Annotated in this window: 128 protein-coding genes, 2 tRNA genes and 1 pseudogene (1 of these 131 cut by a window edge); 80 read left to right on the top strand and 51 right to left on the bottom strand. The window is 61.8% G+C overall.

Annotation, left to right across the window (positions count from 1 at the left end; translation table 11 throughout):
* Positions 1-230 carry the end of an HDOD domain-containing protein gene (locus G559_RS0108150; RefSeq protein ID WP_171016513.1) on the top strand. The gene continues 1213 nt to the left of window position 1, outside the view, so only the last 230 of its 1443 coding nucleotides appear in the window; its start codon lies off the left edge, out of view; the stop codon is at positions 228-230.
* A 95-nt stretch (positions 231-325) separates the two neighbouring features.
* On the opposite strand, the gene G559_RS28680 is transcribed toward G559_RS0108150, so the two are convergent.
* Complete coding sequence (locus G559_RS28680; protein WP_036997144.1) at positions 326-1912, bottom strand: LysM peptidoglycan-binding domain-containing protein; 1587 nt, start codon at positions 1910-1912, stop codon at positions 326-328.
* A gap of 98 nt (positions 1913-2010) precedes the next feature.
* Entirely contained in the window at positions 2011-2790 is a 780-nt protein-coding gene (gene gloB / locus G559_RS0108135) for a hydroxyacylglutathione hydrolase (RefSeq protein WP_028627754.1), read from the bottom strand.
* A 61-nt stretch (positions 2791-2851) separates the two neighbouring features.
* Between gloB and G559_RS0108130 the strand changes: the two genes are divergently transcribed.
* The 5 genes from G559_RS0108130 to G559_RS0108110 all read left to right on the top strand — a co-directional run bounded on the left by G559_RS0108130 (position 2852) and on the right by G559_RS0108110 (position 8580).
* Positions 2852-3616, top strand: a complete 765-nt coding sequence (locus tag G559_RS0108130; RefSeq protein ID WP_028627753.1) for a methyltransferase domain-containing protein — start codon at positions 2852-2854, stop codon at positions 3614-3616.
* A complete protein-coding gene (gene rnhA, locus G559_RS0108125; protein WP_028627752.1) occupies positions 3617-4060 on the top strand; it encodes a ribonuclease HI in 444 nt (147 codons plus the stop codon).
* 40 nt (positions 4061-4100) lie between these two features.
* Positions 4101-4838, top strand: a complete 738-nt coding sequence (gene dnaQ, locus G559_RS0108120) for a DNA polymerase III subunit epsilon (protein ID WP_028627751.1) — start codon at positions 4101-4103, stop codon at positions 4836-4838.
* 104 nt (positions 4839-4942) lie between these two features.
* Positions 4943-7198 carry an Orn/Lys/Arg family decarboxylase gene (locus tag G559_RS0108115; protein ID WP_028627750.1) on the top strand — a complete coding sequence of 752 codons (2256 nt, stop codon included), beginning with the start codon at positions 4943-4945 and terminating at the stop codon, positions 7196-7198.
* 20 nt (positions 7199-7218) lie between these two features.
* Positions 7219-8580 carry an amino acid permease gene (locus G559_RS0108110; protein ID WP_028627749.1) on the top strand — a complete coding sequence of 454 codons (1362 nt, stop codon included), beginning with the start codon at positions 7219-7221 and terminating at the stop codon, positions 8578-8580.
* On the opposite strand, the gene nhaB is transcribed toward G559_RS0108110, so the two are convergent.
* A complete protein-coding gene (nhaB, locus tag G559_RS0108105) occupies positions 8564-10066 on the bottom strand; it encodes a sodium/proton antiporter NhaB (RefSeq protein ID WP_028627748.1) in 1503 nt (500 codons plus the stop codon). The genes G559_RS0108110 and nhaB overlap by 17 nt on opposite strands.
* A 219-nt stretch (positions 10067-10285) precedes the next feature.
* Here nhaB and G559_RS0108100 point away from each other — a divergent pair, with 219 nt between their 5' ends.
* The 3 genes from G559_RS0108100 to nudC are packed head-to-tail and all read left to right on the top strand — an operon-like array spanning position 10286 to position 13651.
* Positions 10286-11098 carry a crotonase/enoyl-CoA hydratase family protein gene (locus tag G559_RS0108100; protein ID WP_028627747.1) on the top strand — a complete coding sequence of 271 codons (813 nt, stop codon included), beginning with the start codon at positions 10286-10288 and terminating at the stop codon, positions 11096-11098.
* A 38-nt stretch (positions 11099-11136) separates the two neighbouring features.
* Positions 11137-12816, top strand: a complete 1680-nt coding sequence (locus G559_RS0108095) for a hypothetical protein (protein ID WP_028627746.1) — start codon at positions 11137-11139, stop codon at positions 12814-12816.
* 1 nt (position 12817) lies between these two features.
* A complete protein-coding gene (gene nudC, locus G559_RS0108090) occupies positions 12818-13651 on the top strand; it encodes an NAD(+) diphosphatase (protein ID WP_028627745.1) in 834 nt (277 codons plus the stop codon).
* On the opposite strand, the gene G559_RS0108085 is transcribed toward nudC, so the two are convergent.
* Positions 13625-14404 (bottom strand): TSUP family transporter, encoded by a 780-nt coding sequence (locus G559_RS0108085; protein WP_028627744.1) that lies wholly within the window; start codon positions 14402-14404, stop codon positions 13625-13627. The genes nudC and G559_RS0108085 overlap by 27 nt on opposite strands.
* 100 nt (positions 14405-14504) lie before the next feature.
* Between G559_RS0108085 and G559_RS0108080 the strand changes: the two genes are divergently transcribed.
* Positions 14505-15155 (top strand): hypothetical protein, encoded by a 651-nt coding sequence (locus tag G559_RS0108080; RefSeq protein WP_028627743.1) that lies wholly within the window; start codon positions 14505-14507, stop codon positions 15153-15155.
* 160 nt (positions 15156-15315) lie between these two features.
* Here G559_RS0108080 and G559_RS0108075 read toward each other — a convergent pair whose 3' ends face one another.
* The 4 genes from G559_RS0108075 to G559_RS0108060 form a co-directional block, all read right to left on the bottom strand.
* The gene (locus G559_RS0108075; RefSeq protein WP_028627742.1) at positions 15316-16083 is read right to left on the bottom strand and encodes an SDR family oxidoreductase; all 768 of its coding nucleotides are present in this window, start codon (positions 16081-16083) and stop codon (positions 15316-15318) included.
* A gap of 25 nt (positions 16084-16108) precedes the next feature.
* Positions 16109-17179 (bottom strand): phosphotransferase family protein, encoded by a 1071-nt coding sequence (locus G559_RS0108070; RefSeq protein ID WP_028627741.1) that lies wholly within the window; start codon positions 17177-17179, stop codon positions 16109-16111.
* Between the two features lie 210 nt (positions 17180-17389).
* Positions 17390-17704, bottom strand: coding sequence for an SCP2 sterol-binding domain-containing protein (locus G559_RS0108065; RefSeq protein WP_028627740.1), 315 nt, complete (start codon positions 17702-17704; stop codon positions 17390-17392).
* Positions 17705-17764: 60 nt separating this feature from the next.
* Positions 17765-18475 (bottom strand): histidine phosphatase family protein, encoded by a 711-nt coding sequence (locus tag G559_RS0108060; protein ID WP_028627739.1) that lies wholly within the window; start codon positions 18473-18475, stop codon positions 17765-17767.
* A gap of 211 nt (positions 18476-18686) precedes the next feature.
* On the opposite strand from G559_RS0108060, the gene sohB reads away from it, so the two are divergent.
* Positions 18687-19712 carry a protease SohB gene (gene sohB / locus G559_RS0108055; protein WP_028627738.1) on the top strand — a complete coding sequence of 342 codons (1026 nt, stop codon included), beginning with the start codon at positions 18687-18689 and terminating at the stop codon, positions 19710-19712.
* Positions 19713-19733: 21 nt separating this feature from the next.
* On the opposite strand, the gene G559_RS0108050 is transcribed toward sohB, so the two are convergent.
* Complete coding sequence (locus G559_RS0108050) at positions 19734-20588, bottom strand: alpha/beta hydrolase family protein (protein ID WP_028627737.1); 855 nt, start codon at positions 20586-20588, stop codon at positions 19734-19736.
* 111 nt (positions 20589-20699) lie between these two features.
* Between G559_RS0108050 and G559_RS0108045 the strand changes: the two genes are divergently transcribed.
* Positions 20700-21281 (top strand): TetR/AcrR family transcriptional regulator, encoded by a 582-nt coding sequence (locus G559_RS0108045; protein WP_028627736.1) that lies wholly within the window; start codon positions 20700-20702, stop codon positions 21279-21281.
* A 347-nt stretch (positions 21282-21628) separates the two neighbouring features.
* Here the strand turns inward: G559_RS0108045 and G559_RS0108040 are convergent, their stop codons facing one another.
* Entirely contained in the window at positions 21629-22129 is a 501-nt protein-coding gene (locus G559_RS0108040; protein WP_028627735.1) for a DUF934 domain-containing protein, read from the bottom strand.
* Entirely contained in the window at positions 22113-23771 is a 1659-nt protein-coding gene (locus G559_RS0108035; protein WP_028627734.1) for a nitrite/sulfite reductase, read from the bottom strand. Before G559_RS0108035 ends, G559_RS0108040 begins: the two co-directional genes overlap by 17 nt.
* 436 nt (positions 23772-24207) lie before the next feature.
* On the opposite strand from G559_RS0108035, the gene G559_RS0108025 reads away from it, so the two are divergent.
* Positions 24208-25293, top strand: coding sequence for an ABC transporter substrate-binding protein (locus tag G559_RS0108025; protein WP_028627733.1), 1086 nt, complete (start codon positions 24208-24210; stop codon positions 25291-25293).
* Positions 25294-25297: 4 nt separating this feature from the next.
* Here the strand turns inward: G559_RS0108025 and G559_RS0108020 are convergent, their stop codons facing one another.
* The 3 genes from G559_RS0108020 to G559_RS0108010 all read right to left on the bottom strand — a co-directional run bounded on the left by G559_RS0108020 (position 25298) and on the right by G559_RS0108010 (position 27287).
* On the bottom strand, positions 25298-25516 hold the full coding sequence (locus G559_RS0108020) for a DUF2970 domain-containing protein (RefSeq protein WP_028627732.1): 219 nt from the start codon (positions 25514-25516) through the stop codon (positions 25298-25300).
* Between the two features lie 55 nt (positions 25517-25571).
* A complete protein-coding gene (locus tag G559_RS0108015) occupies positions 25572-26612 on the bottom strand; it encodes an RNA methyltransferase (RefSeq protein WP_028627731.1) in 1041 nt (346 codons plus the stop codon).
* A 66-nt stretch (positions 26613-26678) separates the two neighbouring features.
* Positions 26679-27287, bottom strand: coding sequence for a hypothetical protein (locus G559_RS0108010; RefSeq protein WP_028627730.1), 609 nt, complete (start codon positions 27285-27287; stop codon positions 26679-26681).
* A gap of 173 nt (positions 27288-27460) precedes the next feature.
* Between G559_RS0108010 and G559_RS0108005 the strand changes: the two genes are divergently transcribed.
* Positions 27461-27754, top strand: a complete 294-nt coding sequence (locus tag G559_RS0108005; RefSeq protein WP_028627729.1) for a DUF1883 domain-containing protein — start codon at positions 27461-27463, stop codon at positions 27752-27754.
* Between the two features lie 27 nt (positions 27755-27781).
* Here G559_RS0108005 and G559_RS0108000 read toward each other — a convergent pair whose 3' ends face one another.
* Both G559_RS0108000 and metH read right to left on the bottom strand, forming a co-directional pair.
* Positions 27782-29161 carry an FAD/NAD(P)-binding protein gene (locus G559_RS0108000; RefSeq protein ID WP_162144809.1) on the bottom strand — a complete coding sequence of 460 codons (1380 nt, stop codon included), beginning with the start codon at positions 29159-29161 and terminating at the stop codon, positions 27782-27784.
* Between the two features lie 88 nt (positions 29162-29249).
* The gene (metH, locus tag G559_RS0107995) at positions 29250-32942 is read right to left on the bottom strand and encodes a methionine synthase (RefSeq protein WP_028627727.1); all 3693 of its coding nucleotides are present in this window, start codon (positions 32940-32942) and stop codon (positions 29250-29252) included.
* Between the two features lie 212 nt (positions 32943-33154).
* Here metH and G559_RS0107990 point away from each other — a divergent pair, with 212 nt between their 5' ends.
* Both G559_RS0107990 and nfuA read left to right on the top strand, forming a co-directional pair.
* Positions 33155-35401 (top strand): fatty acid cis/trans isomerase, encoded by a 2247-nt coding sequence (locus tag G559_RS0107990; protein ID WP_051246495.1) that lies wholly within the window; start codon positions 33155-33157, stop codon positions 35399-35401.
* A 226-nt stretch (positions 35402-35627) separates the two neighbouring features.
* Positions 35628-36212 (top strand): Fe-S biogenesis protein NfuA, encoded by a 585-nt coding sequence (nfuA, locus tag G559_RS0107985; protein ID WP_028627725.1) that lies wholly within the window; start codon positions 35628-35630, stop codon positions 36210-36212.
* Positions 36213-36263: 51 nt separating this feature from the next.
* On the opposite strand, the gene G559_RS30295 is transcribed toward nfuA, so the two are convergent.
* The 4 genes from G559_RS30295 to G559_RS0107965 form a co-directional block, all read right to left on the bottom strand.
* Positions 36264-36431, bottom strand: a complete 168-nt coding sequence (locus G559_RS30295; protein WP_155945688.1) for a hypothetical protein — start codon at positions 36429-36431, stop codon at positions 36264-36266.
* Positions 36432-36455: 24 nt separating this feature from the next.
* Positions 36456-36698, bottom strand: coding sequence for a DUF1272 domain-containing protein (locus G559_RS0107975; RefSeq protein ID WP_028627724.1), 243 nt, complete (start codon positions 36696-36698; stop codon positions 36456-36458).
* A gap of 10 nt (positions 36699-36708) precedes the next feature.
* Positions 36709-37716, bottom strand: a complete 1008-nt coding sequence (locus tag G559_RS0107970; RefSeq protein ID WP_028627723.1) for a GlxA family transcriptional regulator — start codon at positions 37714-37716, stop codon at positions 36709-36711.
* A 225-nt stretch (positions 37717-37941) separates the two neighbouring features.
* On the bottom strand, positions 37942-38211 hold the full coding sequence (locus G559_RS0107965; protein ID WP_028627722.1) for a hypothetical protein: 270 nt from the start codon (positions 38209-38211) through the stop codon (positions 37942-37944).
* Between the two features lie 313 nt (positions 38212-38524).
* Here G559_RS0107965 and G559_RS0107960 point away from each other — a divergent pair, with 313 nt between their 5' ends.
* Positions 38525-39193, top strand: coding sequence for a PA2778 family cysteine peptidase (locus G559_RS0107960; RefSeq protein ID WP_028627721.1), 669 nt, complete (start codon positions 38525-38527; stop codon positions 39191-39193).
* A 58-nt stretch (positions 39194-39251) separates the two neighbouring features.
* Here the strand turns inward: G559_RS0107960 and G559_RS0107955 are convergent, their stop codons facing one another.
* Entirely contained in the window at positions 39252-40535 is a 1284-nt protein-coding gene (locus G559_RS0107955; protein WP_028627720.1) for an NAD(P)/FAD-dependent oxidoreductase, read from the bottom strand.
* A 186-nt stretch (positions 40536-40721) separates the two neighbouring features.
* Between G559_RS0107955 and G559_RS0107950 the strand changes: the two genes are divergently transcribed.
* From G559_RS0107950 to G559_RS0107895, 11 genes are all read left to right on the top strand, one after another.
* Positions 40722-40798, top strand: a tRNA-Val gene (locus G559_RS0107950).
* Between the two features lie 1145 nt (positions 40799-41943).
* On the top strand, positions 41944-42123 hold the full coding sequence (locus tag G559_RS30875; RefSeq protein WP_245586481.1) for a hypothetical protein: 180 nt from the start codon (positions 41944-41946) through the stop codon (positions 42121-42123).
* A gap of 502 nt (positions 42124-42625) precedes the next feature.
* Positions 42626-44548: a threonine--tRNA ligase gene (gene thrS, locus G559_RS0107935; RefSeq protein ID WP_028627717.1), complete on the top strand. Its 1923-nt coding sequence runs from the start codon at positions 42626-42628 to the stop codon at positions 44546-44548.
* On the top strand, positions 44548-45099 hold the full coding sequence (infC, locus tag G559_RS0107930) for a translation initiation factor IF-3 (RefSeq protein ID WP_171016514.1): 552 nt from the start codon (positions 44548-44550) through the stop codon (positions 45097-45099). Before thrS ends, infC begins: the two co-directional genes overlap by 1 nt.
* Before the next feature lie 61 nt (positions 45100-45160).
* Positions 45161-45355: a 50S ribosomal protein L35 gene (gene rpmI, locus G559_RS0107925; protein WP_016493509.1), complete on the top strand. Its 195-nt coding sequence runs from the start codon at positions 45161-45163 to the stop codon at positions 45353-45355.
* 29 nt (positions 45356-45384) lie between these two features.
* A complete protein-coding gene (gene rplT / locus G559_RS0107920; RefSeq protein ID WP_016493508.1) occupies positions 45385-45741 on the top strand; it encodes a 50S ribosomal protein L20 in 357 nt (118 codons plus the stop codon).
* Positions 45742-45835: 94 nt separating this feature from the next.
* A complete protein-coding gene (gene pheS, locus G559_RS0107915; RefSeq protein WP_028627715.1) occupies positions 45836-46852 on the top strand; it encodes a phenylalanine--tRNA ligase subunit alpha in 1017 nt (338 codons plus the stop codon).
* Positions 46853-46889: 37 nt separating this feature from the next.
* Positions 46890-49268: a phenylalanine--tRNA ligase subunit beta gene (pheT, locus tag G559_RS0107910; RefSeq protein WP_028627714.1), complete on the top strand. Its 2379-nt coding sequence runs from the start codon at positions 46890-46892 to the stop codon at positions 49266-49268.
* Between the two features lie 3 nt (positions 49269-49271).
* Positions 49272-49574, top strand: a complete 303-nt coding sequence (gene ihfA / locus G559_RS0107905) for an integration host factor subunit alpha (protein WP_003282572.1) — start codon at positions 49272-49274, stop codon at positions 49572-49574.
* Positions 49555-49911: a MerR family transcriptional regulator gene (locus G559_RS0107900; protein WP_028627713.1), complete on the top strand. Its 357-nt coding sequence runs from the start codon at positions 49555-49557 to the stop codon at positions 49909-49911. Before ihfA ends, G559_RS0107900 begins: the two co-directional genes overlap by 20 nt.
* Before the next feature lie 85 nt (positions 49912-49996).
* Positions 49997-50073: transfer RNA gene (locus G559_RS0107895), tRNA-Pro, on the top strand.
* 88 nt (positions 50074-50161) lie between these two features.
* On the opposite strand, the gene G559_RS0107890 is transcribed toward G559_RS0107895, so the two are convergent.
* The 10 genes from G559_RS0107890 to G559_RS0107840 all read right to left on the bottom strand — a co-directional run bounded on the left by G559_RS0107890 (position 50162) and on the right by G559_RS0107840 (position 54620).
* Entirely contained in the window at positions 50162-51268 is a 1107-nt protein-coding gene (locus G559_RS0107890) for a tyrosine-type recombinase/integrase (RefSeq protein ID WP_028627712.1), read from the bottom strand.
* Entirely contained in the window at positions 51268-51480 is a 213-nt protein-coding gene (locus G559_RS0107885; RefSeq protein ID WP_028627711.1) for a hypothetical protein, read from the bottom strand. The genes G559_RS0107890 and G559_RS0107885 overlap by 1 nt, the downstream gene beginning before the upstream one ends.
* Before the next feature lie 17 nt (positions 51481-51497).
* The gene (locus tag G559_RS0107880) at positions 51498-51716 is read right to left on the bottom strand and encodes a hypothetical protein (RefSeq protein WP_028627710.1); all 219 of its coding nucleotides are present in this window, start codon (positions 51714-51716) and stop codon (positions 51498-51500) included.
* Positions 51713-52039: a hypothetical protein gene (locus G559_RS0107875; protein WP_028627709.1), complete on the bottom strand. Its 327-nt coding sequence runs from the start codon at positions 52037-52039 to the stop codon at positions 51713-51715. Before G559_RS0107875 ends, G559_RS0107880 begins: the two co-directional genes overlap by 4 nt.
* Positions 52040-52092: 53 nt before the next feature.
* Positions 52093-52308 (bottom strand): hypothetical protein, encoded by a 216-nt coding sequence (locus tag G559_RS0107870; protein WP_028627708.1) that lies wholly within the window; start codon positions 52306-52308, stop codon positions 52093-52095.
* 39 nt (positions 52309-52347) lie between these two features.
* Positions 52348-52686: a hypothetical protein gene (locus G559_RS0107865; protein ID WP_028627707.1), complete on the bottom strand. Its 339-nt coding sequence runs from the start codon at positions 52684-52686 to the stop codon at positions 52348-52350.
* Complete coding sequence (locus G559_RS30785) at positions 52683-53414, bottom strand: hypothetical protein (RefSeq protein WP_036997138.1); 732 nt, start codon at positions 53412-53414, stop codon at positions 52683-52685. The genes G559_RS0107865 and G559_RS30785 overlap by 4 nt, the downstream gene beginning before the upstream one ends.
* Positions 53411-53602, bottom strand: coding sequence for a hypothetical protein (locus G559_RS28670; protein ID WP_036997137.1), 192 nt, complete (start codon positions 53600-53602; stop codon positions 53411-53413). The genes G559_RS30785 and G559_RS28670 overlap by 4 nt, the downstream gene beginning before the upstream one ends.
* Positions 53599-53982 (bottom strand): DUF1937 family protein, encoded by a 384-nt coding sequence (locus G559_RS29580; protein WP_051246482.1) that lies wholly within the window; start codon positions 53980-53982, stop codon positions 53599-53601. Before G559_RS29580 ends, G559_RS28670 begins: the two co-directional genes overlap by 4 nt.
* 137 nt (positions 53983-54119) lie before the next feature.
* Positions 54120-54620 carry an HNH endonuclease signature motif containing protein gene (locus G559_RS0107840; RefSeq protein WP_028627706.1) on the bottom strand — a complete coding sequence of 167 codons (501 nt, stop codon included), beginning with the start codon at positions 54618-54620 and terminating at the stop codon, positions 54120-54122.
* A gap of 175 nt (positions 54621-54795) precedes the next feature.
* On the opposite strand from G559_RS0107840, the gene G559_RS0107835 reads away from it, so the two are divergent.
* From G559_RS0107835 to G559_RS30285, 3 genes are all read left to right on the top strand, one after another.
* Positions 54796-55605 carry a hypothetical protein gene (locus G559_RS0107835; RefSeq protein WP_028627705.1) on the top strand — a complete coding sequence of 270 codons (810 nt, stop codon included), beginning with the start codon at positions 54796-54798 and terminating at the stop codon, positions 55603-55605.
* Between the two features lie 12 nt (positions 55606-55617).
* Complete coding sequence (locus G559_RS28660) at positions 55618-56985, top strand: ISL3 family transposase (protein WP_051246479.1); 1368 nt, start codon at positions 55618-55620, stop codon at positions 56983-56985.
* Positions 56986-57128: 143 nt separating this feature from the next.
* Positions 57129-57653 (top strand): hypothetical protein, encoded by a 525-nt coding sequence (locus G559_RS30285; RefSeq protein WP_155945687.1) that lies wholly within the window; start codon positions 57129-57131, stop codon positions 57651-57653.
* 150 nt (positions 57654-57803) lie between these two features.
* Here the strand turns inward: G559_RS30285 and G559_RS0107815 are convergent, their stop codons facing one another.
* From G559_RS0107815 to G559_RS29575, 20 genes are all read right to left on the bottom strand, one after another.
* Positions 57804-59492 carry a DNA cytosine methyltransferase gene (locus G559_RS0107815; RefSeq protein WP_028627703.1) on the bottom strand — a complete coding sequence of 563 codons (1689 nt, stop codon included), beginning with the start codon at positions 59490-59492 and terminating at the stop codon, positions 57804-57806.
* The gene (locus G559_RS0107810; protein ID WP_028627702.1) at positions 59489-60565 is read right to left on the bottom strand and encodes a DNA-methyltransferase; all 1077 of its coding nucleotides are present in this window, start codon (positions 60563-60565) and stop codon (positions 59489-59491) included. Before G559_RS0107810 ends, G559_RS0107815 begins: the two co-directional genes overlap by 4 nt.
* Positions 60562-60783 carry a hypothetical protein gene (locus tag G559_RS28655; protein ID WP_036997136.1) on the bottom strand — a complete coding sequence of 74 codons (222 nt, stop codon included), beginning with the start codon at positions 60781-60783 and terminating at the stop codon, positions 60562-60564. The genes G559_RS0107810 and G559_RS28655 overlap by 4 nt, the downstream gene beginning before the upstream one ends.
* A 57-nt stretch (positions 60784-60840) precedes the next feature.
* Positions 60841-61992 carry an RNA-directed DNA polymerase gene (locus tag G559_RS0107800; protein WP_081667967.1) on the bottom strand — a complete coding sequence of 384 codons (1152 nt, stop codon included), beginning with the start codon at positions 61990-61992 and terminating at the stop codon, positions 60841-60843.
* Between the two features lie 202 nt (positions 61993-62194).
* The gene (locus G559_RS0107795; protein WP_028627700.1) at positions 62195-62554 is read right to left on the bottom strand and encodes a four helix bundle protein; all 360 of its coding nucleotides are present in this window, start codon (positions 62552-62554) and stop codon (positions 62195-62197) included.
* Between the two features lie 58 nt (positions 62555-62612).
* Positions 62613-63206, bottom strand: a complete 594-nt coding sequence (locus tag G559_RS0107790; RefSeq protein WP_028627699.1) for a hypothetical protein — start codon at positions 63204-63206, stop codon at positions 62613-62615.
* 120 nt (positions 63207-63326) lie between these two features.
* On the bottom strand, positions 63327-63812 hold the full coding sequence (locus G559_RS0107785) for a hypothetical protein (RefSeq protein ID WP_028627698.1): 486 nt from the start codon (positions 63810-63812) through the stop codon (positions 63327-63329).
* A 61-nt stretch (positions 63813-63873) separates the two neighbouring features.
* Complete coding sequence (locus tag G559_RS0107780) at positions 63874-64089, bottom strand: LexA family protein (RefSeq protein WP_028627697.1); 216 nt, start codon at positions 64087-64089, stop codon at positions 63874-63876.
* Entirely contained in the window at positions 64077-64409 is a 333-nt protein-coding gene (locus G559_RS0107775; RefSeq protein ID WP_028627696.1) for a hypothetical protein, read from the bottom strand. The genes G559_RS0107780 and G559_RS0107775 overlap by 13 nt, the downstream gene beginning before the upstream one ends.
* A complete protein-coding gene (locus G559_RS0107770) occupies positions 64409-64963 on the bottom strand; it encodes a hypothetical protein (protein WP_036997132.1) in 555 nt (184 codons plus the stop codon). Before G559_RS0107770 ends, G559_RS0107775 begins: the two co-directional genes overlap by 1 nt.
* Positions 64964-64965: 2 nt before the next feature.
* Positions 64966-65229, bottom strand: a complete 264-nt coding sequence (locus G559_RS28650; protein WP_036997118.1) for a hypothetical protein — start codon at positions 65227-65229, stop codon at positions 64966-64968.
* Between the two features lie 325 nt (positions 65230-65554).
* Positions 65555-66202, bottom strand: coding sequence for a DUF1281 family ferredoxin-like fold protein (locus tag G559_RS0107760; protein ID WP_028627694.1), 648 nt, complete (start codon positions 66200-66202; stop codon positions 65555-65557).
* 77 nt (positions 66203-66279) lie between these two features.
* Complete coding sequence (locus tag G559_RS0107755) at positions 66280-66486, bottom strand: hypothetical protein (protein WP_028627693.1); 207 nt, start codon at positions 66484-66486, stop codon at positions 66280-66282.
* Between the two features lie 733 nt (positions 66487-67219).
* Entirely contained in the window at positions 67220-67711 is a 492-nt protein-coding gene (locus G559_RS0107750) for a hypothetical protein (protein WP_028627692.1), read from the bottom strand.
* A gap of 2 nt (positions 67712-67713) precedes the next feature.
* Entirely contained in the window at positions 67714-68025 is a 312-nt protein-coding gene (locus tag G559_RS0107745) for a hypothetical protein (protein ID WP_028627691.1), read from the bottom strand.
* A 31-nt stretch (positions 68026-68056) separates the two neighbouring features.
* The gene (locus G559_RS0107740; RefSeq protein ID WP_028627690.1) at positions 68057-68560 is read right to left on the bottom strand and encodes a hypothetical protein; all 504 of its coding nucleotides are present in this window, start codon (positions 68558-68560) and stop codon (positions 68057-68059) included.
* A gap of 18 nt (positions 68561-68578) precedes the next feature.
* Complete coding sequence (locus G559_RS0107735; RefSeq protein WP_028627689.1) at positions 68579-68980, bottom strand: J517_1871 family lipoprotein; 402 nt, start codon at positions 68978-68980, stop codon at positions 68579-68581.
* A 37-nt stretch (positions 68981-69017) separates the two neighbouring features.
* Entirely contained in the window at positions 69018-69893 is an 876-nt protein-coding gene (locus tag G559_RS0107730) for a hypothetical protein (protein WP_028627688.1), read from the bottom strand.
* Positions 69890-70681: a HipA family kinase gene (locus tag G559_RS0107725; RefSeq protein ID WP_028627687.1), complete on the bottom strand. Its 792-nt coding sequence runs from the start codon at positions 70679-70681 to the stop codon at positions 69890-69892. Before G559_RS0107725 ends, G559_RS0107730 begins: the two co-directional genes overlap by 4 nt.
* Entirely contained in the window at positions 70653-71210 is a 558-nt protein-coding gene (locus G559_RS29575; RefSeq protein ID WP_081667965.1) for a helix-turn-helix domain-containing protein, read from the bottom strand. The genes G559_RS0107725 and G559_RS29575 overlap by 29 nt, the downstream gene beginning before the upstream one ends.
* 17 nt (positions 71211-71227) lie before the next feature.
* Between G559_RS29575 and G559_RS0107715 the strand changes: the two genes are divergently transcribed.
* The 49 genes and pseudogenes from G559_RS0107715 to G559_RS0107460 all read left to right on the top strand — a co-directional run.
* Entirely contained in the window at positions 71228-71434 is a 207-nt protein-coding gene (locus G559_RS0107715) for a Cro/CI family transcriptional regulator (RefSeq protein WP_028627685.1), read from the top strand.
* Positions 71435-71721: 287 nt separating this feature from the next.
* Positions 71722-72156 carry a phage regulatory CII family protein gene (locus G559_RS0107710; protein WP_036997112.1) on the top strand — a complete coding sequence of 145 codons (435 nt, stop codon included), beginning with the start codon at positions 71722-71724 and terminating at the stop codon, positions 72154-72156.
* Position 72157: 1 nt separating this feature from the next.
* Positions 72158-72922, top strand: a complete 765-nt coding sequence (locus tag G559_RS30600) for a DnaT-like ssDNA-binding domain-containing protein (RefSeq protein WP_162144808.1) — start codon at positions 72158-72160, stop codon at positions 72920-72922.
* Positions 72903-73721 carry an ATP-binding protein gene (locus G559_RS0107700; protein WP_051246477.1) on the top strand — a complete coding sequence of 273 codons (819 nt, stop codon included), beginning with the start codon at positions 72903-72905 and terminating at the stop codon, positions 73719-73721. The genes G559_RS30600 and G559_RS0107700 overlap by 20 nt, the downstream gene beginning before the upstream one ends.
* 228 nt (positions 73722-73949) lie before the next feature.
* Positions 73950-74309, top strand: coding sequence for a Ref family recombination enhancement nuclease (locus G559_RS0107695; RefSeq protein WP_245586480.1), 360 nt, complete (start codon positions 73950-73952; stop codon positions 74307-74309).
* Positions 74306-75289, top strand: a complete 984-nt coding sequence (locus G559_RS28635) for a tyrosine-type recombinase/integrase (RefSeq protein ID WP_051246474.1) — start codon at positions 74306-74308, stop codon at positions 75287-75289. The genes G559_RS0107695 and G559_RS28635 overlap by 4 nt, the downstream gene beginning before the upstream one ends.
* A gap of 235 nt (positions 75290-75524) precedes the next feature.
* Complete coding sequence (locus G559_RS0107680; RefSeq protein WP_245586479.1) at positions 75525-75818, top strand: DUF1064 domain-containing protein; 294 nt, start codon at positions 75525-75527, stop codon at positions 75816-75818.
* Positions 75818-76129 carry a hypothetical protein gene (locus G559_RS0107675; protein ID WP_036997110.1) on the top strand — a complete coding sequence of 104 codons (312 nt, stop codon included), beginning with the start codon at positions 75818-75820 and terminating at the stop codon, positions 76127-76129. The genes G559_RS0107680 and G559_RS0107675 overlap by 1 nt, the downstream gene beginning before the upstream one ends.
* Before the next feature lie 13 nt (positions 76130-76142).
* On the top strand, positions 76143-76721 hold the full coding sequence (locus G559_RS0107670) for a hypothetical protein (protein ID WP_028627679.1): 579 nt from the start codon (positions 76143-76145) through the stop codon (positions 76719-76721).
* A gap of 105 nt (positions 76722-76826) precedes the next feature.
* The gene (locus G559_RS30280; protein ID WP_155945686.1) at positions 76827-76997 is read left to right on the top strand and encodes a hypothetical protein; all 171 of its coding nucleotides are present in this window, start codon (positions 76827-76829) and stop codon (positions 76995-76997) included.
* A 163-nt stretch (positions 76998-77160) separates the two neighbouring features.
* Positions 77161-77532: a putative holin gene (locus tag G559_RS0107655; protein ID WP_028627678.1), complete on the top strand. Its 372-nt coding sequence runs from the start codon at positions 77161-77163 to the stop codon at positions 77530-77532.
* On the top strand, positions 77525-77848 hold the full coding sequence (locus G559_RS28630; RefSeq protein ID WP_028627677.1) for a phage holin family protein: 324 nt from the start codon (positions 77525-77527) through the stop codon (positions 77846-77848). Before G559_RS0107655 ends, G559_RS28630 begins: the two co-directional genes overlap by 8 nt.
* A complete protein-coding gene (locus G559_RS0107645) occupies positions 77841-78419 on the top strand; it encodes an N-acetylmuramidase family protein (protein ID WP_028627676.1) in 579 nt (192 codons plus the stop codon). Before G559_RS28630 ends, G559_RS0107645 begins: the two co-directional genes overlap by 8 nt.
* Complete coding sequence (locus G559_RS0107640; RefSeq protein ID WP_028627675.1) at positions 78416-78655, top strand: hypothetical protein; 240 nt, start codon at positions 78416-78418, stop codon at positions 78653-78655. The genes G559_RS0107645 and G559_RS0107640 overlap by 4 nt, the downstream gene beginning before the upstream one ends.
* A 10-nt stretch (positions 78656-78665) precedes the next feature.
* Positions 78666-78857: a DUF7940 domain-containing protein gene (locus G559_RS0107635; protein WP_028627674.1), complete on the top strand. Its 192-nt coding sequence runs from the start codon at positions 78666-78668 to the stop codon at positions 78855-78857.
* Positions 78858-78863: 6 nt separating this feature from the next.
* Positions 78864-79028: a hypothetical protein gene (locus G559_RS30275; protein WP_155945685.1), complete on the top strand. Its 165-nt coding sequence runs from the start codon at positions 78864-78866 to the stop codon at positions 79026-79028.
* A complete protein-coding gene (locus G559_RS0107625; protein ID WP_028627673.1) occupies positions 79025-79279 on the top strand; it encodes a hypothetical protein in 255 nt (84 codons plus the stop codon). Before G559_RS30275 ends, G559_RS0107625 begins: the two co-directional genes overlap by 4 nt.
* Position 79280: 1 nt before the next feature.
* Positions 79281-79661 carry a hypothetical protein gene (locus tag G559_RS0107620; protein WP_028627672.1) on the top strand — a complete coding sequence of 127 codons (381 nt, stop codon included), beginning with the start codon at positions 79281-79283 and terminating at the stop codon, positions 79659-79661.
* 60 nt (positions 79662-79721) lie between these two features.
* Positions 79722-80027: a hypothetical protein gene (locus tag G559_RS30870; RefSeq protein WP_245586478.1), complete on the top strand. Its 306-nt coding sequence runs from the start codon at positions 79722-79724 to the stop codon at positions 80025-80027.
* Positions 80027-80362 (top strand): HNH endonuclease signature motif containing protein, encoded by a 336-nt coding sequence (locus tag G559_RS0107605; RefSeq protein ID WP_028627670.1) that lies wholly within the window; start codon positions 80027-80029, stop codon positions 80360-80362. The genes G559_RS30870 and G559_RS0107605 overlap by 1 nt, the downstream gene beginning before the upstream one ends.
* Before the next feature lie 102 nt (positions 80363-80464).
* A complete protein-coding gene (locus tag G559_RS29785) occupies positions 80465-80866 on the top strand; it encodes a hypothetical protein (RefSeq protein ID WP_081667962.1) in 402 nt (133 codons plus the stop codon).
* A 1-nt stretch (position 80867) separates the two neighbouring features.
* Positions 80868-82526 carry a terminase large subunit gene (locus G559_RS0107595; protein ID WP_028627668.1) on the top strand — a complete coding sequence of 553 codons (1659 nt, stop codon included), beginning with the start codon at positions 80868-80870 and terminating at the stop codon, positions 82524-82526.
* A 55-nt stretch (positions 82527-82581) separates the two neighbouring features.
* The gene (locus G559_RS0107590) at positions 82582-84564 is read left to right on the top strand and encodes a phage major capsid protein (RefSeq protein ID WP_028627667.1); all 1983 of its coding nucleotides are present in this window, start codon (positions 82582-82584) and stop codon (positions 84562-84564) included.
* Between the two features lie 44 nt (positions 84565-84608).
* Positions 84609-84920: an E3 binding domain-containing protein gene (locus G559_RS0107585; protein ID WP_028627666.1), complete on the top strand. Its 312-nt coding sequence runs from the start codon at positions 84609-84611 to the stop codon at positions 84918-84920.
* Between the two features lie 3 nt (positions 84921-84923).
* Complete coding sequence (locus G559_RS0107580) at positions 84924-86300, top strand: phage portal protein (protein WP_028627665.1); 1377 nt, start codon at positions 84924-84926, stop codon at positions 86298-86300.
* On the top strand, positions 86297-87259 hold the full coding sequence (locus tag G559_RS0107575) for a hypothetical protein (RefSeq protein WP_028627664.1): 963 nt from the start codon (positions 86297-86299) through the stop codon (positions 87257-87259). The genes G559_RS0107580 and G559_RS0107575 overlap by 4 nt, the downstream gene beginning before the upstream one ends.
* A complete protein-coding gene (locus G559_RS0107570; protein WP_245586477.1) occupies positions 87259-87630 on the top strand; it encodes a head-tail connector protein in 372 nt (123 codons plus the stop codon). Before G559_RS0107575 ends, G559_RS0107570 begins: the two co-directional genes overlap by 1 nt.
* Positions 87631-87638: 8 nt before the next feature.
* Positions 87639-88286 carry a hypothetical protein gene (locus G559_RS0107565; protein ID WP_028627662.1) on the top strand — a complete coding sequence of 216 codons (648 nt, stop codon included), beginning with the start codon at positions 87639-87641 and terminating at the stop codon, positions 88284-88286.
* A gap of 2 nt (positions 88287-88288) precedes the next feature.
* The gene (locus tag G559_RS0107560) at positions 88289-88624 is read left to right on the top strand and encodes a phage head closure protein (RefSeq protein WP_455429669.1); all 336 of its coding nucleotides are present in this window, start codon (positions 88289-88291) and stop codon (positions 88622-88624) included.
* A gap of 1 nt (position 88625) precedes the next feature.
* Positions 88626-89186 (top strand): hypothetical protein, encoded by a 561-nt coding sequence (locus G559_RS0107555; protein ID WP_028627660.1) that lies wholly within the window; start codon positions 88626-88628, stop codon positions 89184-89186.
* Entirely contained in the window at positions 89168-89995 is an 828-nt protein-coding gene (locus G559_RS0107550) for a glycosyltransferase family protein (RefSeq protein ID WP_245586476.1), read from the top strand. Before G559_RS0107555 ends, G559_RS0107550 begins: the two co-directional genes overlap by 19 nt.
* Complete coding sequence (locus G559_RS0107545; protein WP_081667960.1) at positions 89946-90560, top strand: methyltransferase domain-containing protein; 615 nt, start codon at positions 89946-89948, stop codon at positions 90558-90560. The genes G559_RS0107550 and G559_RS0107545 overlap by 50 nt, the downstream gene beginning before the upstream one ends.
* On the top strand, positions 90553-91047 hold the full coding sequence (locus G559_RS0107540; RefSeq protein ID WP_028627657.1) for an HK97-gp10 family putative phage morphogenesis protein: 495 nt from the start codon (positions 90553-90555) through the stop codon (positions 91045-91047). Before G559_RS0107545 ends, G559_RS0107540 begins: the two co-directional genes overlap by 8 nt.
* Entirely contained in the window at positions 91047-91412 is a 366-nt protein-coding gene (gp17, locus tag G559_RS0107535) for a tail completion protein gp17 (RefSeq protein ID WP_028627656.1), read from the top strand. Before G559_RS0107540 ends, gp17 begins: the two co-directional genes overlap by 1 nt.
* Before the next feature lie 70 nt (positions 91413-91482).
* A complete protein-coding gene (locus tag G559_RS0107530; RefSeq protein ID WP_028627655.1) occupies positions 91483-91977 on the top strand; it encodes a phage tail tube protein in 495 nt (164 codons plus the stop codon).
* A gap of 3 nt (positions 91978-91980) precedes the next feature.
* Positions 91981-92340, top strand: a complete 360-nt coding sequence (locus G559_RS0107525; protein WP_028627654.1) for a phage tail assembly chaperone family protein, TAC — start codon at positions 91981-91983, stop codon at positions 92338-92340.
* A 20-nt stretch (positions 92341-92360) separates the two neighbouring features.
* Complete coding sequence (locus G559_RS31315; RefSeq protein WP_455429668.1) at positions 92361-92621, top strand: phage tail assembly protein T; 261 nt, start codon at positions 92361-92363, stop codon at positions 92619-92621.
* 12 nt (positions 92622-92633) lie between these two features.
* On the top strand, positions 92634-94955 hold the full coding sequence (locus G559_RS28620) for a hypothetical protein (RefSeq protein ID WP_051246471.1): 2322 nt from the start codon (positions 92634-92636) through the stop codon (positions 94953-94955).
* Complete coding sequence (locus G559_RS29570) at positions 94955-95839, top strand: DUF2460 domain-containing protein (protein WP_051246468.1); 885 nt, start codon at positions 94955-94957, stop codon at positions 95837-95839. Before G559_RS28620 ends, G559_RS29570 begins: the two co-directional genes overlap by 1 nt.
* 56 nt (positions 95840-95895) lie before the next feature.
* Positions 95896-96798: a DUF2163 domain-containing protein gene (locus G559_RS0107505; RefSeq protein WP_028627652.1), complete on the top strand. Its 903-nt coding sequence runs from the start codon at positions 95896-95898 to the stop codon at positions 96796-96798.
* Positions 96795-97208 (top strand): C40 family peptidase, encoded by a 414-nt coding sequence (locus tag G559_RS0107500; RefSeq protein WP_028627651.1) that lies wholly within the window; start codon positions 96795-96797, stop codon positions 97206-97208. Before G559_RS0107505 ends, G559_RS0107500 begins: the two co-directional genes overlap by 4 nt.
* A 35-nt stretch (positions 97209-97243) precedes the next feature.
* A complete protein-coding gene (locus G559_RS0107495) occupies positions 97244-100339 on the top strand; it encodes a phage tail protein (RefSeq protein WP_028627650.1) in 3096 nt (1031 codons plus the stop codon).
* Entirely contained in the window at positions 100336-101100 is a 765-nt protein-coding gene (locus tag G559_RS29565) for a DUF2793 domain-containing protein (protein ID WP_028627649.1), read from the top strand. The genes G559_RS0107495 and G559_RS29565 overlap by 4 nt, the downstream gene beginning before the upstream one ends.
* A complete protein-coding gene (locus tag G559_RS28600; protein ID WP_081667957.1) occupies positions 101097-101810 on the top strand; it encodes a LamG domain-containing protein in 714 nt (237 codons plus the stop codon). Before G559_RS29565 ends, G559_RS28600 begins: the two co-directional genes overlap by 4 nt.
* A 704-nt stretch (positions 101811-102514) precedes the next feature.
* Positions 102515-103641, top strand: a pseudogene (locus G559_RS28595) (transposase).
* 410 nt (positions 103642-104051) lie between these two features.
* The gene (locus G559_RS28590; RefSeq protein ID WP_051246462.1) at positions 104052-105524 is read left to right on the top strand and encodes a DUF262 domain-containing protein; all 1473 of its coding nucleotides are present in this window, start codon (positions 104052-104054) and stop codon (positions 105522-105524) included.
* On the top strand, positions 105521-107476 hold the full coding sequence (locus G559_RS0107470; protein WP_028627648.1) for a DUF262 domain-containing protein: 1956 nt from the start codon (positions 105521-105523) through the stop codon (positions 107474-107476). Before G559_RS28590 ends, G559_RS0107470 begins: the two co-directional genes overlap by 4 nt.
* Positions 107477-107513: 37 nt before the next feature.
* Positions 107514-108335 carry an HNH endonuclease gene (locus G559_RS28585; protein WP_051246459.1) on the top strand — a complete coding sequence of 274 codons (822 nt, stop codon included), beginning with the start codon at positions 107514-107516 and terminating at the stop codon, positions 108333-108335.
* A gap of 12 nt (positions 108336-108347) precedes the next feature.
* Positions 108348-108619, top strand: a 272-nt coding sequence (locus tag G559_RS0107460) for a transposase (RefSeq protein ID WP_036997166.1), incomplete at its 3' end; no start/stop codon positions are given.

Genomic DNA, 108619 nt, shown 5'->3' with positions numbered 1-108619 from the left:
GCGTTCCCGCCAGTTACAGCCTGAACGACCTGGTGACGCGCCCGATGCGCGAGTGGCTGGGGCAGGGGATGTTCTTCGTCGCGCCACTGCTGGCCGGCAAGCGCGAGATCGGGGTGATCTACGCCGATTGCCGACTTTCTGGCCGGGCGCTCAGGCATGAGCAGTTCGTGGCATTTCAGCATTTCGCTCAGGCAGCGGGGCGGTGCCTGGCGGCGATGGCGCAGAAATAGCCGCGGTCAGGGGCCGTGAGGCCCAGCGGGGGGCTGCAGGTGATACTGGGTCGCGCTTTGCTCGACGCCGATTTACACCGTGTGGGTGGAGGGCGTCAGGGCAGATAGACGGTCAGGGTCTGGCCCGGCTTCAGGCCGGTGCCACTGCGCGGATTCCAGCGTTGCAGGTGTTTCATCTCGACGTTGAAGCGCTTGGCGATCAGGTAGAGGGAGTCGCCCCGCTTGACCTTGTAATAGGTCACTGATTCACGGTCCTTGCCCTTGGACGTGCTGCCTTGGCTGGCGCTGGCGACCTGAAGGGCGCCGCCTTGCAGTTTCAGGACCTGACCGGCCTTGAGGTGATTGCCCTTGAGCTGGTTCCAGCGCTTGATGTCCTGCACATTCACCTTGTACTCGCGGGCGATGGACCAGAGGTTGTCGCCACTCTTCACCTTGTGGCTGCGCGTCGGGGCGGGTGCAGGAGCACTGGCGACGTTCTGGAACAGCGGTTGCCCGGGTTTCAGTCCTGGCTCGACCGGAATGCTCAATTGCTGGCCTACACGCAGGTGGTTGCCGGAAAGGCCATTGATTTCCTTCAGGGTCTTGACCGTTACGTGATAGCGGTTGGCGATGCCGTGCAGGCTGTCGCCATTGCGCACCCGGTACTGCTGCCAGTCCACCAGTTCCTGGGGCTTCATCAGGGCGAGGTTGGCGGTGAGCAGCTCGGCCTTCTCGGTCGGCACCAGCAGGTGTTGCGGGCCGTCCATGGTGATGCGTTTCTTGAAGGCCGGGTTGAGCTGGTACATCTCGTCGGCTTCCATGTCGGCCAGCTCGGCCACCTGCGACAGGTCGAGGCGCTGCTGCTTGACTTCCACCACTTCGAAGTAGGGTTCGTTGGCGATGGGATCGAGGTTCACGCCATAGGCTTCAGGTGCCATCACCAGTTGCGATAGTGCCAGCAGCTTGGGCACATAATCCTGGGTTTCCTTGGGCAATGGCAGGTTCCAGTAGTCGGTCGGCAGGCCGAGTTTCTGGTTGCGCTCGATGGCCCGGCTGACCGTGCCTTCGCCCGCATTGTAGGCGGCCAGTGCTAGCAGCCAGTCGCCGTTGAACATCTCGTGCAGGCGTTCCAGGTAGTTCAGCGCGGCGTTGGTGGAGGCGGTGATATCGCGACGGCCGTCGTACCAGTTGGTCTGGCGCAGGTTGAAGTAGCGGCCCGTGGACGGAATGAACTGCCAGATGCCCACGGCATGGCTGCGCGAATAGGCAAAGGGGTTGTAGGCGCTTTCCACCACCGGCAGCAGGGCAAGCTCCAGGGGCATGTTGCGTTCTTCCAGGCGCTCTACCACGTAGTGGATATAGAGGCTGCCACGCTCGCTGGCGCTTTCCAGGAAGGAGGGCTTGCTGACGTACCAGAGGCGCTGGCGCTCAATGCGCGGATTGACGCCGATTTCATCCTGCAGCTTGAAGCCGTTGCGCATGCGCTCCCAGATGTCCTGGGGCTCGCGCTCGGTTTCGGCTTCTTCCAGCCATTGGGGCTGCTGGTTCATGCCCAGCGCGCGGTCGGTGTCGCGGCCCTGGTCATCGTCCTTCTGGCCCATGCCAGAACAGCCTGCAAGCGTAACCGCACACACCACCACGAGCGCCCGCGCGGCTCGTGCCAATGCATCCAGGTCGAAGGTTTTGATCGGCGTAGATAACATTGGCTGTGAGGTTTTTCCGGCAAAAAAGTCCGGCGATTCTAGAAATCGACCTATGGTTGGTCAAGTTTTCACCAGTCCACCAAAGCTTGACCGACTGTTCAGAACTGGTCTTTCCAGGCTCGGAGGGTGGCGAAGACCTCGGTTGGCGTAGGGTTATCCCGACCGGCCCGCTCGTCGGCCATTTGTTTAACGGATGTTTCGGTTACCCGCAGGAAGGGGTTGGTGGCCAGTTCCAGGGCGATGGTAGAGGGCAAGCTGATCCCCCCTTGCTCGCGCAGCCGGGTGACTTCGTCGAATCGCGTGGCCGTAGCGCGGTTGGTGGGTTCCACGGCCTTGGCGAAGCGCAGGTTGCTGAGCGTGTACTCATGGGTGCAGTAGATGCGGGTGGCCACCGGCAGCGCTGCCAGGCGGGTGAGGGAGTGGTGCATCTGTTCCGGGGTGCCTTCGAACAGACGGCCACAGCCGGCGGCGAACAGCGTATCGCCGCAGAACAGTAGCGGTTGCGTGGCGTCCGCATGGTAGTAAGCGATATGGCCCAGGGTATGGCCGGGGACTTCGATCACCTGGAACTCCAGGCCCAGCACCTGTACCCGGTCACCTTCGTCCAAGGCCTGGTCGCGCGAGGGGATCTTTTCCCGGGACGGCCCCAGCACGCGGGCGCCGCAGGCTTCCTTCAGGCGCGCCACGCCGCCGATGTGATCGTGGTGGTGGTGGGTGACCAGAATGTCGGTCAGCTGCCAGCCGGGATGGGCTTCAAGCCAGGCCAGTACCGGCCCGGCGTCACCTGGGTCGACCACCGCGCAGCGACGGTTTTCGGCATCTTGCAGCAGCCAGAGGTAGTTGTCGGAAAAGGCGGGGAGGGCATCGATCTGGATCATGAAGGGAGTCGCCAAGCAGAGAGCAATGGAGCATCTTAGGGCTCTGACGCAGGAGATTGCCATGACCGAGAAAGCATTCGCTCAAGCCGATGCCGACTGGCTCGAGCTGATCACCGGGGCCCGTTCCTGGTTCGCAGGCCCCTTGGGCGGGTTGATGCTGTTCGAAGAGCAGCGGTTGCTGGAGGACGAACTGGCGCGCTACTTCGGCGGTTACCTGGTGCATTACGGCCCGCGCGCGGAACTACCGCCCGGTGCCAAGCAGATCCAGCGCAGCGTGCACCTGGGGGCGCCCCTTCCGGGGGTGGAAATCGCCTGCGAAGAGGCCGCCTGGCCCTTGAGCGAGCATGCCGCCGACGTGGTGGTGCTGCAGCACGGCCTGGATTTCTGTCTTTCTCCCCATAGCCTGTTGCGCGAGGCTGCCCGCAGTGTGCGGCCCGGCGGTCATCTGATCATCGTCGGAGTCAATCCATGGAGTGCCTGGGGCGTGCGCCATTTCTTCGCTCGCGACGCCCTGCGCCAGGCGCGCTGCATCTCGCCAACGCGGGTCAACGACTGGCTCAACCTGCTGGGGTTCGCGCTGGAGAAACGACGCTTCGGGTGCTATCGTCCGCCGCTCGCTTCAGCCGCCTGGCAATCCCGCCTGGCCCGCCTGGAGCGTTGGGGCGCCGCCGGACAAGGATTCGGTGCGGGCTTCTATCTATTGGTGGCGCGCAAGCTGGTGATCGGCTTGCGGCCACTGCGTCAGGCCCGGCGCGAGCCCATGGGCAAGCTGGTTCCCATGCCGGTGGCCAAAGTCAGCCGGTGCGATTCGAAACATGAGGCATAAGTGAGCGATCTGGTCGAGATCTATACCGATGGCGCCTGCAAGGGCAATCCTGGCCCTGGCGGCTGGGGTGCGCTGCTGGTCTACAAGGGCGCCGAGCGCGAACTTTGGGGTGGCGAGCGCGATACCACCAACAACCGCATGGAGCTGATGGCCGCCATCATGGGGCTGGTCGCGCTCAAGCGTTCATGCGAGGTGAAAATCATCACCGACTCCCAGTACGTGATGCAGGGCATCACCGAATGGATGCCCAACTGGAAGAAGCGCGGCTGGAAGACCGCGGCCAAGCAGCCGGTGAAGAATGCCGATCTCTGGCAGGCCCTGGACGAGCAGGTGAATCGCCACAACGTGCGCTGGCAGTGGGTGCGCGGCCATACCGGCCACCCCGGCAACGAGCGGGCCGACCAGTTGGCCAATCGGGGTGTCGCTGAGTTGAATGCCCGCTAGAATTCCGCCCTTGCGGCAATCTCCTTCATAGGTTCTGAACATGCGTTATGTAGTCCTCGACACTGAAACCACCGGCATGCCGGTTACCGATGGTCACCGGGTCATCGAGATCGGCTGCGTCGAGATGGAAGGCCGGCGCCTCACCGGGCGGCACTTCCACGTTTACCTGCAACCCGATCGCGAGGTGGATGAAGGCGCCATCGCGGTACACGGCATCACCAACGAGTTCCTGGTGGGCAAGCCGCGCTTCAAGGATGTTGCCGATGAGTTCTTCGAATTCATCAAGGGCGCCGAGCTGATCATCCACAACGCGGCGTTCGACATCGGCTTCATCAATAACGAATTCGCCCTGTTGGGGCAGTCCGACCGCAGCGACGTCACCGAGTACTGCACGGTGCTCGACACCCTGATGATGGCCCGCGAGCGCCATCCGGGTCAGCGCAACAGCCTGGACGCCCTGTGCAAGCGCTACGACGTCGACAACTCCAACCGTGAACTGCACGGCGCATTGCTCGACGCCGAGATCCTTGCCGACGTCTACCTGGCGATGACCGGTGGTCAGACCAACTTGTCCCTCGCCGGCGATGGTGGCGACGGCGGCGGTGGTCGTGCTCAGGCTTCGCCGATCCGCCGTCTGCCGGCCGATCGCGCACGCAGCCGAGTGATCCGCGCCAGCGAAGAAGAGCTGGCTGCCCATGCTTCCCGCCTGGCGGCCATCGAAAAGTCCGCCGGCTCACCCGCGCTCTGGGTTCAGATGGACGCGCCGCCGGCTTCCTGATTGCGACTTTTACGTACAGGCAGTGGCAGCAGGGGTACCGCCCCTGCGAACGAGCTTCTACCCTGAGGGCATAGGCGGGCAGGCCCGCCCCTCAGGGAGCCACAATGTATAAAGAGCTCAAGTTCCCCGTCCTCATCGTCCACCGTGACATCAAGGCCGACACCGTTGCTGGCGACCGTGTGCGCTGCATCGCCCGGGAGCTCGAGCAGGAAGGCTTCACCATTCTCTCCACCGCCAGCTCCGCCGAAGGGCGCATCGTTGCCTCGACCCACCATGGTCTCGCCTGCATCCTGGTCGCTGCCGAAGGCGCCGGGGAGAACCAGCGGCTGTTGCAGGACATGGTGGAGTTGATCCGCGTTGCGCGGGTGCGCGCGCCGCAGCTACCGATCTTCGCCCTCGGCGAGCAGGTGACCATCGAGAATGCGCCGGCCGAGGCCATGGCCGACCTCAACCAACTGCGCGGCCTGCTTTATCTCTACGAAGACACCGTGCCTTTCCTGGCACGCCAGGTAGCCCGCGCCGCGCGCAGTTATCTGGAAGGGTTGCTGCCGCCGTTCTTCCGCGCCCTGGTGGAACACACCGCGCAGTCCAACTACTCCTGGCACACGCCGGGGCATGGTGGCGGCGTCGCTTATCGCAAGAGCCCGGTAGGCCAGGCGTTCCACCAGTTTTTTGGCGAAAACACGCTGCGCTCGGACCTTTCTGTTTCAGTGCCGGAACTGGGGTCTCTGCTCGATCACACCGGTCCGTTGGCCGAAGCCGAAGCGCGGGCAGCGCAAAACTTCGGTGCCGACCACACGTTCTTCGTGATCAACGGCACCTCGACGGCCAACAAGATCGTCTGGCACTCCATGGTGGGCCGCGATGACCTGGTGCTTGTGGACCGCAACTGCCACAAGTCCATCGTCCACTCGATCATCATGACCGGTGCCATTCCGCTGTACCTGACGCCGGAGCGCAACGAGCTGGGCATCATCGGACCGATCCCGCTCAGCGAGTTCAGCCGTGAGGCGATCCAGGCGAAAATCGACGCCAGCCCCCTGGCCAAAGGCCGCGCGCCCAAGGTCAAGCTGGCAGTAGTGACCAACTCCACCTATGACGGCCTCTGCTACAACGCAGAGCTGATCAAACAGGCCCTGGGCGACTCGGTGGATGTGCTGCATTTCGATGAGGCCTGGTACGCCTACGCCGCCTTCCACGAGTTCTACGCTGGGCGCTACGGCATGTGTACTGGCCGGGATGAACGCTCGCCGCTGGTGTTCACCACCCATTCCACCCACAAGCTGCTGGCGGCGTTCAGCCAGGCTTCGATGATCCACGTGCAGGATGGCGGCGCGCGCCAGCTGGACCGGCATCGTTTCAACGAAGCCTTCATGATGCACATCTCCACCTCGCCCCAGTACGGCATCATCGCCTCGCTCGATGTGGCGTCGGCGATGATGGAAGGTCCCGCCGGGCGCTCGCTGATCCAGGAAACCTTCGACGAGGCGCTGCGCTTTCGCCGGGCACTGGCCAATGTGCGACAGAACCTGACGACCGACGACTGGTGGTTCGGCATCTGGCAGCCGCCGCTGGTGGAGGGCGCCGACAGCGTCGCCACGGTGGACTGGCTACTGCGCCCGGATGCCGATTGGCACGGTTTCGGCGATGTGGCGGAAGACTATGTGCTGATCGACCCGATCAAGGTCACGCTGGTAACGCCGGGCCTGACGGCCGATGGCAAGCTGGGTGACCAGGGCATTCCCGCGGCCGTCGTCAGCAAGTTCCTCTGGGAGCGCGGGCTGGTGGTGGAGAAGACCGGCCTCTATTCCTTCCTGGTGCTGTTCTCCATGGGGATCACCAAGGGCAAGTGGAGCACGCTTCTCACTGAGCTGTTGGAGTTCAAGCGCGGCTACGACGCCAACCAGAGCCTGGCCGAGGCGTTGCCCTCGATCGCCACCGCTCATGCGGCCCGTTATGCCGGCATGGGGTTGCGTGACCTCTGCGACGCGCTGCATGCCTGCTACCGCAACAGCGCTACGCCAAAAGCGTTGCGACGCATGTACACGAAACTGCCGGAGCTGGCGATGAAGCCCGCCGATGCCTACGACAAGCTGGTGCGCGGCGAGGTGGAGGCCGTGCCGCTGGACAAGCTGCAAGGGCGCATCGCGGCTGTGATGCTGGTGCCCTATCCGCCGGGCATACCACTGATCATGCCGGGTGAGCGCTTCACCCCGGAAACCCGCGCAATAATCGATTACCTGGAATTCGCGCGCATCTTCGACCTGAGCTTCCCTGGCTTCGATATCGATGTGCATGGCCTCCACTGTCAGGAAAGTCCTACAGGTCGCTGCTATACAGTGGACTGCATCAGGGAATAAATCGGCCAGCGGGGGACGCGATGGCGACTGGGGAAGGGGAGAAGGCGCGACGCAGCATGGGCTTCTGGACCTGCACCGCGCTGGTGGTCGGCAACATGATTGGTTCGGGGGTGTTCCTGCTGCCTTCCAGCCTCGCGGCCTACGGTGGGCTCAGCCTGTTCGGCTGGCTGATCTCTAGCACTGGTGCCGTGATCCTCGCCCTCACCTTCGCCCGCCTGGCGCGGCTCAGCCCGGCGGCGGGCGGTCCTTACGCCTACACGCGAGACGGATTCGGCAACTTCGCCGGCTACCTTTGTGCCTGGACCTACTGGAAGGCGGCCTGGATCGGCAATGCCGCCATCTCAGTGACGCTGGTGGGTTATCTGCAGGTATTCATTCCGGCCTTGCGCGACCCGGTGCTGATGGTGGCCACGGCGATCGGCGCCATCTGGCTTTGTACCCTGATCAACCTGCGCGGTATCGGCGCCTTCGGCCTGGCGCAAAACCTGCTGACGGTGCTCAAGCTGGTGCCCCTGCTGCTGGTGGGCGTGCTGGGCTGGTTTTCCTTCAATCCCGAGTACCTGCGAATACCCGAGGCAAGCGAACTTCCCGGTGGGGTTGGCTACGCCCAGGCCATCGCCACCACGGCGGCGCTGACCCTCTGGTCCTTCATCGGCCTTGAGTCGGCAACCGTGCCGGCGGACCACGTGGACAACCCGAAGCGCACCATCCCAAGAGCCACGGTATTCGGCACCCTGGTGGCGGCCGGCGTGTACATCCTTTCCATCACTGCTGTGCAGGGCGTGTTGCCACCCGAGGTGCTGGCGCGCTCCACCGCACCCTTCGCCGACGCGGCGCGGGTGCTGGTAGGGGAGTGGGGCTACCACCTGGTGGCCGGCGGTGCGGTGATCGCGTGTCTCGGTGCGCTGAACGGCTGGGTCCTGCTGCAGGGCCAGATCCCCATGGCCACCGCCCGTGACGGCCTGCTGCCGGAGTCCCTGGCCAAGACCAACAAGCACGGCGTGCCGGCCAATGGCCTGCTGATTTCCGGGGTGCTGGTCACCGCGCTGGTGCTGGTGGATGGCCAGGGCGACCTGGTGGACGTGTTCAACGTGATCATCCTGCTCGGCACCATGACGGGCGTCGTGCCGTATGCCTTCTGCACCGCCGCCCTGCTGCAGCAACTGGCGGTGAAACCCGGCGACTTCTCCGAAGGCGAACGTGGGCGGCTGGTGGCCATCGGCGTGCTGGGTTTCGTCTACTCCATCTGGGCCCTGTATGGCACCGGCGAGCAGGCCATCTTCTGGGGCTTCCTCGTGCTGATGGCCGGTATCCCGCTCTACACCTGGCGCCAGTGGCGCAACCGGGTACAGGCGGACGCCGCCGTCAGAGCCAGTGGCTGACTGCCCACCAGCCGAGCACGCCCATCACGATGGTGTAGGGCAGTGCCATCCACACCATGCGTCCGTAAGACAGGCGCACCAGCGGTGCGATGGATGAGGTGAGCAGGAAGAGGAAGGCTGCCTGGCCGTTGGGGGTCGCCACACTGGGCAGGTTGGTGCCGGTATTAATGGCCACTGCCAGGGTGTCGAAGTGCTCGCGGGTCATGCCGCCGGAGTCCAGCACGTTCTTCACTTCAGTGATGTAGATGGTGGCGACGAAGACGTTGTCGCTGATGGCCGAGAGCAGGCCATTGGCGATGAACAACATGCCTGGCTGCTCATCCGCCGGCAGTGCCAGCACCGCGTGAATAATCGGGGTGAACAGGTGCTGCTGCTGGATGACCGCCACCACCGCGAAGAAGGTCACCAGCAGGGCGGTGAAGGGCAGGGCGTCCTGGAAGGCGCGGCCGATCTGGTGTTCATCGGTCACGCCGTTGAGGCTGGTGATCAGCACGATCACCAGCAGGCCGATCAGACCCACCTCGGCCAGGTGCAGCGCGAGGCAGAGGATCAGGATCAGCGCAGCAGCGCCTTGCACTATAAGTGCGATGCGCTGGGACTGGGTGCGTCGGGAAGTTTCTTCATCGTCGAAGTGGGCCAGCACCTGGCGCACGCTCTCGGGCAGTTCGGCGCCGTAGCCAAACCAGCGCAACTTCTCCAGCAGCACGCAAGTCAGCAGGCCCGCAGCCAGCACCGGCATCGAGACCGGTGCCACGCGCAGGAAGAACTCCTTGAAGTGCCAGCCGGCCTCATGACCGATCAGCAGATTCTGCGGCTCGCCCACCAGGGTGCAGACGCCGCCCAGGGCGGTACCCACGGCGGCGTGCATCAGCAGGCTGCGGAGGAAGGCGCGGAAGGCGTCGAGGTCCTCACGGCTGGCGCTGGTCACTTCATGGTCGGAGTCGTGGCTGTGCTCGTCACCCGCGCCCTTGCCGGAGGCCACACGGTGGTAGACGGCGTAGAAGCCCACGGCGACGCTGATGATCACCGCGGTCACGGTCAGGGCATCGAGGAAAGCCGACAGGAAGGCCGACAACAGGCAGAACATCAGCGCCAGCATGCTCTTGCTGCGCACCCCGAGCAGCAGGCGAGAGAACAGCAGGAGCAGCAGGTCCTTCATGAAATAGATCCCCGCCACCATGAACATCAGCAGCAGAAGCACCGGAAAATTGTGCTCGAGCTCCTTGTACACCGCGTCGGGAGTCGCCAGGCCGAGTAGCAGGGCCTGTATCACGAGCAGGCCGCCGGGCAGCAGCGGATAGCACTTGAGCGCCATCGCCAGGGTGAAGATGAACTCGCCCACCAGCAGCCACGAACACAGAACGGGGCCCAACAGCCAGAGCACCAGCGGGTTCAGCACCAGGAACGCGATGATCGACAGCTTGTACCAACGGGGCGAGTTGCCGAGGAAGTTGCGACCGAGTGCGGCGGCGGGCGAGGCGGGCATCGAGGTTGTCCTTGGTCTTCTAATTGTTGGAGGGCGCTGGGAAGGTGCCAGCCCGGTCCCTGTAGATCAAGCGTTTAAGCCCGGTTTTCGATGTGAAGTGGCAGTTGCATGGCGTGGCCTGCGTCACAGTGGGCAGCATCGACTTTTACATCGTGCTTGTTATAGTTGCCGGGCTTCCTGAACGACTCCATTTCTGTGGCGCACGCCGAGGACTGTCCCGTGCCTGATTACAAAGCCTTCCGCGTAGAGTTGGCAGACAAGATCGCCCATGTGCAGATCAACCGTCCGGAAAAGATCAACGCGATGAACGCCGATTTCTGGAAAGAGATCGTCGAGATATTCCGCGAGATCGAAGACAACGACGAAGTGCGGGTGGTGGTGATTTCCGGTGCGGGCAAGCATTTTTCGTCCGGCATCGACCTGATGATGCTGGCCTCGGTCGGCGCCCAGCTTGGTCCGGATGCCGGTCGCAACGCACGTGCCCTGCGCCGCAAGATTCTCGAACTGCAGGCCTCGTTCAACGCGATCGACAACTGCAGCAAGCCGGTGATCGCGGCTATCCAGGGCTACTGCCTGGGCGGTGCCATCGACCTGATCTCCGCCTGCGATATGCGCTATTCGACTGTCGATGCGCAGTTCGCCATCAAGGAAATCGACATCGGAATGGCGGCTGACGTCGGCACGTTGCAGAGACTGCCGCGGATCATCGGTGACGGCATGATGCGCGAGCTGGCCTACACCGGCCGCACCATCCAGGGCGAGGAGGCCCAGCGCCTGGGGTTGGTCAATCGAACCTACGCCGATCAGGATGCCCTGCTCGATGGGGTGTTCGGCATTGCCCACGAGATTGCCGCCAAGTCCCCCATCGCAGTGCGCGGCACCAAGGAAATGATCCGCTACATGCGTGACCACCGCGTCGACGATGGCCTCGAGTACATCGCTACCTGGAACGCGGCCATGTTGCAATCGGCCGATTTGCGCGTGGCCATGGCAGCCCACATGAGCAAACAGAAGCCAGAGTTCGCTGACTGATGCGCTACCGCACACTCGCGCGGGAGGCGCATTAAGGCATGGTCACCGGAGTCACTTCGCTGGGGCTGGTGCGCGACGAGTTGTTCGCCACCATGGAGCAGGCTGAACAGAGCCTCGAGCAGTTCATCGCCGAACGCCAGAATGGCAGCCTGTTGCAGCAGGCGGTGGAGGCCATGCACCAGGTGCGTGGCACACTCAAACTGATTGAGCTGACCGGCGCTGAACTGCTGGCCCAGGAGCTGCTGGACCAGGCTACGGACATTCCCGCCGGGGCCGGTGAGGAGCGCGACGTCCAGTTGGCGGCCCAGAGCAATGCGCTGCACGTGCTGCGTCGCTACCTGGAAAACCTGGATGTGCACCGCCAGGAAATGCCTGAGCTGCTGCTACCGGCGATCAATGACTTGCGCCAGGCCGGCGGCCAGCCGCCGCTGCCGGAAAGCTATTTTTTCAGCGTGCGCCTGGACCAGACGCGCCAAGGGGCGACTGCATGCAGTTTGCCTGCGGGTGCCGATCCGGAGGCTTTGGCCCGACGTTTCCGTCAAGCCTACCAGCAGGGTCTGCTTGGCTTCCTGCGGGGGCATAAGGTGCCCAGTGCCCTGCGCATGATGGAGCGCGCCCTGGGTGGCCTGGAGCGCCTGTTCGCCGAGCAGTCCCGTGGCCGTCTCTGCTGGATCGGCGCGGCGGCCATCGAGTCGCAGCTCGACGGCCAGTTGCTGGCGCGCAAGTCGCGCAAGCAACTGTTCTCGCGCCTGGACCGAGAGCTCAAGCTGCTTTTGGCCAACTCGGCCTACGAGGCGCCACGCAGCTTGCAGAAAGAACTCCTCTACCTGGTGGCGCTCGCCGACAGTCAGGGGCCGCGCTCCCGCGAGCTGCGCGAAGTCTTCGGCATGACCGCGCTACCTTTCTCCGATCAGCTCCTGGAGCAGGAATACCAGCGCCTGTCAGGGCCGGGGCAGGCGGTGATGCGTTCGCTGTCCTCGGCCATCTTCGAAGAGCTGAACAGCGTCAAGGACATGATCGACCTGATCGAGCGTGGCACTGCGCCGAGCGAGTCCTTCGAGAGTCTTCATACCCTGCTGGGCAAGCTGGCCAAGACCCTGGTCATGGTTGGCTTGAACTCCCCCGGCAACGCCTTGCAGTCGCAATTGCCGATGGTTGCCGCCTGGAGCGCAAGCGCGCCGGTCGAGTCCAGCGAGTTGCTCAAGCTGGCCGATGCCGTGCTCTATGTGGAAAGCATGGTGGCCGGTCTCGACAGTGGTGAGCGCCGGGGGGCGCGGCTGGTGGCTGAACCGGGACACGAGGCGGAATCCTTTGCCAACCACCAATTGGCCGAAGCGCGTATCGTGGTACTGGACGAAGCCCAGGCCGGACTCGCCCTGGCCAAGCGCGCCATTACCGCCTACCTGGAGTCCAACGGCGAAAAACCGCATCTGGCCAACGTGCCGGTGAGCCTGCAGGCCGTTCGCGGAGGACTCTGGTTCCTTGGTCAGGAGCGTGCTGCTGCCTTGGTCGGTGCCTGTGCCGAGTACATCCAACAGCAGATGCTGGAGACCTCTCTCATGCCTTCGGAGCAGATGTTGGAAACCCTGGCGGATGCCCTGACCAGCCTTGAGTACTACCTCGAAGGCGGTGCCGGCATGCGCCGTGGCTTCCAGGTCGACGTCCTCGACCTGGCTGCCAACAGTGTGCGGGCCCTGGGCCTGCCAGTGGCAGCCTGACATGACTGGTGAACGCTGGCATTCGGGCCTGCTGGATGTCTCCAAGCCTGGAGGCTGGGCGGTGGCCCATTGTCGCCAGCAGTTTCTCACCGACAGCAACGGCGTGCTCTTCCCACGTGAGTGGCTGAAGCGCCAGGAACTGCCGGTGCTGGCCGAGCATGGTATCGGCCACTTCGACGGCGATTCCATCTACCTGCTTGAATTGGCCCATCCGGCTGAAGTGCCTGGTTGCCATTGGCAGGGCCTGCGCCAGGTCATGCTGCAGGGTGATCCCGATGTCTTCCGCATGCTCGGCTATGCCAGTCAGATTGGAACCTGGGCTGACCAGAACCGCTTCTGTGGTAGCTGCGGCCAGCGCATGGAGCCGGTTGCGGGCGAGCGGGCGATGCGCTGTCCGAGTTGCGAAGTCCACCACTATCCGCGACTGTCGCCGAGCATGATCGTGCTGGTCAGTCGTGGTGATGAGCTTTTGCTGGCGCGTTCTCCGCGCTTCGTCAGCGGCGTCTACAGCACACTGGCCGGCTTCGTCGAACCGGGCGAGTCGGTGGAGGAGTGCGTGGCCCGCGAGGTGCGGGAAGAAGTCGGCGTGGAAATCGGCAATATCCAGTACATCGCCAGCCAGAACTGGCCTTTCCCGCATTCGCTGATGCTCGGTTTCCATGCTGAATACCGTAGCGGCGAGATCGTGCCGCAACCGGGTGAGATAGAAGATGCCCGCTGGTTCCCCGTGGATGCGCTGCCGCCCTTGCCGGCGCAGCGCTCCATCGCGCGTTACCTCATCGATCTCTACGTGGCGCGGCGCCTCGGCTCAGCCGATCCAGTGCTGCCACGCTAGGCGCGCGGTCAGCACCAATACCACCAGTATGAACACCGGGCGGATGAACTTGGCGCCGCCCTTGATGGCGGTGCGCGCACCCAGGAAAGCGCCTGCCATCAATGCCACGCCCATGCTGATGCCCAGCGCCCAGGCCACCTGTCCTGCGGCGATGAAGACCACCAGGGCCATGGCGTTGCTGACGAAGTTCATGCTGCGGGCGACGCCGCTGGCGCGTACCAGGTCCAGCGGGTAGAGCAGCAGGCTGCTGACGGTCCAGAAGGCACCTGTGCCCGGGCCGGCGACACCGTCGTAGAAACCGAGGCCCAGGCCCTGGGGCCACTGGCGGCCGCGAGGGATGACAGCATCCTGGCTATGCGCCACGTCCGGGGTCTTGCCGAACAGCAGGTAAAGGCCGCATCCGAAGACCACCACCGGCAGCATCTGGTTGAGCCAGGCGGCGGGAAGCCAATGGGCGATCACCGCGCCCAGGGCGGCACCGATGGCGGTGGCAATCAGCGCATGGCGCCATTTGCCGGGATCGAACAATTTGCGCCGATAGAAGGTGAAGCTGGCGGTGGCCGAGCCGAAGGTGGCGCAGAGTTTGTTGGTGCCCAGTACCAGGTGCGGTGGCAGCCCGGCGGTAAGCAAGGCAGGGATGGTCAGCAGTCCGCCGCCACCGGCGATGGCGTCGATGAATCCGGCAAGAAACGCGACAGCGGCGAGAATCGCCAGTGTGGCGGGATCGACCGCCAGCTCAATGGGGAATGGCATGGAAAACGAGGTCCGTGTCTACAACTGCCGCGTGGCTTGTGGCTGCGGCGTGGGGAGTTGCGCATAATGCCGGCATTTTCACGCATAAGGAATGGGCTCCATGCAGTATGACGGCCTGGCCTGGGCAACCGCCCTGCTGGCAGTGTTGGTCGCGGTGGTGGCGGGACGTATCCTCTTCGATCGCGGCTGGTTTCTGGGTTGGCTTCGCGGTACCTGCGGCCTGGCGTTCCTGGTTCTGGCGCTGCTGGTGGCATTGGTAGCCAAGGACCTGTGGAGCTACAACGCACTGCCTGAAGACAAGCCGCTGGTGACCCTGAACTTCAAGTCCACGGGCCCGCAGAGCTACCAGGTCACGCTATTGGAGGGCGGCACCGAGCGTGAGGTGTTGCTGGATGGCGACCTCTGGCAACTGGATGCGCGACTGTTCAAGTGGAAAGGCCTGGGTGAGTTGCTCGGTCTGCAACCGGGCTATCGCCTGGAGCGACTATCGGGGCGCTTCCTCGCCATCGAACAGCAGGCGCTGGCCCAGCATCCTCGCGTGCAATTGGCGGCGAGTCCATACGGCGTTGATCTGTGGCGCTGGTTGCGACTGGCCCAGCGCGACTTCTTCCTGTTCGTGCCTGAGGCGCAGCGGGTGACCTATCTGCCAATGGCCGATGGAGCCGTCTATTCCGTGAGCCTGTCGCCCACAGGTCTGCTGGCTCAGCCGTTGAACCAGGTGGCCAAGGAAGCGTTGAAGGACTGGCGCTGATTCCGGGCTGCAAGCGGTAGGGGGCGGGTGGCGCTCCGCGCGCCTGAGCAACCCATCGCCCGTGACTGCATGGGGTTCGCTCCGCTCTACCCATCTTACGGTGCTATGCGCAATAACGAGAAAGGGAGCCCTCGGGCTCCCTTATTCATGGGCGATATCCTCAGGAAAGGAAGCCGCCGTCGACGTTCAGCGCAACGCCTGTGGTGTAGCTGGAGGCATCGCTGGCAAGGTAGAGGACGGTGCCGGCCATCTCGCTTGGGTCCGCGACGCGCTTGAGCGGGATGCGTTGCAGGGCGACGTTGAGGATGGCGTCGTTCTTCACCAGGGCCGAGGCGAACTTGGTGTCGGTCAGGCCCGGGAGCAGGGCGTTACAGCGAATGCCGAACTGGGCGCATTCCTTGGCGAAGACCTTGGTCATGCTGATCACGGCGGCCTTGGTCACCGAGTAGATGCCCTGGAACTCGCCGGGGGAAACGCCGTTGATGGAGGCGACGTTGATGATGCTGCCGCCGCCGTTCTGCTTCATCAGCTTGCCGCCTTCGATGGACATGAAGTAGTAGCCACGGATGTTCACGTCCACGGTCTTCTGGAAGGCCGACAGGTCAGTGTCCAGCACGTTGCAGAACTGTGGGTTGGTGGCGGCGTTGTTGACCAGGATGTCGAGGCGGCCGAACTTCTCGCGGATCTCGGCGAAGACGCTCTGGATCTGTTCCATTTCGCCGATGTGGCAGGCGATGGCGGTGGCCTGGCCGCCTTCGGCGATGATGGCGTCGGCAACGGCCTGGCAGCCTTCGATCTTGCGGCTGGAAACGATCACGTGGGCGCCTTGCTGGGCCAGCAGCTTGGCAATGGCTTCACCGATACCGCGGCTGGCGCCGGAAACGAAGGCGATCTTGCCGTCGAGGTCGAACAGATGGGTCTTGGACATGGGGTTCCCCTTGTTGTAAGCCGGTTTACAGCCGTGATTGGTTGATGACTTGCAGGCTCATCTGCTCCAGCAGTTTGTTCATGTGAATGAACTGTGCGAAGCGCTTGTCCTGGGTCTGCCCGTGGAAGTAGCGGTAGTAGATCTGCTGCACGATGCCGGCCAGGCGGAACAGGCCGTAGGTGAAGTAGAAGTCGAGGTTGTCGATGCGCGGCAGGCCGGCACGCTCGGCGTAGTAGTCGGCGAACTCCTGGCGGGTCAACATGCCTGGCAGGTGGCTCGGCTGACGACGCATCAACTGCACGGGGGCCGGGTCTTTGGCTTCGATCCAATAGGCGAGGGTGTTGCCCAGGTCCATGAGCGGATCGCCGATGGTGGTCAGTTCCCAGTCCAGTACCCCGATGATCTCCATCGAGTTGTTCGGATCGAGGATCACGTTGTCGAAGCGGTAGTCGTTGTGGACGATGGCCGGCTTGTGGTGGTCGGCCGGCATCTTGTCGCGCAGCCACGCCTTGACCGGTTCCCAGGTCGGGGCGTCCGGGGTCAGGGCCTTCTCGTAGCGGTCGGTCCAGCCGGCGATCTGGCGCTGCACATAACCTTCCGGTTTGCCCAGGTCGCCCAGGCCGCAGGCCTTGTAGTCGACGTTGTGCAGTTCCACCAGCTTGTCGATGAAGCTCAGGCACAGTTCGCGGGCCTGGCCTTCATCGAGCGTCATGTCGGCCGGCAGGTCGGCGCGCAGGATCACGCCCTTGACCCGTTCCATCACGTAGAACTCGGCGCCGATCACCGATTCGTCGGTGCAGTGCACATAGGCCTTGGGGCAGTACGGGAAACCGGCGTTGAGCTGGTTGAGGATGCGGAACTCGCGGCCCATGTCGTGTGCGGACTTGGCTTTGTGGCCGAAGGGAGGGCGGCGCAGCACGAACTCCTGGTTGGGGTATTCCAGCAGGTAGGTCAGGTTGGAGGCGCCGCCAGGGAACTGGCTGATGCTCGGGGTGCCTTCCAGGCCGGGAATGTTGGCCTTGAGGTATTGGTCGATAACGGCGGCGTCGAGCTCTTCGCCTTCGCGGATACGGGTGGACTGATCAGTAAGCGTCATGCTTATCCCTTCTACTTATGATGGGGGCCCGAGACTATTCGCTAATCTAATGCCGCCTCAGGGGCGTCACAAGCCGAACGAGCCGTTATAGACAAAGGTGTTGCAGCACAATCAGGCTGCCTGATTCGCCCGTGCCGCTTGTGTTGGGCGAAAAAAAACCGGAGCCCATGGACTCCGGTTTCTTGGTGCATGGCTTTTCGCGGGAAAAGCTTAGACCGGGAACAGTTCGCCGAGCTTCATGGCCAGCATCATGTCGCCTTCGGCGCGCAGCTTGCCGGCCATGAAGGCCTGCATGCCGTCGGTTTCACCGCTGGTGATACCCTTCAGGGTAGCGCTGTCCATGATCAGGGTGACGTTCGGGTTCGGGGCGTCGCCTTGTTGTACGTCGCAGGTGCCGTCCTTGACCACCAGGTAGTGGTTGTCGCCGTCTTCGATGTTGAACTGGAATACCAGATCCAGGCCAGCGGCGGCACCGGCGTTGAACTTGGACTGCATGGTTTTGACGATGTCAGCAACGTTGGTCATGGTGTTTTCCTTTTTCTAGGGTTTTTTCTAGCGGCTTGTTCCAGCCGCAATGGGCCGGGCTCAGCGATAAGTGATGAGCTCCGGCGCCTTCAACAGTTCCAGATGCACATGACTGTTGAAGGAAGCCAGGGTCACCTCGCTACCGCGGAACTTCAGACGGTTGAGCGAGGTATTGACGATCTGCCAGTTGAGCCCGAAGGCGCTTTCGGCCGGAATGCCGGCAACCAGGTGGAGCAGGGCGGTGATAGTGCCGCCGGAGGTGAATACGGCAATGTTCTGTTTGCTGTCCGCCTGGGCCAGGATGCGTTCCAGGCCTCCGCGAACCTGCTCGACAAACTCCAGCCAGCTTTGTAGCCCCGGCTTGTCGTGGGCGCCTGAGACCCAGCGCAGGATCAGCTTGGAGAACAGTCGTTGGAAATCGGCGCGGTTTTGCGCGGCATTGCGCAAGACGTGCAAGGCTTCGGGTTCTTCCGGCAGCAGGTCGGGGAGCAGGGCGCGGATCACCGCGTCTGCATCGAACTCGTTGAAGGCCGGGTCGATATCGATGGCGGGTGCTGTCAGGCCGGTAGCGCTGAATTGCGCCAGGGCGGATTGTGCCGTGTGCTGTTGGCGACGGAGGTCACCGCTGTAGCAGCGATCGAAGCGCAGGCCCAGTCGGGCGAGATGCTCACCAAGTATCTCGGCCTGACGAATGCCAATGGGCGAAAGCACATCGTAGTCGTCGGCACCGAAGGAAGCCTGGCCATGTCGAATCAGGTAGATGCTGCCCACGTACGCTGCCGTCCCGCGAGGTTGAAAGTTCCGCGAGGGTATGAGGAAGCCTTAGGCCTGTCAACGAAAAAACATACGCTTGTTTGAATGCATTCCCACTGTTTATGCAGACGTTTCAGCTCGCTGGCGAGCAGGGGTTCGCGCCGTTATGCTTGCTGGTCTTTGCGCCGCCGAAAGGCTGGCGCCAGCGGGGATGACAAGGGGGATACACGTGGAATTCTTTGCCGAGTATGCAGGCTTTCTGGCCAGGACGGTAACCGTGCTGGTGGCCATCCTGGTGGTGCTGGCGGCTATTGCCGCACTGCGTGGCCGCAACCGGCGCGTGGCCAGCGGCCATCTGGATGTCCGCAAGCTCAACGATTTCTACAAGGACTTGCGCGAGCGCCTGGAGCACTCGGTATTGGACAAAGCGCGCCTGAAGTCACTGCGCAAGGCCGAAGCCAAAGCGGCGAAACAGGCGAAGAAGTCGGCAGGGCAGAAGTCGCGGGTCTTCGTGCTGGACTTCGATGGCGATATCAAGGCCTCGGCCACCGATCACCTGCGCCATGAAGTGACTGCACTGCTGTCCATGGCCACGGACAAGGACGAGGTGGTGGTGCGCCTGGAGAGCGGCGGCGGCATGGTGCACAGCTACGGCCTGGCGTCGTCGCAACTGGCCCGTATTCGCGACGCCGGTGTGCCGCTCACCATCTGTGTGGACAAGGTGGCTGCCAGCGGCGGCTACATGATGGCGTGCATCGGCCAGAAGATCCTTGCCGCGCCGTTTTCCATCATCGGCTCCATTGGCGTCGTGGCGCAGCTGCCCAACGTGCACCGCTTGCTGAAGAAGCACGATATCGACTTCGAAGTGCTCACTGCCGGCGAGTACAAGCGCACCCTCACTGTGTTTGGTGAGAACACCGAGAAGGGACGGCAGAAGTTCCAGGAAGACCTCGAGACCACCCATGAGCTGTTCAAGGGTTTCGTCGGTCGCTACCGACCTCAGCTGGACATGGCCGAAATCGCCACGGGCGAGGTCTGGCTGGGCATGGCGGCGTTGGAGAAGCAACTGGTGGACGAACTGCGCACCAGCGACGAGTACCTGGCTGAACGCGCCAAGGAAGCCGAGCTGTTCCACCTGCACTATGCGGCGCGCAAAAGCTTGCAGGAGCGCGTCGGCCTTGCCGCCAGTGTGGCCATCGATCGAGTGCTGCTGAACTGGTGGGGACGCCTCAGCCAGCAGCGTTTCTGGCAATGAGCCCAACGGGCCCGGGCTGGCTCAGGCCAGCTCGGGCAGCAGCACGCTTTGCCACAGGGAGCGTTCGTACTGCGGCTTGAAGAAGCCGAAGTGACCGATGCTTTTCTCGCCCACATCTGCCGGGGCGATGCGCTTGAAGCTCTTCTGCGCCTGGCGATAGAAGCTGTGCAGCGACTCGGTGTTGCGCCCGGACATCATCTCGTCGTCGGTGAAAGAGATGGAGGTGATCGGTGTGCGTACCGCGGAATAGGCTTCCCGCACACGCTCACCTTCAGCGCCCACCGCGTATTCCGGGTTCAGGCACCAGCGGCGCCACTGTTGAATCACGCCCTTGGGCAAGTCGCCCACCATGCCCAGGCGCTTGCCAGGGAAGTAGCCGGCCAGCGGCGTGACCAGCGGTGCCACCAGGAACCACAACAGCCAGACCCGACGACGCAGCTCCGCGGTGTTTTCCCGCCAGTAGCCGCTGCCGGTGGCGATGGTCAGCACCTTGCTGATGCGCTCGGCTCCTTCGACGAAGGGCAGGATCTGCCCGCCCAGGCTGTGGCCGATCCAGTACAGCGGTTTGTCCCCGGCGGCGTTGGCCACGAGCGAAAGCATGGTGCTGCAGTCATGGCGGGCCCAATCGAGGATATCCACGTCCAGGTCCCGCAGGTGGCCGTTGCGAGATTGGCCCATACCGACATAGTCGAAAGTGGCAACTAGATAGCCGCGTTCCGCTAGCCAGGTGGCGAAGGGCGCGTAATAGCGCTGGGGTACGCCCATGGCGGGTACTATCAGCACCGCGGCCAGGGCCTCGCCTTCGGGGCGGAACCAATTGGTGCTGATGAGGTGGCCGTTGCCGTTGTCGATCCGGGATTCTGTCGAACTGATCATTGCATCCGTCCTGGCTTTGGAAAGGGCTTCTGGAAAAACGCGAACCCGGGCAGTATACGAAAGCTAGAAAGTTATTCTAGAAAAATATTCTAGTTTCATTAGAGGAATCCAATGGGCCGTCCCTCCCGAAAAGACGACATCCTCCAGGCCGCGCTGGCCTGCTTCAGTGAACAGGGCGTGGATGCCACCACCATCGAGATGATCCGCGACCGATCCGGTGCCAGCATCGGCAGCCTCTACCACCATTTCGGCAACAAGGAACGCATCATTGCCGCTCTCTATCTGGAGGGGGTGAGTGGCTATGCGCGTTTGCTGGAGGCGGGGTTCGCCAAGGTGGATAGCGCCGAGGGTTGCATCAAGCTGCTGGTGGCCTGTTATGTCGACTGGGTGCTGGAGAACCCGGACTGGGCACGGTTCATCCTGCACAGCCGGGGGAGGGTGGAGGCGAGCGAGCTGGGTGAGCAGCTACGGGAAACCAACCGTCTGCACCATGGGCGCATTGAAGAGATACTGCGGCCTTATCGTGAGAGAGGGGCCTATCGCGAGATGCCACGCGACTGCTTCGTTTCTGTCGTCATCGGGCCGGTCCAGGACTTCACCCGCAATTGGCTGGCGGGGCGTACCCGCACCAGTCTGGCCGATTGCCGCGAGCTGTTCATACAGGTGGCCTGGGATGCGGTTCGCGCGCCGTAAGCTGGAAACGGCAGGGGCGGATTCATTTGAACTTGGGAAGCTACTAGCAGGATGAAATCGGACTGTCTGTAGGAGCGAGCTTGCTCGCGAACAGCCCAGGCACGAAGTTTCGCGAGCAAGCTCGCTCCTGCACGTCAGTAGCCCGAATGAAGTCCGGGAGAAGTCCAACCGCCGTTCTCGGATTTTATCTGGGCTACGATTTGCCGGCCGCCTCCGAGACGCTCCCTTATGGGGGGGTTAAAAGCAAGTCCACGTTCTACGAACGTGGATGTTTACTCGCACCTGCAAGAGATCGATTGGCCCAACAAAAAGCCCCGCGTGTGCGGGGCTCTTTGTTGGCGCATCACTCAGGCCGTACGGCGGCGGAACAGCGGCAGGGGCTGGTCGCTGGATGCCTGGTAGACCTCGGAGAACTCTTCGAAGGCCTTGAGGGCGTCGTAAGGGTCCTTGTCCGCCCTCAGTGCAAAGGCGTCAAAGCCACAACGCTGGAGGGCGAAAAGCTGGTCGCGCAGCACGTCGCCTATGGCGCGTACTTCACCCTTGTAGCCGTAGCGTTGGCGCAGCAGGTAGGCGGTGGAGGAGTGGCGGCCGTCAGTGAAGGCCGGGAAGTTCAGCGCGATGACCTGGAAGTGTTCCAGGTCGTCGGCGATCTCTTCGATCTCTTCGTCGCTGTCCAGCCAGACACCGAGGCCACCGTCGCGGGCTTTCAGTGCATGGGCGTGATCGCGCCAGAGCGCCAGCGGGATGATGATGTCGTCACAGTTGGGGATACCGTCCAGGGTCGCGTCCTTGGCCAGCAGGTGCCAGGTTTCGTCGATGACCTGACCGTTCTTAATGATTCGCTGCATAAACGCGCTCCTTGAACGGGTCGATACCAATGCGGCGGAAGGTGTCGAGGAATTGCTCGTCTTCGGTGCGCTGTTCCACGTAGACCTTGATGATCTTCTCGATCACGTCGGCCATTTCGTCCTGGGCGAAGGACGGGCCGAGGATCTGCGCCAGGCTGGCATCACGGCCGGCGCTGCCGCCGAGGGACACCTGGTAGAACTCCTGGCCCTTCTTGTCCACGCCGAGGATGCCGATGTGGCCGACGTGGTGGTGGCCGCAGGCGTTCATGCAGCCGGAAATGTTCAGGTCGAGGTTACCGATGTCGAACAGATAGTCCAGGTCGTCGAAACGACGCTGGATGGCTTCGGCCACCGGGATCGACTTGGCGTTGGCCAGGGAGCAGAAATCGCCGCCCGGGCAGCAGATGATGTCGGTCAGCAGACCCACGTTCGGGGTGGCGAAGCCGAGTTCGCGCAGCTCGCCCCAGAGGGTGAAGAGCTGGGCCTGCTCGACGTCGGCCAGGATGATGTTCTGGTTGTGGCTGTTGCGCACTTCGCCGAAGCAGTAGCGATCAGCCAGGTCGGCGATGGCGTCCAGCTGCTTGTCGGTGACATCGCCCGGCGCGACGCCAGTGGGCTTGAGCGACAGGGTCACGGCGGCATAGCCGGGCTTCTTGTGGGCAATCACGTTGCGCTCGCGCCAGCGGGCGAAGCCCGGGTGCTCGGCATCCAGGGCAGCGAGGGCGGCGTCCTGGTCTTCCAGGGTCTTGTACGTCGGGTCGACGAAGTGCTTGGCGACACGCTCCACTTCGGCTTCGGTCAGGGTGGTCGGGCCATCCTTCAGGTGTACCCATTCGGCGTTCACGCGCTCGGCGAACACTTCCGGGGTCAGCGCCTTGACCAGGATCTTGATGCGCGCCTTGTACTTGTTATCCCGACGGCCGTAGCGGTTGTACACGCGCAGGATCGCGTCGAGATAGCTGATCAGGTGCTGCCAAGGCAGGAACTCGTTGATGAAGCTGCCGACGATCGGGGTACGGCCCAGGCCGCCACCGACTGATACGCGGAAGCCCAGTTCGCCGGCTTCGTTCTGCACCGCTTCCAGACCGATGTCGTGGACTTCGATGGCTGCACGGTCGCTCACAGCGCCGTTGACGGCGATCTTGAACTTGCGCGGCAGGTGGGAGAATTCCGGGTGGAAGGTGGACCACTGACGGATGATCTCGCACCAGGGGCGCGGGTCGACGAGTTCGTCACGGGCAACGCCGGCGAACTGGTCGGTGGTGGTGTTGCGGATGCAGTTGCCGCTGGTCTGGATGGCGTGCATCTGCACGGTGGCCAGCTCGGCGAGGATTTCCGGCACGTCTTCCAGTTCCGGCCAGTTGAACTGGACGTTCTGGCGGGTGCTGATGTGGGCGTAGCCCTTGTCGTAATCGCGAGCGATCTGCGCCAGCTTGCGCACCTGGACGGAAGAGAGCAGGCCGTAAGGCACGGCGACACGCAGCATGGGCGCGTAGCGCTGGATGTACAGGCCGTTCTGCAGGCGCAGCGGGCGGAATTCCTCACCCGAAAGCTCGCCTTCCAGATAGCGGCGGGTCTGATCGCGGAACTGCTTGACGCGGTCCTCGACGATCCGTTGATCGTACTCGTCGTATACGTACATGAAATGTCCTGTTGTCAGGCTGCTTACAGCTTTTCTGCGCGCACGGCCGCGCACTCCCCGCGGAGCCGGAGGAAGATACCAGTTCGGGGTTATGCGCAAAAGTGATGTTTGAGTATATGTAAAGAACCAGAAGTTATTGCCTTGGGGCCGCGCATAACCCTTCGGCTTGAGGCCCCGCGGGGGCTGGTCTTTACTCGAAGTGCAAGCCGCCTATAACCACAACAATTGGGGGACGTCATGACCGAGCATTCCGAAGATTCCAGCCACGACAGCAAGGTCGATGCCTGGGCCATCTTCTTCTTGATCCTGATCGCCGTTACCACTGCGGTGTTCTGGGTCAGCCACCAGTAAAGAACGGGGCCTGGCGGCCCCGTTACCTCCGATCACCCGGTAAGAAGCAGTTATACTGCGCCGCCGATTTTTCCTGGGTGATGGAATGAAAGGACTGGGTGCCTGCCTTCTACTGTGCCTCTGCCTGGGCGTTAGCCAGACGCTGAGCGCCGCTTCCGTGGTTTTTCTCAATCCGGGGCGTCACAACGAACCCTTCTGGGCGAGTTATGCGCAGTTCATGCAGGCGGCCTCCAATGACCTCGGCATGGACCTTGAAATCCGCTATGCCGAGCGCGACCTGGACTTGATGCTCGACCAGGCCCGCGAAGTGCTGCAGGGGGCGGATCGTCCTGATTACCTGGTGTTCGTCAACGAGCAATACGCGGCGCCTGAAATCCTGCGTCTGTCGCGCGGCAGTGGGGTCAAGCTGTTTACCGTGAACAGCAACCTGACGCCTGATCAGCAGTTACTGACCGGGGGCACCCGGGAGCGCTACCCCGACTGGATTGGCAGCATGGTCCCCAATGATGAGGAGGCCGGTTACCTGATGGCGCGCTCGCTGCTGGAACAACAGGAGCGCCTGGCGCCTGGCCAGCCCTTCGACATGCTGGCGTTTTCCGGCGTCAAACAGACGCCCGCGGCCCAGCGACGTGAGCGAGGCCTCATGCAGGCCCTGGCCGAATTCCCCAATGCCCATCTGCGCCAGTTGGTCTACAGCGAATGGAATCGTGAGCGCGCCTACACCCAGGCCCTGCAGCTGTTTCAGCGCTATCCGGACGTGAAGCTGGTGTGGTCGGCCAACGATGAAATGGCCTTTGGCGCGATGCAGGCCGCCACCGAGTTGGGGCGCAAGCCTGGGCAGGACCTCCTTTTCTCCGCACTGAACAATTCACCGGAAGTCTTGCGTACTTATCTTGATGGGAAGATCAGCGCCTTGGTCAGTGGCCACTTCACTTTGGGCGGCTGGGCCATGGTGCTGTTGCATGACTACGACGCTGGCGTGGATTTCGCCCGTCATGGTGGCAAGGATCGCGAAGTGCGGTTGTTCATGGCCCTGGACCGGGACAAGGCAACGCGGCTCTTGCAACATATCGAGCGGTATGGCTTCGACCTGGACTTCCGGGCCTTCAGCCTGGTGGGCAAGAAAGGCGCGCGCGACTATCGCTTCTCCCTGGCGCCTCTGATCGACTGAGGCTTCAGAGGCCGGCGAAGTGGAGCACCAGGCGCACCAGGCCATAGAGCACCAGCACGAAGACCACGGTGAAGAGCACGCCGAGGATGATGAAGTGGCTGGGCTTGCCGCGACTGAAGTCGCGGCTGTGATTCTTCCCGCTCTGCACGCCGAAGGCGGCTGCCAGCACGCTCTGCAGCATTTCGCGGAAGCTCAGGGGTTGGTCGTGATTTTTGTCGTCCATGGGACACCTCCTGGCCTGAGCTTAGCTCGTCGGCACGAACCTGTTGCCCGATCGCTCAGGAGGCGGGGTGCCGCAGGCGGCGAGTGTTGACCAGTTCCACAGCTCGGGCGCGCAACTGGCCGCAGCCACCCTCGACGTCCTGGCCAGCAGAATTACGCACTTTGGTAAGGATGCCGCGGCTGTGCAGGTAGCGGACCATCTGCACGATTCGGTCGCCATCGGGGCGCTGGTATTCGTCTGCATCCAGGCTGTTGTAGGGGATGAGGTTCATCACCGCGTACTTGCCCTTGAGCAGGCGCAGAATGCCGTCCATTTCTTCCTGGCTGTCGTTGATGCCCTTGAGCAGCGTCCACTGGTACTGGATGGGATAGCCGATGGTGCGGGCATAACGCTCGCCCAGTTCAACCAACTCATCCGGAGCGATGCGCGGTGCCTTGGGCAGCAGCTGTTCGCGCAGGTCGGCTCGAGTGGTGTGCAAGGACAAGGCCAGGGCCGGCTTGACCCGCTCCTGGGGCAGGCGCTCGAAGACGCGCATGTCGCCGACGGTGGAGAACACCAGGTTCTTGTGGCCGATACCGCCGTCAGTGCCCAACAGATCAATGGCTTCGAGCACGTTCTCCAGGTTGTGCGCCGGCTCGCCCATGCCCATGAACACGACTTTCTTCACCGGCCGGAAGCGGCGGGCGAGGGCGACCTGGGCGACGATCTCGGCGCTGCCCACCTGGCGCAGCAGTCCGCTCTTGCCGGTCATGCAGAACACGCAACCCACGGCGCAGCCGACCTGGGTCGATACGCAAAGCCCGTCGCGGGGCAGCAGCACGCTCTCCACCATCTGGCCGTCGCGCAATGCCACCAGCAGGCGGGCAGAGCCATCTAAGCCGGGGTGCTCCGAACGTAGGTGAACCAGTGCCTCCAACTCGTCGGCCAGCGCGGGCAAGCCGTCACGGACGCTGAGGGGCAGGAAGTGCTCGGTGTGTTGGCGGCGGGTACCGGCATCCAGGGGCTTGCCCTGCAGCCAGGCACGCACCACCCGTCCGCTGTGGACGGGGAGGGCGCCTAGGTCGGCGAGGCGTTGGTGGATATCGCTGATACGCATGGGGCGCGCATCCTACCACTGTCCCCCATGAGGTGGCAGGCCCGCCGAGCAGCCGGTAGACGCGCGTCAGGGCGCCTCTACGCTGATGGCCAGGGCTGAGGTCAGTCGAATCACCACTTCCTGGTTGAGGTAGGTGGGTTTGAGCTCAATGTCAGGACGCACTCTCACGACCTTGCGGCTGCCATCGGCGAACTCCAGGGTGGCGGTGTGCTGGGTGGTGTCGATGGCCTTGACCACGGCAGTGATTTCCATGGTGTCCGCGATCAGCAACCCCGGCTTGCTGCCTTCCGGCGCCGTCGCCACCAGTCCCGCCGCGCCATCCTCCTGGGCTTCGCCCGGTGCGCGCAGTTGGATAACGCGCTCGTGAGTCACCACCGCCTTGACCCGATCACCGGTTTTAAGCTGCGAGAAATTGCGCATTTCCGGCACCGCATTGAAGGTCTGGCGGTTACCCTGCTCGTCCTCGAGAGTGAAGGTCCGCTTCTGATGATCGACGGCCGTGACAACCGCCGAGATCTGCTCGGTCTCGGACGCGACGCCGCCGGGCACACCCTGGGCGTAGGCTTCGGCGGCGCTGGTGGTCACGTTCAAACCATCGTTCTCGGCATGGCTGCTGCAGGCCGTGATTAGTCCGAAGGCAATCAGGAGTGCGGGAATTCGGATAGCGTAGGGCATGTTGTGTTCACCTTGGTCGTTCGGGTTCCAGAAGGATTGGATGCGCACGTGGCGAACATTCCGTTTCGCCCGGGAAATCCGCCTGGTCGGCTTGTTCAGCGTAGGCGAGGCGGTGGCATTTGCCTCCGTGGTATTCTGGCGCGCTGTTCGATTCAGCGATTCTGGAGCTGTTCATGAAGTTCATCCATCAACGCGAGCACCTCAATGAGGGCGATCTGGTCGTCATCCAGTGCTCGCAGACCTGCAACATCCGTTTGATGAGCGATGCGAACTTCCGCAGCTTCAAGAACGGCGGTCGCCACAGCTACCACGGCGGCGCCTTCGACCGCTTCCCGGCGAAGATCGTGATCCCCAGCACGGGCTTCTGGAACGTCACCCTCGACACCGTTACCCGCCGCGCCATCAGTGTCACGCGCAAGCCCAATTTCGAGTGGTCGATCAAGTTCGTGCGGCGCACCAAGTCGTGATTTGACCTGAGCGGTAGACCCGAAGGTTCAGCTCGGTTGAACCTGCCTTAGCAATAGTTCCGCAAGCCTGGCCGCATGCTGACGCAATTCGGGCACCGCAGTTGCCTCCCAGTAGCGAGCGCGGAGCATGGGGCTGAGCAAGAACAATCGTTTATGCGCGGCCTGGTCCTGAGCGAGTAGTCGGTAGTCCTCCGTGGCCTCCAGGCCCAATCCTTCCGCGTCCCGTTGCACTTCGCCGCGGGCGTGGAGCCTGTTCAGCAACGGTTCATCCAGCTTTGAAAGGTCGCTGCACGGCCCTGTGCAATTGATGACGTAATCGACTTCCAGCTGACAGGGCTGCTGCTTTCCACGCATTTTCACGTTCAGGAGCAGAGCCTCGTCGGAGACCTTTGCGACGCTCAAGCGCCCGGCTTTCACCGTGAGGAGGTTGTGCAGAAGCATTGCCTCGATCCGCTTTGCGATATTCGGCGCTGCCCTGTGGCGATGGACTTCCCAGTAAGGTTGCAGATGGCGGAGAAAACGTCGGCGCTCGCTGCACGCCAAGCGTTGCCAGAGCGACGGGGTCGCTGGACGCAGGGCGGCGACTACATCGCGCCAGTCGTACCCGTCGCGTTGGGCTGCGTCGACGAAGGCCCGGATGTCGGACAGCAGGTGCCGCATCGTCGTTCGGTCCAGCAGTGATTCGGGCACCAACGGAAGGGTCGGAGATTCCAGGTTGGTGCGGTGCGGCTGGGGGAGCAGGGCTCGTCGCGAGACTGCCAGAAGCGGATGCTGATGGCCGTGGTCCTGCAGGCTCAGGGCAACGTCGAGCATGGTCAGTCCAGTTCCGACCAGCAATATCCGCGCATTTCGGTTGATCCGTTCGAGGACTCCTGGCAGCCACGGATCGCGAATGAAACGCGAATCAGCGGCGATGCCGGCAAGCGGGGCAGGTATTGCCGGGGCAAAGTTTCCGGTGGCGATGACCGCTTGAGTCGCCTCCAGAGAGCGGCCGTCTTGCAGCTCCAGGATGACTTTGTCGTGCGTCACAATGCTATCGATGACCTGCGCTTCGACATGCTCGAAGAAAACTGCTGGAGACTTGCCGGCGATGGCTTCGGCCAGGCGATGCTCCAGGTAGTCCCCATAGAGGCTGCGGGGCAGGAAATCGCCAGTTCGGGCTTCGGGAAGCCTGGACTGAGCGTACAAGAGGAAGTCATTGGGGAGGTCCGGAAACAGGCTCATTCGCCCGGCAGGAACATTGAGAAGATGGCTGGATGACCGGGTGCCATAGGCCAGCCCCCTTGCCAGGCGACCGGAGCGGTTGATCAGCTGCACATGCAGCGGGCCCTTCGCGTGGCGTAGCAGCTGGATGGTCAATGCCGTCCCACAGAATCCACTGCCTATAATGCTGATGTGTTGTTGCAACGTCACTTCCATCCCCTCTTGGGGTCTGTGGCCGCATTGCACCATTGCGACGGACCAGATCCGTCGTAATGGTGCAGCACGGGTCGTTCTAGTTCTCGTAACCCAGATTCGGCGACAGCCAGCGCTCGCTTACGGCCTGGTCCTGACCCTTGCGTTTACTGTAGCTCTCAATCTGGTCGCGCTCGATTTTGCCCACCGCGAAATACTGGGCTTCGGGGTGTGCGAAGTACCAGCCGCTGACCGCGGCCGCCGGGAACATGGCGTAGTGCTCGGTGAGCGTCACGCCGCTGGTGCCCTGTGGGTCGAGCAGGTGGAAGAGGGTGCCCTTCTCGGTGTGATCCGGGCAGGCCGGATAGCCTGGAGCGGGGCGGATGCCTTTGTACTGCTCCTTGATCAGCGCTTCGTTGTCCAAGCGCTCGTCGGCAGCGTAGCCCCAGTATTCCTTACGCACGCGCTCATGCAACCACTCGGCGCATGCTTCGGCCAGGCGGTCTGCCAGTGCTTTGACCATGATGGCGCTGTAGTCGTCGCCTTTGGCCTCGTACTGCTTGGCCAGCTCCTCGGCGCCAATGCCGGCGGTGGTGATGAAACCGCCGACGTAGTCCGTGATGCCGCTCTCCTTGGGCGCTACGTAGTCGGCCAGGCAGAGGTTCGGCTTGCTGTCGGGCTTGATGGTTTGCTGGCGCAGGTGGTGCAGGCGCGCGAGGGCCTTGCCGTGGCCGTCGTACACCTCCACGTCGTCATGATCCACCTGGTTGGCCGGCCAGAAGCCGAATACTGCGCGGGCCTTGATCAGCTTGCCGTCGATCAGTTGCTTGAGCATGGCCTGGGCGTCATTGAACAGGGAGGTGGCCGCTTCGCCCACCACTTCATCGGTGAGAATGCGCGGGTACTTGCCGGCCAGATCCCAGGAGATGAAGAAGGGGGTCCAGTCGATGTACTGGGCCAGCACCGACAGGTCGATGTCCTCCAGCATTTGCACACCGGTGAAGCTCGGCTTGGGTGCGCGATAGCCGGTCCAGTCGAACTGAGGTTTGTTTGCCAGGGCGTCGGAATAGGCCAGGCGCTCGGTGCGTGCAGCGCGGTTGGCGGTGCGCTCACGCACCTCGACATAGTCGGCGCGGGTCTTCTCGACGAAGCCGGCCTTCAGTTCCTTGGACAGCAGTTGGGTGGCTACGCCCACGGCGCGAGAGGCGTCGGTGACGTACACCACGGCGTCGTTGCTGTACTGCGGGTCGATCTTCACCGCTGTGTGGGCTTTGGAGGTCGTGGCGCCGCCGATCATCAGCGGCAGGGTGAAGCCCTGGCGCTGCATTTCCTTGGCGACATGGACCATCTCGTCCAGGGACGGGGTGATCAGGCCGGAAAGGCCAATGATGTCGCACTTCTCGGCAATGGCGGTCTGGAGGATCTTCTCTGCCGGAACCATCACGCCGAGGTCGACGATGTCGTAGCCGTTGCAACCCAGCACCACGCCGACAATGTTTTTGCCGATGTCATGCACGTCACCCTTCACGGTGGCCATGAGAATCTTGCCTTTGGCTTCCGGCTTGTCGCCTTTTTCCTCTTCGATGAAGGGAATGAGGTGGGCAACAGCCTGTTTCATGACGCGCGCGGACTTCACCACCTGGGGCAGGAACATCTTGCCGGCGCCGAACAGGTCGCCCACCACGTTCATGCCTGACATCAGCGGCCCTTCAATCACCTCGATCGGACGTGCGCATTGCTGGCGGCACTCTTCGGTATCTTCGACGATGAAGGTCGTGATGCCTTTCACCAGGGCGTGTTCCAGTCGCTTGCCCACCGGATAGCTGCGCCATTCCTCGTTCTCGGCTTCCTTGACTGCGCCGCCGCCTTTGTAGTTGTCGGCGATGGCCAGCAGGGCCTCGGTGGAGTCAGGGTTGCGGTTGAGCACGACGTCTTCGACCTTTTCGCGCAGCTCGGCGGGAATTTCGTCGTAGATCTCCAACTGGCCCGCGTTGACGATGCCCATGGTCAGGCCGTTCTTGATCGCGTGGTACAGGAAGACCGAGTGGATCGCCTCGCGCACCGGGTTGTTGCCGCGGAAGGAGAAGGAGACGTTGGACACACCGCCTGAAGACAACGCATAGGGCAACTCGTCGCGGATGTAGGCGCAGGCTTCGATGAAGTCCACCGCGTAGTTGTTGTGCTCCTCGATGCCGGTGGCCACGGCGAAGATGTTCGGGTCGAAGATGATGTCTTCCGGTGCGAAGCCCACTTCATTGACCAGGATGTCATAGCTGCGCTTGCAGATTTCTTTCTTGCGCGCGGCGGTATCGGCCTGCCCGACCTCGTCGAAGGCCATCACCACCACGGCGGCGCCGTAACGCTTGCACAGGCGGGCGTGGTGCTTGAAGGCTTCCACGCCTTCCTTCATGGAGATGGAGTTGACGATGCCCTTGCCCTGGATGCATTTCAGGCCCGCCTCGATCACTTCCCACTTGGAGGAGTCGATCATGATCGGCACGCGGGAGATGTCCGGCTCGCCGGCGATCAGGTTCAGGAAGGTGACCATGGCCGCCTTCGAGTCCAGCATGCCCTCGTCCATGTTGATGTCGATCACCTGGGCGCCGGCTTCAACCTGCTGCAAGGCGACCTCCAGGGCCTCGGTGTAGTTCTCTTCGCGGATCAGTCGGGCGAACTTGGCGGAGCCCGTGATGTTGGTGCGCTCGCCGACGTTCACGAACAGCGAGTTGCGATCGATGGTGAAGGGTTCCAGGCCAGACAGGCGACAGGCCTTGGGGATATCCGGGATAGCGCGCGGCGGATACTTGGCCACGGCTTCGGCGATGGCCTGGATGTGCGGCGGGGTAGTGCCGCAGCAACCGCCGACGATGTTGAGGAAGCCGCTCGCCGCGAACTCCTCGACCACCGAGGCCATTTCCGCTGGCGTTTCGTCGTACTCGCCGAAGGCATTGGGCAGGCCGGCGTTCGGGTGGGCGGAGACGTGTGTCTCGGCCTTGTTGGACAACTCTTCGAGATACGGACGCAGGTCCTTGGCGCCGAGCGCGCAGTTCAGGCCTACGGAGATTGGCTTGGCGTGGCGAACCGAGTTCCAGAATGCCTCGGTGGTCTGGCCCGACAGGGTGCGGCCGGAGGCGTCGGTGATGGTGCCGGAGATCATGATCGGCAGTTCGAAGCCCAACTCCTCGAATACGCCCTGCACGGCGAAAATCGCCGCCTTGGCGTTGAGGGTGTCGAAGATGGTCTCGATGAGGATCAGGTCCGAACCTCCCTCGATCAGTGCGCGGGTGGCTTCGGTGTAGTTCTCCACCAGCTCGTCGAAGGTGACGTTGCGGTAGCCGGGGTTGTTCACGTCCGGGGAGATGGAGCAGGTGCGGCTGGTTGGGCCAAGTACGCCGGCAACGAAGCGCGGCTTGGCCGGATTCTCTGCGGTCTTGGCGTCGGCCACTTCACGGGCCAGGCGTGCACCTTCGACGTTCAACTCATAGACCAGCGCTTCCATGCCGTAGTCGGCCTGGGACACGCGAGTGGCGTTGAAGGTATTGGTTTCGAGGATGTCCGCGCCGGCGTCCAGGTAAGCCTTCTCGATGGCCTGGATCACATCCGGGCGGGAGAGCAGCAGCAAGTCGTTGTTGCCCTTCACGTCGCTCGGCCAGTCGGCGAAGCGGGTACCCCGATAGTCCTCTTCCTGCAGCTTGTAGCTCTGGATCATGGTGCCCATGCCGCCGTCGAGGATCAGGATGCGCTCTTTGAGCGCCTGTTGCAGGGCTTGCTGGCGGGCGATGCGGTCGGACATGGGAACTACCTGAGGGGTGGCGTGAACAAAGGCGGGGATGATAACAAAACCTTAGTAATTTTTAGCTTGTTCGCCATTTCCATGAATTCTGTTCATGTTGGTGGTGGGGCGAGATCACCGCTCCGATCTGCAAGCCAGTAGAATCCGCCCCTTTGCTCCTCATGGATCGAGTTATGTCGCTGCGAGCCCTCGCCACCCTGGTTGTCTTGCTCATGCTGTGGATTCGCCCGACGTGGGCGGACGAGCTGTCCTACAGCCGTGACATCCAGCCGATCTTCACCCAGAAGTGCGTGGCATGCCACGCCTGCTACGACGCCCCCTGCCAGCTCAATCTCGGCAGTGCTGAAGGTGCAGCGCGCGGCGCGAATAAGCTTCCGGTATATGACGGTGGGCGCACCAAGGCCCAGGAAATCACGCGTCTGTACGTCGATGCCCAAGGCGCGGAGGCGTGGAGACGCAAAGGTTTCCATTCCGTACTGGACGCCAACGGCGCCCAGGCCGCGCTGATGGCGCGGATGCTGGAGCTGGGGCGGTCCGTCCCGCCGAAACCCAACGCGAAACTACCGGCCAATCTCGATATCAGTATCAACCGGCAGAATCAGTGCCCTTTACCCGGGGAGTTTGACGGCTACGCACGCAAGCACGCCCGAGCCGGAATGCCTTTCGCCGTGACTGGCCTCAGCGAGGCGGAGTATCAGAAGCTTCAGCGCTGGATCGCCGAAGGTGCCAAGGTGGAGGAACAAGTGGTACAGCCCAGCGCTGCCGAGGCACGCCAGGTAGCTGAGTGGGAGGCGCTGCTGAATGCTCCGGGTGCCCGTGAAACGCTGGTAGGGCGCTGGTTGTTCGAGCACCTGTTCCTTGCGCATCTCTATTTCGAGGACGGAGAGTCTGGTCATTTCTTCCAGTTGGTGCGCTCGCGCACTCCCAGTGGGCAACCCATCGATCCCATTGCCACGCGCCGGCCTAACGAAGATCCGGGTAATACGTTCTATTACCGTCTCTGGCCCATCCAGGGCGTGATCGTGCACAAGACCCACATCACCTATCCGCTGAGCGCGGCGAAGATGGCGCGGGTCAAGGAGCTGTTCTATTCCGGCGACTGGGCCGTGGACCAGGTGCCTGGCTATGGTGCGCAGCGTCGCGCCAATCCCTTCGAGACCTTCCAGGCCATTCCGGCACAAGCGCGCTACCAGTTCATGCTGGATAACGCCGAGTACTTCGTGCGTACCTTCATCCGCGGCCCCGTCTGCCGTGGGCAGATTGCCACCGACGTCATCCGCGATAACTTCTGGGCGTTGTTCCAGGCTCCCGCCCACGACCTCTACATCAACGATACCGAGTACCGTGAGCAAGCGACGCCGTTGCTGGCGATGCCGGGTCAGTTCGACGACATCGGTGACTTGCTCGGCCTCTGGCGCACCTACCGCGACAAGCGCAACGAGTACGAAGCGCTACGCATGGAGGCATACGCCGATGCGCCGCCGCCAAGCTGGGCACACATCTGGACTGGCAACGACAATGCGCTGTTGTCCATCTTCCGCCAGCACGACAGCGCCTCGGTGCGTAAAGGCCTGATCGGCGAAGTCCCCCAGACCATCTGGTGGATGGACTATCCGCTTCTCGAGCGCACCTACTACCAATTGGTGGTCAACTTCGATGTGTTCGGCAACGTTTCCCACCAGGCACAGACGCGGCTCTATTTCGACCTGATCCGCAATGGCGCTGAGGTCAACTTCCTTCGTCTGATGCCGGCCGAATCTCGCGCGGTCTTGCTGGGCGACTGGTACCAGAAAAGCGGCAAGGTGAAGATGTGGATGGATTATCAAAACATCGACAAGGACACCCCAACGGCCTTGTCCTTGCCCGAGAAGGACCCGAAACGCACCTTCGCCCAGGAACTGCTGATGCGCTATGCGGGCCTCAATGCGCGTCCTGATCCGATCAACCGCTGCCTTGACGGCCGCTGCTACCGTCCTGGCATCGTGCCGGAGTTGCAGGATGCGGAGCAGGTGCTCAGTCGCCTGGTGAGCCGGCCGGCAGCGGGCTTGAAGGTGATTGAGCAATTGCCGGAAGCAACCCTGCTGCGCGTCGAGCTCCCCGATGGACAGCGCGAGGTCTACAGCCTGTTGCGCAATCGTGCCCACAGCAACGTGGCTTTCATGCTAGGTGAGGAGCTGCGCTACCAGCCAGGGCTGGACACGCTGACCCTCTATCCTGGTGTGCTCTCCAGCTACCCGAACTTCATGTTCAACCTCAAGGCGGAGGAGGTGGAGGCTTTCGTCAACGCCCTGGAACAGGCGAAGGATGGTGCCGCGTTCGACAAGCTGGTGGAGCGTTGGGGTATTCGGCGTACCCATCCGCAATTCTGGTTCTACTTCCACGACCTGGCCGCCCATATCCGCGAAACGGAGCCGGTGGAGGCGGGGGAGTTGGACATGAACCGCTATCAGAACCTGTGATTGCCTGCCCATGACCTGCTTCGCGTCAGAACAACTGCGTTGAGAATGGTTTCGGCTGTGTGCTTTACGGCTCGTAAACCCAGCATCCTCGGCCATTCTCGCGTGCGCTAAATCGTCAGCAGCTTCCGGGACCGAGCTGGACGCGAATTATTCCTACTAAATTGGTAGGGCTTTAACCCCTGTTCCCCTTTGGCGTACACTGCGCCCATGTTTGCGAGGAGTTGCCATGAGCGCCATCACCATTACCCAAGCTGCCCAGGATTATCTGGCTGACCTGCTGGAGAAGCAGAACACCCCGGGCATCGGTATTCGAGTCTTCATCACCCAACCGGGCACCCAGTACGCCGAAACCTGCATCGCCTACTGCAAGCCGGGCGAGCAGAAACCCGAGGATAACGCCGTTGCGCTGGCCGCTTTCACCGCCTGGATCGACGGTGTCAGCGAACCCTTCCTGGAAGATGCCGTGGTGGACTACGCCACTGATCGTATGGGTGGTCAGCTCACCATCAAGGCGCCGAACGCCAAGGTGCCGATGGTCAATGAAGAAAGCCCGCTCAACGAGCGCATCAACTACTACCTCCAGACGGAGATCAACCCCGGCTTGGCCAGCCACGGCGGCCAGGTGAGCCTGGTGGATGTCGTCGAAGAGGGCATCGCTGTGCTGCAGTTCGGCGGCGGCTGCCAGGGCTGCGGCATGGTCGACATGACTCTGAAGGATGGCGTCGAGAAGACTCTGATGGAGCGCATTCCGGAGCTGAAAGGCGTGCGTGACGTCACCGACCACAGCAACCGCGAGAACGCCTACTACTAAGAAGGCGTGCAGCGCATTGAAAGGGCGACCTTCGGGTCGCCTTTTTCATGCTCATGGGGCCTCCCCATCGTAGTTGCGGCTGAGCTGCGCGAAGCCCAATGCTTTGAAAGCAGGCAGGAAGGTCCCGAGGGTACGCCAGCGGATCAGCTCAGCGCGATACTCCAGAAAGAAGCCGCAAATATTCATCGCGAGCGGCGTGGCATTCGTCACTAACCGCATCAATCCAGCTTGTTGCGCTGGTCTTCAGCTCGGGCAGCCGGCGGCTTTCAGGATGCGCTGGTCTGAAGCGGGATACTTCGCGAGCGCCGTCGCTGGACGGATAGGCCGTCGAAGCAGTTCACCACCGCAGTTGGGGCAGGTGCCGTGCAGACGCTGATCGGCACAATCGCGGCAGAACGTGCATTCGAATGAGCAGATCACTGCCTGGGTGGACTCGGGCGGCAGATTCTTGTCGCAGCATTCGCAATTGGGGCGCAGTTCGAGCATGGCGGGATCCTCAGTCAGATGTCGGGCGTCCGAAGCGCTCCGCGTATTCCTGCGGGCTGACGGACAGGTGTTTGTGAAACGTGCGACGCAGATTCTCGGGGTGACCGAAACCGGTCAGGTGCGCCACCGTGGCGATGGACGCCTGGGCGTCCTGCAGTAGCGTGCGGGCCGCTTCTACACGGACCCGTTCCACATACTTGCCAGGGCCCATGCCCAGTTCCTGGGCGAAGAGACGCGAAAGACTGCGCGGCGCCATCTTCGCCTGGGCCGCAAGGGCTTCCAGGGACAAGTCGGCACCCAGGTTGGCGGGAATCCATTCCAGCAGGGCGGCCAACCGCGGTGTGCGGCTGGGGTCCGGGGTGAGTAGGGCGCTGAATTGTGCCTGTCCGCCGGGGCGACGTAGGAACAGCACCAGATGCCGGGCCACTGCCAGTGCAATCGGACGACCCAGGTCCGCCTCCACCAGGGCCAGCGCCAGGTCGATGCCGGCGGTGACACCTGCAGACGTAAAAACATGCGTATCGCCGTCCAGGCCCTCCGGGTCGTAGGTATGCAAGCGGTCTCCTTGCACGTCCACCTCGGCGTGGCGGCTCAGCGCCTTTACATCCGACCAGTGCGTCGTGGCTCGGCGGCCATCCAGTAGCCCGGTCGCAGCCAGGACTAAGGCTCCTGAGCAGATCGAGCCCAGGCGGCGTACATGGGGCTCGGCCTGTCGCAGCCAGTCCAGAAGCGCGGCGTCTTCGCAGAGGCTTTGCATGTGCACGCCGCCAGGAATCAACAGCGTGTCCAGGCTGGCAGGGTCGACCTCGCGCCAAGCCTGCTCAGCAACCAGGCCAAAGCCGGCCGAGGTTTTCACAGGGCCTGCTTCGGGGCCGAGGAGATGCAGCACATAAGAGGGGGGCAGGCCCTGGCGCTGGCGCTCGACATTGGCCGAGGCAAACACTTGCAACGGGCCAGTGACGTCCAGGCTCATCACCTCGGGAAAGGCCAGGCAGGCGATGTGGCGAATCGGGTCCATGACGATCTCGATGAAGGAGATGGCGTCAGTCTGCAGCGAATGGAGGGTGGCAACAATGACAATAAGCCCACAGATATCGCCAAAGGCGAAATCAATCACCCGCTGGGGTGGTCAGCTTGCTTGTTGGTGTTGGTGTCGGTGAGGGAGGGGGACTGCAGGGAAAGAACGGCCGGGGCGAGCAGGGAAGGCCTGCCCGCCGCGCATTGGGCACTGGCGCTGGTGCGATTATTCCGGCATCGACCAGGGCTCGAGGTCGTAGCCTTTGCGGCTCAACTCCTCGCGGGACTGCTTGAGGATGCTTGCCAGTTGCTCCGGATCGGAATAAGTGCTGCTAGGGATCTTCGAACGGCCGAGCAGGCGGGTGCTGGTACGGTCGATCACGCTGATGCTGAGTTCGCCGGTGCCGTCTTGCAGGGCCCAGGCAACACACTGAAAGGGTTTGAAAGCACGACCTGCGATGATCAGTGCTTCGTTGAAACGCAGCGGAGTATTCATGGGAGGGGTCTCTCCATATTGTGCCCAATGAAGGTGACGGTGCGGCTTCACGCCTTTATTGCACTGTCGTGAATGTGGATGGCGAGACCCGACTGATAAGTCACAGCACGTCGTGAAAAACTAAGTTTTTGTCGCTGAAATGAACGGGTAAGCGACTTTTGTACCGGGCGTTGTGCGTTTTTGTCGGTTTGCAGGGTATACAGAGTGCTCTGGCATTGTTCCTGATCGCAGCGGGCTAGCGCCGCAATGTACCCGGTGGGCTCCTGCCAGTATCATCTTCGATCGTTCGAGGTTGCCTACAGCGAGTGTTGCCGTGCCCGTCCTGAGCCGTTTGTTCCGCCCTGTCCTTGTTGCCGCATGCGTTGCCGCGCTGGTCGGGTGTGCCGCCCAGCCGCTATCGCCGAAATTACGGGCGGGCCCGGAGCGGGTTGAGCTGAGCGGTGTGCCGTTCTTCGCCCAGAATGCCTACCAAAGTGCGCCCGCTTCCATGGCGGCCTTGCTGACTCAGCAGGGGGAAGAGGTAACGCCGGGTATGATCGAAAAAGAGCTGCAACTGCCCCAGAAGGAAGCCTCCCTGCGGGAGGGGCTGGTGGCGACGGCGCGCCAGCATGGCTTGATGGTTTATCCGCTGGGCGACCAGATGGATGAGTTGTTGGAGCAGGTGGCTGCGGGTAACCCGGTGCTGGTGCATTTGCGCGAAGGCTTCGGCTGGATGCCCTCCTGGCGCTATGCGCTGTTGATCGGCTACGACCGAGCCAACCAGCAAGTGCTGTTGCGCCACGGTCATGAACGCCGCGCCCTGATGAGTTTCAGTGCATTTGAGTCGGGCTGGGGTGAAGCGGGGAGCTGGGCAGTGCTGGTGCAGGCGCCGAACCAGTTGCCGGCATCGGTGGAGCGGGCTCGCTGGCTGAAGGCGGCCGATGAGCTTGCTGCGGCGGGCCAGGTCAACGCAGCGAAGATGGCACGGCTGCAAATGCCCTGACAGGCAGTCACGGAAACGAAAACGGCGCCCTGGGGCGCCGCTTTCGTTTGCAGGCGAATCAGACGCCCAACTTGTCGCGCAGGCTGTAGTACCACGCGCCCATCGCAGTGAAGGGCACGCGGAACATGCGACCGCCAGGGAAGGGGTAGTGCGGCAGGCTGGCGAAGGCGTCGAAGCGCTCAGCCTGGCCGCGCAGGGTTTCGGCAATCACCTTGCCCGCGATGTGGGTGTAAGTGACGCCGTGGCCACTGCAGCCCTGGGAGTAGTAGATGTTGTCGCCGATCCGGCCGACCTGGGGCAGGCGCGACAGGGTCAGCAGGAAGTTTCCGGTCCAGGCGAAGTCGATCTTCACGTCCTTGAGTTGCGGGAAGGTCTTCAGCATCTTCGGCCGGATGATGGCTTCGATGTTCGCCGGGTCACGGGCACCGTAGACCACGCCGCCGCCGTAGATCAGGCGCTTGTCGCCGGAAAGACGGTAGTAATCCAGCAGGTAGTTGCAGTCCTCGACGCAGTAATCCTGCGGCAGCAGGGTCTTGGCCAAGTCGTCCGACAGCGGCTCGGTGGTGATCACCTGGGTGCCGCAAGGCATGGACTTGCTGGCCAGCTCGGGAACCAGGTTGCCCAGATAGGCGTTGCCGGCCACGACGACAAACTTGGCTTTCACACGGCCTTTCGGGGTGTGTACCACCGGGTTGGCGCCGCGTTCGATGCGAGTGGCCGGGCTTTGTTCGTGGATGACTCCGCCCAGGGACTCAACGGCCGCGGCTTCGCCGAGGGCGAGGTTGAGCGGGTGGATATGGCCACCGCTCATGTCCAGCATGCCGCCGATATAGTTGTCGGTCGCCGCAACTTCGCGAATGCGTTTGGCGTCCAGAATTTCGAGCTGGGTGTGACCAAAGCGCTCCCACAGCTTCTTCTGGGCTTCCAGATGACCCATCTGCTTCTTGGTGATGGCTGCGAATACGCCACCATCCTTCAGATCGCACTGGATGTCGTACTTCTTGATGCGGTCGCGAATGATGCGGCCGCCCTCGAAGGCCATGTCGGCCATCAGTTTGGCGTTCTTTGGGTTAGCGGCGCGCTCGATCGAATCGATGTCGCGGCTGTAGCTGTTCACGATCTGGCCACCGTTGCGGCCGGATGCGCCGAAACCGACCTTGGCGGCTTCGAGGATCGTGACCTTGAAGCCGTTCTCCAGAAGGAAGAGGCCGGTAGATAGGCCGGTGTAGCCTGCGCCAATGATGCAGACGTCGGTTTCGGTCTCGCCTTGCAGTTCAGGGCGAGCCGGTACCGGGTTGGCCGAGAACGCGTAATAGGACTGAGGGTAGGGAGTGTGCGTCATAATGGAATCTCTGTTTTTTATTTTTTACAGATGTGCTGATGCTACCTGAGTTAAAACGGGCCGGCTAGCCTCTGTGCAAAATATTCAACGAGGCGGTGAACAGTAAAAAATCCACTTTTTCAGAGGGTTAGCGAAAAAAAAGGTGTTGACAGGGAAAAGTTAATCCGTAGAATGCGCACCCATCGAAGGCACATAGCTCAGTTGGTTAGAGCACCACCTTGACATGGTGGGGGTCGTTGGTTCGAGTCCAATTGTGCCTACCAAATCGAACCCGTGTCACGCGGGGCTAAGAGGGGCGATCCGAAAGGGTCGCCCCTTTTTGTTTTCGCGATTTCTTCATAGTGTCCGTCTTCTGGTGAGTGTCCAGGCAAGCCCGAGGGATGGGTTTAGTCTCGTCAAGCGCCTCGCGCTTTGCCATGGTTTTGGCGAATCCGTCCTGTTCGGTGCTGCCAAGCCCGGGTCTCCAGGTTCATGCGAGGTCTGCGCATTGGTTGGGTGTGGGGCGGTGGCTGCAGGCGTTGGTGCCGGCAAGCTCTGTGAGGGTTGCGTGTCGACGGGTGGGGCTGATCTTCGGTATCAACTTAGGTCAATTTGGTCTGCCGACATCGGCCATGCCGCAGAGCCTTTTTGCTGGCCGCCCTTTTCTCGCGGTAGGTACTTAGTGATTGTGATGCTGGTTTCTTCGGTTGGTCGCTTGGGGTGGCGATCATCGAGGGGTGGGCATTTGCATTGGTCTGCTCGTGCTACCGGTCTCCTTGTTCTGTCGTGCTGCCACATCTTTCGCGAAAGCGGGGAGGGGTTGTCTACAGACTAAGTGCCCGCTTCAGGTTCTCAAGGTTGAAGGACACAATCTCGAGATGATGCGAGCCCACGGCTTCAAGGTGTTTGAGTCTGGAGGTGATTTCGGTCAAGTCTGCCTTGGTGGGGAAGGCGGGCGTTTCATCGGCTGCAATGCAGGTGCTGAAGGCGGAGCCCGGCGCACCATGAGTTGCGGAAGTCATCCTTGGAATCTCACTGGCAGAAGAGGTGATGGCTTTTTGATGTCTTTGTGCCTTTGTGTCAAGTCCGTTGACGGTCTCGGGCCTTGAATGGCGATGGGTGGTCGAGCGCTGTCGTGTCGAGAGTCGAGGTTGGGGGGGCTCGCGCTGCTGGGCGTCGCCCGATGTCGCTCTATCGACTGCTCGCGTCAGCCTCGGGTAGGGAGCAATTGTTGTGGCGTTGGTGTCTTAGGGATAACTGGCGTTTTTCAGTTCATGTGAGGCTTTTATCTGGGTGCGTTGTCGGAGGTGTCATGGGTGCTGGGTCTTTGGCGGGTGCGTTTCTGGCGTTCTCTTTCCTTTCTGGTTGGGCTATCGCTGATCATCGTGGTGAAAAGTGGGAAGACGAGTACCGGGATGGGCCCTGTCGCGTGAAAGAGGTCTCTGACAAGGGCGACTACAAGCTGGAGGTCAAGTGCCCGGATGGGCGTGGCAGGACTTGGCGCCGGGGTGAGTGGAAGGACGAATACTGGGATGGCCCCTGTCGGGTCAAGGTTGAAGCCAAGCGTGACGAGTACAAGAAAGAGGTCAAATGCGAGGGTGATGATTGACTTGGGGCGGTGGGCTGGGGGCTTCAGTTGCGTGGTTCGTGCGTTGCGGGTCGTTCAAGTCGCTAGCAATCTTTATGGGGAGTCAGCTCGTCATTCCTGCCGGGAGTTGTCTCTTTCCCGGGTGGCTTCACTACCGTCGCCCGTAAATACATCGCTAAGCTATTGATTCCGTTGTGCTAGACTGTGCGCTTTCGTGACGTTTACAGCGTGTCATTCCCTTTGGCGCAAGGCGTTTTGGGGCAGGTTGTCACCATTGGCGTGATGTCCGGCTCGCTCGGAAGGCAAGGGTCACTCGCGTGGCCCTTTCTTTTTTGGCGCTTGTCAGGGGTTCGGCTTTCTGAAAGCATCCCGCTCTTCATTATTACCTCCAGTGACTCTGGTTCGGCTTTGGTTTGCCGCAAGGCTCCTGCCACCGTATGGCAGGCATGCCGTCGAATCGCGTACTGGCTCATCCCAACCCATGTGGCCTTTGGTAGAGGTCACCACTAGGAGAGGAGGCGCCATGCCCATCATCACTCTTCCTGACGGCAGTCAGCGCACTTTCGACAAACCTGTTTCCGTGCTTGAGGTGGCTCAGTCCATTGGTGCGGGCCTGGCCAAGGCAACCCTGGCCGGCAAGGTCAACGGCAAGCTGGTCGATGCTTGCGATCTGATCGAAGACGATGCCTCGCTGCAGATTGTGACTCCCAAGGACGAGGAAGGGCTGGAGATCATTCGCCACTCCTGCGCGCATCTGGTCGGCCATGCCGTCAAGCAGCTCTATCCGAGCGCCAAAATGGTTATCGGTCCGGTCATTGAAGAAGGCTTTTATTACGACATCGCCTTCGAGCGTTCCTTCACGCTCGAGGATATGGCGGCCATCGAAAAGCGTATGGCTGAGCTGATCGACAAGGACTACGACGTCATCAAGAAGATGACTCCGCGCGCCGAGGTTATCGAGCTGTTCAAGTCGCGTGGTGAGGAATACAAGCTGCGCCTGGTCGACGACATGCCAGGCGAGACTGCCATGGGCCTGTATTTCCATGAGGAATACGTGGACATGTGTCGTGGTCCGCACGTGCCGAATACCCGCTTCCTCAAGGCGTTCAAGCTAACAAAGATTTCCGGTGCCTACTGGCGCGGCGACTCGAAGAATGAGCAACTGCAGCGTATCTATGGCACTGCCTGGGCTGACAAGAAGCAGCTGGCTGCCTATATCCAGCGCATCGAAGAGGCTGAAAAGCGCGATCACCGTCGTATCGGCAAGCAGCTGGACCTGTTCCATCTGCAGGAAGAAGCGCCTGGCATGGTGTTCTGGCATCCGAGTGGCTGGACTGTTTACCAGGTTCTGGAGCAGTACATGCGCAAGGTTCAGCGCGATCATGGCTATGTGGAGGTGCGTACTCCACAGGTGGTCGACCGCATTCTCTGGGAGCGTTCGGGCCACTGGTCCAACTATGCCGAGAACATGTTCACCACTTCGTCGGAAAGTCGCGACTATGCGGTCAAGCCGATGAACTGCCCGTGCCATGTGCAGATCTTCAACCAGGGCCTGAAATCCTACCGCGACTTGCCGCTGCGTCTGGCCGAGTTCGGTGCCTGTCACCGTAACGAGCCGTCCGGCGCCCTGCACGGCATCATGCGTGTGCGCGGCTTCACTCAGGACGATGCTCACATTTTCTGCACCGAAGATCAGGTGAAGAAGGAAGCGGCTGACTTCATCAAGCTGACCCTGCAGGTCTACAAGGACTTCGGTTTCGCCGATATTTCGATGAAACTGTCCACTCGTCCGGTCAAGCGCGTAGGTTCCGACGAGCTGTGGGATCGAGCCGAAGGTGCCCTGGCGGATGCGCTCAACGAGTCCGGTCTGAGCTGGGAATACCAGCCGGGCGAGGGTGCGTTCTACGGTCCAAAGATCGAGTTCACCCTGAAAGACTGTCTCGGTCGTAACTGGCAGTGCGGTACCCTGCAGTACGATCCGAACCTTCCGGAGCGTCTGGATGCCAGCTATATCGCCGAAGATAACAACCGTAAGCGTCCGGTGATGTTGCATCGTGCAATCCTTGGTTCCTTCGAGCGCTTCATCGGCATGCTGATCGAGCACTACGCTGGTGCGTTCCCAGCCTGGCTGGCGCCGACCCAGGCGGTGATCATGAACATCACCGACAAACAGGCCGATTTCGCCCTCGAAGTGGAGCGCGCGCTCAACGAAAGCGGGTTCCGTGCCAAGTCCGACTTGAGAAACGAAAAAATCGGCTTTAAAATCCGCGAGCATACTTTGCTCAAGGTTCCCTATCTCTTGGTTATTGGAGACCGGGAGGTTGAGACTCGATCCGTTGCTGTGCGCACCCGAGAGGGTGTCGATCTGGGTTCCATGCCCTTCGAAAGCTTCTCTGAGTTGCTCGCACAAACGGTTTCCCGGCGTGGTCGCCAAGAATTGGAGTAATCACTATTAAGCGTGAAATGAGACAGGACAAGCGGACTCAACCGAAGGCCCCGATCAACGAGAATATCTCGGCTCGTGAGGTGCGGTTGATTGGTGCTGACGGCCAGCAAATTGGCGTCGTCTCGATTGATGAAGCGCTTCGCGCTGCTGAAGAAGCCAAGCTGGATCTGGTAGAGATTTCTGCCGATGCGGTGCCGCCTGTTTGCCGGATCATGGATTACGGCAAGCACCTCTTCGAGAAGAAGAAGCAGGCCGCTGCGGCAAAGAAGAACCAGCACCAGCAGCAGATTAAAGAAATCAAGTTTCGTCCAGGGACGGAAGAAGGGGATTACCAGGTAAAACTACGCAACCTGGTACGTTTCCTAAGTGAAGGGGACAAGGCCAAGGTATCCCTGCGATTCCGCGGTCGTGAGATGGCCCACCAGGAGCTGGGCTTGGAGCTGTTGAAGCGGGTCGAAGCTGACCTCGTCGAATACGGCACCGTAGAGCAGCATCCTAAGCTGGAAGGACGCCAGCTGATGATGGTCATCGCCCCCAAAAAGCGAAAATAACCCCCAGGGCACTGGCAGGCCTTGCGGTTATATGTATTGATTGAATGCGGAGTATCCGAACATGCCAAAGATGAAAACCAAGAGCGGTGCTGCGAAGCGCTTCAAGAAGACCGCTTCCGGCTTCAAGCACAAGCACGCTTTCAAGAGCCACATCCTGACCAAGATGACTACCAAGCGTAAGCGTCAGCTGCGCGGCTGCACCCTGGTGCACCCGTCTGACGTCCGCAAAGTAGAGCGCATGCTGCGCGTTCGTTAATCTGGTCAAGATTTTAGAGGAGTTTACTCATGGCTCGTGTTAAGCGTGGCGTCATCGCTCGCAAGCGTCACAAAAAGATTCTGAAACTCGCCAAAGGCTACTACGGCGCACGTTCGCGTGTGTTCCGCGTTGCCAAGCAGGCGGTAATCAAGGCTGGCCAATACGCCTACCGTGACCGCCGTCAGCGCAAGCGTCAGTTCCGCGCTCTGTGGATCGCTCGTATCAACGCTGGTGCTCGTCAGAACGGTCTGTCCTACAGCCGCCTGATCGCTGGCCTGAAAAAAGCTGCCATCGAGATCGACCGTAAGGTTCTGGCCGACCTGGCAGTGAACGAAAAAGCGGCGTTTGCTGCGATTGTCGAGAAAGCTAAGGCCGTTCTGGCTTAAGTCCCCGACAATCACCGGGCTTGCCCGGTGCTGAACGTCACCGATAGGGGAAGGGCCTTGCGCTCTTCCCCTATTTCGTATCTGGAGTCTGTACATGGAAAATCTGGATGCGCTGGTCTCGCAAGCGCTTGAGGCCGTGCAACAAACTGAAGACGTGAATGCCTTGGAGCAGATTCGCGTTCACTACCTTGGCAAGAAGGGCGAACTGACCCAGGTAATGAAGACCCTGGGTGACCTGCCGGCAGAGGAGCGTCCCAAGGTAGGCGCCCTGATCAATGCTGCCAAGGAGCGCGTTCAGGACGCATTGAACACCCGCAAAGCGTCGCTTGAGCAGGCAGCCCTCACGGCCAAGCTCGCGGCCGAGCGTATCGACGTGACCCTGCCGGGCCGCGGTCAGGCCTCTGGTGGCCTGCACCCGGTGACTCGCACTCTGGAGCGCGTCGAGCAGTTCTTCACCCGGATCGGCTACGGCATTGCCGAAGGCCCTGAGGTCGAAGACGACTACCACAACTTCGAAGCGCTCAACATCCCTGGCCACCACCCGGCCCGGGCAATGCACGACACCTTCTACTTCAATGCGAACATGCTGCTGCGTACCCACACCTCGCCGGTACAGGTGCGCACCATGGAGTCCCAGCAACCGCCGATCCGCATCGTCTGCCCCGGCCGTGTCTATCGCTGCGACTCGGATATCACCCACTCGCCGATGTTCCACCAGGTTGAAGGCCTGCTGGTAGACGAAGGCATCAGCTTCGCCGATCTCAAGGGCACCATCGAAGAGTTCCTGCGCGTTTTCTTCGAGAAAGACCTCGGCGTTCGCTTCCGTCCCTCCTTCTTCCCCTTCACCGAGCCGTCTGCCGAAGTCGACATGCAGTGCGTGATGTGCTCCGGTAAGGGTTGCCGCGTGTGCAAGCAGACCGGCTGGCTGGAAGTGATGGGCTGCGGCATGGTTCACCCGAACGTGCTGCGCATGTCCGGCATCGATCCGGAGAAATACCAGGGCTTCGCCTTCGGGATGGGTGTGGAACGTTTGGCCATGCTGCGTTATGGCGTCAACGACTTACGCCTGTTCTTCGACAACGACCTGCGCTTCCTCGCGCAATTCCGCTAGGTCGTAGTGTCCGAAACGATTCCCTTAGGAGAGCAGGATGAAATTCAGTGAACAATGGCTGCGGAGCTGGGTAAGCCCGCAGGTATCCCGCGACGAGCTGGTGGCTCGTCTGTCCATGGCTGGCCTTGAAGTCGACAGCGTTACTCCGGTAGCCGGTGCCTTCAGTGGCGTGGTCGTGGGCGAGGTGCTGAGCACCGAACAACACCCGGACGCCGACAAGCTGCGCGTCTGCCAGGTGAGCAATGGCACCGAGACCTTGCAGGTTGTGTGTGGCGCGCCGAATGTGCGCCCCGGCCTGAAGATCCCCTTCGCCATGATCGGCGCTGAACTGCCGGGCGACTTCAAGATCAAGAAAGCCAAGCTGCGTGGCGTCGAGTCCAACGGCATGCTCTGTTCTGCTTCCGAACTGCAGATCAGCGATGAAAACGATGGCCTGATGGAACTGGCTGCCGATGCGCCTGTTGGGCAGGACGTTCGCGCCTACCTGGGCCTGGATGACGTGATCATCGAGCTGGGCTTGACCCCGAACCGTGGCGACTGCCTGAGCCTGTCCGGCCTCGCTCGCGAAGTGGGTGCGCTCTATGCCGCTCCGGTTACCCGTCCGCAAGTTGCCGCTGTTGCACCGGCCCATGACGAAGTGCGTCCGGTCGAAGTGTCTGCACCGGCTGCCTGCCCGCGCTATCTCGGTCGCGTGATCCGCAACGTCGACCTGTCCCGCCCGACTCCGCTCTGGATGGTCGAGCGTCTGCGTCGCTCCGAAGTGCGCAGCATCGATGCCGCAGTCGACATCACCAACTACGTGATGCTTGAACTCGGCCAGCCGATGCACGCCTTTGATCTCGCCGAGATCAATGGTGGCATCCGCGTACGTATGGCGGAGGAGGGTGAGAAGCTCGTCCTGCTGGACGGCCAGGAAGTCACCCTGCGTCCCGACACCCTGGTCATCGCCGACCACAACCGTGCCCTGGCCATCGCCGGCGTCATGGGTGGCGAGCACAGCGGCGTCAGCAACAAGACCTGCGATCTGTTCCTGGAAAGCGCCTTCTTCGACACCATTGCTGTCGCGGGCAAGGCACGTTCCTACGGCCTGCATACCGATTCGTCCCACCGCTTCGAGCGTGGTGTCGACTTCCAACTCGCCCGCGAAGCCATGGAGCGCGCCACCGGCCTGCTGCTGGAAATTGTTGGCGGCGAAGCCGGTCCGATCATCGAAGCCGCCAGCCAGGAGCATCTGCCGAACGTTGCGCCGGTAACCCTGCGTGCCGATCGCATCACCCAGATGCTGGGCATGGAGATGGACGCTGCTGAAATCGAGCGCCTGCTCACCGCGCTGGACCTGAAGGTCACCGCTGAAGGTGCCGGCCAATGGAGCGTTGAAGTGCCGAGTCACCGCTTCGACATCAGCCTGGAAGTGGACCTGATCGAAGAGCTGGGCCGTCTCTATGGCTACAACCGCCTGCCGGTTCGTTACCCGCAAGCCCGCCTCGCGCCCCGCGCACGTTCCGAGGCGGCTGTCGAATTGCCGGCCTTGCGTCGCCTGCTGGTGGCTCGCGGCTACCACGAAGCCATTACCTACAGCTTCATCGATCCGAAGCTGTTCGAGCTGTTCAATCCGGGCGTGAAGCCGCTGATGCTGGCCAACCCCATCTCTGCAGACATGGCCGCCATGCGTTCCTCGCTGTGGCCGGGCCTGGTCAGTGCACTGCAGCACAACCTCAATCGCCAGCAGTCCCGTGTGCGCCTGTTCGAAAGCGGCCTGCGCTTCGTTGGCCAACTCGAAGGCCTGAAGCAAGAGCCGATGCTGTCTGGCGTTCTGTGTGGTTCCCGTCTACCGGAAGGCTGGGCTCACGGTCGTGACGCGATCGACTTCTACGATGCCAAGGCGGATGTAGAGGCCATCCTCGGCGCTGCTGGCAACCTCGGTGCGTTCAGCTTCGTGGCGGGCGAACATCCTGCCCTTCATCCGGGTCAGACCGCTCGCATCGAAAGAGAAGGGCGCCTGGTTGGCTTCCTCGGTGCACTGCACCCGGAGCTCGCCAAGGCACTGGACCTGGATCAGCCGGTCTACATGTTCGAGCTGGTACTGGCCGAAGTGATGCAAGGCAAGCTGCCGAAGTTCAGCGAACTTTCGCGCTTCCCTGAAGTGCGCCGTGACCTCGCCCTGCTGGTGGATCGCGACGTTGCCGCCGAGTCGGTGCTCGCCACCATCCGTGAAGCGGCCGGCGAATGGCTGACTGACCTCAGGCTATTTGACGTGTATCACGGTAAAGGCATTGATCCGCTTAGAAAAAGCTTGGCGGTCGGCTTGACCTGGCAGCATCCATCGCGCACTCTTACTGACGATGAGGTGAACAACACAACGCAAAACATCGTCACCTCGCTGGAAGACAGGTTCAATGCCACGTTAAGGAAGTAGCGTATGGGGGCTCTGACGAAAGCTGAGATGGCTGAACGTCTTTATGAAGAGCTTGGCCTGAATAAACGGGAAGCCAAGGAATTGGTGGAGCTGTTCTTCGAGGAAATCCGTCAGGCGCTGGAGCACAACGAACAGGTGAAGTTGTCCGGGTTCGGCAATTTCGACTTGCGCGACAAGCGTCAGCGGCCTGGCCGAAACCCGAAGACAGGAGAGGAAATCCCGATCACGGCTCGCCGTGTGGTCACTTTCCGTCCAGGGCAGAAACTCAAAGCCAGGGTCGAAGCTTATGCTGGAACCAAGTCATAACGACGAGTTACCGCCGATTCCAGGCAAGCGTTACTTCACTATTGGCGAAGTTAGTGAACTCTGCGCAGTCAAGCCCCATGTGCTGCGTTACTGGGAGCAGGAATTTCCCCAGCTCAACCCGGTAAAGCGGCGCGGGAACAGGCGCTACTACCAGCGCCAGGATGTGCTGATGATTCGGCAGATCCGGGCGCTGCTATACGATCAAGGCTTCACCATCGGCGGGGCGCGCCAGCGCCTCTCCGGAGACGAAGCCAAGGAAGACACCACGCAGTACAAGCAGCTCATCCGCCAGATGATCTCCGAGCTCGAGGATGTCCTTCACGTATTGCGGAAGTGAAGTTTTCAAAAAAACCTTCCACAATTCAAAAGCTTAATGTATAGTTCGCTCCGCTTCCGGTGATCCGGAGCGAGCTACAAAACGTCGGGGCGTAGCGCAGCCTGGTAGCGCACTTGCATGGGGTGCAAGGGGTCGAGTGTTCGAATCACTCCGTCCCGACCATATTTCTGAGAAGGCTCAAGCACTTAGCGGCTTGAGCCTTTTTCATTTCTGAGGCGTGCGCAAAACTTGCGCAAAATACGCGCAAAACTCAGCCCGCAATTTCCGCAATATCCAGGTCGGCTTCCACTTCGGACCAGACCACTTCCGCGTGGTCTTTCTGGTAATTGCGCGTCATATCCCCGCTGGCATGTCCGGCGATCTTCTGCCCGTCCTTACCCGCCCGTTTGTAGAGGTGCAGGGAGAGGGCGCGGATCTCGTGAAAGCCCGGCATCTCCTCTTCCTTCCAACTCTTGTAGCACCCGGCTTCGTCCCTGGCGTCCTTGAAGGCGCGGGTCAGGAAGCGCTCGTCGACCTTGGTCCAGTGGTCTTTGCCTTCGCGCTTCTTCTTCCGCTCCGGCCGGCGGTGGATCAGGTAGGGCGACAGCACGTCGTCACGGCAGCGCGCCAGCACGGCGGCCAGTTGCGGGGTGACCTTGATCTTCAGCCAGCCGGCGTCGGAGGCCTTCTCGGTCTTGCTCTGCACCACGTACAGGTAGCCGTCCTTCACGTCCTCGAACTTCATGTTGAGGATGTCGCCGCGGCGCTGCGCGGTGATCAGCGCCAGGTCGATAGCGTTCTGCAGCCAGTGCGGGGCGCGCCGGCGTATCAGCTTCAGGCCCTCCAGGGTGTGGCGCTTGCGCGTCTTCTTCTCGATCTTCGGGATGGTGTTCGCCGCCGGGTTGTCCGGCACCAGGCCGCGCGCGGCGGCGTGGGTGAACACGTCCGCCAGGATGGCGCGGGCCTGGTTGCTGGCGCGGGGTGTAAGCGGCTCGAGGAAGTCGGCGATCATCTTGATGGTGATCTCGTCGATTGCCCGGACGCCCAGGGTGGCGCGGATCTGCTTGAAGCGCACGCCGTACAGGTCGAGCGTGGCCTTGGCCAGTTCCCGGGGCGGCAGGATGTCCTTCTCGTAGGTGCCGAGGAAGTCGGAGAGGGTGACCTTCTCCTCACCCAGGACGGTGGCCACCAAGTCGGTTCCCTGCATGAAGGTGGCGTTCAACTGGTGGGCCGCGTCGATGGCGGCGCCGCGATCCCGGCCGAACTGGAACCACTTCCCGTCCGTGGGCCGGCGGAATCGGTAGGTGCCGCGCCTGCTGTCGAAGTACAGGTTGGGCGGCAGCCCCCTGTTCGCCTTGTTCCTGGGTCGTGGCACCATCAGGCCGCTCCTTTCAACACCATGTCGACCAGGGGATTGCCGGTCTGCCGGGTGTAGGCAGCCCAGTCGACGTACCAGATTTTACCGACCCGCTCGCCGGGCAGCTTGCGGTCGCGCAGTTGGTTGCGGATAGCCTGGGAGCATAGCGGAGTGCCGTTCTCGCCCCATTTGCGCCGCTGGAACTCGCTGATCTTGATCAGTTCCTTTCTCATTGTGGGATACCTCGGGGCTATGCGCGGCAGCCGCGACCGGTGAACCAGTCGAGCGCCTTGCAAATCAAGGGGTCTTCGTACCAAGTCTCGTTGATGCGAGACATGGCGCGGTCGTGGAAGAAGGTTGGGCCCAGGTAGCTGTGCCATTCCATGAACACCCGCCGGCCATCCTCGAGTGGCAGGCGGAAGTTCGGGCTGACACAGACGATGGCCCCGCCGAAGCGGATGCAGGTCATGCAGGCACCTCGCGGCGCGCCCACCAGCAGATGGGGCCGTCGTCGGTGCAGCTGATAGCCAGGATGAACCAGCCTTCGCCATCGGGCCGGCTCGGCTCCCAGTGCGAGCAGTCCGGGCCGCCATCGTTGAAGTAGGGGTCAGTATCGGTGTCGACCTCATACTCCATGTGCGCGGCAACCCAGGACAGCCCCTGCTCCTTGACCCAGTCCTTGGAGCGCTGTTCGTCGCCTTCATCGAACTCGGGCAGGTCGGGGTGCCACCAGTAGCCGTATTCGTCACGCACGACTTCGGCGGCCTGGATCAGGGTGATTTCTTCGGGCATGGCAATACCTCTGCCACCGACTCTCGCCGGCAGCTGGTGGGGTAGGTGGGGAATTACGGTGCGTCGGTCAGGACGGCCTCACAGGCCTCGCACCAGTAGTACTCAATGCAGGTGTTGGTGAACTGGCCAGAGTGGCAGGGCCCGGACTGCGCGGGAATCTGCCACGCCGCGAAGGCGTGGCAGACCGGGCATTCCAGCTGGGTTTCATGCATGGCCAGGTCGTCGATGGGGCCGGTGCCGGTCGGTCCTTCCAAGGGGCGTAGGATCACGGTTTCACCTCCTGGACCATGGCTTGGTGGCGTGGGGTTCTATTCATGATTGGCCGCCAGTTCCAGGAGGTTGCGTGTTGTGCGACGGAAGCCGTCAGTATTCGGCATGCCCTCCCACTTATGGCCTTCCGGGTAGGGGCTGAATGGCCCGAACCACTCCCAGCTCATGAGCCACCATTCCCAAGCCGCATAGACTTCATTGCAGTCGCCAGACCAAGAATCGTATTCGCCGCCTACACTGAGCATGTGGCTGACGCGGGTGCCTTGTTTCTCCGCGAGTGGGTGTGGCCCGTAGCTGTCCACCCAGGCATCACGGAACAGCTTCGGCGCCAGCTCAACGACCCTCTTGCTCAGCTTCTTCAGGATGCGCGCTTTCATGCCTGGCCCTCCGCGCTATCGCTGGCATGGAAGCCAAGCAACGCATTCAGCAGGGCCGGGTCGAACGCTATCAACTCGGCAACATACTCACCGGAGGCGGTGCGAATTACCCAGCCATCAAGTCGATATGATTCACGCGGCACCTCAACCATATTGAGGCTGCGCGCGGAATGGTCGGATAGCTGCATCTGCGCGACACCCCAGGGAATCTTGACTTCCCCGACCAACTGACGGGCAGGCTTGATTAATGGCTCGCCCATGCGCGTCTCGCCTTGGGCTTCGCAGACCAGGTGATTGATGATCTGGTCCTTCCGGCGAATAGCCGCTTCCGCTTCCAACGCCCTACGTTTCCATATGGCCAGGTCATCGCGAGCACCCTGGTAGGCGTCGCCAAAGCACTCGCCGTTGATCACCAATTCCCAGAGCCCGTCTTGACGTTCGCGCCAAACACCAGCGTTGACCGAACGACCGTTAGAGTCTTCGCACTCCACGAACCGCCCACACTCATGGCCTGGGGGCCCATCAAAAACCACGCGCAATCCGCCATGCTGCGCGGTGAGGGATGCTTGCCATGCCCACCAGCCGGTTTGAACGCTGGGTACGACGTAGAGCCCGGCGATGTCCCGCACCATCACTGCCGAGTCAAAGTCGTAGCCGAGGGCCTTGGCCTTTGCTTCGCAGGCCGCTTCGTAAAGGCGCCGCTGTTGTTCAAGTTGCTCGTCGGTCACGACTGCTGCTCCTTCCGCTCGAATGCGGCGGTGAACTCGGTTATTTCGGTGCTGAGGTCCTGGGCCTGGACGCTGCAATGGTTGAGGTGGCGCTTGGCGCGCTTCAGCAGAGCGATGGCCTGGGCCAGGGGATGGTCGGTAAGCAGGCTCTCGGTGAGCTTCTGCCGGGCGGACATGTCGAGGCTCATGCCGGCACTCCTTCCTTGGCGAACAGGTAGTCGATGAACTCGGCGGCGCTGGGCAGCAGGTCGCTCGAGCGGAAGACGGGGAGGCGCAGGGCGTCGGCCCGGGCGATCTCGGCCAGGGTGCCTTCGGAACGGCCCCAACCCTCGATCAGCACCACGGCGTCGCAGCGCTCCATCAATTCCATGGTCCCGCGTAGCCAGAACGCATCGCCCAGGTCGGGCAGGTCGGCATCCATGTGGGCGGTGTTCATGTGCGGAACGAGCGGGAACCAGCCGAGGGTGCAGGCGTAGAGCGCCAGGCGGCGGGCTGCCTCGATATTGGCGGCAATAGTTTCCCGGTCCGGCCCACGGTAAGGACCGGCAACGTACAGAATCGGTTGCATTGAAGAGCCTCCCTGGCGGGTGTGGCGGTGTGGATGGGATGGATCAGGACTGAGGCGGGACGGGACGGCAGCGGATGCAGGGGCAGAGCTCAACCTGCTTGCCGGTGGAGCGGCAGAAGATGGGCGGGTCATCTGGCTTATCTTCCATGGTTCTCGTGGTAGCCGAATCGCAGCTCGGCAGACTTCCTGGCAGCAACAGCTTCGAAGAGCTCTTGGTGCTTGCCTAGAAACACGGGCTTCTTATCCCTGTGCGCGTACACCTGCCACTTCTGATCCCTAGTGCACCAGCACACGCCGATGACACCGCTGGAGTTGTTCTTCGGCTTCTTCATGTTCCGCGCGTTCTCGGATGGCGTTACTGCCCGCAGGTTCTCCCAGCGGTTGTCATGTCGGATGCCATTGATGTGATCCACCTGCATCCCGGTGATGTCGACGTCCATTAGAGCGAACGCCAGGCGGTGCAGAGCGCAGCTCCGATGCCCAATTCTCACGACCATGTACCCGTACTTATTTAGGGTCCCAGCTTTGTCGCCGGGGAACATCCGGCTGACTAGGATCTTCCAGAAGAAGTCGCCGGTGACTGGGTCATAGCGCAGGATGTCGCCCAGATTGCTGGGCGGCGGTCGATCTCTAGGCATGAGAATTCCTCGGCGCCGTAGTGGCGCTATGGCATGGAGTGGGGTAGGTTCGTTCAGGCAAAGATTGGCCAATAGGGAGTTCGTGGTGGGAAGGAAAAGGGCTATTCGGAATATCGTGTGTAAACCCTAATCCAACTGTATAATCAAAATCCGGATTATCGTGTGGAGTCAGGTTATGCAGAATCCTAGAATCGTCTGCCAGTTCAGCTGCGGGGCAGCTTCGGCGGTAGCCACCAAACTGGCCTTGGCTGAGTACGGCGCAACCCACGATGTGCAGATCGTCAACGCCTTCCTGGCAAACGAGCACCAAGACAATCGCCGCTTTCTGGCCGACTGCGAGACCTGGTTTGGTCAGCCGATCACCGTGTTGCGTGACGAGAAGTACGGTGCCGATGTGATCAACGTGTTCCGGCGTGAGCGCTACATGAAGGGGCGGACAGGGGCTCCATGCACCAAGCTGCTCAAGCGCCGCCTGCTCGATGCCTGGAAGCAACCAGGTGACGTTATGGTGTTTGGCTACACCGCCGAGGAAGCCGACCGCTTGGAGGACTTCCGGGAGCGCAATCCAGATCGTCCCGTGATTGCCCCGCTGATCGAACGCGGCCTGGGCAAGGAGGATTGCAAAGCCATGGTGCAGCGCGCTGGGATCGAGCTTCCCATCATGTATCGCTTGGGCTACGAGAATGCGAACTGCATTGGCTGTGTAAAGGGTGGCGAGGGGTACTTCCGCGCGATCCGTGCCGACTTCCCCGAGCAGTTCGAAGCCCTGTGCCAGGTTCAAGACGAGCTTGGCCCAGGCTCCTATCTCTTCCGGAATCGCAAGACCGGCGAGCGCTATTCTCTTCGTGATTTGCCTCCTGGGCCGATGCGCCGCAACGAGGCAATACCAGCCTGCTCCTTCTTCTGCGAAATAGCTGAGCAAGCATTTACCCCGCAGGAGAGGCCAGCGGCCTTAACTCAGGACATAATCGCGGCTTTTGGCTAGTAAGCGCGCCTGATGACCGACATCCTCGACCTGCCAGATTGGAACGTTCTGACCTCTCGCCTCGATGACGGCACCTACACCATCGAGGCGGAGTACACCCTGCCGCTCCAGGCCTGCACCAAGTGCGGCGTAGTGGGCAAGCTGTACCGCCACGGCCCCAAGGTCGTCACGTATCGCGATAGCCCCATCAGGGGTGCTCACGTGCAGCTGGCGGCCAAGGTTCAGCGGTACAAGTGCCGTGAGTGTGGCGGCACCTCCTTGCAGCCATTGGGCGGGGTTGAGGTTGACCGCCGGATGACTCAGCGCTGTGTTGAGTACATCAAGACGCAGTGCATGCGAGACACCTTCACCAGGCTCTCGCAACACATCGGCTGCGATGAGAAGACCATTCGCAACATCGCCAACGATTACGTCCAGCACATGAACACCCAGTTCAGGCCGTACCTGCCTAACTGGCTGGGAATCGATGAAACCAAGATCGCAGGTGACATGCGCTGCGTCCTGACAGATGTGGGCCGCAACGTGCCTATCGATATCCTTCCAAGCCGCGATCAGGACACCCTGGCGCGCTGGCTGGCGGCCTTCCCAGACCGTTCAACGCTGCTTGGGGTGGCTACCGACATGTGGCGGCCATACCTCAACGTGGTGAACATGATGGCCCCGGGCGTGCCGGTCGTGATCGACAAGTTCCACGTTGTCAGGATGGCCAACTATGCCCTGGACAAGACTCGTATTCGCCGAGGCAAAGCCCAGGGCGTCAAGGTCAACAAGGAGTGGAAGCGCAGCAAGGTGCTGCTCAACAAGAGCGCCGCTAACCTCACTGACAAGCAGTCCTTCAACCTCGATATGTGGCTGGACAACGACCCCGAGGTCGCCCAGTCCTACCAGCTGAAGGAAGATTTCTATGCCCTGTACAACCTGCCCAAGGCAGAAGCTATCCCTGCCATGGAGAGCTGGGTTCAACGGGTGAAGGCGAGTGACGTAGCTGCTGACTACAAAGACCTGCTGTCAGCCCTGAAGAACTGGCGGCAGCAGATCGTCAACTACTTCGATCACCCCATCACCAACGGCTACACCGAAGCCCTGAACGGCATGACGAAGGTAATCAACCGTAACGGGCGCGGCTACACGTTCGAGATCATCAGGGCGCGCGTGCTGTTCTCCAACAATGCTCGTGCAGGTCAGTCGCCGGAGTGGTTCTGCGTCAGCTGCGGCGGTCTGTTCTTCGAGGATGAGCGTGCTGTCTGGCTGCCAGTGGAGTCGGGTGACACTCGCCGCCACTGCCTCTGCAAGGAATGCAATGAGCGTTCGATTACACACGCCAAGGAGTTCTACGACAACCTTGATGAGTTCTTCGAATCCACACTATTTTCCGAATAGCCAGGAAAAGAACGCTTATAGGTGTTGGGGCGACCCTTATATATCTGGCCTGGATATCAACTATCGTCATCCCAAGATTTGAAGAGCTCTACGAACTTCAACTCAATGCGTTTGGAGATTTCTTTGCTGGAATATTTGGCCCGTTGGCTTTCTTGTGGCTCGTGCTTGGGTACTTCCAGCAGGGTGAAGAACTTCGTTTGCAGGCCAATGAATTGAAGAACTCTGTTGAGCAGCAGAAGGAACTGGTTGGCGTGACCAGGGAACAACTAAGTGCTGAGCGGGAAGTGGCCAGGGAAGAGAGAGAGCGGCGGATTGCATCCATTCAGCCAATCTTTGGATTCAGCGAGCTGATCTGTCAGCAAAGTACCTCTGGGGAATGCTGCTTCTACGGCGACGTGCAAAACGTCGGCGGGAGCATAACTGAGTTGAATGTAGATATTGATTCTGATCATTTTGCTCTGGTTCAGAGTCATTATCCTGCGGTAAGCAATGGCCAGAGCTTTAGGCTCTATATAAGGCTGGATGACATGGCCAATTTATTTGGATTCACCGGACGATTCCATTTTCGAGATGCAGAGGGTGGATACAGCACTCAAACATTTGGATTTGCCCCGGTGCCGGCTACACCTGATCGGCTGGCAACGCTCAGACGAGTTTCTCCTGGCTGACCCTGCTCTCACCTAGAAGTTTGCCAACTATCAGGGTCAACATATTGACCTCGCCTATTCACACCACCCTGCAATGCCACGACTGCGCATAGGCCACCCCGTCGATGATCTCCGTTCCGGTGATCACCAGGGCGAGGGTGGCCATGGGCATCAGGCAGCCTGGGCCCGATACAGCCTGATCAGCTTCCCGGCGTTCAACTCGATCAGGTCGGCCGGGTCCTGGGGGCAGACGGCATTGCCGATGCCCTTGATCTGGTTCTCCACGGATATCCCCTTCCACTCCAGCGCGCCCGTCACCGGGTCTTCGAACAGGCCTCGGTCGATGATGTAGTCCTCGCGGAACCCCATCGACAGCTTCAGCTCGCGCGGGCGCAGCATCCGCAGGGTGAAGTCCACCAGCACGTAGTCGCCGACCAGCACCAGGTCGACCGGATCCGGGAAGTGTTCCGGCAGGTACTTGTGCAGGAAGGCGGCGCACTGCTTGGCCTTATCCAGCAGCTCGGGCGGCAGGATGTCGGCCGGCACCTGGTGCACGGTGACCAGCCCCATGCGGGCCTTGGTCGGGAAGGTGTGTGCCGGGTCATGCAGGCTCTGCCACTGGCCACCGGACTTGTAGTACTTCACCAGAAATGCCGCCGCGAGCCGCTGGTTGGTACCCCTGCTGGTGATGGTGCTGATCGGGTCGTTCATCGAGCGTCCGGCGCCATCGTAGAAGCCGCCGTTCGCCTGCTCCATGAAGCATGCCGCGATGGCGTGATGTCCCGAGTTGGTGGTCAGAGTGTTGATCGGGCTGTGCAGGCTGGAGCCGGTGGAGCCCTTGCGCAGGGTGATCAGGTTCGCCGCGGCCAGGGCGAAGTGGCCGCCCTTCACCTGGGCGCACTGGGTGCGTAGTGGCTCCTGCACGCTGAAGGTGCGCTGGCTCGATGCATTGGCGAACTCGGTCAGGTAGGGCGCAAGGGAGCCATCCTCCAGCGGTACGATGAAGGGCTTGTCGGTCTCAACGACGTGCTTCCAGAAGCCCTTGGCCACTCGCCGATTGGAATTGGCCACCAGGCGACCGTCGATGATCGACTTGCCTAGGTCGGAGAAGTCGATGCACTGCCACACCGGCTTCCAGCCTTCCTGGCCCTTGCCCGGGTTCTGGTGAAACTTCGGCTTGGTCCAGAGGATCGGCTCGCCATCGCGCCGCGCGATCAGGAACAGGCGCTTGCGGATGGTCGGGGTACCGGCGTTGGCCGCAACCCGAACCTGCCATTCCACCTTGTACCCCATGCCGCGCACTAGGTCGGCGGCTGTGACGTGCCGCCCGATGGCCTTGAGGATGTCGTCGAAGTCCGGGTGATCGTCCGACAGCCCACCGCCCAGGGCAGCGATGAAGGCCTTGAAGGTGCGCCCGCGCTCGCTCTTGATCGGCTTGTGATCCTCACCGAGCGGGCCCCAATCCTGGAACTCCTCGACGTTCTCCAAGAAGATCATGCGCGGGCGGGTGGCCTGGGCCCACTGGATCACGACCCAGGCAAGACTGCGGATCTTCCGGTTCACCGGCTTGCCGCCCTTGGCCTTGCTGAAGTGGCGGCAGTCCGGTGAGGCCCAGAGAATCCCGACCGGCTGACCGCCGGTGGCCTCGACCGGATCGACCTCGAACACGTCGGTAATGAAGTGCTTGGTGTTCGGGTGGTTGGCGCGGTGAATCGCGATCGCCGTGGGGTTGTGGTTGATCGCGATGTCCGGGTGGCGGTAGACACTGGCACCGCCATCGCTGGCGCCGCCGATGCCGGCAAACAGGTCGACGTACAGCTCCCATTCAAGAGGGAGCGGCAGGGGCTGGAATGCCGTCATGCTGCTGATTCCTTGGAGTCGTTGAAGATGTCGAGCTGGGCGGCGCCCTCGTTCCAGGCGGTTTCCAGGCGCGCCCGCGCGATGTCGGCATAGCCGGGGTTGAGTTCGCAGAGGGCCGAGCGCCGGCCTTCCTGCATGGCGACCAGGCCGGTGGTACCGGCGCCGCCGAACGGATCGAGCACGAGGCCTCCGCGCGGTGCGCCGGCGAGGATGCAGGGGCGGATCAGGTCAGGCGGGAAGGTGGCGAAGTGGGCGCCTTTGAAGCCGACGGTGGCCACCGACCAGACGCTGCGCTTGTTGCGCTTGTCGCTGTAGTCGATGTCGGGGCGGTCCGGGCGGTGCTGTCCTTTCTGGCCGTGCTCGCCGGCTGTTGCCTTCGTCTCACGGGAGAAGCTGTAGCGTTTGCTGCGGCGTCCACCCACGGCTTTCATGGCGCCGTTGGTTTTGCCCGGCACACGTTCGCTGCCTTCCTGCTCATCCCATCCTTCCTGGGCCAAGCGCTCCACTGATGAGGCCGCCGGCGGCTCCGAGATCGCGGTCAGGTCGAAGTAGTACCGAGGCGACTTGCTCAACAGGAACAGATATTCGTGCGCCTTGGTGCATCGGTCTCGAACGCTCTCCGGCATTGGATTCGGCTTTTGCCAGATGATGTCCTGGCGCAGATACCAGCCGTCATCCTGTAGGGCGAAGGCGAGCCGCCAAGGCATGCCCATCATGTCCTTAGGTTTGAACCCGGGCACTGCCACATCGCTGCGCGGAATCGGTTCGTTGTCGCGCCGACGGGACTGGACCATCTTGACGTTCCCTGGCGCTCGCGAACCGGCGTAGCTGTCGCCCATGTTCACCCAGCAGGTGCCATCGTCGCGGAGCACCCGGCGCACCTCGCGGAACACTTCGACCAGGCGGGAGATGAACTCGGCCGGCGTCTCCTCCAGCCCGATCTGCCCATCCACGCCGTAGTCGCGCAGGCCGAAGTAGGGCGGGCTGGTGACGCAGCAGTGCGCGGACTGGTCGGGCATCTGGCGCAGCAGCTCCAGACAATCCCCGACCAGTATCTGGTGTAGGTCGTTCATGGCGATCCTTCGAAGATGTCGAGTTGGGCCTTGACGCATTGGGCCTGGCCGTGGGGCAGGGGCTTGTGGGTGAAGAACTCCACAAACTCGTCATCGGAGAAGTCGGTCACGTCGATCCAGTCGGGGTACATTTGCTTCCAGATGTTCGGGTGCAACCAGCGCGCCTCCTTGCGGTCGGGGCTTGCGCAGAAACGGTGGCCTTGGTCGCGGAGGCTCATGGCTTTCTCCAGGTCGAGCGATGCCGTGCCGCTGGTGCGGCTGGCGGGTGGGGTGGGTTATCGGTAGGTCTGGGTCAGGGCGCCGTTGACCTGGCGTCCACGGCGCAGCAGGACATTCGCCAGTGCGGCGCGGTCTCGGTAGCTGTGCGACGCCTGCCCGAGCAGCCCGAAGTAGCTGTTGGCCACGGCCAGCAGGTCGTCTGCTGGTGCTGCAGCCACTCGGCGTAGCGCCTCCTTCACCGTCCGCTTGCGAGTGGTGCGCCGCCAGGGCTTGATCACGTGGCCAACGAAGTCGATGCCGCGATCAGCAGGTTGAAGGATCGTCTTCGCCGGGTTGAGCCGGGCACCCAGGCTGGGCAAGAAGGCATTGATCTCGGACAGCCAGGCGTTCAGCTGCTGCGGTGATTCATGCAGCAGCACGAAGTCATCGACATAGCGGATGTAATGCTTGGCGCGTAGCTGGTGCTTTACGAACTGATCCAGGGCATTCAGGTAGATGTTCGCGAAGAACTGCGACGACAGGTTACCGATGGGTAGGCCGAGGTGCGCCGGCTGGGCGGTCAAGCGCTTGTGCTGCGGCACCCGGTTGAAAAGCTTGCGCGGGCTGCGCACCTCGCAGTCCGCGCGAGGATCGTGCCAGAGCACCTGCAAAGCCAGGCTAAGCCACCAGGGTTCATGGATCAGCGGGCGGAGCTGGCGGTCCAGCACCCGCTTGTCGATGGCGACGAAGAAGTTCGCCAGATCGGCTTTCAGGTAGAAGGTCGGCGTCGACCAGTTCTGGCTGGCGCTGCGCACCTTGGCCTCCAGGCGCTCGGCGGCGTACAGCGTGCCGCGCCCGGGTATGCAGGCGCAGCTGTCGGCGATGAAGGTGGCCTCGATGCTGGCGCCGATGTGGTTGTACAGCAGGTGGTGGACGACGCGATCCCGGAAGGTGGCGGCCCACACCTCGCGCGGCTTGGGTCGGGTGATCACGAAGCAGATGGAGCGGCCAGGCTGGTAGGTGCCGGCCAGCAAATCGTCGTGCAGATCGAGGAGGTTCTGCTCCAGGTCCTGCTCGAAGCGCCGCGCGCTGTTGGTGTTGCGCTTGCTGCGGCGGCAGTCGTAGTAGGCCTGGACCAGCTCCTCGAAGGTGAAGGATGCAACACTCGAATCTGCGGACGGGGCGGACGAGCCGCTCGTAGTCCTTGCCGTAGCAGTCCTGCCAGCCATCTTCGAAGTCCATGTTGTAGGCGTTGTTGGAGGAGAACTGCGACCTATCGTGCTATCTATGTCACCCGGCCGATAACTCGGCCGGCAAACTGCGCCGGACCTGCCCAACCGTTCCGCTGGTGGTTTCCGTGGTGCGCATGGCGGTGACCCGAAGGTCAGCGGCACGACCAGATTCAGCGCACAGACCAGAGAGCCTTGACCCTCAGGTAGCGGGCGCGGTTGCGGATGATTTGCCTTTCCAGGCGTTGGCCTGACGACCAATGGATGCGGTGATCTTCATCGCCTGTGCGTGTTGCCCCTTGGAGATGATCCCCAGATTGGTCAGGGCGCGGAGCAGGTGATTGATCATCCAGACGCTTTCGAGAAGGTGATTGAGGTGAGGTCGCTTGTCGGCGGCCATATTGGCCCGGCCGATCAGCACCATGACCTGCAGGCATTCATCGCGGATCTTAGATCCGACCACCAACTTCAGGTCGCGCGGAATGCTTCGCACCAGGTGCAGGACCACGCCGAGCAATTCCTCGGCGGCCTTGTGAATCTCCAGTTCGGTATGCAGGGCCATCCTGGCCTCCTCGAAAATCACTGGGCGCTGCCGCGCCCATCAATAAAGGATTGAAGGATCAAAGGAACTTTCTGCGGACGGGGCGGACGAGCCGCTCGCAGTCCTTGCCGCAGCAGCCCTGCCAGCCATCTTCGAAGTCCACGTAGTAGGCGCTGGTGGAGGAGAACTGCGTGCTGCTCCAGTGGTAGGCCTTGCTGAACAGCTCCGGAACATTCGCCTCGGCCAACTGCAGCTCACGGCGTGCTGGCAGGTAGAAGTCTCTGTGGCCGTCGGCGGTGAACTCGCTGGCCAGCTTGGCGGCTGGATGATCCTCGCTGTCGGCCAGCAGGGCACGGGTGTTCGCCAGGCCGTCACTGGCACTGCCGGCGCCTTCGGTTTCGTGGCCGTAGCCGCCGTAGGCCAGGGTGGATTCGGCCTCCGACCCGGCGGGGACGATCAGGTAGTAGTCCGGAGCACCGTTCTCGCCGCGCACCAGGCCGGCGTTGTGGCCGCCCTCGCCGGACCAGTACTCGCCGAGAGGAGGCATGATGCCGGAGATTGTGTTGATCTCGGCTCCCTCGATGAATTCGCCGCGGCTTGACTCACTGAAGAAGTTGATGGTCAGGCTGTCCAGTCGGTCGATCTTGAGCGCGGGAACGTTCTTCATGTCCATGAGGACTCCTCATCTGAAGGGTAGGGTGCAGGCGGCAGGCGCTTCCCTGCGAGCATCTGGCCTGACCGGCGGTGCCGGCCCCGCGAATCGCCTGCAAAAGCGAAGGAATGAATCAGTGGATTACTGAATGGGTACGCTGCGGACGGGGCGGACGAGCCGCTCGCAGTCCTCGCCGTAGCAGTCCTGCCAGCCATCTACGAAGACCAAGCTGTAGGCGCGGTAGGAGGAGAACTGCGTGCTCAGCCAGTAGAAGCGATCCTCGCGCAGGTCGGTGATCAGACCAGCGTGCTTGGCGGCCATCACCAGTTGCGCCTCCAGGCAGGATGGGATATGGGCACCCAGCTCCAGGGCCTTCACGGCGATCGCGCTGCCGGCTTCGGCCATGGCACGGGTGTTGGCCTCGCCATCGCTGTAGCTGCGAGCGCCTTCGATGTCCTGACCGTACTCGCCCCAGGCACCAGTGAACTCGGCGGAAGCGGGCAGCAGGATCAGTGCGCGCTCCCGACCATTGAGCCAGTAGCGCTCGACGAAGGTGCCGCCGATCAGGAGCTGGCCGCGTTCGGGCAGATCGGATGCAGCGATGAACTGAGGGATGTTGTCGCTCATGGGTTTCTCCAGGGTGAACGAGCCTTCCGCTGGCTGCGGGCGGCGAGTGATATGGGGTGGGTCAGGCGACCGGGCGTATGGATCTGCTGGTGCGCTGGGTGCGGGTGATCAGGCCCTTGCGATCGAGGGCGTTGATGCGGTCCTGAACAGCGTTCTCGTTGACGCTGGCGAGCTTGGCCAACTCAGCCACGGTGGGTGAGTAGCCTTTCTCCTGGATGAACTGTCGGATGTGCTCCAGGGTTTCGGCCTGCTTGGGTGAGGGAGTCAGTCGAGCCATTCGCGCTCCCGTTCCTCTTTGTCCTCGCGCGCCGCCTGCCTGATTCCGTGAGCCTGAAGCTGCCGCGCCACGTTTTTGCTGATAGTGATTTCGTGGCGCGGAAGGGCGAGCGCCGTCGCGGAACCTTCCCGACCCTGGGCGTGGGCGTTCATGATCAGCAGCTGAATCGCTTCCGACTGCTCAGTGATTCCGTGCCAGTCCATCAGGTCCGCAAGCTTCTGGTGGATACCCGGGCGGACGCGGTGTCGGAGTTCCTTTTCATCGAACTCCTTCCGCTTCGCCGCGGACTTGGCGGATCGGTCCTGCTGGGTCATGGCCATCAGGCGCCCTCCACCGACTCGGGGAATTGCAGGCCGTAGGTCTTGCACACCCGGTTGAACACTCGATAGTCCAGCTCGGAGCGCAGCAGGGCCTGGCGGCGGGTGAGACCAATCTTCAGAAAGGCGCCCAGGCGTTCAGCGAAGACCTTGTCGCGGGCCATCGCGGCGAGCTGTGCGCCGGTCGGGGCTGGCTTGAAGGTGATCTTGAACTCTCGCCCGATGGTGTCGAGCATCCGACGGCTGACGCCGAGTCGCGCGGCGATCTGGGAGATGTTCAACGTCTCGGCCAGTACGCGCACCTGCGGCGCCAGTTCCGCTCGCTTCGCTTCACGCCGGCCTTCCCGGTCCAGGTACTCCTTCGGCGGGATGTTCCTCGCTTTTTTGGATGCGCGCGGCGCCGGTTCAACCTCGCGGCGCAGGGGCATGGGCACTGTCTGCACCTCGCCCAGGTCATGGATGCGTCCGCCGCCGGCGAGGAACTGCTCAATCTGCGCGGCCAGCATGGCACTGGTGCGGCTGTTCGCCTCAACCGCGCTGAGTTCGTGGCTGATCATGATCAAGCCGCTCCGCGTTCCAGGTCGCGCGCAGCAGCGCAGGCGGCGCGATGCCCGGTACGGAAGCCGATCACCTTGTCGGTGTAGGCGTCCACCAAGTGGAAGAAGTTGCGGCCCTTGGGTACCACCTGGACCAGCCGGGGCAGGGGAGCGCTTACCGAGCGTTGCCGGCGGCGCAGATAGAAGGCGGCGATGGCGGCCTTGGTCTTGGCATTCATCTCGACCAGCTGGGCATGGGCGTCGATCACGCCTTGGGTAATTTCCATGGAGTGCACCTCGTGCTGTGGAAAGCCGGCCTTGGCCAGCAGGGAGGGAATAGGTGCCGGGCGAGCCGACAAAAAGGCCCGCAGTGCACGGGCAAGGTGACAAGCAAGCGATGCCAGGGAGCATCGGGGAGTGATCGGCTGGCCGGGCAATCCACCGCTATGCGCGTGGAGGTGGCCACCCCGCTGTTTGCTTCGGCGATCAACCGATCACTCTCCAATCCGCCCTGGCGGGGGATGGAGCCGTTGTGCCCGGGTGGCCAGCCCTCTCGTTGCCGCGCGCGGCGTCATGCGTTGCGCGGTGGCGCCCCGTGTCGTTACCGCGGGGTTACTCGTCGTCAGGATCAGACTGCCAGCGCTTCACCTCGTAGGCGAAGGCTGTCCACTTCTTCTGCTCCGCCTCGCTCATGTCGGCCCAGCGAGGCACCTCGTCGCGGACGATCGCCTTGCCACCAAGGAAGGTCACGCTCCCGCAGTTGCTGCCGATGTCTTCGTCGGCATAGCGGATCTCGATCGTCGCGTCTGGGAACCGCTCGGATACCTTCAACAGGATTGGCTCAGGGAAGGACCAGGCAGTGTCGAATCGCGCGGTACCGGCTTCCTTATCTACCGTCTGGTCATAGGCATTCCACTTGGTTCCCCACTTGGCTCTGGCGAACTCCATGTTGTGCAGATAACCGGTGGCGCGGTGGTTGCGCAGCATCTGCACGAACTGCTCGAAGCTCTCATCGGAGAGTTGATCGAGAAACGTGCGATCGCGATTGCCCGCTTCCAGAGAGGCGATCAGCGGATGCTCATCCAGGGGCTTGCGTCGCACGACATCGGCGAGTGTTTCCGCATCGCAGGCAATGCCGTTCCAGGGAAATTCCCCGGCAAACGGGATGATCTTGCTGAAGTCCACGCGGCCTTCCTCGTTGAGCATCCAGGCAATCACCTCGGGGGTTGCCTTAATTTCGGTTGTGACATGGTTTGGCATTGCCGTTCCCTCAAGGTGATTCGGTTGGTGTGCATCCCAATGCGCCCTGTCGCCAGGGCGCATCAGTGATGCTTGATTTACGCGTGCATGCTCACCGTGATGGCGCCGTTGCTTGCGCGCATTACGCTCCAGCGCTTCAGGAGGACGGCGGGGCCGAACTTCTTCGCGGCAGCCTTCTTGATCTGCTCGGCGACCGCCTTGAGCTCCTCGCCATCGTCGGCAATGGCCAGCCAGTCCAGGCGCTTGCCGTTGCTCAGGTGTGCATCGATGTTGAACTGGGCCATGGTGAATCCCTCCGGTTGCTGGCATCCCAAAGCACCCGGTTTCCCAGGTGCTTCAGTAATTCGTCGGTGCTGAAATTCGGAAATCCCGAATATGCAGCCGCCCTCAGCTACTGGCGTGTTGGGCGTCTGTCGCGTCTGGCTGTCGGTGCCTGATTACTCGCCATCAGGCCTGGCATTGCGTCACTTGGCCGCTGTGCTGGTGGGGCGCCTTCGTCTCAGGCATCCGGCAGGGAGCGGGTGGGTGCGTCCCGGTGGTGCGCTGATTCCAGAGGCAGCAGCGCGTCGGTCCGGCCTGGTTCCAGAGCCAGGCTTGGTCGGGTTCTCCCGCGATAGCAGTCGGTTTTGCTTCCGTCGCTCAGCCGAAGCTGTCGGGACTGCGGAAGGTTCGAGGTTGTTAAAGAGCGTTTAGGCCAAGGCCAGGGCATCGCTGCCGTCTTGCTGCCGGCGCGTTTGCGTTCGGCTTGGGGTGATTATTGTCGGCGGCAATATTATCGTCAATGCCGGCGGCAATATTTCGATTTGCGCGCAAACATCCTTTGCGAAGTACATTTCTCGCAGGAACAACAAAACCCGCACGGGCGGGATTCGGGGGGCGCGGGGCAGGCCTAGCCTGCTGGGGAATCAGGCCTGTTTTCGATCGGAAGGCCCGACCTAGAGCGTATCAAGCCTGGTGGTGGAGTAGGGAGCGGGCCGGGCCCAGAAACGAAAAGCCCCGCTCGGTGGCGGGGCTTATTCAGTTAGTAGTGGCTCCCCCAGAAGGCGACAGCCGTCCTTGCTGCTTCTGTAGGTCAAGGATGGCGTTCGTGGTCGCCGCCCGATCCTCACGCATCTCTTTGCGGAGCAATTCGAACTGATGATTCATGTCCTTTCGGCTCGCGCTCATCTCGTCGCGCAGCTGCAGGATCGACCCCTCAGATGCAACGCCGCCAAGATCAGTCCTGATGGCGCTGACCTTTTCATCTACTTTTCCAAATGCATCCCACGCGTACACATAAGGTCCGCCAAGGATTACCAGCACTGCCAGGATCAAATGCCAGCCTTCAACATTGATTGTGACCGCTCTACCAGCCATTTCCTCAGCCTCAAGAGCCATCGGCTCTGACACATCTACGTTGTCGAGTATAACGAAAGCCTGAAAGGTGCGCTGGGCGGACGCAATGATCTCGCCAGACGACCAGTATTCGTAGGACTCATACACCTCATCTATTCGGGCGGCAAAGGCCATGCTCAATCCTTGAAGATCTGCCTGGACACGAATGAGGCACTGAAAAATATGGTGTGGCCACAGGATTGGCAAGTGGCTGGGTATAACCAGATGCCGACGCCTTTAAAGTTTGGCACTGGAGTAGCAACCATGGCGGTTCCTTTACCAGCAGGGTCTGGCGCAACGCCGTAGTCGCCAGTTCCGCAATAGGAACACCTTATCTCGCCGCCAAAGCTATTCAGATAGTTGACGAAATCCTCAGCGGTCACCTGTAGCGCCTTCTCCTTCATGTCCTCGGTCATTGCCTTGGATTCCCGATCGTCCTGCTCGCTCATATTCTGCGCTCATGTATAGATTGGTGATTGATCACTGCCCCACAATCTCCCGATACCGCCGCTGGTACTCCTCGTAGCTCAGGCTGCCCTGTTGCTGCTGGAGCTGCTGGAGCTGGGCATCCTTGGTGGCGTAAGAGGTTGTTGGTACGGTCGAGGCTGCGGCGGCCGGCAGGTAATCGCGGGCGGCCATCCCGCCACAACCAGGCTGGGCGCGATCGAGGATGAGATTGCCCTCGACAGTCATGGCTATGTAGCCGAAGAAGAAGGCAAAGGCCTCGTGATTGATCACCACGTCAGACAGGCCGACGGCACAGCGTTCTTTCTCTACTGCACGGTCGATGGCTTCCTTCATGTTCACCTGGCCCAAAGGGAACAAGACCACGGGAACGGAGTCCTTGCCTTCCACGCGGCGACCCGTTTCGAGCGCCGTCGAGTTCATGTTGAAGTTCTTGGTGCTGGCCACCGTCAGATCGGCCACGCGCATGGTGCAGCCGGACGCCGCAAGAATTGCAAGAACTAGAGCAATGGAGCGCATATCTGATTCCTTTCAGGTTTAGAGATTCTTGGCGCAGTAGACAGAGGCGTTGGCCAGGTTGCTGTCCTGCACGAAATTGATCGGCTGACTGCCGGTGTACGGCGCCTGGCCGATCAGTTGATAGCCAGATCGATAGACCTTAAGCCTGCTGCCGTCCTGAATGCGCACCTGGTTGCCGTCGAACTTGAGGCGCTCCAGCACATTGCTCTCACCCCATGTGTAGCAATGCGAGCCAGTGCCGTCTGAGTTGATGATCAGGGTCATCAGGTAGGGACCCGCACTGCCAGTCCAGACGCCGGCGATATCGCTTGGCGCTGGCTGCGGCTGGACCGACACGAAGTCGTTATTGCGCAAGTCGTCGAAAGGCATGGTGCAGCCGGCAAGTGTGGCGGCCGCAATAAACAGAGCGATGGCGCGCATGGCGACCTCCTTGTCAGTTATTGGTGCGTCTTTCTGATTACGCTGCTTCAAGTTCGCCCAGTTTGATGGCGCCTTCAAGCGGAGCGTTCACGGTAATGAGCGGGAATGCTTTCTTGTCTGCCATGTCCTGCAGCAAGAGAACGCGCTCCCGGAAGGATTGCTGATTCCCTGGCTTAAAGTCGGCTAGCTGAGATTCTGTGGGGATAACGAGCATCATCGCTGCCTGTTGATGATGCTGGATCAGGGCATCGTGATCCTTTAGCTGCTCAAGTCGAAAAATCCGCGAACTGGCCACGTCAAAAAGGCCGCTCATGCGGTATCCCGGCGATAAGGCGCAGATGTTGACCGCCAGACGAGAAGAGAAGTAGTCGCACGCTAGCGAGATCGTCGAGCCACGCACTTGCACATCCACCGAGCGACCGAAATAGGGAACCAGATTCGGGTTCACCTTCTGCATGGCGCGCTTGAACCGCAGCCAGTACATGCTTCGGTCGCGGCCAGTCTTCTCGTCATCCTCCATGTGAATCCCGCTGAGGCTGGAGGTCAGGCTAATCCCCTGCTCGATGATGTCCTCAAGGTCTTCGCCGATACCCTTGCGCTTCTTCCCCAGCGTGACGCCGTGCATGCCGGGTCTGAACTGGCCGTCGAATCGCTGCTTAGCGTGCCGAAGGGCCCGCTGAAGCGCGAGCTCCATCATTCTCAGCATCCCATCAGCCGACTCGCCATAGAGGCATTCGAGAGCTTTCCGGGAAATGGACAGTTGGCCGCTAGCGTACTCCCCGTCGCTAGCCACCACGCCGATGGTCAGACGCTCGCCGGACTGGACAATGGGCTCCATATAGACGGCTGCCCACTCGGCCTCGTAGGTCGGCAGCGGGGGAAAGTCACTGAAGTCCGTGCTGTATTCGATCATCTGCCGAGGTCCAGGGCATGCTGCTTGAGATCGAGGCTGTTGCCGATCAGTAGAGGCATATGATGGACGCGGGCCTGTAGAAATTCCACAACCTCGGTCACGAAGCTGGCCGGCACCCGGCAAGGGCCTGGCAGGCTGCGCATGGCTTGTTCCGAGAAATCGCAATCGTTCAGGGCGAGGGCCTTCTCGTTGATCAGTTGAGCGCTTCGGCGCCGCTCAAACTCATGCACATCAGTGAGCAACTTCTCTAGGAGATGATTGCAAATGGTGCGGTGTGGGGACGACAGAGGCTCACCAAGAGCCTCCTCATGGTCAATCAGCCACAGTTTCCCATCACTCCCCAGAAGCAGGTTCCGCAAGTTGCGGTCAGCGTTGGCGATCAGTTCGTCGAAAACGATGGCCGTCTTGGCGTGCGCCCATTTGTTGAGCAGCCCATTGACGTCATCAGGCCGCACGATGCGGGAGATTGGACGGGCGCCGGTGTCTACGCTGGCCAGGCAGACAACCTGAGCCACATTCAGGCCCACATCCGCACCGCGCGCGATGACAACCGAAGTGTAGGGGACCGGCAGTCCCAGATGCTGCCCAAGCGCTGCACTCAGGACTTCGGCATACATCTGTTTTGGGGGGAGAAGCTTTACATAAGCGTGGTGCTGGTGGCCGCCAGGGAATCGAACCAGCCCATAGAAGAGGGGATTTTTGCCGCGCAGATCCCTGCCCTCGACCTGCTCACCGTTTACATAGATGCCGAGGGCCGGCTCAGTGAGCGCGCTTTTTCTTGCCTTCATGCTTGGTGGCGCCTTCCTTTGCGTGCTGCTTGTTCATGCCGCGCTCAAGCATCTTGAGCATGTCGTCCGGGTTGTCGCCATTTTCCGAATTGCGATGCGCTGCTTCAGCAAGGCCTTCAAGGCTTTTAGGGATCGAGACGTGCCGCTCGACATCCACCACAGCGGTAGCCATGCGGCGAATCTCGTTCGCTAACCGGGCGCTGAAATCGTCGACCTTCACGCCAATAAGCAGAGCGATGTCTGCCGCCGCCTTCGCATTGAGGGCGTTCCTGCCGGAAAGGTAGTTGTTCAGCGAGCCCTGCGTGATGTCGAGCAGGTGTGCGGCCTTCTCTTGTGTCAGGCCGAGCTCATCCTTCCTGGAGTCGAATAGCGCCTTCAGGGCTGCGCATTCGTCCTGTTCCCATGGCTCACGTGGTTTTCTTTTGTCTTTGGTGCTCATAGGCGTGAGCGTATTCCTAGCGGCAATAAGCTCACAAATGCCGCCGGCATTGACGTTTATATTGTCGGCGGCAATAATTGGGTTGTGCATCGCTAAGAGGCAATCCAATGAAACGTGTCCAACTGAGTGAGTTTGCAAAGGCTCACGGCCAAACCAAGGCCGCTCAGCTGCTGGGGATGGCCCAGGGCTCCTTGAGCAAGGCCATCCGCACGGGTCGCGACGTTTACGTCACGGAGCATGAGGACGGCACCTTCACCGCTGAAGAGCTGCGTCCGTTTCCGTCCCAGCACCCAAAAAAGCCTGAGGCCGCCTAACCGCCAGCGAAGTCGCCGCGCGGTCGAACCCGGCCGCGCCGGCTTCACACAGTTGATCGCGGACCAGGTCCGCACGGGATTCAAAGGCTTCCGCCACGAGAAGCCGAGTAGATGAGGGCAGAACCTGAATCAGGGCTGCCACGTAACACCGAAGGGCGAGGACTTCGCCCGGCAGTTCAGAGGGGTCATACGGCATGGATGCTTACTTCCGTGTCGGTTGATCGAGTGATGTCAGGTTGCCTCCAACCAGTCGGCGGCGCCACGCGAGAAACGATGAGGAGTTCGCAATGGAAGATTTCGAATGGACATTGCACCGGGAAGTTAAGGGGGAGGGTGGCACTGCCCTGGCCAAGCGCATGGGGGTCAACGAAACCCGTCTGCTGGACTGCGCCAACCCTAACCGGGAAAACCATCGGATGAGTCTGGAGTTGTTCGGACAGGTTCTGACCCACCTGCCAGATGATTCCCGCCGCCGCGTCCTGCGCGCCCTGCTGGCCCAGTTCAACTACGACCTAGTGGTGAGGCCGGAGGCCGCCCAGGCCAATCCGCTGCAGGCCCTGCTGGACCTCGTGGCTGAATCAGCGGACGTCACCCGCTCGATGCACGATGCCCTGGCCGACGGCCGCATCACCAGCTCCGAGAAGTTCACCATCCGCCGCGAGATCGGCGAGGTGCGTCACGCGCTCGATGTTCTCGAGCAGTCCGTGAGCAAGGTGGCCTGAGATGGCCGGCGACTGGATCAAGATGCGCACCGATCTCTTGACGAGCCCGAAAGTCATCCGCATGGCGTCCGCCTTGAAAGCGGACAGATTTCGGATTGTTGGTGGACTGCTGTCCGTTTGGAGTCTGTTTGATTCGCACTCGGAAGACGGAATCCTGTCCGGTTATTCGCTTGAAGCACTCGACGAGTTGGCAGCGTGGCCCGGCTTTTCGGCTGCCATGGTGGCGGTCGGCTGGCTCGAAAACACCGGGGATGCGCTGCATCTTCCGCGCTTCGAAGCCCACAACGGCGCGTCTGCCAAGCGTCGGGCGCAGGATAAGGACCGCAAACAGAATGAACGGAAAACGTCCGCATCCGGTGCGGACAGAAAGGGGACTAGAGAAGAGAAGAGAAGAGAAGAAGAAAACAACAACACAGGCGACAGCGTCGATGCCCGTCAGCGGTTCGAGATGTTCGAAGCCTGGCAGCCGGACGAGGTCAGTCTGGCCCCCCAGCTGCGCACCATGGGCATCACCCAGGCCCAGATCACCCCGGAGGCGGTTTCCGAGTTCGTGTCGTACTGGATCACCCAGCACGTCGCGGACACCCAGAAGTCCTGGTGCCGAAAGCTGGTGCTGGCGATCAAGAACGCCGGCGTTCGGGCTGCTGCTGAACCCAAGACACCGCCTCGCACCTCCCGTCCCACCACCAGCAAGCACACCGGCCTGAACGGCCAAGACCTTATCGCCGGACTGGAGGCCAATCCCGATGGAACCTACTCGCTCTAACTCGCTGGTCGAAAGCCTGGCCCGCCTGACGCATTCGGCTGGCATCGTCGGCACGGCCCCGTCCAGCTGCGACATCCACGGGGGTTTCATCGCCAGCCGTCTGCGTGATGGCCAGCTCACCGGCTGCCCGGAGTGTTCCCGTGCCCGCCAGGCTGTGCAGGAGGCCGAGGAACGCGCCGAACTGCAACGCCAGGCGGTGGCCGCACGCCTGGAGCGCCTGCTGGGTCAAGCCCTGATCCCACAGCGGTTCAAGACCAAGACTTTCGACAACTACCGCGCCGAGAGTGACAAGCAGCTCATCGCCCTGGCTGCCTGCCGTGGTTACGCCGATCGCTTCGCCGAGAACCTGGAGGCCGGCCGCTGCCTGATGCTGCTGGGCAAGGTTGGCAACGGCAAGACCCATCTGGCCGCCGCCGTGGCCGCCGTGGTGATCGAGCAGCACCGCTGCAATGCCATGTACACCACGGTTTCCCGCGTCTGCCAGCAGGTTAAGGCGAGCTATTCGAAGGAGTCCACCCAGTCCGAGCGAGAGGCCCTGGACATCTTCCGCACGCCGGACCTGCTGATCCTGGACGAGGTGGGCGCGAGCTACGGCACCGAATTCGAGCGGATGGTCATGTTCGAGGTGATCAACGCGCGCTACGAGGACGTGAAGCCGACCATCGTGATCTCCAACCTGGCGCCTGGACCGCTGGTCGCGGCTCTGGGCGACCGCACTGTGGATCGGCTCCGCGAAGGTGGTGGGGTGGTGGTGGTGTTCGATTGGGAAAGCGCTCGGCGGGAGGCGTCCAATGGCTGAGCGACTTCGAATCCGGCAGCTATGTGATTCCGAAGGGCGTCCGCGTCCGCATCACTGGCGGACAAATTGCGGATATACCGTTATCCCGTGCCGGTCGCTGGCCGCCGGTTTCGGCAATGGCATCGCGCTGATTCGCCAAGGCGATGAGGCCCCGTTTGCCTACGTAGGTAGCGAGTCTGAGGCCTATGCCGTGATTCGGGCCGACAAGACCTCCAGCGAGGTACCGGCATGATGCAGGGACGCAACGTCACCCAAGCCCAGAAGGACTGGCACCACATGCTGGTGCAGGGCGTCGGCTGCATTGCCTGCCGCGTCGACTCCGGCGAGTTCAACGACTTCTGCAGCATCCACCACATCGACGGCCGTTCGAAGCCGCATGCTCACTGGAACGTGCTGCCGCTGTGCGCCGCCCACCACCAAACCGGTGGGGAAGGGGTGGCCCTGCATCACAACAAGGCCCGCTTCGAGGCTCGTTTCGGTAAGCAGCGCGACCTGCTCGATCGCTGCATGCAGATCCTGGCTGATGCCGGTCATGACATCCCGGCCTGCTTCCTGGCCTGGTTCGACGGGGAGGGCATCGAGGCATGAGCAGTCGCGACTCCCTCCGCACCGTGGGCCAGGTGATCAACTGGTGGGTCGGCCGCATCGAGCAGAACCGTACGGTGTCGGCCAGCTACCGCCGCACCATGGGCAGCCTGGCGCGCCGTCACCTGATTCCCCGTTTGGGTAGTGTGAAGCTGAAGCAGCTGAGCCGCGCCGTGGTGGACGACAAACTGGTCTGGCCGATGCAGCAGACCCACTCGCCGCACACCGCACACAAGGCCCTGCAGGGGTTGCAGCAGTCGCTGGCACTGGCTGAGAAGCAAGGGCGAATTGAGGCCAACCCGCTGGCCTCGGTGAGCTGGAAGGACTTCTGGACCGGCAACCTGCCGCCGCGTCCGGCGGGCTTGCTGCCGGTGGCTGTGCCGACCCTGTTGCCGCACCTCTGCCAGACGCTGAATCAGGACCCGGTGGCCGGCATGCTGGCCCTGATGATGCTCGCGCACGGAACCCGCATCGGTGAGACCTGCCTGGCGCAGTGGCAGCACATCAGCCTGCCGGAGCGGGTGTGGATCATCCCAGCGCAGAACACCAAGACCGGGAACGAGCTGGTGGTGCCGCTGACCGACCAGGTGTGCGCGCTGCTCACTCGCTACCGCGAGCTGCAGCACCCGGCCCGCCGCAACAGCCCGTGGGTGTTCGCCATGGCCGGCGGCGCCCAGCTGTCTCCCGCGATGGCCTCGCACATGTTCCGCGCGATGAGCAATCGCCAATGGCGGAGCCACGACCTACGCAAGCTGGCCAGGACCGTGTGGGCCGAACTTGGCATCGACTTCCTGGTGGGCGAGCTGATGCTCAACCACTCCATGGGCAAGCTCGCCAGCACCTACATCAAGACCGGCATCGACCAGGCCCGCCGCAAGGGGTTGGAGGCCTGGCACGCATGGCTCGATGAGCGCGGTTTCGCCGAAGCCCACAGGCTGAAAAGTGCCGAAATAAGCTTTTCCTCGACTGCCGTTCCGGACTAGTGCGGCGCGGCATGCAGCCGAATTTTAACTTTCTAAATGAGGTAGATGAAATGGCCGGTTTTATCGCGTACGTCGCACTCTGCGTGGCCGCCGGCGCTATCTCCGCAAGGGGTGCATGGCGAGGGTTCGGGATCGGCGTCTGCATGTACCTGATGTTCCAGCTTGGAAGGACTTGGTAATGGTCAGGAAGGGGATGAAGGGCTTTCAGGCTCTCGGTCGATTGAAGGCCGGCGAGATGAACAAGACCGAAGCGGAGTACGACCGCCTGTTGAAGCAGCGCCAGCACGCTGGGGAAATCCTCTGGTACCGCTTCGAAGGGGTGAAGCTCCGCCTGGCCGACAAGACCTTCTACACCGCTGACTTCTTCGTCATGAACGCCGCCTTCGAGCTGGAGGTGCACGAGGTGAAGGGTTTCTGGACCGACGATGCGCGGGTGAAGACCAAGGTCGCCGCCGACCAATACCCTTTCCGCTTCCTCGGCATAACCAAGGGCAAGCGCGGGGCCGGCTGGGAAGTGGAGCAGTTCTGATGGTGGCCATGCTCAAGCTGGAGCGCTGCGAGATTTGCCAGGGGGCCGGGCACATCAAGGGGATTTTCCATCGGATGGAGTGCGCCGGCTGCAATGGCGGCGGGTTCGTCACTCCCGATGGCAAGCCGTTGGAGTATCCGGTGCTGGTTCAGCAGCTCCGCCTCCGATTGGCTCGATCGGGCAATGAGCGCCGGATGATGCAGGCGGCGCTGGAGAAGGCAGGTCTCTGGCCACTGGCAGGGCCGGGCGATGACTACGTGGGACGCAGTAACCGTCGCGGGGTAGGCGGCGGCAACATGACTGGGGATTGAGGGGGAGAAGGACATGATCTACAGCGGAGTACTCTCGGCAATCGTTTCGGCCCTGGCGGCGGAGACCATCGACAACACCTCGAAGCAGGCCTGGCAGAAGCTGTATCGGCCTGGCTACCAGGACGGCTTCGACCTGGCCACTCTGGTTCGATCAGGCGCTCACGATGGTATCCAGCGCACGGACGCTGACTGCTGGGTATTTGCCCGGCTGCATAGCCAACTCAAGCCCCGCCACTGGGCTGCGCTGGTTGCCCGCTACAGCACCCATAAAGGCCGGAAGGTGGAGGCCATTGGCAAGCTGGCCCCGCTGATCGCCTCCCATGCGCCTAAGTTGTTTGTGGCCAGGGCTGTCACGGCATGGGCAATTCCGCCGCTGAAAGGGGCAGAAGGGAAGCGTTCCACCGACATGATCATCCTGCCCACCCGCTTTTATGACATGACGACCTGGGATGACCAGGGTCTCAACCGCTCCACCTACTGGCGGTGGCGCAGTGGGATCGAAGGTTGTCTCGAGGAAATGGTTAAGGAAGCGGTGGCGTGCTCTGAGGAAATATTGCGCATTGAGGGCGTATTGCTTGATGTGGCTGCTTGACATTGGTGCAACCGTGCAACAGAATTTCATCAATCTGCGGAATTTGCGCAACTGAACATCAAAAAGCCCTGGCCAAAACGCCGGGGCTTTTTGTTTGGAGTCCACATGAGCCTGGAAACGCGGATTCGCCGTTGGTACTACCACGCCGAACGCCAAGGTCTGGTGCTCGACAGCATCCTGATTCACCCGGACGACTACTGGCGCAATCGCGACCAACTGCGGTTCCTGCCTATTCGGGTGATCGGGCTCACTTTGGAGATCGATGATGTCCGCTGACCACAACGACTCTGCTGCCGTGAAGAGCCTTGGCTATCTGGTCTTGGCGATAATCGTCGCCGTTGCTGCTTTCGCCTTCTACTTCTGATTCCCTCGCTGCTTCCCCTCATCAGCAGCTCCCTCTGCCGGCTACCCCGCCGGCGTTTTATTTGGAGATCACCTTATGGCTGAGCCAAGCGCTGGCGGTATCGCCCTGCTCGGCCTTGGCGGCATTGGTGGCGCGGCGCTCGTGCCCGGTGTCGACATGAATGCGGTGATCGGTGCCTTCGCCGGCGCCATGTTCTTTGTGGTGTACGCCAAGGACCTCTCTGCCCTGGCGCGCATCGGCTACTTCATCGCCTCATGGATCGTGGGGTACTACGTCGCCAGCGAAATAATAGGGCGCGAGTGGGCCAAGACGTCCGGCCTGGTCGCTTTCGGCGGCGCCTTGTTCTGCGTCGTCGTGGGCACCAGCTTGCTGGAGTGGGTGCAGGGAGGAAAGACGCCTGGTTGGCTCCGCTTCATTGCGGACCGCTTCGGAGGTCGAAATGGTTGATCCCTGGACCCTGGCTGCTGCCTCGATCTGCAGCGCCATCTGCTTGCGCATTGCCTCGTTCCGGCGCGGCTCGCTGCGTTATCGCCTGGGCGTGTCGCTGGTTGCTTATCTGCTGTGCATCGGCACCGGCGGCTATGCCTTGGAAGTGTTCGGCGATGCGCTGGTTGGGCGAACCGCGAACGCCATTTCACCCTGGCTGCTGATCATCCTCGGTGCCGTGATGGTCCTGATCTACCGCGCCAAGGGTAACGTCGCCCGCGTATTCCAGATGGACTGGCCGGACAAGTGGGACGGAAAGGATCGCCGCCATGGCTAAGCGCCTTGGCCAGCAGGACTACATCGACGCCGCGCCCGCCTTGGGCGTTCCGGTGGCAGCGGTCAAGGCCGTGGTCACCGTCGAGAGCCGGGGCAACGGCTTCTACACCGATGGACGCCCGGTGATCCTGTTCGAGCGCCACGTGTTCCGCCGCCAGTTGGCCAAGCGCAACATCCCGACCCAGCTCCTCGAGCTGCAGCATCCCGAGATCGTCAACGCGAAGGCCGGGGGCTACAGAGGCGGGGCAGCCGAGCACGACCGCCTGGACGCTGCCGCCAAGATCAACCGCGACGCGGCCCTGGAGTCTGCGAGCTGGGGGCTGTTCCAGCTCATGGGCTTCCACTGGCAGCCGCTGGGCTTCTCGACCCTGCAGGCGTTCGTCAATGCCATGTACCGCTCCGAGGGAGACCAGCTTCAGGCCTTCGTCGCCTTCGTGAAAGCCAACCCCGGCATGCACGCCGCGCTCAAGGCGCGTGACTGGGCCAAGTTCGCCCGCCTGTACAACGGCGCCGAGTACGCCCGCAATGCCTACGACCAGAAGCTGGCCGAGGCCTATTCGAGGTTCATATGACCCCCGAGCAATTCGCCTATTGGCTGCAGGGCTTCGCTGAGCTGAACCCGCAGGCGCCGACCGCCGAGCAGTGGCGGGCGATTCGCGACCACCTGAATCTGGTGTTCAAGAAGGAAACGCCGGTTCGCATCGGGCCTACTCCCCGCATCCCGTTCATGCCCGTGGTTGATGATAGGACTTCGCCTAGATTCCCCAATCTGCCGGACTTCACTCGCGGCCCATTGATCACCTGCTGAGGGAACCACCATGCAACTGATCGACAACGTCTCCCAGCTGTTCAAGATGACCAGCGTGCAGATTGCCGGCGTCACCGGCTTGCTGGCCCTGGCTGAGCAGTTCCTGCCGCAGCTGGCCGGCGTGCTGCCGCCCGTGGCCTATGCCGTGCTGTCGGCCGTGGTGATCATCGCTCGTGCTGTGAAGCAACCGAGCCTGAAGTAAGCCGTCATGGCCAGCCTCCACCTCACCCTGCGCATCACCTACGCCTGGTGGGTGATGCCCTACCTGCGTGCCGTGGCGACGTTCGCCTGGCTGACGGGTATGGAGCCGGACTGCGCCAAGCTGGTCGAGACCATGATGCGCGGCGTGAAGTTCGAGGTGGTGAGCGAATGACTGACCTCAAGATCGTGCCGCTGCGCCAGGGCGACTATCAGGACCCTGTCTGCGCCCTGAAGGAGCTGATTCGCCTGATCGAGACCGGCGAGGTGACCGCCGTCGAGGTCGGTACTGTGATCCTGCGCTGCAAGGATGGCGAGATCGAAACCTTTGCCCTCGGCCAGAAGGCTGAGCCGCTAGCAGTGGTCGGCCTGCTCGAGATGGGCAAGGCGGTGATCATTGAAGCTGCCCTGTATCCGGAGCCCTGATATGTCAGTCCTGTCTGCTGAAGCTGGAAAGCTGATTTGCGATGCCTTGGGCATTGACCCGAATGGCGCCCGAGAGATCCACCTACACCTGGTGGCCGGCGACCTTGTGCACATGGAAGTGCACTCCACTGTGCAGCGAGAAGCCCTCGGCAATCTGGTGCAAATCATCAAGCGATTCGAGCTGACCGAAACTGCATCGGAAACCGTCGATACCGAACCTGGTGGCGTGGTTGATACGACCGCTATCACGGATGAGGTCCGTAGCTACGCCAAAGCCCAGATCAACATTGCGCTGCCCGGTGTTACTGATGAGCGAGAGGCGCGGGAAGCGGCCGCTGCTGTTCGTCGGGAAATCACCAATGGTGCCGCACGTGACACCTGATGGCCTGCTCTGGCTGCGCCAAGCGTCGAGCATGGCTGAAGAAGTGGATGGAGGTAGCGCGTGAACGTTCAAGAGCAATCTTTGCTGGTAGTCAGGACCGACAAGCCGATGGAGCGGGAGACCCGCCTGTTCCTGCTGGATCAACTAAAGCAGATCGCCGAGCCGATGGGGATGAAGCCCCTGGTCCTGAGTGATGGCCTGCAGGCTGGTATCCATAGCGATATCCGGCCGTTGCTGGAGTCCATGGTGGCCGAACAGCAGAAGACCAACAGCTTGCTCGCTGCTCTCGTTGAGGCGCTGGCTGAGGAAGGCCAGGACCCGGATGCCCCGCCTGCACGTTATCTGGACGGGAACATGGTTCGCTGATGGCCAGGCTAACAACGGTCAAGCCACGTGTGCAGATGGCCAACACCAGCCGCGTGCAGGCGCTTCCCGTAGTAGCTGATCGCCGTATCACTGGTCGCAAGCTCCAGGATCGCCGGCTGAAGGTCTGGTCGGAGAACCCACGCTGCGCCATGTGCGGCAGGGTGTGCGACTTTCCGTCCGGCTTTGAACTGGACCACAAGGTGCCGCTGTACCAGGGCGGCGCCGACACCGAAGACAACTGCCAGGTGCTGTGCGTCAGCGTCAAGCTCGTCGATGGACAGAGGGTCAAGAGCGGCTGCCACGCCGAGAAGACGCAGCGGGACATGCAGGGCTGACCCCAGGGGGGTAGGTCAAATTCCGGCATCCCTTCCGGCTGGAAACCGCGCCCGAACTCATTTGCAGAAAAAATCCCCCTTTCAAACCTCGGTAATCAGCAAATGGCAGGCGTAAAAGGAAAGAGCGGCGGCCCTCGCAAAGGCAGCGGCGGCGCGCGGCCTGGCGCTGGTCGAAAGCCGAAAAATGCCGCTCAGAAATCAGCAAATGAGGCGCCCAAGGTTGTCGAGGAGTACCTCGAACCTCAACCGCATGGTGGTGCGCTGAAGCGCGCCGAGTCGTCGCCGGTTGAGGTGCCGGAGATGGACATGCTGGGGCTGCTTCAGGAAATCGCCTTGGGGCGGCTGGACGTGAGTGATCGCCAGCTACGAGCGGCGATCGCTGCGGTGCAGTACACCCACGCGAAGAAGGGTGAGGGCGGGAAGAAGGATGAGCGCGCCGAGGCCGCAAAGGCCGCTGGCAAAAAGTTCGGTTCGACCCCGCCCCCGTTGCGCGCGGTGAAGTGATATGGAATGGACGACCGCATGTCCGAACTGGGCTGAGCGCCTGACCCGAGGCGACTCGATCATCCCACCGCCCATCTTCCCGGAGATGGCGGAGCATGCGCTGGACGTGTTCAAGCAGCTCAAGATCGTGGACGCACCGGGCAGCCCGACTTTCGGTGAAGCCTGTGCTCCCTGGGTGTTTGACCTGGTCGCTTCGATTTTCGGCGCCTACGACCCGGAGACCGGGCGCCGGCTGATCACCGAGTGGTTCATCCTGATTCCGAAGAAGAACAGCAAGAGCACGATCGCCGCTGGGATCATGATGACAGCCCTGGTGCTGAACTGGCGCCAGTCGGCCGAGTTCTCGATTCTCGCGCCCACGGTAGAGGTGGCGAACAACGCCTACGCCCCGGCGAGAGACATGACGCAGCGCGATGAAGATCTCGACGCGCTGATGCACGTGCAGACGCACATCAAGTCGATCACCCACCGGGAAAGCGGCGCGACGCTGAAAGTGGTTGCCGCCGACTCCAACACGGTGGGCGGCAAGAAGTCGGTCGGCACCCTGGTCGACGAGCTTTGGCTCTTCGGCAAGCGGCACGACGCGGAGAACATGCTGCGTGAAGCCATCGGTGGCCTAGCCTCTCGCCCGGAAGGTTTCGTCATCTACCTGACGACGCAGTCGGACGAGCCACCGGCTGGCGTGTTCAAGCAGAAGCTCCAGTACGCCCGCGATGTGCGGGATGGGGTCATCGAAGACAGGCGCTTCGTCCCGGTGATTTTCGAGCATCCGCCGGAGATGGTGGATCGGAAGGAGCACCTGCTGGCCGAGAACCTGGCGCTGGTGAATCCGAACCTTGGCTATTCGGTCGACGAAGAGTTTCTGCTCCGCGAGTATGCCAAGGCCAAGAGCGGCGGAGAGGAGTCGTTCCGGGGTTTTCTGGCGAAGCATGGCAATGTCGAGATCGGCCTGGCTCTTCGCTCTGACCGCTGGGCCGGTGCCGACTTCTGGGAAGGCGCTGTTGAGCCATGCACGTTCGACGGGCTGCTCAAGCGGTGCGAGGTGATAGACCTCGGCATCGACGGCGGTGGTCTGGACGACTTGCTCGGTGCTTACGCCATTGGGCGCGAGAAGGAAACCGGAAGGAAGCTCGGCTGGGGACATGCCTGGGCGCATCCATCGGTGATGGAGCGCCGCAAGGAGATCGCCCCGGCCCTTCAGGATTTCGCCAAGGCAGGCCACCTGACGCTCGTCAGGCGCGTCGGTGACGACGTGGATGAGCTGGCGGGCATTGCCGAGCAGATCCATGAAGCCGGCCTGCTGGATAAGATCGGCTGCGACCCTGTCGGGCTGGGCGCCATCCTCGACAAGCTGGAGGAGCGCGGCATCCCGAACGACAAGATTGTCGGGGTGAGCCAGGGCTGGAAGCTGGGCGGGGCGATCAAGACCGCCGAACGCTGGCTGGCCGAGGGGAGTTTCGCCCCATCCGCCCAGCCCATGATGGCCTGGTGCGTCGGCAATGCCCGGGTAGAACCCCGCGCCAACTCGATCCTGATCACCAAGCAGGCCAGCGGCTCGGCCAAGATCGACCCGCTGATGGCCATGTTCAACGCCGTCACGCTGATGGCGCTGAACCCGCCGGCCGCGACCAAGAAGTTTCAGATGTTCGTCCTGGGCTGAGCCCAGACCACCACGGCCCCGCACTACGGGGCTTCGTCGTTTCTGGAGCCCCGAAATGAATCGAGCCTATAGCGTCCTCGAGGTTAAGGCGCTGGACGATGGCCAGCGTGTCATTACCGGTGTCGCAACTACTCCGAGCCCCGATCGCGTCGGCGACATCGTTGAACCGCTCGGCGTGCAGTTCAAGAACCCAATGCCGCTGCTGTGGCAGCACTGGCATGACAAGCCGGTCGGCACCGTCACTTTCGACAAGCCTACCGAAAAGGGCATCACCTTCACCGCCAAGCTGGCCGATGTTCAGGAGCCCGGAAAGCTCAAGGACCGCATCGACGAGGCCTGGCAGTCAATCAAGGCTGGCCTGGTCCGTGGTGTCTCCATCGGCTTCAGCCCCATCGAGTACAGTTGGATGGATGACGGCGGTATCCGCTTCATCCAGTCCGAGGTCTACGAACTTTCCCTGGTCACCGTCCCGTGCAACGTGGAAGCGACCATCAACACCATCAAGTCCCTCGATCGGAAGCAGCTGGCCGCGCTTGGCCGCAAAGCTGTCACGGTCGTCCGTGCTCTACCCGCCGGCGCTTCGGCACCCCGCACCAAATCCCTCAAGTCTCCGAAGCCCGAGGAGGGCAATGACATGAAAACCATCGCAGAACAGATCGCGGAGTTCGAAGCAACCCGCGTCGCCAAGGCTGCCGACATGGAAGCCATCATGACCAAGGCTGCCGAAGACGGTGTGACCCTGGACGCCGAGGAGTCGGAGCAGTTCGACACCCTGCAATCCGAGATCGATGCGATCGACAAGCACATCGGCCGCCTGAAACTGATGCAGAAGTCCCAGGCCGCCAGCGCCAAGTCGGTCGCTGAGGATCAGACCCAGCGCATCAAGACCCTGGACATGAAGGGCGACCTGCAGGTGCGCGCCAAGAACACCCAGAAACTGGAGCCCGGCATCGCCTTCGCGCGCGCCGCCAAGTGCCTCGCCCTGGGCCACCTGGAGCACCGTGACGCCATCGGCATCGCCAAGGCGCTGTATGACGGCCAGGACAACGTCATCGCCGCGACCCAGCGCCTGGTGACCAAGGCCGCGGTCGGCGCTGCCACCACTTCCGATGCCACCTGGGCTGGCCCGCTGGTGGGTGATGAGACCAGCGTCTTCGCTGACTTCGTTGAGTACCTGCGCCCGCAGACCATTCTCGGCCGCTTCGGCCAGAACGGCATTCCCAGCCTGCGCCGCGTGCCGTTCCGTGTCCCGCTGATCGGACAAACCTCCGGCGGTGACGGTTACTGGGTTGGCGAGGGTCAGGCCAAGCCGCTGACCAAGTTCGACTTCGAGCGCAATACCCTGGAGCCGCTGAAAGTCGCCAACATCGCTGTGGCCACTATGGAAGTCATCCGTGACTCCAGCCCGTCCGCCGATGGCATCATCCGTGACCAGCTCGCCGCCGCCCTGCGTCAGCGCCTGGACATCGACTTCATCGACCCGGACAAGGCCGCGTCGGCTGGCGTGTCTCCGGCCTCCATCCTCAACGGTGTGGTGGGCATCGCCTCCAGCGGCACCGACGCGGACGCGGTGCGCGCCGACCTGAAAGCGCTGTTCAGCGCCTTCATCGCCGCCAACAACGCGCCGACCTCCGGTGTGTTCATCATGACCGCGACCATGGCGCTGTCCCTGAGCCTGATGGTCAACGCCCTGGGTCAGCCGGAGTTCCCCACCATCACCATGATGGGCGGCAGCCTCAACGGCCTGCCGGTGATCGTCTCGGAGTTCGTGCCGACCGATTCCAGCGGCTCCCTCGTGGCGCTAGTCAACGCCAGCGACATCTACCTGGGCGACGAGGGCGGCATCGATCTGTCGATGTCCACCGAGGCGTCCCTGCAGATGGACAACGCGCCGGACAACCCGACCACCGCCAGCACCGTCCTCGTGTCGCTGTGGCAGCGCAACCTGGTCGGCTTCCGCGCCGAGCGCACCATCAGCTGGGCGCGCCGCCGTACCTCGGCGGTTGCCTACCTGACCGGTGTCAACTGGGGCGGTTAAGTGAGAACGGGGCGCTTCGGCGCCCCTGACTCCCTGGAGGGTCTATGAGCGTCCAAGTTATCGATGTGAAAACCGGCCAGCTGAAAAGCATGTCGGAGCGGTACGCGCGGATTCTGGTGAAGATGAAGCGGGCCCGTTGGCCGGATCAGGAAGGTCAGTCGATTGCGCCGGAGGTGATTCTGCCGCCGTCCTCCGGATTGGTCCGGCAGGTTGAAGTCAAGGTCTCGAAAGCGGCCAAGGCTCTGGCTGAGTCTGCGGGTATCGACCTGAACAAGGTCGCCGGTACCGGCACCGATGGCGCGATCACCAAACCCGATGTGGAAGCCTTCATTGTCGCACAGCAACCCCAGGAGTAACCGATGCGCCTGTTCGGCTTCGAAATCACTCGCCAGCAGAAGGCCCTGTCAAATGTGCCTGTCTCCCGTGGCTGGTGGCCACTGATTCGCGAGCCGTTCACGGGCGCCTGGCAGCGCAACAAGGAAGAGCGTCTGGATAGCCTGCTGCAGTACCCGACGCTCTACGCCTGCGTTTCCCGCGTTGCCACCGATATCGGCAAGCTGCCGTTCGCCCTGAAGGCGAAGAATTCCAACGGCATCTGGGAGGTGGTGGAGAATGCCGCCTATTCCCCGGTGCTGCGCAGGCCGAATCACTACCAGACTGCCCAGCAGTTCCGCGAATACTGGGCGCTGTCGAAGCTCAGCCAGGGCAACACCTACGTCCTGAAGTCGCGCGACAGCCGCAATGTGGTGGTCGGCCTGTACATCCTCGATCCCTGCCGGGTGATGCCGCTGGCGTCCGACTCCGGCGAGGTGTTCTACCAGCTCTACACCGACAACCTGAACCTGCTGCCCGATGACGACGGCCAGTTGATCGTGCCGGCCTCGGAAATCATCCACGACCGCTGTATCTGCCCGTTTCATCCGCTGATTGGCCTGCCGCCGATTGCCGCGGCCCATTGGCCGGCGCTGAAAAACATGCGCATCTTGAAGTCGTCGGCCGAGTTCTTCGCCAACAACGCGCAGCCGTCCGGCATTTTGTCCGCCCCGGGCGCGATCAGTGACGGCACGGCCGACCGCCTCAAGACCTACTGGAACGAGAACTTCACCGGATCCAACGCCGGCAAGGTCGCCGTGGTCGGTGACGGTCTACAGTTCGTTTCCCTGGCCTCGAAGTCCGTGGATTCGCAGATGGTCGAGCAACTGCGCTATTCCGATGAGCAGATTTGCCAGCCCTTCGGCATCCCGCCGTTCAAGGTCGGACTGGGCACCATCCCGTCCGGGCTAGGCGTGGACGCGATCAACCAACTGTACTACGACGACGCCCTGCAGTCGCACATCCAAGCCATGGAAACCCTGATCACCGAGGGCCTGAACGCCACTCCGTACAAGGTGGACATGGATGAGACGGTGCTGATGCGCATGGATGCTGGCAAGAAAGCCGATTACCACCGCACGCTCATCGACGGCAGCATCGAGACCATCAACGACGCGCGTTACGACTTCAATCTGCCCCCGCTCCAGGGCGGCGATACCGTCTACATGCAGATGCAGGACATGCCGCTGGACCAGGTCCGGCAGAACACCATCGTCCGCGTCAGCGAGGAAACGGTACCGGCGCAAGAGCCAGCCGCCGCCGAGTCGGTGAGCACTGATGCCGACGAACAAACCCAGAAAGCCCTGGCGGAACTGTTTCTCATGAAGGCTGTTCAAGCCGCACGCACTGAGGCCATTCAATGATCGACCCAGTAGAGTTCGGCAAGGCGATGGGCACCATCGTCCGCGAAGCCACGGCGCCGCTGCTGGCGCGCATCGAGCAGCTGGAAAAGGCCCTATCCGAGCGCCCTGACCTGGAAGTCGTCGCCAAGCAGGCCGCCGCCCTGGTCCCATCGCCGAAAGATGGCGAGCCGGGCCGCGATGCCGACATGGACGCGCTGAAGGAGCACCTGGCTGAACTGGTCAAGGCGCTCCCGGTGTCTGCCGATGGTCAGAGCGTCACCGCCGAGGATGTCGCACCGCTGATCCGTGAAGAGGTGGCCAAGGCCGTGGCCGAGGTGCCGACACCGAAAGATGGCGAGTCGGTTACCGCTGAAGACGTGCGCCCACTGCTGGTTGAGCTGGTGGGCGAGGCGGTGAAAGCCCTGCCGCCGGCAGAGAAAGGACGGGATGCCGACATGGACGCCCTGCGCAGTCATCTGAGTGACCTGGTAAAGGCCATCCAATTGCCAGCCGTGCCCAGCGTCGAGGAAGTGGCCGCCACCTTCGAGCGGCGCTTCTCCGACCTGACCTTGTCCTGGGAGCGCCAGGCGCGCGATACCTTCGAGAAGGCCGTAGATCGTATACCGAAGCCGCAGGACGGTCGCGACGCGCTGCCGCTGGAGTCCTTCGACATGGTTCTGGGTGATGACGGGCGCACCGTCACCGTGAAGCTGCAGGCCGGCGAAACCGTGATCGAGAAGTCGGTGAAGATCCCGGCCGTGATTGACCGCGACACCTACCGGCACGACGGCACCTATGAGCAAGGCGACGGCGTGTCCTACGGTGGCAGCTTCTGGATCGCCAAATGCGACGCCCCGCAGGGTGTGCCGGGTTCCGGCGAAACCGACTGGCGTTGCGCGGTGAAGAAGGGTCGCGACGGCAAGGACCTGCGCGACAACGCCTCGCGGCATGATCCGAGCAAGGGGGTCAGCATCAAATGATGTACGTCACCCTGGATCGCGCCAAGCAGCACCTGAACATGGATCACGACGAGGACGACACCCTCATCACGACCTACATTCAGGCGGCCTCCGGCGCGGTGAAGAATTATCTGAAGTCGGGCTCACCCTATGAGGTGGAGCGCGACAGCAATGACGATCCGGTGCTCGACAGTAACGGCAACCCCGAGTACTTCCGCGACAGCAGCGGCGACAAGGTGGTCGCCGGCGCGGTTGAGGCGGCCGTGCTGATCATGGTCGGCCATCTGTACAAGGACCGCGACGAGAACCCGGATGGCGCGTTTGAGCAGGGTTATTTGCCCAAGCCCGTCACCGCCTTGCTATATCCCCTGCGCACGCCAGCCCTGGCGTGAGGTGAAGCATGGCTGACTTCTTCCGCAAGCTGTTTGGCGGCCCATGGCGCAAAGAAACGGACATGTTGGATGGCGCCCATGCCGACCGGGTGATTGCCCATCCGCCATTTGACCTGCTCACCGATGGCGGTGATGGGCCGAATCGCCGGCTGCGGGTGGATGTGGCGCAGACCGGTTTTTTCTCAGGCCGCGAGTTCCGCACCTTCCGCGAATGGGAATCGGCCACCAATGGCAGTTTCGTGATCAAGATCACCGTGCCGGTGGATGTGATCCTCTTCGAGTTTCAGGTGCAGGCGGAAGCCGGTAGCGCACGGATTGAAACCCTACGCCCGGGCGATGGCTTGACCGAAGGCGGTACGTTCAGCGAAACCCTGCCGATCATCGCCACCAACACCATGACCGAAAAGCCGCAACCGCCCTATACCCCTATGGTGCAGCTGGTGGCCGGCGGTACGCTGACGGGCACCGGCGTGCCGGGGGTGACTCAACTCGACGTGTCGCGGCTCAAGGCGGCCTCCAACAGCAATTTCGCCTCCACAGTGGGCGGTGAAGGCGGGGCTGAGCGTGGTGTGCCACCCGCGATTTTCTACTGGCGGCTCACCTTCACCGACTTCATCGGGGTGATCAAAGCCCGATGGGAAGAGAGATTGCCATGAGCCTGTCCGCCGGCCGCCTTCGCCACCGTATCGATATTCAGCAGCGCGCCGATGTGCAGGACCCGGTGACCGGCGAGATGGTTCCAGGTTGGGCGACTGTCTGGGCCGCCGTACCCTGCGCCATTGAGCCGCTGTCCGCCCGCGAGTTCATCGCCGCCAAAGCCACCCAGTCACAGGTGGTGGCGCGCATCACGCTGCGCTTCCGCGATGGCCTGGACGCCTCTATGCGCATCTTGCACAAGGGCAAGATCTACAACATCGCCGGACTGCTGCCGGACAAGGACAGCGGCCTGGAATACTTCACCATCCCCGTGTCGCAAGGCGTCAATCAGGGCTGACATGACCGACAAGCGTTGGACTGGCTGCACGGTAGCGTGCATCGCCAGCGGACCCAGCTTGCGCGCTGAGGAATGCCGTCTAGTGGAATCGGCGCGGCTGCCAACCATCGCCGTTAACAACTCATGGCAGCTCGCACGGTTCGCCGACGTGCTTTATGCCGGCGATGCGGCTTGGTGGGACGCCTACGGCACCGAGATCGACATTCCCGCTGAGCGCTGGACGCACAGCCAGAACGCCGCCAAGGCGCTTGGGATCAACTCCAACGGAAAGGGCCAATCCGTGCTGAACAGCGGTTACCGCGCCATCGAGTTGGCGATCAGCTTCGGTGCGGCCCGGGTGCTGCTGCTGGGCTTCGATTGCTCGGTGCGCCAAGGCACGCACTGGCACGGCGACCACCAGAAGACCAAGAACCCGGACCATCGGCGCTGCGCCGAATGGGCGAACCAATTCGGCCGGCTGGCTCGCCACGGCGCCGAGGTCATCAATTGCAGCCGGGAAACGGCGCTGACGTGCTTTCCGCGCATGTCGCTTGAGGAGGCGCTTTGTTTATCAAGGGAATGATGGGCCTGGGCGACAACATCTACGCCCGGGCCTTCGTGAAACGCTATCCCGGCGCCTATCTGGAAACCTGCTGGCCGCAGCTGTACCGAGACCTCGACGTGAAATGCGTCCGCCCGGAAACCCAGCTGCGCACCCAGGGCAAGAACCTCCAGCGCGAGCACGCCTGGCATGCGCCGGTCGGCGGTCCGCAACTGCGCATCGCCTACGGCCGCGACCCGATTATCCAGGGGCTGCGCAAAGCCTTCCGCAGCGCGCCGGGCACATTCGACTTGCCGGACTTAGGGCCGTCGCCGGTGGAAGGACGCTATGCGCTGGTCCGCCCTGCCACGGTGCGCACGGAGTGGCGCGCGGATACGCGCAACCCAGACCCGCAGTACATCGCCAGCGCCGCCGCCGAAATGCGCCGGCGCGGCTGGAAGGTCGTTTCGGTGGCGGATCTGGAGGCCGGCAAGGAGTGGGCGCTGGACCCGCTGCCGCCGTCGGACATTCGGTTCCACCAGGGCGAACTGCCGGTGGAGCAACTGCTAGCCCTGCTGCAGAACGCCGACGCGGTAATTGGCGGCATTGGCTGGATCGTCCCAGCAGCCATCGCCGCGAAGGTGCCGGCCTGGATCATCTGTGGAGGGCAGGGCGGCTTTAACAGCCCTGAGCACATCACCGATCCCTGCATGGACCTGTCCCGCCTCACCTTCGCGGTACCGGACAACTTCTGCCGCTGCACCCAGAAGCAGCACACCTGTGACAAAAGGATCGCCGACTATGACGCACGCTTTGCCGCCTGGGCTGACCGACTGCCTGCTCTGGTCTGACGAGCTGGGCATGGGCTACCACCCGCGCCCGCCGATGGACTACTGCGGCCCGTACTTCGAGAAGTACCAGCTGCTCGACGCGACCCCGATGGGCGCAGCGCTCACCCAGGCCAGGATTGACCTGGTGCGCAAGCACTTCGCCGGCCAGGTGGTGGACATCGGCATCGGTGGTGGGCGCTTCGTCACCGAGGCAGATGCCATGGGCTTCGACGTGAATCCGGAGGCCGTAGCCTGGCTGAAAGCTCAGGGGCGCTATTACGACCCGTATCAGCACCACGCGGAAGCGATCACCTGCTGGGACAGCCTGGAGCACATCCCGGAGCCGGAAAAGCTGCTGGATCACGTCGGCGAATGGCTGTTCGTCTCCATGCCGATCTACAAGGATCAGCTGGATTGCCTGCACTCCAAGCACTACAAGCCTGGGGAGCACATTTTTTACTGGACCCTGCATGGCCTGATCGCCTGGTGCGAGCGCCAGGGCTTCCATCTGGTCGACATGAACCAGGTGGAATCCGAGCTCGGCCGGGAAGGCATTTCCAGCTTCGTGTTCCGCCGTCATGGCTGACGTTGAATTCAGCATCATTGGCCTTGATAGCCTGCTAGGGAAGCTGGAAGCGATCAGCTACGACGTCAAGCGGAAGGGCGGCCGATCTGCTCTGCGTAAGGCCGCGCAGGTAGTCGCCAATAACGCGAAGGAAGGCGCTCGCCGGGTGGATGACGCCCAGACCGGCCGGAGCATCGCGGACAACATCGCGCTGCGTTGGAATGGCCGGCTGTTCAAGCGTACTGGCGACCTCGGATTCCGCATCGGGGTGTTGCATGGCGCGGTCCTGCCCAAGCAGGGCGACGCCGTCGACACCACGCAGAACGCCCCGACGCCGCACTGGCGCCTGCTGGAGTTCGGTACCGAGAAGATGCGTGCCGATCCCTTCATGCGTTCCGCCCTTGCCGACCATATCGGCGAAGTCACCAGTACCTTCGTCACCGAATACGAGAAGGCCATCGATCGCGCCATCAAGCGCGCGCAGAAGAAGGCCGCCCAGGGGGTCTGATGTTTGCGCCATTGTTTCAAGTCTGCGCCGCTGATGCGGCGGTTCAGGTTGCGCTCGGCAATAATCCAGTGCGCCTGTACCCCTTCGGTGAAGCGCCGCAGAACGTCGCACGGCCCTATGCCGCCTGGCAGGGCATCGGTGGTGCCCCGGAAAACTTCCTGAGTCAGCGCCCCGACATCGACCGGTTCGCGATTCAGGTGGACGTCTACGCCGACACAGCGACTGCTGCGCGCAATGCAGCCAAGGCGCTGCGCGATGCCATCGAGCCGCACGCGCACATCACCCGATGGGGCGGCGAGTCACGCGACCCTGTCACAAACCACTACCGCGTCAGCTTCGACGTGGACTGGTGGACGCCTAGATAACCGATAACCCAAACCTAACCCGCCAAGTGCGGGTTTTTTTGTACCTCAAGAAACCCGCAGGAGAACACCCATGGCGATGAAAACGCAGGGCTCGCAGCTCTACGGCATCTTCCCGTCCTCGACCACCCCTGGCGAGTTCGAGATTGTCGAAGTTGAGTGCATGAACAACTTCAACGGCGGCGGTAACCCCGCTGATCAGATCGTCGTCGAGTGCCTGAACAAAACCACCCGCGAGTACCTGAAGGGCATGCGCACTCCAGGCCAGGCCACCTTCACCATTGATGCGGACCCGCGCAACGAATCGCACCTCCGCCTTCACGAGGCGGCGGAGTCGGACGACGAGGAGTTCGACTCGATGCATTGGGCGCTTGGGTGGTCGGACGGCAAGGACATTGCGCCGACCCTCGATAGCTCGAATGACTTCGAGCTACCAACCACTCGCACCTGGTTTCTGTTCGATGGCTATGTCGGCGACTTCCCGTTCGACTTCGCGGCCAACACCACGGTAAAGACTGCCGTTTCCATTCAGCGATCCGGCCCAGGCGCCTGGATCAAGAAGGTGTAACCCATGCAGCTGAGCATCGAATCCCTCAAGGAGGTGGGCGCCTTTACCGGCGCCCCGGTCGAGCGCGAAATCACCTGGCGCCAGGGAGAACAGAAATTCACCGCCACCGTGTACGTCCGCCCGCTGTCCTACAAGTCTGCGGTCTCGGACCTGCAGGCCATTGCCGGCAAGGTCGATGGCGTGGCAGGGCGCATCGCCGCCAGCATCTGTGATGAGGCCGGCAAGCCGGTGTTCACGGTCGGCGACATCACCGGCGATGCCGATCAGGAGCGTGGCGCCCTGGATGGCAACCTGACCATGGCCCTTCTGGCGGTGATCGCCGAAGTTAACCAACTGGGAAAGACGCCGATCTCAGCGAGCTAGACGAGTTCTGGCACGAGTTGGTGCTGTGTGGAGTCGGTGGTCGAACCATCGCCGAAGCACAGCACCGGCTGAGCTACCCGGAGTTCCTGAGTTGGCAAAAGTACCGGGCCAAGCGCGGAAGTCTACACCTCGGCATGCGCGTCGAGCACAACGCAGCGATGCTCGCAGCTATGTATGCGAACGCGAACAGCAAAGCCCATAGATTCACCAAATATGACTTCATGCCGCACGAGCCTGAGCCTGATGCCTCCCTTGAGGAAGCTATGGCTGCTTGGGGCTGACCGGAGATCCAGATGGCCAACACCCTCGGCACCCTGACGCTCGATCTGGTCGCGCGCATCGGTGGTTTCACCGGGCCGCTGGATAAGGCTGCCCGCGAGTCTCAGAAGCGGATGGCCGATATCAAGAAGTCGGCTGAAGTCGCTGGCAAAGCCATTGGCGGCGTGGCGGTGGCCACCGCTGCCGGGCTGGCGGCGCTGACGGTCAACACGGTACGCACGGCCGCCGAGATCACTCGCCTGTCACAGGTCGCCAACGCTTCCACGGAAGAGTTCCAGCGGTACGCCGCGGGCGCCCAAGCGGTTGGCATCGAGCAGGATAAACTCGCCGACATTTTCAAGGACGTCAACGACAAGGTTGGCGACTTCCTGCAGACCGGCGGGGGCGCGCTTGCGGACTTCTTCGACAACGTGGCGCCGAAGGTTGGGGTCACTGCTGATGAGTTCCGCAAGCTGTCCGGTCCAGAGGCGCTGGGCCTGTATGTCTCCAGCTTGGAAAAGGCGGGTGCCAGCCAGCAGGACATGACCTTCTACCTAGAGGCCATTGCCAGCGATGCCACGGCGTTGCTGCCGCTACTGAAGAACAACGCCGAGGGGTTCCGGCTGCTGGGTGAGCAAGCCGCCCAGGCCGGAGCGATCCTCGACAACGACACCATCCGCGCGGCGACTGAGTTGCAGGCGGTGTCGATTCTGACCGACCAAGCTCTGCAGGGGCTGCGCAATCAGGTAGCCGCCGGCCTGCTGCCGGTGCTGGCCGACCTCTCCGGCGAACTGTTCACCGTGGCCGGCGGTACCGACATCGCCAAGGAGGCGGGGCAGACGTTCGGCGGCATCCTCAAGGGGCTGGCCGCCACGGCATTCGGGGCCTATGCCGCGTTCCAGGCGGTCGGCAAGAGCATTGCCGCGCTGGCGGCCGGTTTCGGCGCCGCCGGCGTGGAGGCCAGCGACCTGCTGCTGGGGCCGCTGTCGGCTCCGGTGATCGGCGCCAAGGTGGCGAAGAACTTCGACGCCTTCAAGAACGCCCTTGATGTCGGCTTCGAGGATGTCGGCCAGAGTGTAGAAGGCTATGCCAAGGTGCTGGACGGCATCTGGAATGCCGGGTCGGGGCAGGGCGCGGAGAGCGACTACGCCAAACGCATAAAGCTCATCGCTGACTTGCTGGAGCAGTCGAAGACGCGCGGCCAGTCTGCCGGGATCGTTATCGACCAGAACACCGAGAAGACCCAGAAGGCCGCTGATGCCATTCAGTCGCAGGTGGACGCCCTGAAGCTGCAGGCCGCGACCCTGGGGCTGACGACCAAGCAGGAGACGCTGTTCAAACTGGCCTTGGATGGCGCCACTCAAGCCCAGCTGGATCAGGCCGCTGCCGCTCTGGATGCCGTGGATGCCTTCGAGAAGCAGAAGAAAATTCAAGAGGATTACAAGGGCGTTGTCAGTGATCTGCGCACTGAAGAGGAACAGCTCACTGACCAGTTGAAGGAAAGGCTGCGGATAATCGAGTCCATGCCCGATCTGCCAGAAGGTGAGCGGCGAGAGCAAACGCGCCGCGCCGTCGACGCAGCGTTTTCAGATGCGCCGGAATTCGGCGGCATCGACGCTACGATCGGCGGCCCTGCCGGCGAACTGATGAAGATCGACGATGCTCAGGAAGAGCTGGAGGAGTGGTACTCCGCACAGCTGGAATTACTGGCGAAGAACCGCCAGGAGCGTGCCGACCTGAATGCCGAATGGAATGCGCAAGAGGAAGACCTGGCCCGGCAGCACCAGGAGCAATTAGCCAATATCGAGAAGAATCGTCAGCTCGTGCAGCTGTCAGCGGCTGAGAGCACCTTTGGCAGCTTGGCCGAGATGGCCCGTGTTTACGCCGGTGAGTCTTCTGGAATTTACAAGGCGCTTTTCGCGGTTGAAAAAGGGATTGCGATTGCCCGCGCCGCCATCGCCATTCAGGAAGGTATCGCCTTGGCGGCCGCCAACCCGTTCCCAGCCAACTTGGCCGCTATGGCATCCGTAACAGCAGCCACCGCCAGTCTGGTCGGCAATATCGCCTCTATTGGTATTGAAGGGCAGGCCCACGACGGCATCATGTCGATCCCCGAGGACGGCACCTGGAACCTGAAGAAGGGCGAGCGAGTCACCACTGCCGAGACCAGCGCCAAGCTGGACGCCACCTTGGACCGCGTGCAGGCGGGCATGACCGGCGGACGCGGTTCTGGCGGCGGCAACACCTACAACATCAGCCTGCCCGGCGTGACCAATGCGCGCGAAGCCCGTGAGGCAGGTGCCGCCGTGCAGCGATCCATCGCCCGTGGCGTGGCTGGCTCTGGGAGGTACGCCTGATGGGCGAGTTCATCGAGGAACGCCTGAATCCGTGTATGCGCATTGGCGCCGAAGCCGATGATGACTTCTTCACGGAAGTCACGATGACGGCTGGTGGTGGGCGGCACGTCTCTCTGTGGAACGGCAAGCCGTACCGCGTTTTCAACATTGACTATGTGAAGGACCAGCAAGATCTGGCCCTGGAAGTTCAGAGCCTGTTCTATCGCACCTACAAGGGGTTTGCCGGATTCCGGGTGAAGTGCTGGATCGACTTCACAACCGCCCTGGATGGGGTGTCGGCCTACACCGCCACCGACTGCATCCTGCTGAAGGTTAGCGCTGGGGTGTACCAGTTGCTCAAGGAGTACGGCCGCGACAAGCCGGGTCTGGCCAGCATCGGGCGACCGAAGCGGATCATCTACAAGCCGGTGGCGGGCGAAGTGGCCGTCGCGGTGAATGGGCAAGTACTGCCGCCAGCACAATGGTCGGTCGACACCACCACCGGCCGCATCACTTTGTCAGCGAACAAGACCGATGCCATTGTCGGCATCAGCCAGGCCGCCCAAGCGGTGGTCGATGTCGGCACCAACTCCTTCCTGGTGGGGGAATCGGTGGCGTTCAAGGACGTGCTGGGGATGACCCAGATCAACGGCCTCCGCGGGCCAATCGTTGCGAAGCCGGACAGTACGCACATCCAGGTCGATATCAACACCACGGCCTTCAGCACCTACACCAGCGGTGGCACGGTGCAGACCCACCCGCTGGACACGGGCAGCGACCTGCTCACCGCCGGCTGTGAGTTCGACACCCCCGTGGCATTCGATTCGGCGTTCAGCACCCAGGCGCTGGGGCGCGGCATCTTCGACGTCTCCGGACTACGGCTCGTAGAGCTGCTCAACCCGTAAACCATCCCCCTTCCGAACAGCCCGCCGCGCGCGGGCTTCGTCGTTTCTGGAGCCCCATGAAAGCACACGTCGCCGACTGGAAGACGCGGGTGTACTGCGTCCGCTTGGCCGCCCTGAATGGGACGACCCTGCGCTTTTCTGCGCACCCGACCGACTTGCCGATGAGCAACGCCACGGTCTACCTGACCGGTTCCGGCTATGAGTTCAGCGGGCTGTCGGCCACCAGCAGCTTCTCCGCGTCATCGGTCGACTTCGCCGGCTTCGTCAGTTCGGCCATCGGCCAACTCTCGCGCGAGGAAGTGGCCTCTGGGGTGTGGGACAACGCCAGGGCCTACGTCTTCGCCACCTCCTGGTACATCCCGATCGAGGACGAGGAGCCCTGCGCGGCCTACACCTTCGGCAAGGCCGAACTGGTCGATGATCGCTACAAGATCGAATTCATGGCGCTGATCGATGCCCTGTCGCAGTCGCCCGGCTACAGCTATTCCGCCACCTGCCAGAATGTGTTCCTCGACCGCTTCCTCGGTGCCGCCGACAAGCTGCCCTATACCCGCAGCGGCTGCACCGGCCCGCGCTCGGCGCCGGACGGTCCGGACTACGCCAGCCTGCTGGTCACCGGCACCATTACCAGCGTCACCGATCAGTACTACATCGCCGACAGCGCCCGCACCGAAGTGGACGACTACTTCGGCAACGGCGCCATTCGCTTCATCACTGGCGCCAATGCCGGGCTGAAGCCGCTGGAAATCAAGGCCTATACCCAGACGGGCGGGGTGATCTTCACCCAAGAGGCCTGGTTCTACATGCCAGAGGTGGGGGACCAGTACGAGATGATTCCTGGCTGCCGCAAGCGGCTGACCGAGGATTGCGTTGGCAAGTGGAACAACGCGCTGAACCTGCGTGGCCATCCGCATATCCCGGCCCCGACCCAATACAACGAGATCGGGAGGCAGTCATGACCTCGGAAGAGATCATCGCCGCAGCACGCAGCATGCTGAAGACCCCATTCAAGCACCAGGCGCGCGTGCCCGGTCGCGGCCTGGACTGCGCTGGGCTACTGGTCTGCACGTGCCGAGCCGTGGGCCTGCCGGTCGAGGACGTCCAGGGCTATGGCCGCGATCCCTGGAACGGCCAACTCGAACAGGCCATCCGCCGGCAGCCGTTTCTCCGCGAGGTCCCGAAGTCCGATCTGCGCCCCAGCGACGTGCTGTTGATGCGGTTCAGCCAAGCGCCGCAGCACGTCGCCATCGTCACGGGCCTCGGAATCATCCATGCCTACGAACGCAGCGGCTCAGTCGTCGAGCATCGCCTGGCATCGGTCTGGCGTGCACGTATCACCCACGCATTTCGGTTTGAGGGAATCCAATGAGCGCAGGAGCAGTTGCCGGCGGCGTTGTTGGTGGGGTGATTGGTTTCTTCGTCGGCGGTCCTGCCGGCGCTGCTATCGGGTTCGGCATCGGCCTGTCCGCCGGCGGCATGCTGGATCCTGTCAAAGGCCCAAGCCAGCCCGGCCCCCAGATCAACGACAAGAACTTCCAGACCGCCAAGTACGGCGACATGCTGACGCGCTTCTACGGCACCATTCCCGTACATGGGAATGTCACCTGGATCGAGAACGGCGCGCTCAAGGTCACCATCCGCAAGAAGAAGTCCGGCGGCAAGGGCGGCAGCGCCAAGGCCGCGCCAGTGGCGTACTACTCGGCGACCTTCTTCCTGTCGTTGGGTATCGGCTCCATCGCGGGCATCCGCCGCATCTGGTGCTCGGACAAGCTGATCTACAACGCCGGCTCGGACGACTTGGAAACCATCATCGCCAGCAACCAGGCGGCGACCGGCTTCAAGGTCTACCTCGGCACCGACGACCAGCTGCCGGATCCGCGCTACGAGGCGGATGTCGGCGTGGGCAATGCGCCGGCGTACAGGGGTGAAGCCTACCTCGCCTTCTACGACTTCCCGCTGGCGGACTACGGCAACAGCCTGCAGGGTGCGCAGTTCAAGGTGGAGGTGGTGACCGACCTGACGGTCAACGGCGTCAGTGAAGCGGTGCAGGGCGTGGTTGGCGTGCCATTCGTGCAGGGCAATGCCTTCGCCTCGTGCGCTTCCGCCTACATGATGGGGCCGTCACTGCAGTCCTATGTCAACATTACCAAGTCGTCCGATGGCACCAACCCGCTCAGCTACGAACTGGTGACGGCCTTCAAGGCCAACCGTTCATTGGTTGAACCGCGAACAATCACCACTGACTTCTTCAACCGGGCTTCCCCGCTGGCGGGCGATGCGGATGGCCCGTCCTTTGGTTACGGCTACGGCGCGAGCGTGACTATCGACGGCGCGGCCTTTCCGCTGCCTACGCTCGGGTATTACCCGGGCAGCTGCCGATACTGCAAGCGCGGCAGCCGGGCCTGGCTGATTGCCTACGAATCGCCGCCGCGCGTGCACTCCCTGACCAGCAGCGTGTCCTACACCGACAGCGGGGCGCGCCACATCACCTCGGATGGCGGCGTGCTCTACGTGTTGCGCGCTGACGGCACGATCGACGAGCGCCACCCGGACACCCTGGCGCTGATCCAGAACCACAGCGTTGGTTTGCCCTCGACCGGCTGGCAGTCCGCTTTGACCGGCGATGTCGACGGGATCATGCACCGCGACGGCAAGCTCTATGTGTTGCGCGCGGCCAACCGCACGATCTATGAGTTTGACGGCTGGTCGATCGGCAAGAGCTATGTGCTGCCCTTTACGCCCATCGCGGCCAACTCGTCGTGGGGGGTTGGCAATGGCGCCGTGGCGTTCCTCAACGGGGAAACGGCTGAGATCACCTACTACCTCCTGCAGACCGCGACGGCTGAACTGGTCCCGCTGTCCAGTATCGTTGAGCAGGAGGTCGAGCTTTCCAGCCTGTTGAGCGCCTCCGATCTTGATGCCAGCCTGCTGACGGCCGATGTTCGAGGGTATCGCGTGTCCGGTGGCAGCATCCGTAGTGCGCTGGAGCCGTTACAGGGCGCCTTCCCGTTCGACATCATCCAGTCCGGTTACCAGCTGAAGTGCGTGCCGCGCGGCCAAGCCTCGGTGATGACCATCCCCTGGGAAGACCTGGGTGCCTCGGATGGCGATACCCCGGGCGACCTGCTCAAGGAATCCCGGGAGATGGATACCCAGCTTCCGGCGCTGGTCAGCATCAAGTACCTGGATGCGGCGCGCGAGTACGCCATCGGCGAGCAGAGCAAACCGCGCATCAATACGCAGGCCATCAACCGGGTTGATCGCGATCTTGCCCTGGTGATGACGGCCGATGAGGCCGCGCAGATGGCGGACATCCTGGTCAACCTGCCCTGGCTGGAGCGGACGCCGGCCTCGTTCAGCCTGCCGCCGACCTACCTGGCGCTGGAGCCGGCCGACGTGGTCACTGTCGTGGCGCCGTGGGCCACCTTTGAGCTGCGCCTGACCGAGGGTAACTACACGCCATCCGGTCGGACGGAGTGGGAAGCCAAGCCGAACCGCGCTGCGCTGTACACCAGCACGGCCAAGGGCGGGGAGGGCGTGGAGCCGGATGGCACCATTGGCGTGCCTGGCCCCTCGATCTTCCTGCCGCTGGACATTCCTATGGTGGACGAGACGGTGCAGAACTCGCCCGGTTTCGTTGGTGCGATGACTGGCTACAGCCCCGCTTGGCCGGGTGGAATTGCGTTCCGCTCCGTGGACAGCGGTCAGATCTGGAACGAGCTTCAAGGCTTCGACGGCCAGGCCACCCTCGGCACGGCTGCGGGAATCCTGCCCGCAAGCACTGGCGCGCTGATTGACCAGCGTTCGCTGTCGGTGTCACTGGTCTCCGGGGAGCTGGAAAGCATCAGCCGTGACCAGATGCTGGTCGGACAGAACTATGCCGCCTACGGCACGGGCGGGCGCTGGGAGATCATCCGGTTTCAAACCGCCGCCCTTCAACCCGATGGCTCTTACCTGCTGTCTGGCTTTGTGCGAGGCGATCGCGGCACCGAGTGGGCCACCGGTCTGCATCAGCTGGGCGACTGGTTCGTGCTGCTGGATGACCCGGACAACCTATTCATTGATACGTCTGTCGGCTCAATCGGTGTGGCGACGACGTTCCGGGGCGTCACTTCGGGCGCCACCATCGACAGCGCGGTGGACGTACCGTTCACCTACCAAGGCATCAACCTGAAATGCCTGAGCCCGGTCTATGCCAAGGGCGTGCGCGATGGTTCTTCAAACTTCAGCGGAACGTTCACCCGCCGCAGTCGGTTCAGCAGCAGCTGGTGGAGCAATGGAGTCGAGGCGCCAATCGGTGAAACCACCCAGGCCTACGAGATTGACGTGATGTCGGGCTCGACGGTGAAGCGCACCATCACTGCCAGCACGCCCAATTTTAGTTACTCGGCTGCCGATCAAGTCACCGACTTCGGTTCGGCTCCGGCGTCCATCACCTTCCGCATCTATGAGCTCTCGGCCACGGTTGGCCGCGGCCTGCCTCTGGAGGTCACCCTGTGACGACCGAGAAAACCAAGCTTACCGAGACCGCTAATGGTCAGGCGAACTACCTAAACGTCAACGCGGCGCTGGCACAGATTGACCAGTTGCTGGTGCCGGTGGCGCTGGACAAGGACCTGAGTGACCCGCCCGGCTCTCCTGCGAACGCGGCGCTGTACATCGTGGGCGGCTCACCGACCGGTGATTGGAGTGGCAAGACAGGGCAGTTGGCGTATTGGTTAGACGGTGCCGGGGTCTGGCAATTCATCGTGCCAGCGGCGGGCTGGACGGTGCGGATACTGGACGAACTGGACGCCAACGGCGTGCCCAAGGTCTATGGCTACACTGGCACCGCCTGGTCACTTCCGGATAGTTCGGCAGGGGCAGTGGCTTCCGTCAACGGGAAAACCGGGGGAGTGACCGTCCTGGCGCCAATCATCATTGCCTGCTCCGACGAGACTACCGCACTGTCGTCTGGTACCAGCAAGGTGACCTTCCGCATGCCCTACGCCATGACGCTGACCGGTGTCCGTGCTTCGCTAAACACGGCGCAGACCAGTGGCTCGATCCTGACCATCAACATCAAGCAGAACGGCACGACCATTCTGTCGACGAAGATCACCATCGATAACGCCGAGAAAACCAGCGTCACTGCCGCCATCGCGGCGGTGATCTCCACTGCCAACCTGACCGATGACGCCGAGATCACCATCGACCTCGACCAGGTTGGCGATGGTACGGCCAAGGGTTTGAAGGTAACGCTGATCGGGTATCAGCCATGAGCATGCTGATCAACCCCTACATCCTTGCCGCAAGCGGTAATGATCCGTCTTTCGCCAGCGTCGTGCTGCTGGCCCACATGGACGGCAGCAATGGCTCAACCACATTCCTCGACAGCTCGACCACCGTCAAGACGATCACAACCAACGGCAACGCTCAACTAAGTACCACCGACCAGAAGTTCGGCACCGCCTGCGGGCTGTTCGACGGCACCGGCGACTACCTGACAGTGGCCGACCACGCCGACTTAGACTTCGGCAGCGGTGATTTCACGATTGAGGGCTTCGTGCGCAGACAAGCCACGCCGAGCGTGGTCTATGGGATCTTCACTAAGCGCGACTCCACAGCGAATTTCGCTCCGTTCAACTTAGAAATGAAGAGCACTGGAGGTCTAGCCGCCCAGGTATCAACGACGGGGTCGTCATGGGTCACGATCGACAGCACCGTAGGGCTCTCTCTGAACGCCTACCACCACCTCGCCCTGGTTCGCGATGGCACTACTCTGCGACTCTTTATTGACGGGATCGCAGACGGAACCGCAACGGTTAGCGGGGCGCTGATGACCAATACGGCGCCCCTGAACATTGGCGCGGCGAGTTCATCGGCAGAATACGGCTGGAACGGCCGCTTGGACGAAGTCCGGATCACCAAGGGTGTAGCTCGTTACACGGCTAACTTTACACCGCCGACGGCAGCGTTCCCGGATTCCTGATTGAGTGCATTGATAGAGTGTCGGAGTTTGCCCGGCGCAGCGCTTAGCCGCCTTAAGAGGCGGGAGATAAGCGCCAAGAACGGGCGAGGGCGGATGGGCGAGCCATCATCACGCCTGCGTGACTTTTGCGTGACTCTCTCACGCAGCCATCGGCATTGATGGGCTTTCAGGTGCAGCGAGCGCCCAATCTAGCCCGTGTGTGACGGGCGTTTCAGCCTAATTTCCCAGCATGTCGTGCATGGCGACGGGGGCCGGAAAAGGCGCGGTCAGGCTGCGCAAAACCTCCGCTGGAGGCCGCATTGCGTCGTTTGCAAAAACACAGAAAACGCTGTAGTTTGGGCGCCCGGATTAAGACGATTCCTTTGCAGAATCATGGGCTTAGGTGGCTTGGGTCCGCTGCATGGGGTGCAAGGGGTCGAGTGTTCGAATCACTCCGTCCCGACCAAAAAACCCTAGAAAATCCAGCCACTTAACGGTGGCTGGATTTTTTTATGCCGACTGGTTTTTGAAGGTCTCTGATTTTTGCCCCACTTTTTGCCCCACCGGAGAAGTTGGCTTCGACGTGAAGGGGAGTCGGTCGAGTGTTTTTAGCGAGCGCATTGCCGTCGGAGCGCCTAGTGAAGGCTTCTAGCGGCCCAGGCTGTGTAAAAACGTGGACCGCGCCCTTGCTATGCTTCCGACGGATTTCATAGCGGGGGCGGCCCATGAAGCGTTTCATCCAGGGCGAGTGTCGAGGCCAAAGCACACTGCTGCCCGAGAGCCTGGATGATTACGTGGCGGAGACCAACCCGGTGCGGGTGGTCGATGTGTTCGTCGATGAACTTGACCTTGGCCGACTAGGTTTCGACGGCGTGGTCCCGGCGGAAACTGGTCGGCCTGCTTACCATCCTGCTGTTCTGCTGAAGATCTACATTTACGGCTACCTCAACCGCATCCAGTCCAGTCGCCGCCTCGAGCGCGAGGCGCAACGCAATGTCGAGCTGATGTGGCTCACCGGCCGCCTGATGCCGGACTTCAAAACCATCGCCAACTTCCGCAAGGACAACGGCACGGCGATTCGTCGGGTCTGCCGGCAGTTCGTGGTGCTGTGCCAGCAGCTCGGTTTGTTCGCCGAGGCGTTGGTGGCCCCCCCCCCCCCCCCCCCTGCCGTGCCTTTGTACAGTTCTGCCGCCAGGTCGGACTCATCAGCGGCCAGTTGGTGGCCATCGACGGCAGCAAGTTCAAGGCGGTCAATAATCGCGACCGCAACTTCACCAGTGCCAAGCTGCAACGGCGGATGGAGGAGATCGAGTCCAGCATCAGCCGCTACCTCACCGCGCTCGACACTGCCGACCGCCAGGAGCCGGCGGTGGCAAAGGCCAAGACCTCGGCCGCCGCGGCAGCGGGTCGCTTTGGCCGCGATGATTTCATCTACGACGCGGCCCACAACGAGTACCGCTGCCCAGCCGGAGAACGCCTGATCTGGCGTTTTGCGACGGTTGAGAAAGGCCTGAAGCTGCACCGTTACTGGAGTTCGCATTGCCAAGGTTGCGCGTTGAAAGATCAGTGCACACCGAGCGCACAGCGGCGGGTGAGTCGCTGGGAACATGAGTCGGTGCTCGACGCGATGCAGTACCGCCTGGATCAGGCACCGGAGATGATGCGCATCCGCCGCCAGACAGTGGAGCATCCGTTCGGCACGTTGAAGGCCTGGATGGGCGCCACCCATTTCTTCACCAAGACGCTCGACCGGGTGAGCACGGAAATGAGCCTGCATGCGCTCGCCTACAACTTCAAACGGGTACTGAACCTGCTGGGCAGTAACGCCCTGATGGCGGCGATGAAAGTCTGAAGCGCAGTTGATGGCCCTTTGTACTCATCGCGGGGCGTCACGGAAATCTCCGCCCCGGATAACAGCCTGCACCTGATTGGTGAGTCAGGCGCGTGTACACCCCACTCGGAGGGCAGGAAATCGACCCTCCATTTGGATTCCCACCACCGGCGATGTTTTTACACGGCCTGGGCCATGAGCAACCACTCACCGGCGCTTGCCAATCGCGGAGATGCGGCAACCTTGGCATGGCCGCAGTGGTCGTCAGGTTAGCCTTCAGTCTGCTTGCCTTATCTAGAGCATCATCCATCCCGATACCTAGTATTTGGTGGTGATTCTGGTTTCGTACGATGATGTCGGTGTGACACCATTTAGAGGTGGGTTGGTCTATCGCTCCCCTTCGCTCCTTTGTTCACGGAAGAATTCTGCACATGACACAGCCCCTCAAGAACGAGGTTCAGACGCTAAGCGGCCTCGTAACACCTGATATCGTCGTAGCCAGCACCTCTGTTGCTACCTTGCTTGGCGGAGAGTCGATACTCGGCAGCGATGGCAGTCCGATTAGCGGCCGCTTAACCGTCCCCGAGTACCAGCGCCCGTATCGCTGGCAGGTCAAGCACCTGCAACGCCTACTGCTCGATCTCACCGAGTATTTTTCGCTGTCTGACGATGCAATACCTCCAGAGCACGACTTCTACTTGGGTAGCATCATCATCCATCAATCTCGCCCACCGCGAATGCGCTCCGATGTTTTGAGCATCATCGATGGCCAGCAACGCCTAATCACTTTGGCGTTGCTAGCGCATGTGCTGAAACAGCGTGATCTCGCCAAAGGTATCGAGCTGAGATCTCCGGAGTCCCAGGCCCGCGCTCTGTATAACTTGCGCTGGCTTGAGCAGCAGCAGTTGCCAGCGGTGGATTTCTCCAGAGTGAACATCACCTTGGTTGTCACTCGCAGTGAGGATGATGCCTACCGCTTCTTCGAGACGCAGAATACCGGTGGGGTCAGGTTGGACGGCCCGGCGATTCTGAAGGCGCATCATTTACGTGGGGTACCGCAACAGGAGCAAGACAAACAAGCGCGTCGCTGGGAGGCTTGGGGTGCGTTGGACGGTACCGTGGATGCGCTGATGAAAGCGCGCCATTGGCAGCGGCTTAAGTGGCGCAGTCTCTCGAGCCATCGCCAACCGCTGCAGACACGTGAAGAGATCGTCGCGGAATTGGCTGAGCGCACTGGGCAGGGGCGGGATGTAGCGTACCGGACTGCTCGGGTCCACCACATAGAGCAAGGCCAACACTTGCAAGTGGACAGCGGATACGCCATGCGTCAGCCGCTTAACACGGGCGCCAATGCCATTCACTACTTCGACTATTTCCATGTGCTGCGGCGCACGGTGTTGGTCCGGCGTGATGACCCGGGTCTAGTGCCCTTTCATCAGCTCTACGACGACCTAGTAGTGCAGGCTAACGGCAGTGAATTCCTGCGCAAGCTCTTTGACTGTGCAGTGTTGCTGTACGTCAGCCAGTTTGGTCGATACGGCTTGTTAGAGGCTGCTTGCTGGCTGTTCAGGGCAATCTTCTCGCCGCGGCTGAGCAATGAGAAGGCCGTACGTGAAAGCACGGCGCAGAGTTTCGCTGAGCACAATCCAGTGCTGGACTGGATCGCCCACAGCTACACCCATGCTGAGCTAATCGAGACGTTGCAGGGCTTCAGTTACCAGATTGCAGAGAGGTTGGATGCGAACAGCGTGAAGTACCGGTTTGTACGTACGGTGCAAGCTTACTTTTCAATGAATCTGAGTGCGCCGGGCGAACCGCTGCAGTCTGATTTTGATACTGCGCTAAAGCAGGCGATCTGCCGCAAGCTCCAGAAAAGCTCTTTCAAGCATGTAGGTGAGCAATGAGCGAAAGTGTCTGTTCCTATGTTCAGGCGCCTGCTTTGTTGTGCGCCGCCGAAATCACCCTGGTCATTCCAAGCTACCAGAGACCCTACGTCTGGCCAAGTGAGGACGTTGTCGCTCTGCTAGAGCAGATCATGGAGGCCTGCGACACCGGCCTGCCGCATTACTACATCGGAACAGTCCTTACGTCCGTCGTTGCATCTCGCGATTCGAGTAGTGCCCACACTGTCTACGAAGTGATTGATGGTCAGCAGCGCATGACCACCTTGATGTTGCTCGCACTCGCACTCACTGAGGTAGTGCCCAACACTGAATTGGCGAACTTCATCGTGTGGAACAAGCGGCCTCGACTTACTTTTGCCATTCGTGATGAAGTACAGCGTCTATTCGTGGTGTGGGCTGGACTTAGCAGCGAGGAGGCTAGGAACGGTACCTCGGAGACAGACGAAGCTTACATCAAGCATCTTGCCGCGGCCCGAAAAGCACTTTCCGATCGTCTTGGGGCGTTGCGCCGTCTACGGAATGACGCGTATTTGGCCGAAGTTGCTGAGTACCTGTATTCGAAGGTTCGTTGGGTGAACAACATCATGCCCCCAGGTATGGACTTAAACCGATTGTTCTCGACCATGAACAACAGCGGAGTCCAACTCGAGCACAGCGACATCCTCAAGGCCCGACTCCTAGCGATGATCGGAGCGCAGAAGCAGTGCTACGACGCGATCTGGCAAGCCTGTGAAAACATGGAGGACTTCTTCGAGCGCAACCTGCGCAAGGTCTTCCCAGGCGCCGATTGGAAAGGTTTGAAACAGGATGACTTAGCAGCGTACTGCGCCAAGACCTTTCCCCTGACGCGCATCACCGCCCGGGATGCGCAGGGTCAAACGATTGCGCAGTTGACGAAGCTCTCGGTGTTGGATACTGACACGCCTGAAACACTGCAAGAACCTAAGCACCATTGCCGCCCTATCATCAGCTTCGGTCTGTTACTGATGCACGCCCATCGCATCTATTTGCATCAGCAGCGTCAGGACGATGTCGAGGTACGTCTGCATGACAGCCGGCTCAACGACTACTTTGCTGACTTCATCGACCAGGCCACCGAGAAGCATGCCAAGGCCTTCATCGAATGCCTGTGGACAGTGCGTTATCAGTTCGACCTTTGGGTCGTGAAATGGCTTCCCGAGACTGACAGCCAGGTCTCGAATTTACGTCTGACCAACGTCAATAGAAGCCGCTTGGACGATGGCTGGCGGCTGGTGCGCACCAAGCTGGAGAGCAGTGACCTGAGCCAGTTGCAGAGTGTGCGTAACTTTACCGGCGAGCGAAGTGCACAGTATTGGTTGACCCCATTTCTCGGTGCTTTGGTAGCCGGTGAGGCAAAGACGCAAGCACAGGTCCTGAGGTTGCTCGAGCGTATCGACAACCAACTGTCTCTGGCGGAAGAAAGCCAGAAGGAAGCTAGCTTTGCGCTGTTGAATGGTGATGAAGTCGCCATGCGTAGCATCGAAAGTGTGATTGAAGAATTGGAGGAGCCTAGCGGCACTCGCTTCGAACACTACTGGTTCCAGAAACTTGAATACATCCTCTGGCGTGAGCGCGACCGCTTCGGCACTTATGACGCCGCAAAGCTTGCGGCCTACCGAATCACTTCGAAGAACTCGGTAGAGCATGTCCACCCCCAGCGTGAAGAGTTCGGCGTTGAGTTGGCCAGGGATCACCTCGACAGCTTTGGCAATCTGGTGCTGCTGAGTCCTGGTGAAAACTCGTCGTATAGCAACCAGCGAGTTGGCAAGAAGCGAGAAGACTTCAAGGGCAAGCCTCGCTACGACTCCCTCAAGCTTGCCCACATCTTTAGTGGCAAAGCCGACATGGAATGGGACGTGACCGCTATCGCCCGGCATCAGACACAGATGCTGGCTTTGATCAAGAAGCACTATGAGACGGCGGGAGCCTAAAAATCGCCAGTAAACCGGCCCGGATCGGAATTGATCGATGATCACAGTAGAACAGTACAAGCAGGCTCTGGCCGAGCTAGCGAATGACCAGTCGAAGCTAATGCAAAATGGATTTGCCATGCTGAAGGCGAACTATCGGTCTCCTGGTCGCCTAATCAGCGCGACTCGTCTGTCGCAGGCCGCGGATGAGAGTTATACGGGGCATGGCCCCGCCAACATCCAGTACGGCCACTTTGCTCGCCTGATTGCGAGTCTCCTTAAGTACACCCCGGACGTTGTTGCCAATGACGATCCGCGCTGGACCTACACCCTATGCACTGCCCATGAGCACAAAGACCGCAATGGGCATTTCCAATGGATTCTGCGTCCCGAGGTAGCCGAGGCTATGGAAAGCCTGGGCATGGTGGATCCCATCGAAGCTCATGACGCCTTGGATGATCTTCAGGCTATGGAAGAGGTAGCTAGTGCACTTAGCGAGAAGGAACGCAGTACCTATCAGAAGGCACGGATCGGGCAGGGCCAGTATCGCGAGCGGCTCATTAACTATTGGGGAGGATGCGCTGTCACCGGCTGTCAGATGCACGAGGTATTAATTGCTTCGCACATGAAGCCTTGGCGCGAGTGCAATGTGCAGGAAACCGTGGATATGCCCAATGGTCTTCTGCTAGCCCCCAATCTCGATGCCGTTTTCGATCAGGGATTCATCACTTTTGATGATAACGGGCAGATAATATTATCCCCTCAGTTGAAGCCGTCCAACGTATCGCTTTTAGGCATTGCGGAGGACATGTGCCTGCGCAAGGAGCTTACCGATTACCACCTGAATCGCCCCGGGTTTCGTGGAGGCCTCAACTCTTGAGAAGATGAGGCCATGAGAAAGACTGCGACCTACTCCCCTGAAGTCCGTGAACGTGCCGTGCGCATGGTTCTGGAGCACCTGAACGACTACCCCTCCGAGTGGGCGGCCATTGAGGCCATTGCCCCGAAGATCGGCTGTGCAGCGCAAACCCTGCATGGCTGGATTCGTCGCCATCAGACCGATGCCGGCCAACGTCCTGGGCCGACCACTGACGAGCGTGAACGCATCAAAGCCCTGGAGCGCGAAAATCGCGAGCTGCGCAAAGCCAACGAGATTCTGCGCCT

The organism is Metapseudomonas resinovorans DSM 21078 (assembly GCF_000423545.1).
GTDB classification, from domain to species: domain Bacteria; phylum Pseudomonadota; class Gammaproteobacteria; order Pseudomonadales; family Pseudomonadaceae; genus Metapseudomonas; species Metapseudomonas resinovorans.
The sequence above is the reverse complement of the archived record's forward strand: the minus strand, read 5'-3'. Positions and strand labels throughout refer to the sequence as shown.

What these genes read in the sequence shown, in the direction of transcription:
- G559_RS0107570 (WP_245586477.1), top strand. Translation starts at nt 87,259, where the DNA reads ATGTACGTCACCCTGGATCGCGCCAAGCAGCACCTGAACATGGATCAC.
- G559_RS0107505 (WP_028627652.1), top strand. Translation starts at nt 95,896, where the DNA reads ATGAAAGCACACGTCGCCGACTGGAAGACGCGGGTGTACTGCGTCCGC.
- G559_RS0107780 (WP_028627697.1), bottom strand. Translation starts at nt 64,089, where the DNA reads ATGGCTCGACTGACTCCCTCACCCAAGCAGGCCGAAACCCTGGAGCAC.
- G559_RS0107675 (WP_036997110.1), top strand. Translation starts at nt 75,818, where the DNA reads ATGGTGGCCATGCTCAAGCTGGAGCGCTGCGAGATTTGCCAGGGGGCC.
- G559_RS0108050 (WP_028627737.1), bottom strand. Translation starts at nt 20,588, where the DNA reads ATGATCAGTTCGACAGAATCCCGGATCGACAACGGCAACGGCCACCTC.
- G559_RS0107575 (WP_028627664.1), top strand. Translation starts at nt 86,297, where the DNA reads ATGATCGACCCAGTAGAGTTCGGCAAGGCGATGGGCACCATCGTCCGC.
- G559_RS0107715 (WP_028627685.1), top strand. Translation starts at nt 71,228, where the DNA reads ATGAAACGTGTCCAACTGAGTGAGTTTGCAAAGGCTCACGGCCAAACC.
- G559_RS30280 (WP_155945686.1), top strand. Translation starts at nt 76,827, where the DNA reads ATGAGCCTGGAAACGCGGATTCGCCGTTGGTACTACCACGCCGAACGC.
- G559_RS28600 (WP_081667957.1), top strand. Translation starts at nt 101,097, where the DNA reads ATGAGCATGCTGATCAACCCCTACATCCTTGCCGCAAGCGGTAATGAT.
- G559_RS0107770 (WP_036997132.1), bottom strand. Translation starts at nt 64,963, where the DNA reads ATGATCAGCCACGAACTCAGCGCGGTTGAGGCGAACAGCCGCACCAGT.
- G559_RS0107525 (WP_028627654.1), top strand. Translation starts at nt 91,981, where the DNA reads ATGCAGCTGAGCATCGAATCCCTCAAGGAGGTGGGCGCCTTTACCGGC.
- G559_RS0107555 (WP_028627660.1), top strand. Translation starts at nt 88,626, where the DNA reads ATGACCGACAAGCGTTGGACTGGCTGCACGGTAGCGTGCATCGCCAGC.
- G559_RS0107745 (WP_028627691.1), bottom strand. Translation starts at nt 68,025, where the DNA reads ATGAGCGAGCAGGACGATCGGGAATCCAAGGCAATGACCGAGGACATG.
- G559_RS0107590 (WP_028627667.1), top strand. Translation starts at nt 82,582, where the DNA reads ATGAATCGAGCCTATAGCGTCCTCGAGGTTAAGGCGCTGGACGATGGC.
- G559_RS0107605 (WP_028627670.1), top strand. Translation starts at nt 80,027, where the DNA reads ATGGCCAGGCTAACAACGGTCAAGCCACGTGTGCAGATGGCCAACACC.
- G559_RS0107700 (WP_051246477.1), top strand. Translation starts at nt 72,903, where the DNA reads ATGGAACCTACTCGCTCTAACTCGCTGGTCGAAAGCCTGGCCCGCCTG.
- G559_RS0107810 (WP_028627702.1), bottom strand. Translation starts at nt 60,565, where the DNA reads ATGAACGACCTACACCAGATACTGGTCGGGGATTGTCTGGAGCTGCTG.
- G559_RS0107965 (WP_028627722.1), bottom strand. Translation starts at nt 38,211, where the DNA reads ATGAATACTCCGCTGCGTTTCAACGAAGCACTGATCATCGCAGGTCGT.
- G559_RS0107970 (WP_028627723.1), bottom strand. Translation starts at nt 37,716, where the DNA reads ATGGACCCGATTCGCCACATCGCCTGCCTGGCCTTTCCCGAGGTGATG.
- G559_RS0107710 (WP_036997112.1), top strand. Translation starts at nt 71,722, where the DNA reads ATGGAAGATTTCGAATGGACATTGCACCGGGAAGTTAAGGGGGAGGGT.
- G559_RS0107725 (WP_028627687.1), bottom strand. Translation starts at nt 70,681, where the DNA reads ATGAAGGCAAGAAAAAGCGCGCTCACTGAGCCGGCCCTCGGCATCTAT.
- G559_RS0107595 (WP_028627668.1), top strand. Translation starts at nt 80,868, where the DNA reads ATGGAATGGACGACCGCATGTCCGAACTGGGCTGAGCGCCTGACCCGA.
- G559_RS28670 (WP_036997137.1), bottom strand. Translation starts at nt 53,602, where the DNA reads ATGAGCCTCGACATGTCCGCCCGGCAGAAGCTCACCGAGAGCCTGCTT.
- G559_RS0107530 (WP_028627655.1), top strand. Translation starts at nt 91,483, where the DNA reads ATGGCGATGAAAACGCAGGGCTCGCAGCTCTACGGCATCTTCCCGTCC.
- G559_RS0107785 (WP_028627698.1), bottom strand. Translation starts at nt 63,812, where the DNA reads ATGAGCGACAACATCCCTCAGTTCATCGCTGCATCCGATCTGCCCGAA.
- ihfA (WP_003282572.1), top strand. Translation starts at nt 49,272, where the DNA reads ATGGGGGCTCTGACGAAAGCTGAGATGGCTGAACGTCTTTATGAAGAG.
- G559_RS0108070 (WP_028627741.1), bottom strand. Translation starts at nt 17,179, where the DNA reads ATGACGCTTACTGATCAGTCCACCCGTATCCGCGAAGGCGAAGAGCTC.
- G559_RS0107620 (WP_028627672.1), top strand. Translation starts at nt 79,281, where the DNA reads ATGTCAGTCCTGTCTGCTGAAGCTGGAAAGCTGATTTGCGATGCCTTG.
- G559_RS0107835 (WP_028627705.1), top strand. Translation starts at nt 54,796, where the DNA reads ATGCAGAATCCTAGAATCGTCTGCCAGTTCAGCTGCGGGGCAGCTTCG.
- G559_RS0107775 (WP_028627696.1), bottom strand. Translation starts at nt 64,409, where the DNA reads ATGGCCATGACCCAGCAGGACCGATCCGCCAAGTCCGCGGCGAAGCGG.
- G559_RS0107625 (WP_028627673.1), top strand. Translation starts at nt 79,025, where the DNA reads ATGACTGACCTCAAGATCGTGCCGCTGCGCCAGGGCGACTATCAGGAC.
- G559_RS28630 (WP_028627677.1), top strand. Translation starts at nt 77,525, where the DNA reads ATGGTTGATCCCTGGACCCTGGCTGCTGCCTCGATCTGCAGCGCCATC.
- G559_RS0108085 (WP_028627744.1), bottom strand. Translation starts at nt 14,404, where the DNA reads ATGCCATTCCCCATTGAGCTGGCGGTCGATCCCGCCACACTGGCGATT.
- G559_RS0108110 (WP_028627749.1), top strand. Translation starts at nt 7,219, where the DNA reads ATGGCGACTGGGGAAGGGGAGAAGGCGCGACGCAGCATGGGCTTCTGG.
- G559_RS29580 (WP_051246482.1), bottom strand. Translation starts at nt 53,982, where the DNA reads ATGCAACCGATTCTGTACGTTGCCGGTCCTTACCGTGGGCCGGACCGG.
- thrS (WP_028627717.1), top strand. Translation starts at nt 42,626, where the DNA reads ATGCCCATCATCACTCTTCCTGACGGCAGTCAGCGCACTTTCGACAAA.
- G559_RS0108115 (WP_028627750.1), top strand. Translation starts at nt 4,943, where the DNA reads ATGTATAAAGAGCTCAAGTTCCCCGTCCTCATCGTCCACCGTGACATC.
- G559_RS28680 (WP_036997144.1), bottom strand. Translation starts at nt 1,912, where the DNA reads ATGTTATCTACGCCGATCAAAACCTTCGACCTGGATGCATTGGCACGA.
- G559_RS0107955 (WP_028627720.1), bottom strand. Translation starts at nt 40,535, where the DNA reads ATGACGCACACTCCCTACCCTCAGTCCTATTACGCGTTCTCGGCCAAC.
- G559_RS0107680 (WP_245586479.1), top strand. Translation starts at nt 75,525, where the DNA reads ATGAACAAGACCGAAGCGGAGTACGACCGCCTGTTGAAGCAGCGCCAG.
- nudC (WP_028627745.1), top strand. Translation starts at nt 12,818, where the DNA reads ATGACTGGTGAACGCTGGCATTCGGGCCTGCTGGATGTCTCCAAGCCT.
- G559_RS0108080 (WP_028627743.1), top strand. Translation starts at nt 14,505, where the DNA reads ATGCAGTATGACGGCCTGGCCTGGGCAACCGCCCTGCTGGCAGTGTTG.
- G559_RS0107580 (WP_028627665.1), top strand. Translation starts at nt 84,924, where the DNA reads ATGCGCCTGTTCGGCTTCGAAATCACTCGCCAGCAGAAGGCCCTGTCA.
- gloB (WP_028627754.1), bottom strand. Translation starts at nt 2,790, where the DNA reads ATGATCCAGATCGATGCCCTCCCCGCCTTTTCCGACAACTACCTCTGG.
- G559_RS0107500 (WP_028627651.1), top strand. Translation starts at nt 96,795, where the DNA reads ATGACCTCGGAAGAGATCATCGCCGCAGCACGCAGCATGCTGAAGACC.
- G559_RS0108035 (WP_028627734.1), bottom strand. Translation starts at nt 23,771, where the DNA reads ATGTACGTATACGACGAGTACGATCAACGGATCGTCGAGGACCGCGTC.
- G559_RS28635 (WP_051246474.1), top strand. Translation starts at nt 74,306, where the DNA reads ATGAGCAGTCGCGACTCCCTCCGCACCGTGGGCCAGGTGATCAACTGG.
- G559_RS0107695 (WP_245586480.1), top strand. Translation starts at nt 73,950, where the DNA reads ATGATGCAGGGACGCAACGTCACCCAAGCCCAGAAGGACTGGCACCAC.
- G559_RS0107755 (WP_028627693.1), bottom strand. Translation starts at nt 66,486, where the DNA reads ATGGCCCAGTTCAACATCGATGCACACCTGAGCAACGGCAAGCGCCTG.
- G559_RS0108040 (WP_028627735.1), bottom strand. Translation starts at nt 22,129, where the DNA reads ATGCAGCGAATCATTAAGAACGGTCAGGTCATCGACGAAACCTGGCAC.
- G559_RS28620 (WP_051246471.1), top strand. Translation starts at nt 92,634, where the DNA reads ATGGCCAACACCCTCGGCACCCTGACGCTCGATCTGGTCGCGCGCATC.
- G559_RS0107815 (WP_028627703.1), bottom strand. Translation starts at nt 59,492, where the DNA reads ATGACGGCATTCCAGCCCCTGCCGCTCCCTCTTGAATGGGAGCTGTAC.
- G559_RS0108010 (WP_028627730.1), bottom strand. Translation starts at nt 27,287, where the DNA reads ATGCCCTACGCTATCCGAATTCCCGCACTCCTGATTGCCTTCGGACTA.
- G559_RS0108045 (WP_028627736.1), top strand. Translation starts at nt 20,700, where the DNA reads ATGGGCCGTCCCTCCCGAAAAGACGACATCCTCCAGGCCGCGCTGGCC.
- G559_RS29785 (WP_081667962.1), top strand. Translation starts at nt 80,465, where the DNA reads ATGGCAGGCGTAAAAGGAAAGAGCGGCGGCCCTCGCAAAGGCAGCGGC.
- nfuA (WP_028627725.1), top strand. Translation starts at nt 35,628, where the DNA reads ATGAGCGCCATCACCATTACCCAAGCTGCCCAGGATTATCTGGCTGAC.
- G559_RS0107750 (WP_028627692.1), bottom strand. Translation starts at nt 67,711, where the DNA reads ATGGCCTTTGCCGCCCGAATAGATGAGGTGTATGAGTCCTACGAATAC.
- G559_RS0107900 (WP_028627713.1), top strand. Translation starts at nt 49,555, where the DNA reads ATGCTGGAACCAAGTCATAACGACGAGTTACCGCCGATTCCAGGCAAG.
- nhaB (WP_028627748.1), bottom strand. Translation starts at nt 10,066, where the DNA reads ATGCCCGCCTCGCCCGCCGCCGCACTCGGTCGCAACTTCCTCGGCAAC.
- G559_RS30275 (WP_155945685.1), top strand. Translation starts at nt 78,864, where the DNA reads ATGGCCAGCCTCCACCTCACCCTGCGCATCACCTACGCCTGGTGGGTG.
- G559_RS28655 (WP_036997136.1), bottom strand. Translation starts at nt 60,783, where the DNA reads ATGAGCCTCCGCGACCAAGGCCACCGTTTCTGCGCAAGCCCCGACCGC.
- G559_RS0107645 (WP_028627676.1), top strand. Translation starts at nt 77,841, where the DNA reads ATGGCTAAGCGCCTTGGCCAGCAGGACTACATCGACGCCGCGCCCGCC.
- G559_RS0107795 (WP_028627700.1), bottom strand. Translation starts at nt 62,554, where the DNA reads ATGGCCCTGCATACCGAACTGGAGATTCACAAGGCCGCCGAGGAATTG.
- metH (WP_028627727.1), bottom strand. Translation starts at nt 32,942, where the DNA reads ATGTCCGACCGCATCGCCCGCCAGCAAGCCCTGCAACAGGCGCTCAAA.
- G559_RS29575 (WP_081667965.1), bottom strand. Translation starts at nt 71,210, where the DNA reads ATGCACAACCCAATTATTGCCGCCGACAATATAAACGTCAATGCCGGC.
- G559_RS0107885 (WP_028627711.1), bottom strand. Translation starts at nt 51,480, where the DNA reads ATGAGAAAGGAACTGATCAAGATCAGCGAGTTCCAGCGGCGCAAATGG.
- G559_RS0107800 (WP_081667967.1), bottom strand. Translation starts at nt 61,992, where the DNA reads ATGGCTGGCAGGACTGCTACGGCAAGGACTACGAGCGGCTCGTCCGCC.
- G559_RS0107790 (WP_028627699.1), bottom strand. Translation starts at nt 63,206, where the DNA reads ATGGACATGAAGAACGTTCCCGCGCTCAAGATCGACCGACTGGACAGC.
- G559_RS30600 (WP_162144808.1), top strand. Translation starts at nt 72,158, where the DNA reads ATGGCCGGCGACTGGATCAAGATGCGCACCGATCTCTTGACGAGCCCG.
- dnaQ (WP_028627751.1), top strand. Translation starts at nt 4,101, where the DNA reads ATGCGTTATGTAGTCCTCGACACTGAAACCACCGGCATGCCGGTTACC.
- G559_RS0107730 (WP_028627688.1), bottom strand. Translation starts at nt 69,893, where the DNA reads ATGATCGAATACAGCACGGACTTCAGTGACTTTCCCCCGCTGCCGACC.
- G559_RS0107640 (WP_028627675.1), top strand. Translation starts at nt 78,416, where the DNA reads ATGACCCCCGAGCAATTCGCCTATTGGCTGCAGGGCTTCGCTGAGCTG.
- G559_RS0107565 (WP_028627662.1), top strand. Translation starts at nt 87,639, where the DNA reads ATGGCTGACTTCTTCCGCAAGCTGTTTGGCGGCCCATGGCGCAAAGAA.
- G559_RS0107865 (WP_028627707.1), bottom strand. Translation starts at nt 52,686, where the DNA reads ATGAAAGCGCGCATCCTGAAGAAGCTGAGCAAGAGGGTCGTTGAGCTG.
- G559_RS0107975 (WP_028627724.1), bottom strand. Translation starts at nt 36,698, where the DNA reads ATGCTCGAACTGCGCCCCAATTGCGAATGCTGCGACAAGAATCTGCCG.
- G559_RS28585 (WP_051246459.1), top strand. Translation starts at nt 107,514, where the DNA reads ATGATCACAGTAGAACAGTACAAGCAGGCTCTGGCCGAGCTAGCGAAT.
- G559_RS0107585 (WP_028627666.1), top strand. Translation starts at nt 84,609, where the DNA reads ATGAGCGTCCAAGTTATCGATGTGAAAACCGGCCAGCTGAAAAGCATG.
- G559_RS0108075 (WP_028627742.1), bottom strand. Translation starts at nt 16,083, where the DNA reads ATGTCCAAGACCCATCTGTTCGACCTCGACGGCAAGATCGCCTTCGTT.
- G559_RS0107635 (WP_028627674.1), top strand. Translation starts at nt 78,666, where the DNA reads ATGCAACTGATCGACAACGTCTCCCAGCTGTTCAAGATGACCAGCGTG.
- G559_RS0107670 (WP_028627679.1), top strand. Translation starts at nt 76,143, where the DNA reads ATGATCTACAGCGGAGTACTCTCGGCAATCGTTTCGGCCCTGGCGGCG.
- G559_RS0107880 (WP_028627710.1), bottom strand. Translation starts at nt 51,716, where the DNA reads ATGACCTGCATCCGCTTCGGCGGGGCCATCGTCTGTGTCAGCCCGAAC.
- G559_RS0107740 (WP_028627690.1), bottom strand. Translation starts at nt 68,560, where the DNA reads ATGCGCTCCATTGCTCTAGTTCTTGCAATTCTTGCGGCGTCCGGCTGC.
- G559_RS29570 (WP_051246468.1), top strand. Translation starts at nt 94,955, where the DNA reads ATGGGCGAGTTCATCGAGGAACGCCTGAATCCGTGTATGCGCATTGGC.
- G559_RS28590 (WP_051246462.1), top strand. Translation starts at nt 104,052, where the DNA reads ATGACACAGCCCCTCAAGAACGAGGTTCAGACGCTAAGCGGCCTCGTA.
- G559_RS0107470 (WP_028627648.1), top strand. Translation starts at nt 105,521, where the DNA reads ATGAGCGAAAGTGTCTGTTCCTATGTTCAGGCGCCTGCTTTGTTGTGC.
- G559_RS30295 (WP_155945688.1), bottom strand. Translation starts at nt 36,431, where the DNA reads ATGCGGTTAGTGACGAATGCCACGCCGCTCGCGATGAATATTTGCGGC.
- pheS (WP_028627715.1), top strand. Translation starts at nt 45,836, where the DNA reads ATGGAAAATCTGGATGCGCTGGTCTCGCAAGCGCTTGAGGCCGTGCAA.
- G559_RS0108095 (WP_028627746.1), top strand. Translation starts at nt 11,137, where the DNA reads ATGGTCACCGGAGTCACTTCGCTGGGGCTGGTGCGCGACGAGTTGTTC.
- G559_RS0108020 (WP_028627732.1), bottom strand. Translation starts at nt 25,516, where the DNA reads ATGGACGACAAAAATCACGACCAACCCCTGAGCTTCCGCGAAATGCTG.
- G559_RS0108005 (WP_028627729.1), top strand. Translation starts at nt 27,461, where the DNA reads ATGAAGTTCATCCATCAACGCGAGCACCTCAATGAGGGCGATCTGGTC.
- G559_RS0107890 (WP_028627712.1), bottom strand. Translation starts at nt 51,268, where the DNA reads ATGGTGCCACGACCCAGGAACAAGGCGAACAGGGGGCTGCCGCCCAAC.
- G559_RS0108025 (WP_028627733.1), top strand. Translation starts at nt 24,208, where the DNA reads ATGAAAGGACTGGGTGCCTGCCTTCTACTGTGCCTCTGCCTGGGCGTT.
- pheT (WP_028627714.1), top strand. Translation starts at nt 46,890, where the DNA reads ATGAAATTCAGTGAACAATGGCTGCGGAGCTGGGTAAGCCCGCAGGTA.
- G559_RS28650 (WP_036997118.1), bottom strand. Translation starts at nt 65,229, where the DNA reads ATGGAAATTACCCAAGGCGTGATCGACGCCCATGCCCAGCTGGTCGAG.
- G559_RS0107990 (WP_051246495.1), top strand. Translation starts at nt 33,155, where the DNA reads ATGCTGTGGATTCGCCCGACGTGGGCGGACGAGCTGTCCTACAGCCGT.
- G559_RS0108015 (WP_028627731.1), bottom strand. Translation starts at nt 26,612, where the DNA reads ATGCGTATCAGCGATATCCACCAACGCCTCGCCGACCTAGGCGCCCTC.
- G559_RS0107540 (WP_028627657.1), top strand. Translation starts at nt 90,553, where the DNA reads ATGGCTGACGTTGAATTCAGCATCATTGGCCTTGATAGCCTGCTAGGG.
- G559_RS0107655 (WP_028627678.1), top strand. Translation starts at nt 77,161, where the DNA reads ATGGCTGAGCCAAGCGCTGGCGGTATCGCCCTGCTCGGCCTTGGCGGC.
- G559_RS0107875 (WP_028627709.1), bottom strand. Translation starts at nt 52,039, where the DNA reads ATGCCCGAAGAAATCACCCTGATCCAGGCCGCCGAAGTCGTGCGTGAC.
- G559_RS0107545 (WP_081667960.1), top strand. Translation starts at nt 89,946, where the DNA reads ATGACGCACGCTTTGCCGCCTGGGCTGACCGACTGCCTGCTCTGGTCT.
- G559_RS0108130 (WP_028627753.1), top strand. Translation starts at nt 2,852, where the DNA reads ATGACCGAGAAAGCATTCGCTCAAGCCGATGCCGACTGGCTCGAGCTG.
- G559_RS0107760 (WP_028627694.1), bottom strand. Translation starts at nt 66,202, where the DNA reads ATGCCAAACCATGTCACAACCGAAATTAAGGCAACCCCCGAGGTGATT.
- rpmI (WP_016493509.1), top strand. Translation starts at nt 45,161, where the DNA reads ATGCCAAAGATGAAAACCAAGAGCGGTGCTGCGAAGCGCTTCAAGAAG.
- G559_RS28660 (WP_051246479.1), top strand. Translation starts at nt 55,618, where the DNA reads ATGACCGACATCCTCGACCTGCCAGATTGGAACGTTCTGACCTCTCGC.
- G559_RS0107735 (WP_028627689.1), bottom strand. Translation starts at nt 68,980, where the DNA reads ATGCGCGCCATCGCTCTGTTTATTGCGGCCGCCACACTTGCCGGCTGC.
- gp17 (WP_028627656.1), top strand. Translation starts at nt 91,047, where the DNA reads ATGTTTGCGCCATTGTTTCAAGTCTGCGCCGCTGATGCGGCGGTTCAG.
- rplT (WP_016493508.1), top strand. Translation starts at nt 45,385, where the DNA reads ATGGCTCGTGTTAAGCGTGGCGTCATCGCTCGCAAGCGTCACAAAAAG.
- G559_RS0107840 (WP_028627706.1), bottom strand. Translation starts at nt 54,620, where the DNA reads ATGCCTAGAGATCGACCGCCGCCCAGCAATCTGGGCGACATCCTGCGC.
- G559_RS0108065 (WP_028627740.1), bottom strand. Translation starts at nt 17,704, where the DNA reads ATGACCAACGTTGCTGACATCGTCAAAACCATGCAGTCCAAGTTCAAC.